Below are 115,343 nucleotides of genomic sequence, written 5' to 3'. Positions count from 1 at the left end.
AGAATTATTCTGATGCCTTTTTCATGTGCTTTTTTAACAAGATTTGCTAAGTCCTCTTTGGTTCCGAAGTTTGGATCGAGAGCCGTCCAGTCTTTTGCCCAATAGCCATGAAAGCCATAACTCAATCCCGTTCCTTCGTCAACTCCGTCGTGGATTTGCTCGACAATCGGCGTAAGCCAAATGGCATTTATTCCTAACTTTTCAAAATATCCTGATTCTATTTTTTTGGTTATTCCGATGATATCTCCGCCTTCAAATCCACGCAGTTTTCCAGGAGTTTTGGTTCGGTTAAAATTGACATCGTTTGAAGTATCTCCATTGTAAAAACGATCTGTAAGTAAAAAATAAACATTTGCCCCTTCCCAAACGAAAGGTGTTTTCGAAGTATTATTCATTGTAACTGATTTTGAGCCAGAACAACTCATTGTTAAGTATACTAAAGATAAAAAAAGGAAAGTGTATTTTTTCATTTATTCTAAATTTAACGAAGATTTATAATAAAGTTTTGCCACAGATTACAAGATTAAAATGATTTTTTAAATCTGTGATAATCCTTTAATCTGTGGCAATAAAAATTTTAAACACATAGAGACATAGATTTTCTTTGTCTTAAAAAGATTTAAATAAATGACTCGTCATTTACACATAGCTTTGTGTACTTACGATAGCTATGTTTATTTAAACAAGTGAAACGCCTCTTATCGAACTAAAAAAATCTATGTCTCTATGTGTTTAAATAAAATAGTTATTCCAATTCTAAAACCAAAGCTGATTTTGGCTCTAAAGTAATTTCTGTAGCTAAATCGAATGTTTTTCCTGTAATTACATCTTTTCCTAATTTAAAGTTTTTGATGTTTTCTTTAAAACGATTGGTTTTTACAACTTGCTCTTTTGCATTGTTATTGAAAACTACCATTACCGTTTTTGTATCCGTATATCTGAAATATACATATGTATTGTTTTCAGGAATATAATGTGTCATTTTTCCGAAATGAACTGCTTCATTCGATTTTCTCCAGTTGAATAATTTTGAACTGAAATCAAAGAAAGCTGCTTGTTCTTTAGTTCTTCCTTCTTTTGTAAAAGCGTTGTTTTTATCTCCAGCCCATCCTCCTGGGAAATCCTGACGAATATCGGCATCGCCGCCTTTACCTTTATCACCACCCATTCCGATTTCTGATCCGTAATAGATTTGCGGAATTCCACGAACTGTTGCCAATAAAGTCATTGCCAGTTTGTATTTTGGTAAATCATATTTGAATTTTTCGTTCATACGATCTGTATCGTGATTTTCGGAAAAAACCAAAATATTATTAGTGTTTGGATATAAAAAATCCATTGCAAAATTGTTGTAGAATTTAATCAATCCGCTGTCCCAATTTGGTTCATCTTCACTGAAAGCAGAAGTAATTTGACTCTGAAGCGTAAAATCCATTACAGATGGAAGGTTTGAATTGTAGTTTTCAATTGCTCCAATTTTACTGTCTTTTTGCCAAAAAGCTAAATTAGCTTGATTGTGCATCCAGATTTCACCCACAATATTAAAATTAGGATATTCATCTGTAATGGCTTTTGCCCAATTTGCCATTGCCGTTTTATCTGAATAGTTATAAGTATCAACTCTAAATCCGTCAAGATTAGCAAATTCAATCCACCAAATAGCATTTTGAGTTAAGTATTTGGCAACAAGTGGATTTCTTAAATTTAAATCCGGCATTGAAGGAACGAACCATCCGTCTACACAAACTTCTTGATCTATTTTTGAAGCGTGAATATCGGTAATTACTTCGCGTCTGTGGTGTGTTTGAGTGAAAGTTTCAAATTGATTGAACCATGTTTTGGTTGGAATATCTTTCATCATCCAATGCGTAATTCCCCAGTGATTGGTCACATAATCCATAACCAGTTTCATGTTTTTTTTGTGCATTTCTGCCGATAAACGAGCGTAATCGTCATTTGTTCCGTAACGCGGATCGATTTTGTAAACATCAGATTGTCCGTAAGTATGATATGAATGCTGTTTATCGTTGTCTTCGCATAAAGGCGTGCTCCAAATTGTGGTTGCACCAAGAGACGAAATATAATCTAAGTTTTTGATAATTCCTTCAATATCCCCGCCGTGACGTCCGCTTGGATCTTGACGGTTTCCTTTTTCAGTTAAAGAAGCATCGCTATCGTTTTTCGGATTTCCGTTAGCAAAACGATCCGGCATGATTAGGTAAATTAGATCAGATGCATCATAACTTTTTCTGTCGGCAGAATTGGCTCTTCTCTCTTTAAGAGCATATTTTTGAGTAAAAGCGACTTTATTTTTGTTTTTGAATGAAAAAGTTAATTCAGAAGCTTTTACATCTTTTGTATCGATGGTTACAAAAAGGTAATTGGGATTTTCTGTTTTCTCAACGTTTTTAATCGCCACATTATTAGAAACAGAAGCTTCATACTGTGCAATATTTTTTCCGTAGAACATAATTTGCAGTTCCGAATTTTTCATTCCTGCATACCAAAATGGCGGTTCTACTTTTTGGATTTGCGCTTTCGCGGAAGCGGAAAATAACAAAACTATTAGGACTAGTTTGTAGAATATGTGGTTTGTATTAAAATATGTTTTTTGGATGTTCATAATTTGACTTTTAAATTAATGAAAATTTAATTATTGTTCTTTTCAATTGGGGGCGGTGGAGGCGGAGGTGGAAAAACGGATTCTGAAGTTTTATAAATAAGATGTTTTTTAGTCTCCTTTAAAATGAGGTTTTTCTTGATCTTGTTTATCCATCCCGCAATTGAATCAATCTCTTTCGGAGTTTCATGGCTATGTGCAAATATTGTTTTGCTTTTATTGTCTTTTTTTATAGCAATTGCATAGGAACTTCCATCAAGATAATTCTCGTAATATTCAGATTTGTATTTGAATAGATTGACTTTGTCTATGTAATTATATAGTTTTAGTTTTTCCTCAGGATTTATAATTCCATAATATTGTGTTTTTCTTTTTGGTTCGGAAATACTGTCGTCAAAGTCTTTTGCAATCCATTCTTGATATATATAAACAGTATCATTGTCGGTGAATTTTAGAGAATAAAGTTCGCTAAATGTTCCTCCATAAGAATATTCTAATGAATCAAATGTTTTCTCTTTTTTACTGCAACTAAAAAGTAATAAGCTTGTAAAAATGATTATTGACTGTTTCATATTATTTAGATTTCTTCTGTTCAAGCATCCATTTATAAATTTCAGGTTTTGTTTCGTATAAATACTGAATTTCATGACCTTCATTTTCTAAACGTGTAAATTTGAAATTGTTTTTGGTTGTACATGATTCAAGACCTTTTGCAATTCTTTCTGTTTCACTAAATGGAATTTTATCATCGGCAGTTCCGTGAAAAGCCCAAATTGGAATTTTACTGAGATTGCAGACTCTTGTTAAATCGCTGTCGTTAATGCCGCCGCAAAGCGCAACAACAGCTGCGAATTTATCAGGAAAATCTAAAGCCGTAATATATGCACCGTAACCTCCCATACTGATTCCGGTAATGTAAATTCTGCTTTTATCTATTCTATATTTTACTTCTAAATCGGCATATAATGTTTCGAACCAATTTTCAGTTGACCAGTATTTATTGTCTGGACATTGAGGCGAAGCAATTATAAAATCAAAATCCTGACCTTTTTCTACTAAATAGGGAAGACCGTAGATTTTAAGTTTATTCAAATCATTCCCTTTTTGCGAACCGCCATGCAAATAAATTACTAGCTGATATTTTTTGGCTCCTTTGGTATAGTCTTTCGGCAAATACAAAAGATAATCATAAGATGCTTTTGTTTTGGTTTGGGAATATGTATTAAATCCAAAAGTGGCAAAAAGGAAAATCAAGAAATTAATTTTGAAGCGCATATTAAATTTATCTAGAGATGAAGAAAATAGTTACCTCAAATTTAATTTCTTAATTTGAATTTATAGTAAAAAGACAAGTAATCATAGGGGGGAATTACTTGTCTTTTAGAAAATTATTTGTTTTCAATAATGCTTATCGTATAACCTCCTCCTGGAGCAGAAAACTGAGATAATTTTGATTTGTTTGTTACAGCAATTTTCTTGATAGTATAAGCTTGCGGATTCGTTTTGTAATGCGCATCTTTTGCATCAGCATAAATTGTAGCTGTGTATTTTTTTCCTTTTTCAAGGAAGCTGAAATCGATGTTTGAAGTACGAGGAGTTTCACCGTTTACGTTTCCAACGAACCAGTTGTTTGTTCCTTTTGCTTTACGAGCAACTGTAATGAAATCTCCTGGTTCAGCTTCAATATATTTACTTTCTGACCAGTCTACAGCTACGTCTTTAATGAATTGGAATGCATCTGGGAAACGGTTGTAGTTTTCTGGAGTATCAGCAGCCATTTGTAATGGACTGTACATAGTAACATATAAAGCCAATTGGTTTGCAATTGTACTGTTTACATGCGATTTGTTTTCAGGATTCATTTTGCTAATATCCATTTCGAAGATTCCCGGTGTATAATCCATTGGACCTCCAATTAAACGTGTAAAAGGCAATACCGTTACGTGATTTGGTTTAGAACCTCCAAACGCTTGGTATTCTGTTCCTCTTGCTGCTTCGTTTCCAATTAAGTTAGGATACGTTCTAGCAATTCCTGTTGGACGAACCGCTTCGTGAGCGTTCACCATAATTTTGTAATCAGCTGCTTTTTCGATAGCATATTGATAGTGGTTTACAATCCATTGGCTATAATGATTTTCACCTCTTGGTAAAATATCACCTACATAACCACTTTTTACAGCATCATATCCGTTATCGTTCATGAATTTGTAAGCAGCATCCATGTGGCGCTCGTAGTTACGAACAGATCCTGAAGTTTCGTGGTGCATGATGATTTTTACACCTTTAGATTTTGCGTATTCGTGTAAACCTTTTACATCAAAATCTGGGTAAGGTGTTAAGAAATCAAAAACATAATCTTTAGAGTGTCCAAACCAGTCTTCCCAGCCTTCGTTCCATCCTTCCACTAAAACAGCGTCGAAACCATTTGCAGCAGCGAAGTCAATGTATTTTTTTACGTTAGCATTGTTTGCTCCGTGAGTTCCGTTTGGTTTTGCTTTCGCGAAATCAGTCACACCTAATTGAACTGTTGGGTAATCATTTGTGTAAGACCAAGAGCTTTTTCCTGTAATCATTTCCCACCAAACACCAATGTATTTTACTGGCTTGATCCAAGAAGTATTTTCAATTTTTGATGGATCGTTTAAGTTGTAAGTCATTTTTGAAGCTAAGATTTCTCTAGCGTCATCGCTCACAATAATAGTTCTCCAAGGAGAGTGGCTTGGCGCCTGCATATATCCTTTATCTCCTTTTGCATCTGGCGTTAACCAAGACGTAAAAGTCATGTTTTTATCATCTAAATTCAAGTGCATACAAGAATAGTTGATCAAAGCCGCTTCGTGTAAGTTGATGTAGATTCCGTCGTTTGTTTTTAACATCAAAGAAGTCTGAACTCCTGTTGGTGAAAATGATTTTTGAGAAACGTTTGCGGTATATGCTTTTTCAGATAAACCTCTAATTTCAGATAATTTCGATTTTGTATAATCGTATTCTTGAGTGTCATAATCTCCTGGAATCCAGAAAGCAGTATGATCTCCGGTCATTGCAAATTGAGATCTTTCTTCTTTGATTACAAAGTAAGTAAGATTCTTTTGCGCTGGAAATTCATATCTAAATCCAAGTCCGTCTTCGAATAAACGGAAACGAATTACGATTTGTCTGTCTGTTCCTTTTTGGTTTAAAGTTACAGCCAATTCATTATAATGATTTCTGATGTGATCTACTTCTCCCCAAACTGGTTTCCAAGTTTCATCAAAAGTGGAAGTTTTTGTATCAACAACAGTAAAATCGTTCAATAAAGATTTTTTATCGTCTTTAAGTTCAAGACCAAGTTTACTGGTTTTTACAACTTCTTTGTTTTTGTATTTTAAATTGTACGTTGGAGTTCCGTCGTTTTGAAGAGAAAATTCCATTACGAACTTGCCTTCGGGTGATTTTAATTGCTGCGCTTTTGCAACCGTGCTAAACGCAAACAAAATTAAACTTGCGAAAAATAAGTTTTTCATGTTTTTTAGATTTTTAGTGTATTGTAATTTAATTAATTTGTACAAATTTACTTGCAATTTCAGGATTTCCATTAACGATAATTGTTAAATCTTGATCGCCGTCTACAGTAAAAGTTGTTTCGTTGTGATTTACAGCTACTTTTAAAATTTGATTTCTGAAATTAATTTTAAAAGAATATCCTTTCCATTCTTTTGGGATTTTTGGTGAGAAATGCAATTGGTCATTTTTAACACGCATTCCTCCAAAGCCTTCCACGATACTCATCCATGTACCGGCCATTGACGTGATATGACAACCTTCTTCCACTTCTTTATTATAATCGTCCAAATCCAAACGAGATGTTCTTAAATAAAATGTATATGCCATGTCCATTTTATCTAATGCCGCTGCCTGAATAGAGTGTACGCAAGGCGAAAGCGAACTTTCGTGAACAGTAAACGATTCGTAAAACTCGAAATTTCGTTTTAATTCGTCTTTTGAGAAATGATCTTCAAAGAAATAGAATCCTTGTAAAACGTCGGCTTGTTTAATGTATGGCGAACGTAAAACACGATCCCAAGACCATTTTTGATTAATTGGACGCTGTGAACGATCTAAATCTTTTACCGGAACTAAATCCTTGTCTAAGAAACCATCTTGCTGCAAGAAGATCCCAAGTTCTTTAGAAATAGGAAAATACATATCATCAGCCACTTTTTTCCATTCCTGAATTTCATTCGCCGAAAGGGTAACTTTTTCTAAAATGCGTTTGTGATCTGCAGGATATTCTGAAGCCACTTTTTCAATTTGTTCAGCAGCAAAATCAATACACCATTTTGCAATATAATTGGTGTAGAAATTATTGTTGATGTTATTTTCGTATTCGTTTGGTCCTGTAACACCAAGAATTACATACTGATTTTTATCTTTTGAGAAAGAAGCTCTTTGGTGCCAAAAACGCGCAATTCCGATTAAAACTTCTAAACCTTTTTCAGGAATATAAGAGTAATCGCCGGTGTAACGGTAATAGTTGTAGATCGCAAAAGCAATCGCTCCATTTCTGTGAATTTCTTCGTGCGTGATTTCCCATTCGTTGTGGCATTCTTCACCATTCATGGTAACCATTGGATAAAGTGCCGCGCCGTTTTTGAAACCTAAGTTATCCTTAGCATTTTCAATCGCTTTATCTAATTGATTGTAACGATACGTCAATAAGTTTCTCGCAACTTGCTGATCTTTTGTCGCCATGTAAAACGGAATACAATATGCTTCAGTATCCCAATATGTTGATCCGCCATATTTTTCTCCGGTGAAACCTTTTGGACCAATATTTAAACGAGAATCTTTTCCTGAATAGGTCTGGTTTAATTGGAAAATGTTGAAACGAATTCCCTGTTGCGCTTTTACATCGCCTTCAATCGTAATATCTGACATTTCCCAAACTTTTGCCCAAGCATCAATTTGATTTTGAAGCAAGGTTTCGTAACCTAAAGCAACAGCAGATTTGATTACTTTTTCGGCTCCAGCCAAAGTATTTTCGTGGTTTAAAGAAACGGTATAACCACCAATTTTTTGGATTGATGAGGTTTGTCCTTTTGCGATAATCGTTCCGTATGTGTACTGAACTTTATCTGTTGTTGAATCGATTGTCGATGGCGAAACGTTGATGTTTTCTCCGTTTGCCAAAATCGTATTGTGCATGAAAGTCGTAACTTTAAAATGCGTTTTAAACGTTTGAGCCGTTACAAAAGCTTCGTTTGTACTTTTTTTAACTTCAAGTGGTTCCCAGAATTTTTCTTCCCAGTTCGCATCTTCATTGGTTACACCAGCGTCAATATAAGGTTTGTAAACGATTTTTGCATCTTTATTTAAAGGTGTAATATCGTATTTAATGATTCCCGCTTCGTCTAAATCTAACGAAAGAAAACGACGAACATTTACCGCGATTTCAGTTCCGTTTTTTAGAATAGCTTCAAAAGAACGATTGTACCATCCTTCTTTCATATTCAATTCTCTGCGGAAGTTTCTAACTTCGGTACACGTATTTAAATCAAGATTTTCTTCGTTGATTTCAATGTCAATTCCAATCCAGTTTGGAGCGTTAAGTACTTTGGCAAAATATTTCGGATAACCGTTTTTCCACCAGCCCACTTTTGTTTTGTCTGGATAATATATTCCGGCAATATAACTTCCCTGAAAAGTTTCAGCAGAATAAGTTTCTTCAAAATTCGCACGCTGTCCCATAGCGCCGTTTCCGATACTAAAAAGACTTTCAGAAGATTTTACTCTCTCCGCATCAAATCCTTCTTCAATAATAGACCAATTGTCTGGTTTTATATAATCTTGGTTCATCTCTTTTTAATTAGATAATACGGCAATTTGATAATTAGATAATTGCCTTGGTTTTTAATAACTTTTTTACATTCATTTGAGCAATCAAAGAATTAGAATGTTTGTCAGCGAGATTAATTATCTAATTGACACATTTTCTAATTATCCAATTAACTCTTCAATAAAGCTTGTTTCGATTTGGGTAAAATCTTTAAAAATGTGATCAGCTTCATGTAAAATTGTTTCCTCACCAATTCCCACACTTACCATTTCTGCAATGTTTGCTGCCTGAATTCCGGCAACAGAATCTTCAAATACAATTGAATTTTTTGGATCAATGTTTAATAATTGAGCCGCTTTTAAGAAAACTTCAGGATCTGGTTTTGCATTGCTGACATCATTTCCGTCAACAATAACATCGAAGTAAGACAGAACTCCTGTTTTTTCTAAAATTGGTCTTGCATTTTTGCTGGCAGAACCTAATGCAATTCCTTGATTTTTATCTTTTAATAGTTTTAGAATTTTTAAAACTCCTGGAAGAACCTCACTTTCATCCATGTCCACTAAATAAGATAAATAATCTTCGTTTTTTTGAATCAACCATTTGTCTTTGTCTTCCTGAGAAGCCTGAACATTTCCTAATCCAAGTATAATGTCTAGAGAACGAACTCGGCTAACGCCTTTTAAAAGTTCATTGTCTTCATGTGTAAAATTTATATTTAACGATTTGGCGATTTTCTGCCAAGCCAAAAAGTGATATTTAGCAGTATCGACGATAACACCGTCAAGGTCGAAGATGAATGCTTTTTTATTATTCATGGATTTCAATTTTAGTTTTACTATTTACTCTAAGAGTCAATAATCCTGCGAAAATCATTGATACACCTCCAATTATTAGAGCGTAAATAGGTTCATTATGGAAGAATTGTTTGATTACAAATCCTAATATCGTAGCGGCTACGATTTGCGGAATTACTACGAAAAAGTTAAAAACTCCCATATAATAACCCATTTTTGCAGCTGGCAAAGCGCCAGATAACATAGCGTAAGGCATTGATAAAATACTTGCCCATGCAATACCAACTCCTAGCATTGGGAGGATAAGCATTTGTTTATCGCCAATAAAATAAACTGAAATTAAACCAACACCGCCTGCGCATAATGCCAATAAATGTGTTGCTCTAACGCCTACTTTTTTTGCGATAATTGGTAATAAGAAAGCAACTGCTGCGGCAATTCCGTTGTAAACTGTAAACAATACCGAAACCCAGTCGGCGGCATCATTGTAGGTTTTGGAAGTTGTGTCTGTAGTTCCAAAAATATGCTGCGTAACTGCTTGAGTGGTGTAAATCCACATGGAGAAAAGCGCAAACCAAGAGAAGAATTGAACCCAAGCTAATTTTTGCATTGTTTTTGGCATATTCAATAAATCCGTCATAATTATAGTAAAACCATTGTGGACTTTTTTAGTTCGTAACTGAGATGCAATTACAAATAAAACGCCCATAAAAATTAAACCAATAAATAGAATATAAAGTTCTTTAGCGAGGCTGTTTTCGAAAATTAAAAATGAAATTAATGCTCCGATACCAGCAAACAATAATCCTAAAAACAATTGTCTTTTTGTAGAAACGCCAGATTCTGTTTCAGAATTTGATACGTCTTCGGTGTCTTTTTTGCTGTTAGCTTCAAATGCATGAAGTTCTTCGGGAGTATATTCGGTTGATTTAAAAACGGTCCATAAAACGGAAAGCAGAAAAACAATTCCGCCAATATAAAAAGACCATTTTACTGCATCTGGAATAATTCCTTTAGGTGCAACATTGCTAACGTCAAAGACATTTGTAAAAAGATAAGGCAGAACAGAACCAACAACGGCACCTGTACCAATGAAAAAACTCTGCATAACAAAGCCCAATGCGCGCTGATGGTCGGGTAAATTATCGCCCACAAAAGCACGGAAAGGTTCCATTGAAACGTTTATCGAGGCATCCATTATCCATAAAGTTCCCGCAGCAATCCATAAAGTTGGAGAATTGGGCATTACGAACAAAGCCACCGATGACAAAATAGCACCAATTAAAAAATAGGGGCGTCTTCTGCCTAAACGAGTCCAGGTTCTATCGCTGAAATAACCAATAACGGGCTGAATAATTAAACCAGAAACAGGCGCAGCAATCCACAAAATTGGGATTTCGTCTATTTTAGCACCAAGGGTTTCAAAAATTCTTGAAGTATTTGCGTTTTGCAGTGCAAAACCAAATTGTATTCCTAAGAAACCGAAACTCATGTTCCAAATTTCCCAGAAACTTAATTTACGCTTTTCCATTATCGTAATTTGAAAATTATACGATAAGCGCTTTGCTTATCAAAACTTACTGTTTTTTTCGAAGTAAAAGTAAAAGCCTTGACGGGCGTAAAAGTATTAATTATTTTTTTATTTATGCTAATAAAAAAGCCATAAATATTTTTTATGGCTTTAGAAAGTATTGATTTTAAGAATTTTAGTCAGTAGATTCTCTTTTTATAAGATGCGTTTCTATGACTTCTGTGGTGTAATTTTCGTTTTCTTCCTCTTCTTCTTCATGTTCAGCTTCTAGTCTTTCAATAAGCATTTTAGCGGCTTTATTTCCCATTTTTTCGCCACTCTGACTTACCGTTGTAATGCTTGGCGTAGAATATTTTGAAATAATTCCATCAGTAAATGCAATTACAGCTAAATCTTCGGGAACTTTTAATCCCATTTTAGATGCCGTTTTGATAATAGTCACGGCAAAAAGCTCATTTACAGCAAAAACCGCATCAAAAGCTCTATCGTGTAGTAATTGGCTAATGGTTATTTCGCAGGTATCTACATCTTCGATTTTAATGATTAAATCTTCGTTAAAAGGAATTCCGTTATCTAAAAGTGCTTTTTCATAACCGTCTGTTCTTAATTTTCCAACGCTCACATAATCAACAGTTGTTACTAAAGCGATTTTTTTTCTTCCATTATCAATCAAACTCTGAACCGCTTCATATGCAGCGGCTTTGTCATCAATAATCACTTTGTCGCATAAAATATCATTTGTTACACGATCAAACATGACAACTGGCATTCCCTGATTGATAACTTCTGTAATATGATGGAAATCGCCTTTGTACTGGGTTTCTTTAGAAAGAGACATGATAAAACCATCGATACTTCCATTGGCCAACATTTCCATATTTAGTACTTCTTTGTCAAAAGAATCGTCTGATAAACAGATAACTACGCTGTAACCGTGTTCATTCGCAACCTGTTCAATTCCGTTGATTACGGTAGAGAAAAAATAATGTACAATTTCGGGTATAATGATGCCAATACTCTTAGTTTTTCGGTTTTTTAAACTAAGGGCAATGTTGTTCGGTTTATAGTTGTAAAACTTTGCAAAAGCCTGAACTTTTTCTCTAGTTTCTTCTCCAATTTCGAGGCTGTTTCTAAGTGATTTTGAGACAGTTGAAATAGATACGTCTAGTTCCTTTGCAATCTGTTTTAGAGTTATTTTGCGTTTCATGTGAATAGTTGAAAAAAATCTAATTAATAATAAAGGTATCTGAAATTTTTATAATTGACAATTTTCATGCGAAAAGATTACAAAATATAGAAAGTTTTCAACACTACCACGTTTTCGTAAAGCAATAAAAATTGTCATTCGTCGAGCATGTTAATAAATTCATAATTTTGAAATTCGAAGTAAAATTAAAAACTTAACTAACGTTCACAAACTCAAACTAATTTAAACAAAAAGTATGAAAACAATTTACAAAAAGTTGTTATTTTTATTCCTTCTGCTTCCGTTTACTGTGTTAGCTCAAAACACATTAAGTGGAACAGTAACTGATCTTGCCACAGGTCAGCCAATACCAGGAGTAAATGTAAATGTACAAGGTGCCCCAGGAGGTACATCTACTGATTTTGATGGTAAATTTCAATTGCCTAATCTAAAAAATGGAGACAAAATTTTGGTTTCGTTTATTGGATACAAAACATCGACTATAGTATTTAATGGTCAAAAAACCTTAGCCGTATCTTTAGAAGAGGATACAAATCAATTGCAAGAAGTAGTTGTTCAGGTAGGTTATGGTACTGTTAAGAAAAAAGATGCAACTGGTTCGGTTTCTCAAATTTCTGCAAAAGAATTTAACAAAGGTATTAACGTGACTCCTGAAAGTTTAATTGGAGGACGTATTGCTGGTGTAAATGTTGTAGGTGGAGGAGCTCCAGGAGCAAAAGCAGATATTAGAATTCGTGGAGGATCTTCATTAAGTGCATCAAACGATCCATTGATTATCTTAGACGGACTTCCTTTAAGTAATGCTGTTCCAAGCGGTGCTACAAGTATTTTATCTACAATTGATCCGAACGATATTGAGTCTTTTACAGTTCTTAAAGATGCCTCTGCAGCAGCAATTTATGGTTCTCGTGCAGCAAATGGTGTAATTGTAATTACGACTAAAAAAGGAACTAAAGGTGGTGTAAAAGTTAATTTCAGTTCTCAAGTTGGTATTAACACAATCGCTAACAAAGTTGATGTCTTAAGCGCAGATCAATTCCGTGCTTTCGTAAACGAAAAAGGAACTGACGCTCAAAAAGCATTAATGGGTACTGCAAGTACAAATTGGCAGAATGAAATTTTCAATACTGCTCTTACAACCAACAATAATATCTCTGTAAGCGGTGCTTTATTTAATAAATTACCAGTACGTTTATCTGTTGGAAATGTTGATAATCCTGGAATCTTAAGAAACACTTCTTTTGAAAGAACTACGACATCGATATCGTTAAATCCAGTATTATTTGATAATCACTTAAAAATTGATATTAGCGGAAACTTATCTTTCAGTAAAAATCAATTTCAAGATGAAGATGCTGTTATTGGATCAGCAATCAGTTTTGATCCTACTCAATCACCTTACCAGGCAGGTTCTCGTTACGGAGGTTATTTTGAATGGTTAGAGCCAAATGGAAACTTAGCTTTATTACCTGCTAAAAACCCAGTTGCAAGATTAAACCAAGAAGATAAAAGATCTAAATCTACTAGAAAATGGGGTAATATTAGTGTAGACTATAAATTCCATTTCTTCGAAGATTTGAGAGTTGTTGCTGAAGCTGGTATTGACAGATTTGACAGCAGCGGTTATAATAGACAAAGTACGCAAAGTGCTTTAGGATATCAGCCAAGCCCTTTCAGTTCTGGAACTTGGGTAAATTTAGGAAACTATGATACTTATACTGATGACCTTCAAAATAAAAATTTAAACACCTATTTTGTTTACACTAAAAGTTTAGGAAAACTTAAATTGGATGCTACTGCGGGTTACAATTATCAGTTGTTCCAAAAAGAAAAATACCAATCAGGAGCACTTACTCAGCCTGTTGAAACTAGAAACGAAGACGTTATTACTGATCCAGACATCAATTTGCAATCGTTCTTTGGACGTTTAAATTTAGGTTGGGATAGTAGATATTTATTGACTTTAAACTATAGAAGAGACGGAACTTCTCGTTTTTCTGAAGAAAACAGATGGGGTAATTTTATGGGAGGTGCCTTTGCGTGGAATATCGCTGAAGAATCTTTCTTAAAAGATAATGAAACACTTTCTAGTTTAAAATTAAGAGTTGGTTACGGTACAACTGGACAGCAAGATATTTCTGCTCAGTATGATTATTTGCGAAGAGTAACGCTTGGAACAATTAATACACAATACGTTTTTGGTGGTGTTATTTACTCAGCTGCTAGACCAGAAGGATACAACCAAAATATTAAATGGGAAGAATTAGCAGAGATGAATGTAGGGGTTGACTTTGGATTCTTACATGATAGAATTACAGGTACTATTAACTACTTTGATAAAAAATCATCTGATTTATTAGCGGACGTATTAGTTCCGGATGGAGCTAACTTAAGAAACCAAGGATTTAATAATATTGGTAATTTAAGAACAAAAGGTCTTGAGTTTAGCTTGCAATCTGATGTTGTTAAAAATGATAACTTAACTTGGAATGTTGCTGTTAATGCTACTTACCTAGATCAAAAAATTGAAAACTTAGGTCAGACAGTTCCTGGTTTTGAAGGTTATACTGTAGGAGATAATATTAAAGGTGGAAATGGAAATAAAATTCTAATTAACACAGTTGGTTTTGCTCCAAACTCATTCTTTGTATACGAGCAGTTATATGATGCTAATAAAAAACCAATTGCTGGAGCTTATGTAGATAGAAATGGCGATGGTAAAATTGACGATGCAGATCGTTACAGATATAAAAAACCAACAGCAGATTACACTTTTGGACTTTTCTCTACTTTAAACTATAAAAAGTTTGATTTTACAATGAACTGGAGAGCAAGTCTAGGAAATTACATTTTTGATAACGTAAATTCTAACATGGGATATTCAGATGCTGCTTTAAGAAGACAAACAGACTTATCTAACGTGAGTTCAGATTATTTAAATACTGGATTTACTTTTGAGGATAATGGAACACAACGTTATTTATCTAATTATTATGTAAAAGATGCTTCTTTCATCAAATTAGACAACGTAACTCTAGGATACACTTTAGATAAATCTTTATTAAAAGATGTTTCTTTAAGATTCTCTGCGGGTGTTCAAAATGTTTTTGTACTTACAAAATATGATGGATTAGATCCAGAGAAATTCAACGGAATTGATGGTAACGTTTATCCAAGAGCAAGAACTTACTTGTTTGGAGTAAATGCGAGTTTCTAATTAGTACATTGAAAAAACAATTTTTAAAACATACAAAATGAAAATATCATTTAAATATATATCTTATTTCTTCCTATTTATTTTAGGGATAAGTATGACGCTTACTTCGTGTACTGACGATTTAAACGTTACACCAAAAGATGATGATGAGTTTCTTTCTGAAACTTTCTTTCAGGATCCAAAATCTTATAAAGAAGTATTGGCAAAATTATATGCTGGACTTTATGTAGGAGGTAATGATGGTGATGGACAAGCAGATATTGCAGGACTAAGTGGGGATTTTAGCAGTTACTTACGTTTGCTTTTTGTAACTCAGGAATTTAGTACAGACGAGGCAGTTATTGCTTGGGCTGATGGTACTTTACCAACATTAAATACGCAGACTTGGTCACCAGCAAATGAGTTTTTATATGGAACTTATTCAAGAGCATTTTACCATATTAGCGTTGCTAATGAGTTCTTAAGACAAACTACTGAGGAAAAATTGAACGAAAGAGGCGTTGATGCTAATTTAAAAGCTGAAATTGCAACTTTTAGAGCAGAAGCACGTTTTTTAAGAGCTTTTTCTTATGTAAATTTAATGGATTTGTTTGGTAATGTGCCTATTACTACTGAAGCAGATCCTGTTGGATTCTTTTATCCTGTGCAGAAATCAAGAGCAGAAGTTTTTGCTTTTGTAGAATCTGAATTGAAAGATTTGGATAATAGTCTTGCAGCTCCTAAAACAAATGAATATGGAAGAGTAGATAAAGTTGCTGCTAAATTTTTATTGGCTCAAATTTATTTAAACTCTAAAGTATACACAGGAACTGAGAGAAATAATGAAGCAGCTACTTTAGCTAGCGAGGTTATTAATTCTGGATATACTTTTGCTAACATTCCTTATCGTAATTTATTCTCTGCGGATAACAATACAAATGGAGCTCAGAATGAATTTATTTTTCCAATTATTAGTGATGGAAATGCAATTAGAGCAACAGGTGGAGGAATGAGTTTTATTCTTCATGCTTCTATCGGAGGTAGTATGGATAGTGCTGCACAAGGTATGGATGGTGGATGGTTTGGTATTAGAACCCGTAAAGAGTTTGTAGCTAATTTTGGTACGCCAACTAGTTCATTTGATTTCTATCAGACAAAAGGTAAAAATTTAACAAACAATACGGGAATTTTAGTTAATAAAGATGGTTTGGCTTTTGACTCAAGCGACAGAAACGAAAGAGATTCTGGTTATAATGCTAGCAATACTTATTTATTTAATCTTGTAACAGGTAAAATTACTTTAAATGGAGTTGAAGTTGCTGCTCCTACTGCATTTACAAACGCTCCAGTATCTTTAGGAAAACAACAAGTTTGGGTAGACAAAAGATTATATGCTTATACTCCAGGACAGGCATTAGACATTACTAATACTTCGACTTTTACAGACGGGTATGCAATTACAAAGTTTACAAATGTAAAATCAAATGGAACTGCTGCTCAAAGAACAGATATTCCAGATACAGATTTTCCGATGTTTAGAGTTTCTGATGCTTACTTAATGTATGCTGAAGCGACTGTAAGAGGAGCTTCAACAGGAAATTTAGGAACAGCTTTAGGTTACATCAATCAAATTAGAACTAGAGCAAATGCTCCGACAGTTTCAACAGCAGATTTAACTTTAGACTTTATTTTGGCTGAAAGAGGTAGAGAATTATATTGGGAATGTCATAGAAGAACAGATTTAATTCGTTTTGGAAAATTCACAGGGGGAGATAAGATTTGGCAATGGAAAGGTGGTGTTCAAAGCGGAACTGCTACAGCTTCATTTAGAGATCTTATGCCAATACCAGCTAAAACGATTCAGGCAAACCCGACATTGAAGCAAAACCCTGGATACTAACATCTAATAAACTGTAAAATGAAAAATATATATAAAATTCTAATCGCATTTGTTGGTGTGTTAGCAGTGTCATGTAACGCGGATGCTGTTGATGAAAGACCAATTTTAGATGCAGTCGCAGCACCAGAAATTACCGCCCCGACAACTGGTCAGACTTATGTTTTAAATGTTGATAAAGCATCAGATGTAGCTGCTAAATTTACTTGGTCGGCTGCAGATTATTCTACAGATGTTGTAGTAAAATATACGCTTTTAATAGATAAAAAAGGTGGTGATTTTTCAGCAGCGAAAACGCTTGCAACTACAACTAGTATTACAGAAGCTTCAATACTTGTTAAGGATTTAAATCAGGCAGCTATTGATCTTGGAGGAAAACCAGAAGTTGCGGCAATGTATGATGTGAAAATAACATCAAATGTCGCTGGTTCTTTTTCTCAAGCTGGAAAAAGTTTAATAACAATTAGTGTTACTCCGTTTTTAGGAAGAGTTACCTATGAGTTTACGGATTGGTATTTAATTGGAGCAGCTGTAGCTGGAGGATGGGACAATAATGTCGATACAAAACATCAGCCAATGTTTAGAGATGGCAAAGAAGCAAATAAATATAAGTTTGTTGGGTATTTTAAAGCAGGTAACTTTAAGCTGATTTCTGTAAAAGGAAGCTGGGCTTCTCAATTAGGTAGAGCAGATGGTACTTCAATCGAAATTAAAGATAATGCTGGTGAATTTACAATTCCTGCTGATGGATATTATACTTTCGACTTTGACACAACATCTTTAAAATATACTTTAAAAGCTTACACTGATGCGGCTGCTATAGCAAAAACGTATACCACTGTTGGTATAATTGGAAGCAGTACAGCTGGAGGTTGGGATTCTTCAACTAAATTAGATCAATCAGCATTTGATAAACATACTTACTCAAAAGGTGTTACAGATTTGAATGATGGAGAAGCGAAGTTTAGAGCTAATGATTCTTGGGATGTTTCTTGGGGTGGAACTACTGCTTTTTCTGGAGGAGGAAACGGTGAAAACATACCGGTAGCAAAATCAAAATATGTTATTTATTTCAATGATTTAGACGGAAGTTACTTAATGATTCCTAATCAATAAAAAACTTCAGTTAATAACTGAAAAAGGGCTATCTCGAGATAGCCCTTTTTTAATCAATCTAACTATTTAGCTAACCACTATTATTATGAAAAGAATTTTACTATTAACATTTTTATTGTTGTCGTTGATTGCTTCTGCCCAAGTGCAGACAGTCACCTACTCCATAAATCCGGCAACATTTGAAGACACTACACCAATAACGATTACAATAAATGGGAGCAGTGTTAATGAAACTTCATGGGGAATTAGTACAACTCATGCATTATATCTTTGGTCATGGTCTTATGATGTAAACGATACAAATCAGGCAGATAGTCCTTCAAACGGATCTTGGACTGCATCAAACGAAGCAGCGAAATTTACGTATAATGCAGCAACAGATACCTATACCAAAACTATTACACCATCTGTTTATTTTAATAGAAATGGAATAGGAAGAATTGGTTTTCTAGTTAAAACTAAAGACGGAACTGGCGATAAAAAATCACAGGATATTGTTGTCGAAGTTGGTTCTTTCCAAGCTTCATTAACTTCGCCAGCAGAAAATAGCACTTCTATTATTGCTTCGGGTGCTAGTTTAAATATTACAGCAACCAATACAAATGGTGCGGCTAGTTATACTTTAAAGGCAAACGGAACAACAATTAACACCAATGCAAGCACTTCGAGTTACAACTATAATCATTTAAATATCACTGGAAATCAAAGTTATGAATTAACTGTAACTCAAGGAACAACTTCAATCGTGAAGAAATTTTCAGTTGTGGTAAATCCGAATACGGTTTCTCAAGCTATGCCTGCTGGTTTAGTAGACGGAATTAACTATAACGCGACAGATGCTACAAAAGCGACTTTGGTTTTAGATGCTCCGCTAAAAGATTTTGTTTACGTTGCAGGAAGTTTCAATAATTGGCAGCCAACATCGGCTTATGCCATGAAAAAAGATCCAACTTCAGGTAAATTCTGGTTAGAACTTACAGGTTTAGTTTCTGGCGCAAATAATACGTATCAATATTGGGTGGTAGATACTACACCGCTTGCAAATTCGCCTTCAATGGTAAAAACAGCAGATCCTTATTCTACTTTGGTTTTATCGCCTTATGATGATGCTGGAATTCCTAGTTCAAAATATCCAAATATGCCAGCTTATCCAACTGGACAAAATTTTGAAGTTACGGTTTTAAAAACAGGACAAACACCATATAATTGGCAGGTAACAAATTTTGTTAAACCTGAAAAAGAAAAGTTAGTTGTTTATGAGCTTTTGGTTCGCGATTTTGATGCTTCAAAAAGCTATCAAAGTTTGATTGACAGAATTGATTATTTTAAAAATCTTAAAATTAATGCGATTGAATTAATGCCGGTTATGGAATTTGAAGGCAATGAAAGCTGGGGTTATAATACTTCGTTTCATATGGCTTTAGATAAATTTTATGGAACTTCAGATAAATTAAAAGAGTTTATTGATTTATGCCATCAAAATGGAATTGCAGTTATTTTGGATGTTGCTTTAAATCATGCTTTTGGAAGAAATCCAATGGTAAGAATGTGGATGAATGATCCCGATGGAGACGGATTTGGATCGCCAACAGTAGAGAATCCATATTTTAATACAGTTGCAAAACACAGTTATAATGTAGGAGAAGATTTTAATCATCAGTCCTTAAAGACACAATATTATGTAGAACGTGTTGTTAAACAATGGATTCAGGAATATAAAATTGATGGTTTCCGCTGGGATTTAACTAAAGGATTTACACAAAATTGTACAGCGTCTGATAATTCATGTACAGATTCCTATCAGCAAGATAGAGTTGATGTTCTGAAAAAATATGCAGATTATTCGTGGAGTTTAGATCCAACACATTATACCATTTTTGAACATTTAGGAACGGATGCCGAAGAAAAAGAATGGGCGAATTACAAAGTTTCTGAAACGCCAAGCAAAGGAATTATGATGTGGGGTAAAATGACAAATCAGTACAATCAATTATCTATGGGATATGCTAGTGATAGTAATATTTCTAGAATGTTAAGTTCAAATCGCGGCTTTACAGCAAATCGTTTAATGGGATATGCCGAAAGTCATGACGAAGAGCGTTTGATGTACAAAAATGTGCAATACGGAGCTGTAAACGGAACTTATAATGTAAAAACATTAAATACAGCTTTGTCAAGAATGTCTGCAATTGGAGCAGTTTCTTTGCTGGTTCCAGGGCCAAAAATGATTTGGCATTTAGGAGAATTGGGCTGGGAAAGTTCGATTTTTACCTGTAATGACAATACAGTGAATACAGATTCAGATGCTATTGGAGGAGATTGTAAATTAGATACTAAACCGCAACCTCAATGGGTAAATAATTGGTTAGGAAATTCAAATCGTAATAAGATTTACAACGATTGGGCAAAAATGATTACGCTAAAAACTGCAGAGCCTGTATTTTTAGGAACTGCTACAATGACAAATGCGAATTCTTTAAATGTAAATATTAAAATAACAAACGCGGCTTTAACTTCCACGCAATTAAAAGATGTCGTAATTCTTGCCAATTTTGATACTTCAGCACAAAATATAGCAACAGGTTTTCCATATTCAGGAACTTGGTATAATTTAATGGATAATACAACTATAAATGTTACAGATGTAAATGCTCCTATAAATCTGCCACCTGGCGAATACAGGATTTATGGAAATAAAACCGCAAATCTTGCTATAGGGGAATTTGAAAAAGGAAGTTCAGTCAATTTATATCCAAATCCGGTTTCAGATTATTTTACATTAAATACAGCTTTTACAAAAGTTCAGATTTATTCTGTTTCTGGACAATTAGTTAAAAGCTTTGTTTCTAATGGAAATGCTGATTTTCAATTTAGCGTAAGCGAATTACAAACAGGAATATATATAGTAAAAGCTTCTGATGAAAATAATAAAACTCAGGTAATGAAGTTTATAAAAAGATAAACCAGAAATAGGTTAAAGATTAGGTTAGGTTAGTAATGAAAAAGGGCTGTCTGGAAACGGACAGCCTTTTTTTGGTTTTTAGGTTTGGGGTATTTTTTTGTTTATTTCTTTTTATCGCTGTATTCTCCAATTAGAGAATAATACCCAAATGTTCCTAGTCCCATAGTGATTAGAGGAGTTAGAATAAAAAGAATAATGGCTCCAAATACTAAATCATCTTGCTGATCTGAAAGAAGTTTTGGCAAACCAAATTCAAACACACAGAAATAAGCAGCTGCCGCCGCCAAAGCAATCCATAACGCCCCTAAAACTTGTTTGATCCCATTCATTTTTTTAAATTTTAAAGGTGAGTAATTTTGTTTTTGTTGTCAATATATATCATTCCGATTACAAAGCAGATTCCTGCAATTATTATCGGATACCATAATCCATCAAGATAAAAATCGGTTTTTCCGTTTGCCTTGGCATGCGTCACAAAATAAGTGGAAATTGCAGGAAGCAATCCGCCAAAAATTCCGTTTCCAACATGATATGGAAGCGACATCGAAGTATATCTAATTTTAGTTGGAAACATTTCGACTAAAAACGCTGCAATTGGACCATAAACCATCGTTACAAAAAGCACTTGAATAAAAACTAAGAAAATTAAAGTCCATTTATCACTTGAATTTATTGTTACAGAAATGCTACTTTGCACTTCTTTTTTATCCATGTACGATTTTTTTTGAATGCTGGATGTGCCATCAGTGTATTTTTTTTCAGTTATGATAATTGAAGTCTGATTGTCTTTGTTTTCAGTAGTTTGTTTTTGAGATTCAACGATTTCAGTTTTTTTAGTAATGTCGGTTGTCTCATACATTGACTTATATATAGGTCTGTATGATAATATGGCAATTAGCATTCCGAACATCATAATATATTTACGACCAATTTTGTCGCTCAGCCATCCAAAAACAATAAAAAATGGTGTTCCAATTAAAAGGGCAATTCCGAGTAATTCATCGACTTGGGAAGAATCGACATTCATTACTGTTTTCATAAAGCTCATTGCGTAAAACTGACCCGTATACCATACAACGCCTTGTCCCATTGTAGCTCCAAATAACGCTAACAAAACAAACTTTAAATTGTATCTATTTCCGAAACTCTCTTTTAATGGATTAGCACTTGTTGTTCCTTCTTTTTTAGCTTTTGCAAAAACTGGAGACTCGTCCATGTTTTTACGGATAAGATAAGACACGCCAACCATTACAACAGAAACCCAAAAAGGAACACGCCATCCCCATAAATCAAAATCTTCTGCAGAAAGTATATTTTTGGTTGCCAGAATGACCATTAAAGAAATAAATAAACCAACAGTGGCAGTAGTCTGAATCCAAGAAGTCCAATATCCTTTTTCACCGGCTGGAGCATGTTCAGCAACATAAGTGGCTGCTCCGCCGTATTCTCCTCCTAAAGCAAGTCCTTGTAATAATCTCAAAATTAAAACTAATAAAGGAGCTAGAAAACCTATGGTTTCATAACTCGGAATACAGCCAATTAAAAAAGTAGAACCTCCCATTAATAATAAGGTTGCCATAAAGGTATATTTACGGCCAATAATATCACCAAGTCTTCCGAAAAATAAAGCTCCAAAAGGGCGGACTACAAATCCGGCGGCAAAAGTCGCCAAAGTAGATAAAAATGCAGCGGTTGGATTGTCGCTTGGAAAGAATTTAGTCGAAATAACAACAGCAAGGCTGCCAAAAATATAAAAGTCGTACCATTCAATCATGGTGCCCATAGAAGAGGCTGAAATTACTTTCCAAATGCCCTTAGTAGAAGTTTTGCTCATAAAACTGCTTTGATATCTTGTTGATAAAAGAAAGATAAAATTATAGTTTTACGAATATATAAGATATTTTTTTATTCAGTTAATACTTTTTTAACAAAAACTATTTATTTGTTGACTTTTTAGTTTAACCGCAAAGACATAAAGAAAAAAACGCAAAGGTTCGCAAAGTTTTTTGAATTGGCTCCAGCTTCAGCTGGAGTTTGCATAAAAAGCAATCGGAATGGCTTTAGCCAAAAATGCATGATTTGGCTAAAGCCTTATTGTTCGTTTGTTAATAACTCCAGCTGAAGCTGGAGCCAATTCAAAAAATTAATACAAAAAATTAACTTAATGACATCATCCATGGCTATAGAGGTTGGAATTAAAAAACAGAAAAGTATAGAAAACAAAAAACCCGAATATTTCTATTCGGGTTTTGTGGTACCTCCAGGGATCGAACCAGGGACACATGGATTTTCAGTCCATTGCTCTACCATCTGAGCTAAGGTACCGTGCTTGTTTGTTGCGGGTGCAAATATATAATCATTTTTGGTTTGAGCAAAACATTTTTTAGAAAAAATCTATTCGTATCTTCGCAAAAGCAAAAAAGTAAATATGATTTTAACAGTTGATATCGGAAACACCAGAATTAAAGCAGCTGTATTTGAGGGGAATAATGCGCTTGAAAATTTTGTTTTTGACAAAAACGAGCTCGAAAAAAAAATCGAAAAAATTTTAAAAAAGTTTCCAAATTGCTCTGATTTGGTCGTAGCATCTGTAGGAAGTATAGAAAAACAAGCCTTTTTAACTTTCGAAAATCGGCTCAAAGTCCATTTTTTTACACACGAAGACGTATTTCCATTTCAGAATAAATATGCAACTCCTAAAACTTTAGGAATCGACCGAATGATTTTGGCAGGAGGAGCAACCTTGCAATTTCCAAAACAAAACAGACTTGTTATAGATGCTGGAACTTGCATAACCTACGATTTTATCGACGAAAACGACAATTATTTAGGAGGAGCAATCTCTCCTGGCCTACGTTTGCGATATGAATCTCTTCATAATTTCACGGCAAAACTGCCCTTACTGACTTTAGAAGCGCCCGATAATTATGTCGGTAACTCAACGCCACAGGCGATACATTCTGGTGTTGTCAACGGTTTCGTCTATGAGATTGACGGTTTTATCGATGAATATCGCAAGGAGTTTTCAAATTTTATCATAATTTTAACGGGAGGCGATGCAGAATTTTTGGCTAAACGATTAAAAAATACCATATTTGCCAATTCAAATTTCCTTCTAGAAAGTTTGAACCAAACATATCAATATAAAATCGACAATGATTAAAAAAGTAATAATAAGCGCTTGTTTGCTTATATCGTTCGTTTCATTCGCTCAACAAGGTACTGCTTCACCTTATTCTTTTTTCGGAATTGGTGATACAAGATTCAAGGGAACTCTTGAAAACAGATCTATGGCAGGTGTTGCTGTCGAGCAAGATACGATACATTTAAATATAGAAAACCCTGCAAGTTATGCTAGTTTAATACAAACTACTTTTACAGTTGGAGGAACTTTTGCTACTTCAAATTTAAAGACAAGTTCTCAATCTGAAAAAGCACAGCGCTCTACTTTTGATTATTTAGCTATAGGAATTCCGATGGGAAAATTTGGAGCTTCTTTTGGTTTAATACCAGTTTCGTCTGTAGGATATAAAATTTTGAATGATAATTCGGCAACAGAAGGCGCAGTTAGTTCGCAGCTCGACGGAAAAGGTGGTGTAAATAAAGTGTATTTCGGTTTGGCTTATAAAATTACAAAAGGCTGGAACATTGGAGCTGATGCACAATATAATTTTGGAAAAATTACAACAACAACGGTAGAAGGTATTTCAGGGGTTCAAAATAGTACTGCAGAAGTAAATACATCTGAATTGTCTGGAATGAATTTTAGCATAGGAACGATGTATCAGAAAAAAATATACAAAAAAATGAGTATTTTTTCTAGTTTAAGTTACTCATTTGGAGGTGATTTAAATTCTGATAACACAAGAGTAATTTCTGTACAAGGAGATCCAGATCCTTATGTTTATCCAGCAGATTCGAAAACATTAAAAATTCCGAGCAAATTAAGCATCGGTTTAGGGGTTGGAGAAGCAAGAAAATGGTTGATTGGTGCAAATATGGCTTTTCAAGAAACGGGACAGTTAGAGAATTACTACAATCAAGCTGATAATGTGAAGTATGAAAGTTATTCTAAATATTCAATTGGAGGTTACTATCTTCCTAATTATAACTCTTTTACGAGTTATATGAGCAGAATTACTTATAGAGCAGGTTTGAAATATGAAAAAGTTGGTCTGATAATTAATAACGAATCTATTAAAGATGTCGGAATGACTTTAGGAGCTGGAGTTCCAATTCCTGGATCATTTTCAAACGTGAATTTTGGAATTGAATTTGGTAAGCGTGGTACGGTTTCTTCTAATTTAGTACAAGAAAACTACGTGAATTTTAGTTTAAGTTTCTCTTTCAACGACAGATGGTTTGTTAAGAGCAAATTCCAATAAGAAACTGTTTTACCTTTTCTAAGCTCATTACAATTTACTACATTTGGCAAATGAATTTACCAAAGAGATATAGTCTGATAGTGGTCACAGTTATTGCTGTGACACTGTTTTTTGGGTGCGAAAGTAATTTTAAAGAAGTTCAAAAAATTAACTTCTCAGAGTTTGTTCCTGCAACCGATGCAGACAATGCCAATATTAAATACACAGACTCTGGGCGCATTACGGGTGTTTTAATTGCTCGTAAAATGCTAGATTATTCTAACCTAGATTTTCCGTTTACAGAATTTCCAAAAGGAATCGATGTAACTTTGTATGATAAAAAGCAAAAACGTACTTTTATAAAAGCGAATTATGCTATTTCGTATAAAAGCACACAAATTATCGATTTGATTGGAAAAGTGGTAATTACCTCAGAAGCAGGTCAGGTTTTAGAAACAGAACAGCTTTATTTTGATCAGAAAAACGAATGGTTTTACACCGAAAGAAAATTTAAGCTTACCGACACAAAAGGAGTTTCTTTTGGGCAGGGAATAGATTTTAGTAAAGATTTTAAAATAATTAATTCTCAGCGAGTAAACGGTGAATTTGAATCATCAGAAGAAAAAATATAAATTATGGGTTATTTAAAATATACACAATACATTTACATTATTATCGCACTTTTTTTTGCTTATGATGCTATAATGAAGTTAAATGAAGGCGATGAAAGTTATCCTTTTTATTTTGCAATTGCAGGGATGGCAACTTTTATGTTTTTCTTTAGAAGAAGATTTATCAATAAGCACAATAATCGTAACAAAAACCAGTAAAAATGGAAATTAGTATTATAATAATATGTTTAATACTAGCAGCCTTTTTCTCTGGAATGGAAATCGCTTTTATTTCCTCCAATAAAATTTACCTCGAAATAGAAAAGAAACAAGACGATTTCTTGTCGCGTATCTTAACTAAACTTACCAAAAACCCTTCAAAGTTTATTGCTGCAATGCTCATTGGCAACAATGTAGCTTTGGTGATTTACGGCTTTTTTATGGGTGATCTGATTCTGAATTGGATAATCCGTTTTGGTTTTGTATTCTCTGGTTGGTGGAATATTCTAATTCAGACTTTTCTTGCAGCATTTGTGGTTTTACTAACTTCAGAGTTTTTTCCGAAAGTATTTTTTCAGATTTATGCCAATTCGTTAATCAAGGTTTTGGCGCTTCCGGCATATTTATTTTACCGTCTGTTTTATTACATTTCGACTTTCTTTATTTGGATTGCAGATTTTGTATTGAGTAAATTTTTTAGAACAGAAGGAAATCAAATTCAATTATTTAGCAGAAGCGAATTGGGTAACTATATTACAGAACAAATGAGTTCGGTTGAAGAAGATGAAGAGGTGGATTCTGAAATTCAGATTTTTCAGAATGCATTAGAGTTTTCTGCTGTAAAAGCGCGTGATATCATGACGCCAAGAACAGAAATCGTAGACATGGATTTGTTTGATTCTGTAGACGATCTCAAAAAAATGTTTATTGAAACAGGATATTCTAAAATAATTATAAGCCAAAATTCTCTAGACGATATTGTCGGTTATGTGCATTCATTTGACTTGTTTAAAAAGCCTACAACAATCAAATCTGTTTTAATGACAGTAGAGTTTGTTCCAGAAACGATATTGATTAAAGATGTTCTGAATTTGCTTATAAAAAAACGAAAGAACGTTGCAGTCGTATTAGATGAATACGGAGGAACTTCTGGAATTATGACCATCGAAGATATTGTAGAAGAGCTTTTTGGAGAAATTGAAGATGAACATGATTTAGACGAAGAATTGGTGGAAGAGCAAATAGGAGAGGGCAAATATCTGTTTTCAACCCGTTTAGATGTAGAGTATCTTAACGAAACCTATAAATTGATGATTCCCGAAGAAGACTCTTACGGAACTTTAGGAGGTTTTATTGTGAATCACACGAAAGAAATACCCCAAAAAGGAGATAAAATTGTAATAGATAAGTATCATTTTTTTATAAAAGAAGCCTCAAATAAGAAAATTGAACTAGTCAAATTAACAATTAAAGAGTGATTTTTTAAATTAATGAAAAAAAATGTTGAAAATAAAACGCTAGTTGTATTGTTATTAACTAGATAATTGTATTTTCGCAAACTGAATATAAAATTAACGATAATAAAATGGCAGTTTTAGCAAAAATTAGACAGCGTTCCGCTTTATTGATAGGGGTTATTGCACTTGCATTATTTGCATTTATAATACAAGACTTAATCGGTAAAGGAACATTTAGTCAAAGTTCAAAAGATGTAGGAAGCATCGACGGAAAAGATATTTCATTTGAAGACTTTAGGATTAAAGTTAGTAATCTTGAAAAAAGTGGGCAAGGTATTACTTCCACTGAAGCTGCAAACAGAGTTTGGGATCAAGAAGTTTCAATCGCTTTATTGTCATCACAATTTGAAAAATTAGGATTGAGAGTAGGTGAAAAACACTTATTAGAGGTTTTAAAATCAGATCCAAATATTGGTAAAAACCCAATGTTCTTAAATGCAGCTGGAATTTTTGATGTAGTTAAATTTAAAGATTACTTCAAAGCAAATCCAGAAGCAGCACAATTTATAGCTGAAAAAGAAAAAGATGCAGAATTGAATGCAAAATTCCAAATCTATAATACTTTAATAAAATCAGGACTTTACACAACTGCTAGTGAAGGAAAATTAAAGTATGAAATGGAAGCAAACAAAGTAAGTTTTGCTTTTGCTGCAGCTCCATATTCTTCTATTAAAGATAGTGAAGTTAAAATCTCTGACTCAGAGATTGTTGACTACATGAAGAAAAATGAGAAAAAATTCAAAGCAGACGCAACTCGCGAAATTCAATATGTTTTAGTTGAAGACAAACCTTCTAAAGAAGATGAGGCTGAAATTAAAGGTAAATTAAATGCATTATTATCTGGAAGTGTTGTTTACAATGCTAAAACTGGTAAAAATGATACATTGCCTGGATTTAAAAATGCTACAAACGTTGCTGAATTTGTAAATGCAAATTCTGATGTTCCTTACGATTCTACTTATGTTCCTAAAAATGCTTTACCAGCAATTGATGCTGATAAATTATTCAGCTTGCCAGCTGGAGCAATCTACGGACCATATGTTTACGGAAAATACTATGCTATTTCTAAATCTTTAGGATTTAAAGCTGGAGTTAATGCAAAAGCAAGTCATATCTTAATTGGTTATGAAGGATCTCAAACGCCAAACCAAAAAGAAAAAAGAACTAAAGAAGAAGCTAAAGCTAAAGCTGAAGAAATTTTAGCTCAAGTACAAGCTAATCCAGATAGTTTTATGATGTTGGCTTTTACAAGTTCTGATGATTCATCTGCACAACAAGGTGGTGATTTAGGATATTTTGGTCCAAACCAAATGGTAAAACCATTTAATGATTTTGTATTCAGTAACGGAATTGGTAAAGTTGGTTTAGTAGAAACTCCTTTCGGATTTCACGTAATCAAAATTACAGATAAACAAGACGGAATTCGTTTAGCTACAATCGCTCAAAAAATCGAGCCTTCTGAAGCTACTTCAGATAAAGTATTTACATTAGCTACTAAATTTGAAATGGATGCTGCAAGCAAAGATTTTAATGCTGCTGCTAAAGAATTAGGTTTAAAAGTTGCTGCGCCAGTTGATGCTAAAGCTATGGACGAAGCGTTTGGGCCATTAGGAAACCAACGTAACATCATAAGATGGGCATTTGATAAAGAAACAAGTACTGGTGATGTTAAACGTTTTGAAATTGCAAATATCGGACACGTAATTGCACAATATAAAGGCGAAAACAAATCAGGTTTAGTATCTGTTACAATGGCAAGACCTTATGTTGAGCCAATCTTGAAAAACAAGAAAAAAGCAGAATTATTAAAAGCTAAAATGTCTGGTTCTAATCTTGATGCTATCGCAAAAGCTGTTGGAGTTGCTGTACAGCAAGCTGCAGACGTAACTTTAGATAATCCAGTTTTACCTGGAGGAGTTGGACAAGAGCCAAAAGTTGTTGGAAATGCATTTGCTTTAACAGCAAATAAAGTTTCTGCTCCAATTGAAGGAAATACTGGTGTATATGTTGTGAAAAACATTAAAACGGTTAAAGCTCCTGCAATTGCTAATCATGCTGCTTATGTTGAGAAAGTAAAAGCTCAAAGCGCAAATGATGCAACTAGAGTATTGCCAGCGTTGAAAAATAATGCTAAAATTGAAGACAACAGATTACAATTCAATTACTAAGAATTAATAATTCATCCTATAAAACCCGAAACTTTCATTGAAAGTTTCGGGTTTCTTTTTTTCGGAAATTATACAATTTCATTTTGTAATATTTTTTAGTTAATTTTTTGATACTCTGTAGGGAAAGTCGATATTTAATCTAAAAAATTTGTGATATTCAAATTATTACAGTTAATTTGTTCGATTTTTTTGTTTAACGGGATTTTTCAGTGTAAAATAATCGACGAAATACATTACTAACGGATTGCTTTAATAATCAGCTATTTGAATGTTTACTACTTTTAATTTTTTTAGAAAGAAGCCAAGGGTATATACCAAAATAGAAAGTCATATCTATGGTATTATTATAGAGCTTTTGAAAGTGAGCAGCACCGACATCAATGTTGATGAGTTGGGTGGAAAATATTATTTGAGCAACGAGGAACAGCATTTTAAGGTGACAATCTTGAGCAATGATTATGTGATTAGATTAACGAATACACATGATTCTGTCGCAGAAAAATATGACAAGGTTTTTGTTGAAGATGTTTTAAAAGCTGTAAAAGAAGAAAAACACCGCAGAATGGAATTGGTTTACGATTCAATTACAAACAGTATTGAAAAAATGGCTGAACGTTTGCACAACAGACTTATAGAGTCAAATGAGCAAGATCAGACAGTGCGTCGTTTAGATGTAAAACCTGTGAAAAAGAAACGAGTGAATAACTTCTGATTTTCTTAATTTAAAATCATTTCGTCGTAGCTTAAAATTGTTTCGTAACCTTTTTTTGCGAAATATTCTTTTGGATTTTCATTAGAAACTACCATTACAAAATCACCTCCCCACGCGCCAAGACTTTTTATAACGCCATTAAAATCTGGAAAAACAGCTTCTTTTATAGTTTGCATTTCTAAAATATTGCTTAAATGAATTTCATGTTTTTGAACCGCTGAGGCAAACTCTTTTAATGTTTTGGCGTTTAAGATGGCATGAGTAATTTTATTATTCTGGACAACGCTTTGCGCTAAATGATTATTCTTGTGGTTGTTATAAGCATATATGGCAGATTTGCTGTTTTGTTTTTTATTTAAATAAACAAAATAAATATGCTCTTTAAAATCAGGATTAAATTCAACTTGTTCTACAAAATTATCTTTAACACGATACAACACTGGAGTGTCGTTTTGCGCGCAAGCAATATCGTAACCGCTTCCTCCAAAACTATTGTTTAGTAATGTAAAAGCATTAACTTCGGTCCATTGCGCAATGTTGTTGATCAATGTCGACGAAGTTCCTAATCCCCAATTTCTTGGAAAAGTTAAATGAGTACTTACTTTATAACCATTTGAATTATCTATGAATTTTGGATTTAAAATATAAGCCTCATGCAGAATATTTACGAGAGTTGATTTTACAGTATCAATTAATGCGTCGGAACCTTTTATAACTTCATCAAATGTTAGAGTTTCTTCGAACCATAAATGCTGGTTAGAATCATAACTTTTCCATTCAATTTCTTTGTTTTCAAGATCTTCAATTACTAAATCCTGACCAAATTTTGTTGGTAATGCAAAAGCTTCCGCGCCATCTAATACTAGATATTCTCCTGCAATAAAAAGTTTTCCGTTACTGTAAAAGGTATTTTTCATGCTTTATTTTTTAGCCCCGATAGCAGTGGAAATCCTTTTATGTCTCGTTTCTTTAACGAGACATAAAAGATTGCAACGGATAGCGGGATTAGCTCCAAATTATTTTCTTAAATTCTCAATAAATTCTACCACAGCACTATGAGAAACGGCTGTTTTTTTGAAGTGCGTTTTAATTAGATGACGCTCTTCTTCGGTAGCTTCAAATTGATTGATGATATTATTAAGGTGCATTTTCATATGTCCTTCCTGAATTCCGGTTGTAGTTAGAGAACGTAAAGCAGCAAAATTTTGCGCTAAACCTGCAACAGCCACAATTTCCATTAATTCTTGAGCCGATGGTTTTTCTAAAATTTCTAAACACAATTTTACCAAAGGATGCAAAGAAGTTAATCCGCCAACGGTTCCAAGTGCAAGCGGAATTTCAAGCCAAAACGTAAAAATTCCATCTTCAATTTTAGCGTGAGATAAACTCGCATATTGTCCATTTTTGGCCGCGTATGCGTGTACTCCCGCCTCTACAGCTCTAAAGTCATTTCCAGTTGCTAAAACCACAGCATCAACACCATTCATAATTCCTTTATTATGCGTTACGGCTCTAAAAGGTTCGACTTCTGCAATTTGCACCGCTTGTAAAAAACGCTCGGCAAATACGGTTGGATTTGGAATATGTTTTTCTGCTAATTCTTCGATAGGGCAAGAAACTTCCGCTCTAACTAAACAATTCGGAACATAATTTGACAAAATGCTCATTACAACTTCCAAAGTTTCTCCGTTTTGGCATAAATCAGAATTTTGAGCTTCTTCTTTTAAAGTTGAAGCAAATTGCTCTAAACAAGAATTTATGAAGTTTGCGCCCATACTATCTTTGGTTTCAAAAGTAGCATGAAGCTGATAGTAGTTTTCAAGTAAACTTCTTTTGTCTTTTAGTTTAATATCCAAAATACCGCCGCCACGCTGTTGCATGTTTTTGGTAATATTCTGGGTTTCAGAAAAGAATTTAGGTTTTATTTGATCGAAAAAAGTCTTTAGTTTTTCGGCATCGCCATTGTAATTGAAATGAACCTGACCAATTTTTTCGGTATTGATAATCGTTGTTTTAAAACCACCACGAGTAGACCAATATTTTGCTGCTTTTGAAGCCGCTGCAACCACAGAACTCTCTTCAATTGCCATCGGAATGGTTTTGTATTTTCCGTTGATTAAAAAGTTCGGAGCGACTCCAAGTGGGATATAGAGGTTTGTAATGGTGTTTTCGATAAATTCGTCATGCAATTGCTGAAGCTTTTCGTCTGAATTCCAGTAATTTCTTATAATATTTTTAGCCTCTTCAGGGTTTGAAAAATATTCATTTGCAATCCAATTAATTTTTTCTTTTTTGGATAATTTAGAAAATCCGGCAACAGCGTTGTTCATTCTCAGTATTTTAAATAATAATGTTGCCGCAAATATACCATTTTAAGAGATTTGTTTAAAATCTATTTTAAAAAGAGTAAGTACGCAATCGTTATTTTTTTTAACATTTAACACTTAAAATGTGTATTATGTTTATTTTTTTCACTAAAATTGGGCTCTTTTTTATATTTAAATTAATTGTAATGAATACAAGTAAAATTACTGTAATACTTCTATTTCTAGTTGCAACCGTTTTTGGTCAACAAAAAATCACTATCGAAAATATTTACGGCGGCGCTTTCCGAGCAAAAGGAATGGATGAATTGCAGTCTTTAAAAAATACAGATCAATATACTGTATTAAATATTGATAGAGCGAGCAGAAGTATGCAGATTGATTTATATGATTTTGCAACTTTAAAAAAAGTATCTAATTTAATTGATACTAAAAATCATAGAGAATTATCAGAAGGTATTGATAGTTATACTTTTGATGCATCGGAGAAGAAAATTTTAATTGCTTGCAATACCAATCAGATTTTCCGTCACTCTTTTACAGCAGATTATTATTTATATGATATCGCTTCTAAATCGCTAACGAAACTTTTTGATTTTCAGGTTCAAGAGCCAACTTTTTCTCCAGACGGATCTAAAATTGCTTACGCAAGAGAAAATAACTTATATGTATATGATGTAGTTTCAAAAAAATCTACTCCGATTACAACTGATGGTAAAAAAAATGCGGTAATTAATGGTATTACGGATTGGGTTTACGAAGAAGAATTTGCATTTGTTCGTGCTTTTGATTGGAGTAAAGACAGTAAAAAAGTAGCTTACATTCGTTTTGACGAAAGCCAAGTTCCTGAGTTTTCAATGTCAATGTTTCATAAAGATTTGTATCCAACAATTGAGACGTTTAAATATCCAAAAGCAGGAGAAAAAAATTCAGAAGTTTCATTGCATATTTATGATGTAGCGGCGGCTGCAACTAAAAAAGTTGATTTAGGAAAATATAATGACTTCTACATTGCAAGATTACAATGGACTAACGATGCAAATGTCCTTTCTGCACAAGTTTTAAATCGCCACCAAGATAATTTAGATTTATTGTTTGTTGATGGAAATACAGCAACGGCAAAAGTAGTTTTGAATGAAAAAGATAAAGCTTACGTAGATGTAACAGATAACTTAACGTTCTTAAAAGACAACAGTTTTATCTGGACAAGCGAAAAAGACGGTTTCAATCATATTTATTTATATGATAAAAATGGAAAACTTAAAAATCAAGTTACAAAAGGAAACTGGGAAGTAACTTCTTACTACGGTTTTGATGAAAAAACAAAAACTATTTTCTACCAATCTACAGAAAATGGTTCAATCAATAGAGATCTTTACAGAATCTCATTAGACGGGAAAAACAAATTACGTTTGTCTAAAAAAGTAGGAACAAGCGCGGCAACTTTTAGCCCGAACTTCCAATATTTTATTACAACTTTCTCAAGCAATCTAGTGCCTACGACTTATACTTTAAACGAGTCAAAAACTGGAAAAGAAATTCAAGTTATCGAAAACAATCAAGCTCTTGCTGATAAATTGAAAGCGTATAACTTGCCTGCAAAAGAATTTATCGTTTTAAAAACAGCAAAAGGAAACGAATTAAATGCTTGGATTTTAAAACCAAAAGATTTTGATCCTTCAAAAAAATATCCTGTTTTTATGTACCAATATTCTGGTCCAGGATCTCAACAAGTAAACAACGATTGGAATAATACTGACGATTATTGGTTCTTGTCTCTTACACAACAAGGTTATATTGTAGCTTGCGTTGACGGAAGAGGAACTGGTTTTAAAGGTGCAGATTTCAAAAAAGTGACTCAGAAAGAATTAGGAAAATATGAGGTCGAAGATCAAATCGATGCGGCAAAAGTAATCGGTTCTTACTCTTATGTTGATCCTGCAAGAATTGGAATTTTCGGATGGAGTTATGGAGGATTTATGGCTTCAAACTGTATTTTTCAAGGAAATGATGTTTTCAAAATGGCAATCGCTGTGGCTCCGGTAACCAACTGGAGATTCTATGATAGCGTTTACACAGAAAGATACATGCAGACTCCACAAGAAAACGCAAGCGGATACGATCAAAATTCTCCAATTAATCACGTTGATAAATTAAAAGGTAAATTTTTATTGATTCACGGTTCAGGAGATGATAATGTTCATGTGCAGAATTCAATGCAAATGATGGAAGCTTTAATTCAGGCAAACAAACAATTTGATTCTCAAATTTATCCAGATAAAAATCACGGAATTTATGGCGGAGCGACAAGAATCCAGCTGTATAATAAAATGACTAATTTTATCAAAGAAAATCTATAATCTAAATCTTTTAAACTTAATTAAATAAGCGAATAATATGGGAGAAACTCAAGTAAAAACTGCGCATCCAAAAGGACTTTGGGTATTGTTTGGAACGGAGATGTGGGAGCGGTTCAATTTTTATGGAATGCGAGCTTTATTGACTTTATTTCTTGTAAATTCATTATTAATGAAAGAAGAAGAAGCGTCATTAATTTATGGAGGTTTCTTAGGGCTTTGTTATTTAACACCAATGCTTGGAGGTTTTGTGGCAGACCGCTATTTAGGTAATAGAAATTGTATTTTATTAGGCGGATTGTTAATGGCAACTGGGCAAATGCTTTTGTTTACAAGCGGAAGTGTTTTTGAATCTAATTTAGATTTAGCTAAAATTATCATGTATTCTGCTTTAGGAGTTATTGTTTTTGGTAACGGATTCTTTAAACCAAACATTTCTAGTATGGTTGGAAGTTTATATCCAAAACAAGAAAAAACAAAATTAGATAGTGCTTTCACTATTTTCTACATGGGAATTAATATTGGAGCTTTTTTAGGTCAGTCAATTTGCCCTTTATTAGGAGATGTTAAAGATGCTGGAGGAATTAGAGATATTCACGCTTTCAGATGGGGATTCATGGCGGCTTCTGTTGCAATGTTGTTAGGTACTGTTCTTTTTTACTTCTTGAAAAATAAATATGTAGTTTCTCCAGAAGGAAAACCACTAGGAGGGCTTCCTTCTAAAAATGATGCTTCGGATTTTGAAGAAGGAGAAGCGCAGCAAGCAAACTTTTCTAGTAAATCTTTAGCAATTGCAGGTATTGCATTTGTCGCTTTAGGATTCTTTTTTCACTACGTTGTAGGGCAAAATTTAATTTATACTTTGATTTATTCAAGTGGTTTGGCTTTAGCAGGTTTAATTATTTCTGATACTTCTTTAACTAAAATTGAAAGAGACAGAATTATTGTAATCTACATTGTGTCATTCTTTATTATTTTCTTCTGGGCAGCGTTTGAGCAAGCGGGTTCTTCTTTAACCTTTATTGCGGATAACCAAACAGACAGACATTTCTTTGGTTGGGCAATGCCTCCTTCAATGGTTCAGATTTTCAACGGAATGTTTGTTGTAATTTTAGCTGTTCCTTTTAGTATTCTTTGGGATACTTTAAGAGCTAAAGGAAAAGAGCCGATTTCTCCAGTAAAATTAGCTGTTGGTTTAGTTGTGATTTCGGTAAGTTTCTTTATGATTGCAACTCAGGTTTCTTATATCGGAACTTCAGGACTTTTGTTAGTAAAATGGTTAATTTTATTATATTTCCTAAATACATGTGCTGAGTTATGTTTATCTCCAATTGGTCTATCATTGGTGGGTAAATTGTCTCCAAAACGTTTTGCATCATTGTTATATGGAGTATTCTTCTTGTCTAATGCATCTGGTTATGCTTTAGGAGGAACTTTAGGTTCTATATTGCCTGCAACGGGAGATAAATTTGCAAAAGCAAAAGAACTAGGAATCGATCTTCAAGCAGTTTTAGATAAAAAAATAACACCATCTGCAGAGCAATTGGCTTTGTTGGATCACCATCAAATTAGTGCTCAAAATCCAATTTTTGCAGGATTTGAGATTCATAACTTATATGAATTCTTTATGGTATTTGTTGTTCTAACTGGTATTGCAGCTATTTTGTTATTTGCTTTAACTCCAGTGTTGAAGAAATTAATGCACGGTGTTAGATAAAATGGAAAACAAAATTACTTTAGAAGAAATTCAAAATTTTGAAGGCAAGTACCCAAAGCAATTGTGGTACTTGTTTTTAGTTGAAATGTGGGAACGTTTTTGTTTCTACGGAATGAGAGGGGTTTTAGCAGTTTTCATGGTAGACCAATTGGGTCTGGTTGAAGGAAAAGCAAATCTTCAATATGGAGCTGTGCAGGCTTTCGTTTATGCTTTTACGTTTATTGGTGGAATTTTTGCCGATAAAGTTTTAGGATTTAAAAAATCGCTTCTTTTTGGAGGAATCGTTATGATTTTGGGTAATTTGCTAATTGCTGCAAATCCGCACGATTTCTTTTACTACGGAATAACGCTTTCTATTATTGGAACTGGTTTTTTTAAGCCAAATGTTTCTTCGATGGTTGGAGAACTTTATCATGAAAACGACGGTCGTCGTGACGCAGGTTACGGATTGTTTTATGCCGGAATTAATATTGGAGGAATGCTTGGTGGAGCAATTCCAATTTATTTAGGGAAAAATTATTCATGGAGTCTTTGTTTTCTTTCAGCGGCAATCGTTATGATAATTGGTGTTGTGACTTTTCTTTTGACTAAAAAACATCTAGCACCAATTGGAAATTCTCCTTTAGAAAACCATGAACCTAAGAAACGTAATTTATATGAAATTGCTGTTTATGTGGGTTCTTTTGTGGTGATTCCGTTGGTTTACATAATGGTTATCAATTCTGATTTTACAGAATATTTTATGTATACAATTGGAATTGCGGCTGTAGGGTACTTTTTGTTCGAGTTGATACAAATTAAAGATGCGAAACAACAACGAAAGCTCTTAGCGGCATTTATCTTTATTTTTGGATACTTTATGTTTATGGCAATTTCTGAGCAATCTGGAGGTTCATTGTCATTGTTTGCGAAAGATAATTTAACTAATAAACTGTTGTTCTTCAATATCGATCCAAACGTGGTTAATAATAGTATAAACTCACTTTATGTTATTATTTTTAGTCCATTATTAGGCTTTTTGTGGATTTATATGTCTAAACGAAAAATTGAACCTAATACTGTTGTTAAGTTTGGTTTGTCATTTATTCTGTTGGCGGCAGGTTTCTTTATCTTTTATGCAGCTAGATATTTTGTAAACCAAGACGGATTAAGTTCTCTAGATGTATTTGCTTTAGGATATCTTTTGTATACGTTAGGTGAATTATGCATTGGTCCAATTGGAATGTCTGTAATTACTAAATTATCTCCAAAAAGATTATTTGGAATGATGATGGGATTATGGTTTCTTTCAAGCGCATTTGGTCAATTTGCTGCCGGTAAATTAGGAGCCGAAATGTCTGATGCAAATACAGGAACTACCTTAATGTCTAAGCTTATTGCTTATACAGACGGATACTATCAATTAGCGATTTATGCATTAGTTGCAGGAATTGCATTAATTGTTTTAACTCCGTTAATCAGAAGGTTGATGCAAGAAGTTAAATAATTATATTGTAATTAGTTTTTACATAAATTTGCAGAAAATTCCTCATTATGAAAAAAATAATACTTATTGCTTTCATTTTACTTGGTGCTATGAGTCTTCAGGCACAAGAGCTAAAATGGTATACAGATGTTAGAGAAGCGATTACTGTTAGTAATAAAGAGCAAAAACCAATGTTGATGTTTTTTACAGGGAGTGATTGGTGCGGTTGGTGTATACGTTTACAGAACGAAGTTCTTAAGACAGAAGAGTTTAAAAAATGGGCAGCAATAAATGTAGTTTTGGTGGAATTAGATTACCCAAGAGCTGTTCCTCAAACGCCAGAACTTAAGAATCAAAATCTTGAGTTGCAGCAAGCTTTTGCAATTCAAGGTTTTCCGACGGTTTTCTTCACGAGTGCAGAAACTAAAGACGGAAGAGTTAATTTTAAAGGTCTTGGTAAAACAGGATATGTTGCTGGTGGCCCATCTGCTTGGTTAACAGTTGCTGAAGGAATTGTTCATCCGAAGAAATCTTAAAGAAAGATAAAATCTTAATTTTTTATATAAAGTCCCTTGTTTTTACAAGGGACTTTTTTTGTTTCGTAAGAAAATAAGTTCATTTCAATAAACAAATTATGATTTTTATATTTTATTGTTATTAAAAAAACATATAATGTATTTTTTGTGCTAATAAAAATTGGAAAATTAAAATATTATGTTAATTTCGTTTTGCTAATCTAACCAAAACCAATTAATATGACCAAAAAACTACTTATCCTACTGTTTTTTTTGGGTTCATTTTTTATGCAAGCGCAAAATTTAGCATGGCGAACTAATATGACAGACGCGATTGCAATTAGTAATGAGCAAAGAAAACCAATGTTGATTTTATTCACTGCCTCAGGTGTACCAGACAATCTTCAAAACGAAATTTTTAAAACTCCTGATTTTGCCGTATGGTCGCGTGATAACGTGGTCTTAGTAAAATTAGACTTGTCAGACATGAATGCTTCTGATAGTGATCGCGAACAGAATGTAAAATTGAAAAATGCATTCGGTGTAGAAGAACTTCCAGAAGTATGCTTTGCCATGGCATCAGTTAGAAAAAACAAAACAACATTCAGTGCCCTAGGGAAAATCGCCTACAAACCTGGTGGAGCAAAAGCTTGGATTGCAGAATCAAACACGATTTTACATCCGCCTGAATAACGATTTCATTTCAACTTTTATTTTAATTTTTTTTTGATGCCTCTCTGTCCCGACGGAGAGGTATTTTTTTTATTTAAAAAATTATGAATAGAGAATTTGATTTTTTATCGCATCGTTTTTTAAAAAATTAATAAAATAAGATTCGTTTATTATCAAAGTGATTTTAATTATTAAATCAGCATTTTTTATTCGTTAAATAATTAGTTTGGTGTTGTTTTTATATTATTTTAGTCGTATTAACTTAACCAAAACCAATTTATTATGCTCCAAAAACTACTTATTTTAGTGCTCTTTTTGAGCTCATTTTTTGTGCGTTCTCAAGGTTTAGTTTGGAGAACCGATATTAATGAAGCTGTTACAGTAAGCTCAGAACAAAGAAAACCATTGCTTATTTTTTTTACAGGACAAGGCGTTGGGCAGAAATTTCAAAATGAAATTTTTGCTACACGTGACTTTGAAGACTGGTCTCGTAAAAATGTTATTTTAGTAAAACTTGATCTTTCGGATCAAACAGTTTCTGAAAACATAAAAGAACAGACTGTGCGATTGAAAAATGCTTTTGGAGTTCAACAAATTCCGCAAGTGTGTCTAACCGAAGTTTATTTAAGGAAAGGAAGAACTAGTTTTAATAAATTAGGTTTAATGTCGGATAATCAATCAGGGATAAAATCTTGGTTAGACGAATGCAATTCGATGTTAAATAAAGAATAATCAAAACTACAATTTATAGTATCCCTTTTCTTTCGTTGAATGAAAAGGGATATTTTTTTTCAAACAGCTTTCTTTCCAATATTTTTGAATGGAATTCGAATTTGATCCGTCTGCAATTATCATTTTTGGCTGTATTTTTCTTAATAATCGGTCTAAATTTACCTTTGGATTTTGTGTAATAAGCAATAGATCTGGCGATGAATAAGATGGATAAATTCCTGAACTATCTATTATAACAATTTTTTTGTTTTTAAAATACATCAGATTTTTTAAAGATTCGGTTTTACTTAAAGAAACAGAATTTCCGACTAGATAAGAATTTATAATTCTGTCATTTTGATCATTTTTAAATAGTGTATCTCTTTTATAAAACACAATGTTTCTTCCTGTACGAGTAGAAATTAATGTGTTGTTTTTTTGGTTGTAAATAATAAATTCTTTTCCTCTTTCGATTTGAATTTTATAAATGATGAATGACAACTGCACTAAAATTACGGAACTCATCACAAATATTATTTTAGTAAAATTTGGTTTTTTTAGCCAAATAATGCTGCTAATTATTAAAAGATAAAATGTTAGCAAATAATAAGAATTAAAGCTGATGTCTCGAATAACAAATGAATCTACCGAAGCAACCGCATGTATCATTAGGTTTAAAAGATAAATGCTTTTTTCAAAAATCATTGTTATAAATAATGGCGGGCTTGTAAAAATGGCAATTAGCATTACAACAATTCCAGCGATCATTATAAAAGATAAAACGGGAAGAATAATAATATTGGTAACGAAGAATAAGCCAGGAAATTGATGAAAATAATAAAGGCACAAAGGTAAAGTACCTATTTGAGCGGCAAAAGAAACAGTCAAAGCTTCCCAAATGTAATTTGTGAGTTTGTTTTTTGGTTTGTAAATATTCTTTAAAAGCGGCTGTAGCCAGATAATAAAAAACAATGCCAAATAGCTTAATTGAAATCCGACATCAAATAAAAAGTAAGGTTCGAATAATAATATAAGGAGAATTGAAGCTAGTAAAGTATGATAAATATTGCCGTTTCTTCGTAAATGATTTCCAATTGCAACAAAAGAAAACATAACAACAGATCTTAAAACTGAAGGAGATAAACCCGAAATAACAGCAAATCCGGCTAAAGAAATTAGAATAGAAAACAGTTTAAAAAATGAGCCTTTACTTGTATTTGGTATTGGTTTTAAAATAAAAGTAATAAAAAGCATTATAAAACCTACGTGTAAGCCAGAAACTGATAAAATGTGTGTTGCTCCAGAATATTGATAATCTTGAATAATATCTTGTGAAATTTCTTGCTGTTGTCCTAAAATCAAAGCGAGGGCTACATTCATTTCTTCTTTGTTGAATTTTGATTTTTCAAGATTTAAAATGATTCGAGAATGTAGTTTGGCGCAATAATACCAAATGTCTTTTTGAGTGGTTTTGCTAACTGAAATTTCTTTTTTTTGGCAATAGATTTGAGCATAAATCTGTTTGTTAGCCAAATATCTACTGTAATCAAATTGATTCGGATTTTTATTGGATTGATTGCGTTGCAAAACGGTTTCAATTTTAATGCTATTTCCAATTACAAGAGGATTTGTTGTGCTGTCTCTTTGAATGTTGACAATTATTTTCCCTGAAAAATTCTTGCCTGAAATAGATTTTATTAATCCGATATAACGATCAGCGTAATCGTTGCTTTTTAGTTTTTCTCTAAGAATTAAAGTTATGGTTTGCTTTTTTTCGAATGCGCGTTCGCAATGTGTGTAATTTGTTTTTTGAAGATTTTCGGTATGACTTAATAGGGTAAAAATACCAATAGAAAAAGCAAGAAAATAGGTTGAAAACCCAAATGAGAAATCATTTCTGCGGTATTTTAAATTCCATAAATAGAAAAAAGAAAATAAAACAGATGAGAATGACAGTATTATTGTTGCTAACGTAACGGAACAATTAATATAATAAACGGTAATTATGCCAAATAAAAAGGCAATTGTAATTTTTACTAACGGAAAATCTAATACTTTCATGTTCTAAAAGTATTAAATATTTGTAAGAAAAATAATAAAAAAAATGATTTTTACGGAAGGATTCTATTTACTTGCTCGAAAGCATTTTTGTAATATGCCTCTTTGGTTGAAGAAATAATTACTCCTTTTGAAGTAGAAGAATGGACAAATTTTATTTCATCAGAATTGACTTCTGTAATAAGTCCAACGTGATTTATCTGTCTGCTTTTATTGGTTTTAAAGAAAATTAAATCGCCTTTTCTGGCATCATTTAGCGGAATCACTTTTCCAATTTTTGCCTGTTCGTAAGAAGCTCTTGGCAGTGGAATGTTTTCACTTTGAAAAGTAGTATAAACCAATCCAGAACAATCAAAACCACTTCTTGTAGTTCCTCCAGCTTTATAACGAACACCAATATTTTCTGTTGCTTTTTCGATTAAATTATTAACTAAAGCTCTATTTTCTTTTTTTGATTCGTTTTTGGTTGCAACAGCCGAAGTCGATTTACAAGAAGTAAAAGCAACGGCTAAAAGCAGGAAAATTATAATTCTTTTCAAAACAGAAGTTTTAAGTTTATTTTTTTAAATCGGCAACAATCAATTCTGCAGTTTTTTTACTTGCGCCAATTCCGCCCAGTTTTTGTTCTAAAACATCATAATTATGGAGCACTTTTTTGCGATATTCTGGTTCTAATAATTTTTGAAGCTCTTCTTTAATTCGTTTTTTATTGCATTCTCCCTGAATTAATTCTGTCACAACTTCTTGATCCATAATTAAATTGACAAGAGAAATGTATTTTAAGGTAATAATGCGTTTTGCAATTTGATATGAAACCTCGCTTCCTTTATAGCAAACTACTTCGGGAACTTTAAAAAGCGCCGTTTCAAGAGTTGCAGTTCCAGAAGTTACCAAGGCGGCAGTCGACGAACGAAGCAGATCGTAGGTTTTGTTAGAAACAAATGCGATATTTTTATTTTTTAGAAATTGCTGATAAAATTCGTATTCCTGACTCGGAGCGCCAGCAATTACAAATTCGTAATCCTGAAAATCATCAACAACGCTCAGCATTACGCTTAGCATTTTGGTAATTTCCTGTTTACGGCTTCCTGGCAAAACGGCAATAATTGGTTTTTCGCCTAAATTATTTTCTTTTCTAAATATAGCTTCATCAAAAGCAGGCTGATTCTGAATGGCATCAATTAATGGATGTCCTACAAAATCTACTGGAAAATGATGTTTGTCTTCGTAAAAACTTTTTTCGAAAGGCAGAATAACAAACATCTTATCAACATCTTGTTTGATTGCATTAATGCGATTTTCTTTCCAAGCCCAAATTTGTGGAGAAATGTAATAATGTGTTTTGTATCCTAATTCTTTAGCCCATTTTGCAATTCGCATATTAAAACCTGGATAATCAATAAAAATGATTACATCTGGCTGAAATTCAGAAATGTCTTTTTTACAGATTTTAATATTGTTTAAAATGGTTTTCAAGTTAAAAACAACTTCAATAAATCCCATAAAAGCCAATTCACGATAGTGTTTAACTAAAGTTCCGCCAACTTTTTGCATTAAATAGCCGCCCCAAAATCTAATTTCTGCTTCAGGATCTTCAATGTATAATGCTTTCATTAAGTTCGAACCGTGCAAATCTCCAGAAGCTTCTCCTGCAATTATGTAATATTTCATGTTGGTTTTTTTGAATGTGCTAAAGTTGTAATTCCGTATTAACGGTAACTTCGCAAAGATAAGATTTTAAACAATTAATGTAGAAATTGCCAGTACAATCACGGCTAAAATTACACCACGAGCCATTAATTCTTTATTTCTTTTTAATAAAATAGCAAAAACGGCAAGATCTAAAAGTGTTCCTAAAGTAATGATTTTTCCAAGATATCCCTGTTCTTTTATAATTTGAAGTCCAGAGGAAATATCAAAATTGGTAAAAAAAGTAATGAACAAATAGCTTCCTAAAAGTGCGGTAAAAATTCCGATTATAAAACCGATTCCTAATTCTTTAATCATTTAATTTCCAAGTGTTAAGTTGCTGAATGGAGTGGTGAGCAGTTAAGTCAAATTGAACGGGAACTACCGAAACATAGCCGTTTTCTAATGCCCATTCGTCCGTATCTTCTCCTTTATCTTCGTTTACAAATTTTCCGGCAAGCCAATAATAATCTTTTCCAAAAGGAGTTTGTCTTTTGTCAAATTTCTGTGCGTAATAGGCTTTCGCTTGACGGCAAACTTTAATTCCTTTTATTTCAGATTCTTTCAATTTTGGAAAATTGACATTTAAAACTACTCCAGGCGGAAGTTTATTAGCTAAGGTTTCTAACGTAATTCTTTTTACAAAAGATTTAATTTGCTCAAAATCAGCATTCCAATCAAAATCTAATAACGAAAAACCGATCGATTGAATGCCTTCAATTCCTGCTTCTACGGCGGCGCTCATCGTTCCCGAATAAATTACATTTATAGAAGAATTGGAACCGTGATTGATGCCCGAAACACACAAATCTGGTTTGCGTTTTAAGATTTCGTTTACGGCTAATTTTACACAATCGACAGGAGTTCCAGAACAGCTGTATTCTGCGATTGGATCGTTTTCTTTCGAAATTTTATCTAAAAATAAAGTGTTATTGATTGTAATTGCATGCCCCATTGCACTTTGAGGTTTGTCTGGAGCAACGACGATGACTTCGCCGATTGTTTCCATGACACTAATTAGTGCTCTAATTCCTGGAGCTAAAATACCGTCGTCATTGGTAACAAGTATTAGAGGTTTTTCGGCTTTCATTTTATGAATATTATGTGTAATTTTAACAATTGTAAGATTTTAAAAACAAATGTAGTGACAGATCTTTCCAGATAAGTCACAAATATTGTAAAATTTGTCAACTAAGTTAAAGAACTTTTTTGCGAATTAAACATTTTTATATCTTTAACAAAAAATTATCGTGACGTTAGCTATCGTGGCATAGTTTTTAACGTAACTTAGATTAAAAAATTGATGAATGCTATTATAAAGTTTATGAAAAGAAATTATAAGATAATTATAGCCGTGTTGTGCTTGTCGCTGACATTATTCGCTTTTAAGATGAATGCCGATAGGACAATTGATCCGGATCCGAACAGAGATAAAACACTTTTAGAATTATTAGCATTTGTTATTGAAAAAGGACACTACAGTCCAGCAGAAATAAATGATGAATTTTCGAAAGGTATTTTTAAAGACTATATTGATGCGTTAGATCCTTCAAAAAGATTCTTTCTTCAATCTGATATTGACGAATTTAAGCAATATGAATTAATGCTTGACGATCAATTTTTGAATAAAGATATCACTTTCTTCAATCTTACTTATACAAGGTTGATGAAACGTATGGAAGAAAGCAAAAAACGTTATAAAACAATTTTGGCTCAGCCTTTTAATTATAATGTTGATGAGACTTTTAACGCTGATTACGAGAACATTCCATATGCAAAAAACTTAGCGGAAATTAATGAAAGATGGAGAAAACAAATTAAATTGTCGACTCTTTCTTCATTGGTGACAAAACAAAAAATTGAAGAGGAAAAGAAGAAAAAAGATCCTGGATACAAAGAGAAAACTTTTGATGCTTTAGAAAAAGAAACACGCGAGAGTTCTTTAAAATCTTTAGATGACAACTTCAGTGTTATTAAAGATTTAAATAGAGAATATTGGTTTTCTGTGTATTTGAATTCAATTATGGCTCGTTTTGATCCACATACAAGCTATTTTGCTCCTGAAGAAAAAGATCGTTTTGATGTAAATATCAGTGGTAAATTGGAAGGTATTGGAGCTCGTTTGACTAAGAAAAATGATTTCACTCAAATTGATGAATTGATTTCTGGAGGTCCTGCTTGGAAAGGAAAACAACTAGAAGCTGGAGATTTAATCTTGAAAGTTGCTCAAGGAAATGAGGAGCCAGTTGATGTTGTTGGAATGCGTCTGGATGATGTTGTAAAGAAAATTAAAGGTCATAAAGGAACAGAAGTTAAACTGACAGTTAAAAAAGTTGACGGTTCTATCAAAGTAATTTCTATTATTCGTGATGTTGTGGAAATTGAAGAAACGTATGCTAAATCTAGTATTGTAGAGAAAAACGGTTTAAAATATGGTGTAATTTATCTTCCTAAATTCTATATCGATTTTGAAAATAAAGACGGACGTGATGCAGGAAAAGATATTGCGCTTGAAGTAGAAAGATTGAAAAAAGAAAACGTTAACGGAATTGTTTTGGACGTTCGTGATGACGGTGGAGGATCTCTTTCTACAGTAGTTGATATTGCTGGTTTATTTATCGAAGAAGGACCAATTGTACAGGTAAAATCTGCAGGTAAAAAGAAAGAAGTTTTATACGATAAAGATAAAAAAATCGAATGGGATGGTCCGTTAGTAATTATGGTAAACAGTTTCTCTGCTTCGGCATCTGAAATTTTAGCTGCTGCAATTCAAGATTATAAACGTGGAATTATTATCGGAAGTAAACAAACTTACGGTAAAGGAACTGTTCAAAACGTATTAGATTTAAATCAGTTTGTACGAAATGCAAACTATGGAGATCTTGGAGCTTTGAAAATTACAGGTCAAAAATTCTACAGAATTAATGGAGGTTCAACTCAATTAGAAGGTGTTCATAGTGATGTGGTAATGCCAGATCGTTACGCTTACCTAAAAATGGGAGAAAGAGATATTGATAATGCAATGCCTTGGGATAAAATTGATCCAGCAGATTACACAACTTGGACTTCTAGCGAAAATTTCAATAAAGCTATTTTAAACAGTAAAAATAGAATTGCTCAAAATGCTCAATTCAAATTGATTGAAGATAATGCAAAATGGATTGATGTTAAGAATAAAGAAAACACATACAGCTTGAATATTAAGAGTTTTAAAGAAACTCAAGAACAAGTTGAAAACGAAGGAAAAAAATACAAACCAATTTCTGATTATAAAAACAGCTTAATTTTTAAATCTCTTCCGTACGAAGACGCTGAAACTGCTAATGACGCAGCTTTAAAAGAAAAAAGAGATGCTTGGCATCAAGCTTTATCTAAAGACGTTTATGTTGAAGAAGCTTTAAATGTTTTGGATGATTTGCAAACAAAAGGATTGGTAAAAAATAACGTTGTTTCTCCTAAAATGAAAAAGGATAAACTAGTGAAGTCTTAAATTCAAAAAGAATTTAATTTGTTTAAAAACGCTCTATAAATTTTAATTTATGGAGCGTTTTTTTGTATGTTTAACTTCTAAAAATAGTATTATGAAAGTTTGTTTTAGTCTGATATTGTTGAGCTTTGCATTAACGTCTTGTAAAAAAGAAATCGTAAAAAGTGATGAAGATATTACCAAAGGAGAAGTTGTTTCGTTTAAAGGAAATACGAGTGCGAACGATTCTTTGTATACGGTTGCTTATCTTCCAACTTCTACCACAAAACAAATTGTGAAACATAAATATTATACGCTTTCATATAATGAAAAATTCGAACAAGCCGAATGGGTTGCATACGAATTGAAAAAGGAATATTTGAAAAACAACGATTTTAAAAGGCCTTATTTTATAGAAGATCCAAAAGTAACTACAGGTTCTGCTGATTGGAGAAATTATAAAAAATCAGGTTATGATAAAGGTCATCTTTGTCCTGCTGGAGATATGGAATTTAGTAAAGAGGCTTATAATGATACTTTTTACACTTCGAATATTTCTCCTCAGAAAAAAGAATTTAATGCTGGAATCTGGAATAGGATAGAGCAGAAGACACGTTATTGGGCTGGAAAATATAATGACATTTACGTTGTAACAGGTGGAATTGCAAAAGATTCAGATAAAAAAATAGGAACAGAAGAAGTCGCTGTTCCTAAATATTTTTATAAAATTGTTTTGGCAAAATCTGGAAAAGAGCACAAGGCAATTGCATTTTTGGTTCCAAATGAGAAAAGCGACAAATCTATTTACGATTTTGTAGTTCCGATTGAGACTTTAGAAAAAATGACTGGAATTGATTTCTTTCCGAATCTTAAAAATTTAAAAAGTAGTAAGGACTTTTAAATCTGCAATAGTTTCTGTTGGATTTTCAGCTCTAAAAACAAAGCTTCCAGCAACTAAAACATCTGCACCAGCTTCTACTAGTTGTTTGGCATTTTTGCTTGTTACGCCGCCGTCAATTTCAATTAATGTTGACGCATTTTTACGTGTAATTAATGCTTTTAGTTTTTTGACTTTGTCGTAAGTGTTTTCAATAAATGATTGTCCGCCAAATCCAGGATTGACGCTCATGATGCAAACCACGTCGATATCGTTTATAACATCTTCTAATAAATCAACATTTGTATGCGGATTCATTGCTACTCCGGCTTTCATTCCTTCTGCTTTTATTGCTTGAAGTGTTCTGTGTAAATGTGTACAAGCTTCATAATGCACAGTTAATCCATTTGCTCCTAAATCTGCAAAAGTTTTAATATATCGATCTGGATCAATAATCATTAAATGTACATCGATATATTTTTTTGCGTGTTTTGAAATTGCTTCTAAAACAGGCATTCCAAAAGAGATGTTAGGTACAAAAACTCCATCCATAATATCGATATGAAACCAATCAGCTTGACTGTTGTTAATCATTTCGACATCGCGTTGTAAATTGGCAAAATCTGCTGCAAGAACTGAAGGAGCTATAAATGTGTTTTTCATTATGTAGTTATGTGTTGTTTTTACAAAGATAATTTTTTTATGCTGTGTGCAGAAATTTAAACGCAAAGAGCGCTAAGATTTTACGCAAAGTTCGCTAAGTTTTTGTTTGAAATTAATTAAGAAAATGAAGTTCTCAAAGCTTTGTGTTCTCTGTATGCTTTTAAAATTAACAACAAAAACTTAGCGAACTTTGCGTAGTCCTTTGTGTTCTTTGCGTTAAAAAAATTATGCGCTATATATTAAAAAACTTTTCGGCTAAAAATAAAAAACTCCGGTAATCAGCCGGAGTTTCAATCATCAATCAAAAAACGAACAGTCAATCAAACTGTTGTTTGCTTTACAAAGGTTTCATGTTTCATGTTTCAAGTTACACGAAGCAACCTGAAACTTTAAACCTGAAACAAATATTGTTTATCCTAAATAAGTTTTAAGGATTTTACTTCTAGAAGTGTGTTTCAATCTACGGATTGCTTTTTCTTTAATCTGACGAACACGCTCACGAGTTAGGTCGAAAGTTTCTCCAATTTCTTCAAGAGTCATTGGGTGCTGATCGCCAAGACCAAAATACAAACGTACTACATCTGCCTCTCTTGGAGTTAATGTTTCTAAAGAACGCTCGATTTCAGTACGAAGAGATTCGTGAATTAATTCTCTATCAGGATTTGGAGATTCTCCAGAACGTAATACGTCATAAAGGTTAGAATCTTCTCCTTCAACAAGAGGTGCATCCATAGATAGGTGACGTCCAGAGTTTTTCATAGACTCTTTTACGTCGTTTACAGTCATGTCAAGTTCTTTTGCAATTTCCTCAGCAGAAGGCGGACGCTCGTTAGATTGCTCTAATAAAGCGTACATTTTGTTGATTTTATTGATAGAACCAATTTTGTTTAATGGTAAACGTACAATACGAGATTGTTCAGCCAAAGCTTGAAGAATCGATTGACGAATCCACCATACAGCGTAAGAAATGAATTTAAAACCACGAGTTTCATCAAAACGTTGTGCCGCTTTAATTAAACCTAAGTTTCCTTCATTAATTAAATCCGGAAGAGTTAATCCTTGATTTTGATATTGTTTAGCCACAGATACTACGAAACGTAGGTTGGCTTTTGTTAGTTTTTCTAAAGCTCTTTGATCACCAGCCTTTATTCTTTGTGCTAATTCTACCTCTTCATCAGCGGTAATTAGGTCAACTTTTCCAATTTCTTGTAGATATTTATCTAACGATGCAGTTTCACGATTAGTTACCTGCTTGGTGATTTTAAGTTGTCTCATGTTGTTGTCTCCCTATTTTTTTAAAGTGTACAAATGGTTATACGTAAGTAGTATCAAAAAAGTTACAATTTATTAGAAAAAAAAAATAAAAAAAACTCCAAAGCATTGAAACAGTGGAGTTTTTAGAGGTAATTATTTTGAATTTTAATTTATTGAAGTTCTTTTACTTCAATAAAATCTTTAATCGAAACGGGATTTCCTTTTTCGGTAAAGCCTTCGATGTTTATTTCGTATGTTCCAGGAAGATCAGAAGTGAAAAAAGTGATAGCTTTTCCGTTGTTCAAATCCACTTCTGGATTCCATAACAGCTGACTCCTGAAATCTGGAATTCGTTCGTATTTATTGCCTTCACTGTAATCTGTTTGATGATACGATTTTTTTAGTGAAGGTCTTAGAAGAGCTGGTTTTAAAATGTAATTTTCTTTTTGCGGACTGCTGTAATTACCTTCTTCGGTAATAATACTTATTATTCCGTTAAAAACTTTTGGCCCGACATAATATCCTCCTGTTAGGATGTTAATGCTGCGTACATTGTTCATATTATACGTAAAAAGTTCGTTTACATTTTGCAAAAGCAAGCCGTCAACAATAACAAGTGCTGGTTCTGGCGACTGAAATTTTGTGGTGTAATCAACTACGTGTAAGCTGTAATTGTTTCCGTTTTGTTTATAAGAAGCAGCGGTTGCTATTTCGACGATGGTTTCTTTTAAAGTAGGAAATCTGGTAAAGTCGTTAAGATTGTATTCTTTTGAAAGCGGAGCATAAAACGGATCGATTTTTTCTGGCTTTACTATGCTATCGGTTTTATTTAAATAGTAAGCGTTTTCAATTTGACTTGCAATTGATCTTTCCAGTAATGTTTCTTTAAATTCAACTGGCAATCTAAAATTAGGCTGAAAAGATAGTTTACTATATTCTGGTTCATTCATTTTGTCCAATTCTATCGTAAAAGCTTCTTTTTGCTCTCCTAAAACTTGTAAAACAGTTTCATTGCCAACATAATTTTTGTCTAAATTGAAAATGAAATGTCCGTTTTGATCTGTTTTTACTACTTTAAAAGCAAATGATTTTCCTGTTAGCGACAATGCTACGTTGATATTTTGAACGCTTGTTGAATTGTCTTTAGGAATAATCCTGCCTGAAATCATTTCTCCGCGAAGTTCTGGAAGAATTGTCTTTTCTTTTGTTTGCAAAGTTTCAATAGAACCAGCGGTTTTATAAAATTCACTAGCAGTTAGCTGTTTTGTAATCGGCAAATTATCTATTTTTCTAACAGAAAGAGAATAGTTTCCTTTTTCTGGTGTTGAATTTGCAGAAACAATTTCTAAAACAACTTTTTCTCGATTTGTAAAGCTTTTTTTGTCTAGGTTAATTTTAAAGTTATTATCCTTTATTTCTTCTTTATTGAGAGGCAATGCTGTCAAAACAATTGCTTTTTCTGAAGTAGAATTGGTTGACGTATTTTTGTCTTTTGCGGCATTAGCTTCATTAACTTCATAAGGATTTATGATCTTAATGTCGGTTTGAAAAATTTTTGAAACAGACGAATTTAATGTCCAAGTTGTGTATCCTACAAGTTTGTAATTTCCTGTTTTTATTGTGGTAGGAATAAAATAGTCTCCCGCCGCAGTACTATTGTCTAAACGTAGTTTGTTTTTGAAAACAACATTGCTGTTGTTGTCTACAAGTTCCACATAAGCGATTTTGCTAATTGCACTTGGCGTTTTATCGGTACTTTTAAGACAATAGATTTTATACAACAAAGTTTCTCCAGAAACAAATGTTGTGGCATTTGCATGGATAAATAAAGTTTCATTTAAAGAAACCTCTTGTTGAGCGACGATTTGTCTGGTATTGACAAGTAATATCAATAGTAAAATGTGTTTTAATCTTTCCAAAATGAAGGTATTATGTTAGACGCAAATGTTGTACAATCTCCGCAAGCAGCATCTACCATTGTATAGGTTGCTGATCCCGCGCCGGCCACATAGGTAAGGGCGTTGTTTTGTATAGCAGAAATTAAAAGAGGTCCATCGCAAGGAGGATTTGCATTAGATTGAAAACAGAATCTAAATGAAACATTTTCGCAAGGATTCAAATAAGCCGGAGTATTGGTTGGAGGAAATAAATCGGTGTAATTAAAAAAGATTCTTTTAGACGAAACTGTTGCCACATCAAAATATCCTATAACTTTTACGTCAACATTACTGGTACATCTAATATTTCCAGAAATAACACCTGGCTGTTTTGGAGACAATGCACTAGAAGAAGTCGACATTTCTCTTAAGATTTTATGAAAAGTGTAAGCTTCCTGATTTTCTACATATTGTTTTACCAAAATGCTATATCTCTGTGCAATAATGTAATCATCTTCTCTAATAAAGCGAACAGGAAAATTTACACGGTCTTCGGCTAAATTGTTTGTATTTGTAATGATTATGTCTGTTGACTTTTTTGTTGCATAACAAACTTTTTTGTTCGGATCATTGTCTTCCTCAACTGTTATTCTTTGAGGTCCAGTAACGACAGCTCTTTCAGAAGACCATTTTGGGGCTACGATTTTATAAGTTTCTTCATATTCGTATCTGTAATATTTTGAAGTTCCCGTTGGATCATAACTATTTACATTAATTTGAACGCCCAATCCTTCTTTTTCTTTTGTAACAGCTGTAGGAATAATATCTGCAATAGGAGTTGCTGTAGTTAAGGTTTCGCTAGACGATTCGTAAACTTTTCCGTCTTTGGTTTTTATTTCCAAACGATATTGTCTTCCAGAAATAACTTCGAATTCTGATTGTGAAACATATACGCCAGATTGTTCTGTAAAAGCATACTCGTTATTAAGATTGTCTTTTACAATAACCGTTGCGCCAGTTTCTGTAGTTGGCCCTTCGTCTTCGAATCGTGCAGTTTTAGTAATCTTAATTTCTTGTTTTTTAAGTTCGTTTGTTAAAGTTGCTTCAATAACAATTGCTTCTTCGTATGTATTGGTTTGTAAATTATAAGCTTCTGTACAACTATTAATCAATAAGCTTAATAGAAGTAAAAGAATAATTTTACTTGAGTGTTTGATATTTATAGCTTTATGATACATTTTTTAAAATTTAAAATTATAAGTTATACTTGGAACCGGAATTGAGAAAATAGATGTTTTGTATGCTTTTACTTGTCCTCCTTCTGTTGCAAAGTAAATTGAGTACGGATTGTTTCTGCCTAACACATTGTAAACGGATATGTTCCAGAAACTATGTGCTAGTTTTTTTATTTTATGATTTCCTTCAATATTAATTCCGATATCTAGACGAATGTAATCTGGAATTCTATATTTATTTCTGTCGCTATATAGAGTATATTCTGCGTTTCCATATTGGAAAGTTCCAATTGGATATGTAATTGGTCTTCCTGTTTGGTACATAAAATTGGTAGACAAACTATAACGCTTTGTAAATTTATAATTTAAAACAGTGCTTAAATCATGCGGTTTGTCAAAATTTGCTGGAAAAAAGTCACCATTATTTATTCTTTCAGAATCAAACTTACTATCCAATTTTATAAGTGTTCTAGAATAAGTATAACCAATCCAACCATTCAATCTTCCAACTTGTTTTTTTAGTAAAAATTCTACACCATAAGCTTTTCCATCTCCTTGTAAAAGTTGCGTTTCTATAGCTTCATTCAATAATAAATTTGCTCCAACTTTATAATCCATTATATTTTTAGAAGTTTTGTAATATCCTTCTAAGCTAAGTTCAATTTCATCGTCTAATACATTTTTATATAAACCAAGCGAATATTGTCTACCACTTTGAGGTTTTACATTTGTATTCGATAATGTCCAAGTATCTGTTGGCGATTGCGTAGTGTTGTTGGATAAAAGATGAATGTATTGTCTTGTCTGATCGTAACTTGCTTTTATAGAAAAGTCTTTTGTGAAAAAATAACGAGCAGAAATACGAGGCTCTATACCGCCGTAAGTTTTTATTACTTCGTAATTTCCGTAATGTTTTGTTTCAATTAAAGTTGCATCATTTAATGGAGCATCGTCTTCGTAAATACGCTGATTGGCTTCTCCTAAAGCAGCATAAAAAGAATAACGTAATCCAAAATCAATTTCTAGTTTATCATTTAATTTAAAGTTGTCTGCTATAAAAATAGCCGATTCTAATCCTTTTTCTTTGTCAATATTAATTGGAACTAATAATGATGCTGGATTTTTAGGATTTAGATAGCCCGGACTTACGTTATACAATTTACTTGATAAACCGTAGTTGATGTTATGTTTTTCATTATAAGCATAATTGAATTTCATCATCAGTTGCGTTTCATTGATTTTATATCCAAAATCAAATGCGTTTTCTCCACGAGTATCATAGTCGATATTGAATTTGTATTCGCTATTGGTGAAGATTAAAGACGATTTATTTTTTTTGTCATAAGTATGATCCCATTTGGCCGAAACAAGTCGGTTGCTGTATTTGTATAAAGAATCTGAACTTATTCTAAAACGATCTTTACTATAATAAGCAGTTGCTTCTATAGCATTGTTTTTGTTTATAGTGTTGTTATATTTTAAGAAAACATCGTAAAATCCGGCTTCACTATTTTTTAAATCTTCATCGTCTAAAGATTTTAAAATCCAGTCAGAATAAGTTGCTCGCACTCCGGCAAGAATACTCGATTTGTTTTTTTGAATTGGCAGTCCGACAGTAATATTAGTAGTTATAGGTCCAATTGCACCTTCTCCAGAAACTTTTTCTGCATTACCATTTTTTGAACTAATATCGAAAACAGAAGACAAACGCCCTCCGAAATCTACTGGAATGCTTCCTTTATAGATATCTGCTTTTTTTGTCACATAAGGATTTATCGCAGAAAAAAAACCTAAGAAATGTTGCGGATTGTAAAGTACAGCATTGTTTAAAAGAATCAAGTTCTGATCTTCTTTACCACCTCGAACATTAAATCCTGCAGAACCTTCTCCCGTAGTTTTGATGCCAGGAAAAGTAGTTGCAATTTTAAAAAGATCTCGTTCTCCAAGAATTAAAGGGACGTTTTTTACTGCTTCAATATCAATCGAAACTAAACCTGAAACAACGGTTTCGGTAATTCTCTTTCCTCTCTTTTTTATGACAACTTCGTCTAACTGATTGCTGTCTTCATGTATCTCAAAATCAACAGTTCCGTCATTATAAACCATTACAGTTTGAGTTTTCTTCTTGTAATTAATTGATTTTATTTCTAACACATTAATTCCAAGTGGCACTTGCATACTGTAATGACCTTCGCTGTCGGTAACAGTGCTGATGTTTTTGTTGCGTATTTTGATGTTTACATTAGACTCAGGTTTATTTGTCGCTGCGTTTCTAATATATCCAGAAAGATTACTGGTTTTCTTTTCTGTCACATCTGCTTCCTTACCGATAAATATAATGCTGTTGTTTTTCTTAGTGCTAACACTGTTTAAAGAATCATACTGTTGGTAAAATACAGGATTTTGAGCTCTTCTGCTAATCTGGTTAGCGGGATCATTGGTTTCTGGAAAATAATTTGCAGGTAATTTATTGTGAATACTGCTACTGTTTGTTAAAATTACTTTCTTGTTAAGAACTAAAAAATTAAGGTTTGTATTGGTAAATATTTTGCTTAAAATTTCATCAATAGAGGCCTCTTTATAACTGGCAGTATATAAATTTTTGTTTGCTTTAATCCACTCTGAATCAAAATAAAAGCGATAAGATGATGATTTTTCAATAGTTTGAATTACAGTCATCAAGTCTGCATTTTTCAATTCAATTGATAATTTTTCATTTGTATCTTGAGCAAAAAGGAGTTGATTATAAATAAAGGCAAATAGAATAAGTAGAAATTTTCTCATATGGTTTATTTTTCTGTAAGTAATAGAGATGCATTGATGTGTTTGAATAAATTGATCATAAACTGATCGTAGTCAGATTTTCTAGTTTCTCTATTCATTGCATAAAAATCATTAATCTGTTTTTTTTGGTTTGGAAATATTTTTAGAATTTCACTTTTGCTGTTACAGGTATAATAAGTGTTTTTATAAAAAACAAAATAAGTGTTGTTTTCAATAAAATTGGAATATACTTTATTGTCTACCGTTTTATTTTCAAGTTTTTTGAAGTGTTTTATATAAAAATTAAAGCCATCGCGAAGAGCTGTAACTTCATAGTAACCAGTAGTAAGTTCTGGTAATGTAGAAATCTTTCTATTCAGATTGACAAAGTTTCTTCCGTTTAGAATAAAGGAACTTGTTTTGTCTTGAATCAAAGAAATAGAAGAATATTTAGATTCTCCGTGCGGACTAAAAATCAATTCGTCTTTATGGGTATTGTATTTTAGGTTTGCATTAATGTAGGTCTGCCCGTCATAGACCACAGAACCTTTTCTGAAATCGTTCGAAAGGTAATATGCACTATTATTGTCGATCGTGTTGTAGGTATCTTTGTATGCATACCCATTACTAATGCCTAAATTTTCTATGCCAACTGTGTTGTCAAATAAATTGTAAATTGATTCTTCTTTAGTGTTTTGGCTTAATAAATTAGAAATGTTTAAGAATAATCCAAATATTAATATAAGGATGTTCTTTTTTTTGTGATTTTTCAAGGAATATTCTGTTTTTGGATTGATGTTTCCAAATGTATTAAAAATATATTTTAAAAAACGAACAGTATATGTTAAAATGTAATAAAAAGGTTATATTTTTTATTCTAAAAGCCTTGATTTTGCTGTATAAATAAGTTTAAAGCTGTTAAAATAAAATCTATGAAAAATATAATTTTTTTATATGATATACGCTAGAAAATGGTTTGTTTAGTCGATTTGAATTTAAATTCTATTTAAAAATCAGCTTTTAATTAACTTAAAAACCCCAATTCAACTAAATGAATTGGGGTTTTCTATGAATAAACCTTTAGTAAACTAAGATCTGATTACTCTTTTTTCTCCTCACGTGGAGGTCTTGGAACAAGTGCTTTTTTAGACACTTTTTCTTTTTTAGTTTTAGGATCAACTCCTAAGTACTTCACTTGGAAAACATCTCCCATTTTAACTACGTCAGCAACGTTTTCAGTACGTTCCCAAGCTAATTCAGATACGTGAAGCAATACTTCGTTTCCTGGTACTGCAGTATATTCTACAACAGCTCCAAAATCAAGCATTTTGATTACTTTAACTTCGTAAGCTTCTCCCATTTCTGGTTTGAAAGTGATAGAAGCAATTTTAGCTAATACCGCTTGGATTCCAGCAGGATCTGTACCTAAGATTTCGATAACACCTTGCTCATCAACTTCATTAATAACGATAGTTGTTCCAGTAGCTTTTTGTAATTCTTGAATTACTTTTCCACCAGGTCCAATTAAAGCTCCAATAAAGTTACCAGGAATAGTTCTAGTAATGATTTTTGGTGCATGAGCTTTTACGTCAGCTCTTGGAGCAGCGATTGTCTCAGTTAATTTTCCTAAAATGTGTAAACGTCCATCACGAGCTTGAGCCAAAGCTTGCTCCATAATGTCATAACGTAAACCATCAATTTTGATATCCATTTGACAAGCAGTGATACCATCAGCAGTTCCAGTTACTTTAAAGTCCATATCTCCTAAGTGATCTTCATCTCCTAAGATATCAGACAATACAGCAAATTTCTCTCCGTCAGTAATCAATCCCATAGCGATACCAGAAACTGGTTTCACCATTTGAACTCCAGCATCCATTAAAGCCATTGTTCCAGCACAAACTGTTGCCATAGAAGAAGAACCATTAGATTCTAAAACCTCAGAAACAACACGAATTGTATAAGGACAATCAGCAGGAATCATATTTTTTAACGCTCTTTGAGCTAAGTTACCGTGACCAACTTCTCTTCTTGAAGTTCCTCTTAGTGGTTTTGCTTCACCAGTAGAGAAAGGAGGGAAGTTATAGTGTAAGTAGAATTTCTCTTCACCTTGTTCAGATGGAGAATCGATTTGGTTTGCTTCTCTAGATGTTCCTAAAGTTACAGTTGCCAAAGCTTGAGTTTCTCCACGTGTAAATAAAGATGAACCGTGAACTCTTGGTAAATAATCAGTTTCACACCAAATTGGTCTGATGTCTGTAGTTTTTCTACCATCTAAACGAACACCTAATTCTAATACTACATTACGAACAGCTTCTTTGTTTGTTTTGTAGAAATATTTAGAAACTAAATCTCCGTCAGCAGCTAATTCTTCTTCAGTAAATAAAGCTTTAACTTCTTCTTTTATTTCAGCAAATGCAGCACCTCTTTCGTGTTTAGCTGAACCAACTTTTGCAACAGCATAAATTTTATCGTAAGCTGCTTCTTTTACTTTTTTGTAAATTTCTTCGTTTTCTTTCTCACCTTCGTAAGTACGGATTTCTTTTTTACCAAAAGCTTCCTGTAAACGATATTGAGCTTGAATTTGAACTTTGATAGCCTCGTGAGCAAACTTAATAGCTTCGATCATTTCAGCTTCTGAGATTTCTTTCATCTCACCTTCAACCATCGCTACAGAATCCATAGAAGCTCCAATCATCATATCGATATCAGATTTTTCTAATTCTTCTCTGCTTGGGTTGATTACTAATTTTCCGTCGATACGTGCAACACGAACTTCAGAAATCAAGTTATAAAATGGAATATCTGAAACTGCTAAAGCTGCAGATGCTGCTAAACCAGCTAATGCATCTGGCATAACAGTTTCGTCATGAGACATTAATTGAATCATAACTTGTGTTTCAGCATGGTAATCGTCTGGGAAAAGCGGACGCAATACACGGTCAACTAATCTCATTGTCAATACTTCGCTGTCGCTTGGACGTGCTTCTCTTTTGAAGAAACCTCCAGGAAAACGACCTGCTGCTGCGAATTTTTCGCGGTAATCTACCGTTAATGGTAAAAAGTCAACGCCTGGGTTTGATGTGCGAGCTGAAACTGCTGTTGCAAGAATCATTGTGTCGCCCATTCTAACTACTACAGAACCATCTGCTTGTTTTGCTAAACGACCTGTCTCGATTGTGATGCTTCTGCCATCACCTAAATCGATTTTTTCTACAAATAATTGTGGAATCATAAAATTTTTCCTTATTGATTATACAATGGGTTTTAGTTGTGTTGTAGTTGTTGTTGTGTGTAGTTGTTGTTATCTAAAACCCAATGAAAAACCAAACTTTTTTTCTTGTATTATTATGCGTGTAATGTAAAAACAAAAAGAGGCACTTTCGCACCTCTTTTCTATATTGATTATTTTCTGATATTCAATACTTTGATAATCTCACGATATCTGTTGATCTCTTTCTTTTTCAAGTAATCTAACAAAGCTCTTCTTTTACCTACTAATAGTACAAGAGAACGCTCAGTGTTGTAATCGTGACGATTTTTTTTCAAGTGTTCAGTTAAGTGAGAAATTCTGTAAGTGAACAATGCAATTTGACCTTCTGCGCTTCCAGTGTTTGTTGCACCACCGTGTTGTGCGAAAATCTCTTCTTTCTTTTCTTTGCTTAAATACATTCCAATATTATTTTAAATGATTTTTATGTATGTCAATACAACTTTTGTAAGACGGGTGCAAAATTAGATTAAAAAAACAAAAAAATCAAACAAAAATAAAAGAATCTTAAAATAGAATATCGATTTTTGTTTTTTGAGTAATCTGGCGTCTTATTAGTTCACTTAATTTTATATTGTCAACGGTATAGAATATTGTACACGAACAGGTACGCCTCTTTGTTTTCCAGGAATCCAGTTTTCATATCTGGTAATAACTCTCACAGCTTCTTCGTCTAAACCATATCCTAATGATTTGAGTATTTTAGGCTCTGTTATTTTTCCGTCTTTTTCAATTATAAATTGAATTATCAGTTTTCCTGATATTTTATTTTTTACAGCTTCTTTTGGTAGAACAAAGTTTGCCCCAATAAATTGGTAGAAATCGTTTATTCCTTTTTTTGGTAATGGTCTTGATTCTAGTTGGGTATATTCTGTTACTATACCTTTAGAGTTTTTGCTTTTTCCGGAGACAAACTTTCCTTCCTTATAAATGTCTATGTATTGATATTTTGAATCTTTAAAGAGGCCTTTCCATTCACCATCTTTAAATCCATTCTTTACATTTCCCTGAGCTAGAAAATTTTCTCCTTCATCTTCATACCAGCCATTCCCGTTTACAACGGTATGTTCATTTTTAGAATTCCAAAAATCATAAATTTTCACATCCGAATCAATTCCTGATTGGGAATCAACGTATTCTCCTTTTAATTTAGGATTACCGCTTTCATACCACTCAGAAAAATCTCCGTTTAATCTTGCTTTAATATAATTTTCAGTTTTTTTCTTTTTGCCATTTTCAAAATAGTAAACGTATTCACCATCTTTAGATAGACCATTTTTTGTTTTGGAATTCCCTTCCATTTTTAAAGCCCCAGATTTGTAATAATCTTTAACTTGATAATAATCTTTCTCTTTGCTAAAATCTTTTATAATTCTGTAAAAGACATAATTTTCTTTTGAAGCATCTTTTCCAATAGAATCAAAATAGATGATTTTGTCTGATGTGTTTTGTGAAAAAACGAATGCCGGAAGCAATACTAGCAGTAAATAAAAGGTTTTTCTCATTGATGTTTTTGTAGTAAAAATAGTGTTTTGTGAATTACTATCTCAATAAAATTATTTTGATTTTACAACTTTTTTGCCAGTTTGTTTCTCTGTTAAAGAAGAATAAGAAGTCTTTATATTATTTTGATCAACGCTTACTCCAGAAATTAAAATTCCTTTGTCGTAATTATCAACAAATGAAATTTTTCTAACAATATCATTTCCTTGCCAAACGCCTTGTTTTAAGCCATTTTTTATTTCGCCTTTTTGAGTTACAAAACCTTCTGTTTCTTCATACTCTCCATTTCCGTCGGTTACGGTTTGTGTTTTATCTGTTTCCCAACAATTAAGAATCAAAGTTTGAGATTTTTTTGTTTTAGAATCCCATAAATTCTGTTTCTCCGACTTCTTATTTTGATTTTCGTACCAATTAATTTCTTTGCCGTTTTTGTGATCATCAGAATAGTTTATAACCGATTCTTTTGCGCCGTTTTTGAAATAATAAATAAACTCTCCATCTTTTTTCAAAATATCACGATCTAGTGTAGAGCCCGTCATTTTTTTTCTTCCGTTTTTGTAATAATCTGTTACAACGTAACGGACGCTTTTTTGAGAATAATTGGTAATAATTCTCGTGTAAGTGTGATTTTCGGGTTTGCATTCTTGATTTAACGAGTCTAAAAAGATTTTTTTAGAAACCATGTTAATTTGCGCAGAAAGTTGAACTGAAATAATCAGAAGCAAAAAGAGTAAGCTGTTTCCTTTCATTCAGTTCTGTTTTTTATTCTTAAAGATAATTTTTCTAGAATAATTTGGCAACTTCTTGATTCACAAATTCTAAAAATCTTTCGTCAGCTTCTGTAAACGGATCTATAACATGGCTGTCAATATCGATTTGCCCGATATTTACACCATTCACAAAAAGAGGCACTACAATTTCAGATTTTACGGTCAAACTGCAAGCGATATAATTGTCTTGTGCTTTAACATCTGGCACTACAAAATTAGCATTGCTTTCAGCTACTTGCCCGCAAATTCCCTTTCCAAAAGGAATAACGGTATGATCTGTTTCTGCTCCAACATACGGACCAAGATGTAGTGTCTTAGCGTCGTGATTAGCGAAATAAAAACCAACCCAGTTGTAATAATCCACATTTTCGTTTAGAAGTTGACAAACTGCTAATAGCTTTTCGTCTCTATTCTTTTCATTGTCAGCAATAATATTGCTTATTTTTGGTTGTAATTCTTGAAATGTCATAATACAAAATTTTATACAAAAGTATTTAAAGCTAAACTCAAAAAATATATAAATTTGAAAAAAAAATCTCTTGAAAAAATATTTCCTTCAATTTAAGCCTTTCTTGATTTTTGTAAGCATCTTTTTTCTGACTTATATTGTCTTGACGATTCTTTATAAATTGTATTTAAATGGTTATGAAGTCAATGATATTGACGATGTTTCATTGTTTGTTGGCAAAAACGCTGAATCATTATTAAAGATTTTTGATTATAATATCATCATTCAAAAAAGTTCTCAAAATCCGTGGCTAGAAATCATTTTTAATAATTTATTTCTAGCAAGAATAATTGAAGGATGCAATGCCGTGAGTGTAATGATTCTCTTTGTTTCTTTTATTGCGGCTTTTTCTGGAAAATTAAAAAACACCCTTTTATTTATAGTATTTGGAGTTGTATCTATTTATATTTTAAATATATTTCGAATTGCTTTGTTGGTAGTTCTTTTATATAATTTTCCAGAAAGCAACAAATTAGTTCATGACATTATTTTTCCATTAATTATTTATGGGTATGTCTTTCTTTTATGGATTTTTTGGATCAATAGATTTTCAAAATATGCTAAATAAATTACTCGAAAATAAATTTAAACTGATTGCAGCAGTACTTATTGTGCTTGGTCTGGCATTGGTAAGAATGTTTGAATTGAAGTTGTTTTATGATCCATTTATAAATTATTTTCAGAATGACTTTAAGAATTTGCCCTATCCTCAGGTTGATAAATTAAAACTTTTCTATAGTCTGTTTTTCAGATACATAATCAATTCGGCTTTGTCATTAAGTTTGATTTATGTTTTGTTCAAAAACCGAGATATTTTAAAGTTTAGTATAATAATGTACAGCTTGTTTTTAATAGTGCTATTAACGGCATTTTTTATTGTTTTAGACTTTTTTCCAACTGCAAGCTGGCTTCTTTTTTATGTGAGACGATTTATAATTCAGCCTATTTTAGTTTTGCTGTTTATTCCCGGATTTTATTATCAACTTCAAAATTCCAAAAAATAACATTTGTTTAAGTTTTTTTATAAATCCTTTTTGAATAATTTTGCGGTATGAATATTAAAAAGTGTACAGGTCTATTTTTAGCTATCCTTTTATTGGTTTCCAATATTGGGTTTGCTCTTGATGTGCACTATTGCGGAGGAAAAATTGCCTCTATATCTTTAAATACGGCTTCGAAACCTGTAGTTGAAAAAAAATGTTGCGGTTCTAAAGAAAAAAAGAACTCTTGCTGTAAAGACAAACACGTTCAGATTGAGAAAAAGTCGGATAACGCAACACTTAAGTTTTTCTTCTTTCAATTTGATTTTCCTGCTGTATTGCAAGAATACAAACCTTTAGCTTTTTTAGCGCTTCCTAATTTTAAAAAGAAAGAAGTCCTTTCGTATTATTCTGATGCGAATGCGCCCCCCTTATTCAAATTATACCATCAGTATATTTTCTATTCCTGATTTTAATGTTAAGATGCTATGCAAGTCTTAGTTAAGACTTTGCGTATACATTTTGATTGTTTTTTCTTGCGAAAGAACATCAAGAATGTAATTCTATTTCAACATTAAAATCATTTTTTATGCAAAAAAAAATAATGCTTTTTGCAGCGTTTTTGCTTTCTGTTTCTATGTTTTCACAAGAAGATTTAGAGGAAGTAAAAATCAATAAAAAGCAAAAAGGAATTAAAAAATCCTTTACAGTAACCGCCAATACATCTTTAATTACCAGCAAAGAATTGCTAAAAGCAGCTTGTTGTAATCTTGCCGAAAGTTTTGAAACAAATCCATCAATTGATGTCAATTTTTCGGATGCCTTAACGGGAACCAAACAAATTAAAATGCTTGGTTTAACAAGCCCTTATTTAATGATAACAGAAGAAAATATTCCTTCTGTTCGTGGAGCATCTCAAGCTTATGGTTTGTCTTTTACGCCTGGAACCTGGATTGAAAGTGTTCAGATTACAAAAGGAGCGGGGAGTGTAATTAATGGCTACGAAAGTATTTCTGGTCAAATTAACACAGAACTTTTAAAGCCGTTGAGTGATATTCCATTTTTTCTGAATGCTTACGGTTCAACCGATTCTAGATTTGAATTAAATACTCATTTCAATAAAAAGTTGTCTGACAAATGGGCGACAAGTTTATTTGTTCACGGAAATACACGCGTAGCAAAAAACGATATGAATAATGATGGATTTTTAGATAATCCGTTAGGAAAGCAAATCAATGTTTTAAACCGTTACCAATATTACAATCCAGAAAGCGGTTTAGTAAGTTTTATCAATTTCAGATATATGAATGATAAAAAACAAACTGGAGAACTTGATTTTGATAAAGATCGCGATCGCGGAACAACAAATTATTGGGGTTCAGAAATTAATACAGAACGTTTTGATGTTTCGACTAAAATTGGATATGTGTTTAAAGATATGCCTTATCAGAGTATCGGATTTCAAAATGCATTTAATAGTCATAAACAAGATTCTTATTTTGGTTTAAATCAATACGATATCAAACAAAATAGTTTTTATTCTAATTTGATTTTCAATTCGATTATAAACAATACGATGCATAAGTTTACCACGGGATTGAATTTTAGCTACGATCAATATCAAGAATTTGTAAACTTAACAGACGTAAGCCGAATCGATAATTCGGTTGGAGCTTTCTTCGAATATACTTACGATAATACCGATAATTTTAGTTTAATTTTAGGTGGAAGAGTTGATAATCACAATAGATTAGGATTTTTTGTTACTCCGAGATTGCACATGAGATATAATCCTTGGAAAAATGGTGTTGTTCGTTTCTCAGCAGGTAGAGGAAAACGTTCTGCAAATATTTTCGCAGAAAACCAACAGCTTTTCGCTAGTTCAAGAAGGTTTTCAATTTTAGATTCTAACGGAAAAGTTTACGGTTTAAATCCAGAAATTGCTTGGAATTATGGTGTAAGTTTTTCTCAAAAATTTCGAATTTTTAACAGAAACGCCGATGCAGGTTTTGATTTGTACCGAACGGATTTTCAAAATCAAGCTATTGTAGATGTAATGCAAAGTCCGCAACAAGTTTTGTTTTATGATTTAAAAGGTAGTTCGTTTGCAAATAGTCTTCAAATTGAATTTAATTATGAGTTGATCCATAATTTGAATTTAAGAACAGCTTACAAATATTACGATATTCAAACAGATTATTTAAGAGGTTCTTTTCAGCGTCCGTTGCAGGCAAAACATCGTTTTTTAGGAAATTTAGAGTATGAAACAACTTTAAATGATGATAAACAATGGAGGTTTGATTTTACCTACAATTGGTCAGGAAAACAGCAATTGCCATATACTGCCTCAAATCCTGCAGAAGATCAATTTCCTGATTTTTCACCAGCATATGCGGTTATGAATGCACAAGTAACACGTGTTTTTTCTTCTGTTTTTGAAGTTTATATTGGAGGAGAAAATATTGGAAATTATAAACAAGAAAAAGCAATTTTAGGTGCAGATAATCCTTTTGGACCTAATTTTGATGCGTCTATTGCGTATGCGCCAATTTTTGGTCAAATGTATTATGCGGGATTGCGTTTTAAAATCAAATAACAATTACAAAAATCAATTTCAACAACAATAAAAATTAATAATATGAAAAAGATAATTTTAATCATGATGGTAGTTCTTTTTGGGTTCTCTGCTCAAGCTCAAACTAAAAAGAATAAAAACTTAAAATATACAACAGAAGTAAACGGTAACTGCGAGCAATGCAAAAAAAGAATTGAAAAAGCAGCATATGGGGTTCCTGGCGTAAAAACGGCAAGTTGGGATATTAGCTCACATCAGCTTTCTGTTATTTTGAATGAAGAAAAGACCACTCCTCTAGATTTGAACAAAGCAATTGCCAAAGCAGGTCATGATACTAAGGAAGTTAAAGCAACAACAGAAGATTATGATAATCTGCATAGCTGTTGTAAGTACGTAAGAGAATAATATTTCTAAAAGCCCAAACTAAATGTTTGGGCTTTTTTTAATAGTTAATTTATGTTTAAAATACCGCATTTTATTGCGGTTAAGGTAAATTATTGTTACTTTCACAAACTTATAAAGATAACCAATCTCGTTTTATGAATAATTTTGAATGGACCCAGTTATTAAACCCTGAATTTTATATTACTTTAAGTGTTGGAGGTTTTCAGATTGGGTTGTTTATTGTGCTGTTTATAGTGTTTGCTGAGACAGGACTTTTTGCAGGTTTTTTTCTGCCTGGAGATAGTTTGCTTTTTTTAGCAGGGATTTACAGTCGTGATTTAATCGAAAATGTTTTATTTATTCCAAACGACTTTATAAATGTCTTTTTGCTTGCAACTGCAGTTGCTATAATGGGAGTTTTAGGAAATATGACAGGTTATTGGTTTGGAGCAAAAAGCGGTTATTATTTGTTCAAAAAAGAGGATACGTTTTGGTTTAAGAAAAAATACCTTCTTCAATCGAAAGATTTCTTCGAAAAGTATGGAGGAAAAGCAATTATTTACGCAAGATTTCTTCCGATTTTTAGAACATTTGCACCAATAGTTGCAGGAATTGTTTCGATGGACAAAAAGAAATTTATGTTTTATAATATCTTAAGTTCCTTCCTTTGGTCATTTATATTGATTTTTGCAGGGCACTATTTGTACGGTGTTTTCTTAAAGCAAGGAATAGATTTGAAAAAACACATTGAATACATAATTATAATTATAATCGTAATCTCAACATTCCCAGTATTATTAAAGCTGTTAAAAAAGAGACCAAACGAGCAGATATAAAAAACATCAATAGAAATTAAAATAAAAAAGTCCGAAGTTTAGAACTTCGGACTTTTTTATTTGCATATATTCATTCAAATAAAATTCTATTATTTAGGAATGGTTTTGTTGTATTTAATTCGAATAAAAATTTCAAAAAGTATAATTAACAATTAACAATTAACAATTAACAATTAACAATTAACAATTAACAATTTTAAATCTTACCATTCATTCACTTTATTGGCGTCCATTTTAAGGAAAATAAACAGCAATATTGTAAAGCCCCAAAGTCCAGAACCTCCGTAAGAAAAGAAGGGCAGTGGAACTCCAATAGTTGGGAAAATTCCAATTACCATCGCAATGTTTACAAAGAAGTGTATAAAGAGAATTCCAGCGACACAATACCCGTAAACTCGGCTGAATTTTGTTTTTTGTCTTTCCGCTAAATAAATTACTCTTAGCAATAGTCCTACGAAAAGAGCAATAACGGTTAATGAACCAGCAAATCCCCATTCTTCACCGACAGTTGTAAAGATATAATCGGTATGCTGTTCCGGAACGAAACCACCTTTTGTTTGTGTCCCTTCAAGAAAACCCTTTCCAATCCATCCACCAGATCCAATCGCAATTTCAGACTGATTAGTATTGTATCCAATACCTTTCATGTCTACTGTTTTACCTAGTAAAATATTGAAACGGTCTCTATGGTGTTGCTTGAAAACATTATCAAATACATAATCAACAGAAAATACAAAACCAGACATTAAAGCCAGTAAAATTGCACTTAATAATAAGTTTCGATCAACAACTCTTCCCTTAAAATGAATAATTGCTAAAACAATAAAAGCGATTCCGATAACTACATACGGTTCTAATACTAATGTAAGAACGAAAAGCACAATAGTTATAAAAGCAGTCCATACATACCAAGAAGGTAAACCTTCTCTGTATAGAACTAAGATGAAAACGCTGTAAATTAAGGCACTTCCAGGATCGGGTTGAGGTAAAATAAGCATTACAGGTAAAAGCATAATTGCTAATGCCTGAATCTGTCTATTGGTTTCTTTTAAATTAATCTGTGTGTCGCTTAAATATTTAGCCAAAGCTAAAGAAGTTGCCGCTTTAGCAAATTCAGATGGCTGTAAAGTAAAACTTCCGATAGCATACCAGCAACGCTGTCCGGCAATTGTTTTTCCAAAGAGAAATAATCCCGCAAGAGAAAGTAAAGAAACACCAAATATGATGCTGGCATATTTTTCGTAAAATTTACCATCAACAAAAAGCACGACAAATATCAAAGGAATTGTACAGCAAATAAAGATTAATTGCTTTTGATAAGTTCCATCTGTTGACAGTAAAGAAGACGAATAGATATTCAGCCAGCCTAAAGTTACCAACGCAATGTAGATAAAGACACTTATCCAATCAATATTATTTTTTACACTTTGATTCTTCATTTGAAATAATCTTTCTTAGTTTTTCTTAGTAGTGTCTACTGCTGTTTTTTTAACTTCAGTTTTTGGTGCGGTTGTAATTGGTGCTTTTGGTTTTACAATTTTGGCCTGTAAAGCAGAGTCTTTTGGTACAGATTCAATTTTAAGAGCCGCGCTTATTCCGCCCAATTTAGCATATTCAGAAAGTAAGCTTTTGTTTAATACCCTTACTTCTAAATCAGTTCTTGTGATTTTCTTTCTTAAATATTTTTCGATCATTAAACTTGCAATCGGACCAGCGACTGTTGCTCCAAAACCTCCATTTTCAATCATAACTGCAATTGCAATTTTTGGATTGTCTTTTGGTGCGAAAGCTACGAAAATGGAGTGATCTTTTAGCTTCTCTCTTTTTCCGTTTATTTTAGCGTAGTTCTCGGCCGTTCCTGTTTTTCCGCAAATATCAATTCCTTCTACTCTAAGTGCGTAAGCGGTACCTTTATTATATACATCAAATAGTCCGCTGATAACGGGCGGGAAATATTTTTGATCAATTGAGGTCACATGTTTTGTAGTGAACTTTTCGTCTATTTTTTCTCCTTCAATCTTCTTAATGATATGAGGAGTATAATAATATCCTTGATTGGCAACTGTTGCCATCATATTGGCTAACTGAATAGGAGTCATTAAAACCTCTCCCTGACCAATTGCATTCGATACAATGGTGGAGCTTCTCCATCCTCCGTTAGGATAAATTCTCTTATATGTTTTTGAAGTTGGAATATTACCTCTCTTTCCAATAGGTAAATCATAACCCATAAATTGTCCTAAACCAAAACTTTTTACGTGATCACTCCAAACATCAACGGCTTTGCCTGGATCTTTATACTTATTGATGGTAAGCATATAGGCTTGTCCAAAATAGGTGTTACAAGAGTTGTAAATTCCGTTATGCAATTGATGAGGTCCAAAACCGTGACATTTCATGAATCGACCACCACCATAACTAAAACCATGATGGCACATGAAAGTCGTTTGTTCGTTTACAACGCCTTCTTGAAGCGCAACCAAACCAGTTAAAATTTTAAAAGGCGAACCTGGAGGATATTCTGCTAATAGTCCTCTGTCGTATAATGGTTTAGCAATCGAATCGTAATATAAAAGCGTATAATTTTTAGATCTCTGACGTCCAACTAGAATTCCAGGATCGTAAGAAGGAGCGGTAACAAGTGCTAAAATTTCACCCGATTTAGGTTCAATAGCAACAATTCCACCTCTTTTGTTGATCATTAGTTCTTCACCATATTTTTGAAGTTCCGCATCAATCGTTAGATTAATATCTTCTCCAGCTACAGCAATAGTATCGTATTTTCCTTCTTTATAGGGACCAATTTCTCGGTTATATTTGTCTTTTTGAATATATTTTACGCCTTTAATTCCGCGTAAAGTTTCTTCGTAGCTTTGTTCTACCCCTTGTTTTCCAATTAAATCACCACTATTATAGTATGGATTTTTTGCAATCTGTTTTTCGTTTACTTGAGTGATAAAACCAAAAATATTTGCTCCATAATCTACTTCGTAATCACGTAGAGATCTTTTTTGGAAATAAAAACCTTCGTATTTTCTGATTTTTTCTTGAAAAGCAGCGAATTCATTTTTATTCAACTGAGATAAAAAAACAGAAGGAAGTCTAGGGCTGTAAACTTTTGCTTTTTCAATACGTTTGTGATATTCCTCTTGAGTAATATTTAAAAGTGCGCAGAATTCAGCTATATTAAGGTCTTCTTTAATCTCTCTCGGAATAACCATAATATCGTAAGAAGCCTGATTTGCAACAAGAAGTTTGCCGTTACGATCGTAAATATAACCTCTTTCGGGATAGTCATAAACTTTTTTTATCGCATTATTTTCTGATTTCAGTTTGAAAGAATCATCGATAACTTGAAGATAAAAGATTCTGATCACTAGCAAAGATGCTGCAATAATAATTATAGTGGGCAGCAGAACTTTTCTCATCGTTTATTGGGCTTAATAAGATAAATTATTATTATGGAAGTAATTATCGTGAAAATAGAACTAAATAAGGTTCGGAGTAAAATGTCCCAGATAAATTTGAACTGGAATGCTTCTAGAACAAATAATACAATATGATGCATTAAAACCGAAACCAATATAAATGAAAAACGTTCTGGTGTTAAAGATTCATTTAGTTTAATAGTTTGATATTCGTAACTCAGTCCAAATGAAAATTTAAAAATATAGGGCCTGTAATATGCTAAAATAACACAGGCAGTGGCATGTATTCCGCCAGAATTACAAAACATATCCATAGTTAATCCAAGTAAGAAACTCGAAATAATCAGGCCTGCTTTATTGCTGTTTACAGGATAAAGAATTATGTATAAAATATACGGAAAAGGACTTATGTATCCTAAGAAATTCATATTGTTGAAAATAACAATCTGAATCGCCAGCAGTATAATAAATCGAAAAATATTGCCTAACACTGCGCTATTCATCTTTTTCCTTTTTTTCTAAATTAATAAGTTCTTCTCTGTCCTTGCTTTTAATAATATAGACGTGTCCTAAGTTAGTCATGTCATTAAATAGTTTCACTTTTATAACATAAAAACTTGTTTGCGTTTCTCTATAAATGGTTTCGACAGTTCCGATATTGATCCCTTCAGGGAAAATTACAGATTGGCCACCAGTTACAATGGTATCTCCTTTTCTAACTGAAGCTAATCTCGGAACATCTTTCAGTTGGACAAAACCAGTGCTTTTTCCATCCCATGTTAAAGAACCGAAATGATTTGATTTTTTCAGCTTGGCATTAATCTGAGATTTCATGTTCAGAATACTGATCACAGTAGAATATCTTGGTGAAGTATTGTCAACAATACCAACAATTCCTAAACTGTTTATTACTCCCATATCTGGTTTTACGCCTTCGTTAGCTCCAGAATTTAAAGTAATAAAGTTTTCGTGAGTGCTGTATGTGTTGTGAATTACTTTTGAAACAATAATATCAGCAGGTTTTACACCTTTGATAGTATCTGGTAAAGGTAATTTTGAAGTGTCTTCTTTATTGAATAAAAGACTTTTTAATCTTGCGTTCTCAAGTACAAGTTCGTCGTTTTCAGCTCTTAAATTCAAATATTCATTAACACGATTGATTTTTTCATAAACACCGCCGCTTAAAAAATTGGCTGAATTTATTACTCTGCTTCTGTGAAAGGAATGGGACTGAATAGTGAGTCCTAACGAAATACCTAAAAGCAGCAAAAACAGCAATCGATTACTGTTTCTTATAATGAAATTAAATATTTGCTGCATTTCTTGTCTGGTTATTTTGTTTCAGGATATGCTTTAAGGTTTCAAGTTTTACAAGGGTTAAATATTGAAAATTTAACCCTCATAAAAGTAAATTGATTGTTATTTTGAATCTTATTTAATTAAGATACTTTTAAATTTTGCAATATTTTTAAGTGCCATTCCTGTACCGCGAACAACAGCTCTTAACGGATCTTCTGCGATGTAAACAGGTAAATCTGTTTTTTGAGAGATACGTTTGTCAAGACCTCTTAACATAGATCCTCCACCTGCTAAATAAATACCAGTATTGTAGATATCTGCTGCTAATTCTGGCGGAGTTTGAGATAATGTTTCCATTACCGCATCCTCGATACGCTGAATCGATTTGTCTAATGCTTTTGCAATTTCGCGGTAAGAAACATCAACTTGTTTTGGTTTTCCAGTAAGTAAATCTCTACCTTGAACAGACATATCTTCTGGCGGTCCGTCTAAATCTTCGATTGCCGCTCCAATTTGAATTTTAATTTTTTCAGCAGTACTTTCTCCTACGAAAAGGTTATGTTGTGTACGCATGTAATAAACGATATCATTCGTGAAAACGTCACCTGCAATTTTTACAGATTTGTCACATACAATTCCGCCTAATGCGATTACAGCAATTTCAGTTGTACCACCTCCGATATCAACAATCATGTTTCCTTTTGGTTGCATGATGTCGATTCCAATACCGATTGCAGCGGCCATTGGTTCGTGAATAAGATAAACTTCTTTTCCGTTTACTCTTTCACAAGATTCTTTTACTGCACGCATTTCAACCTCAGTAATTCCAGACGGAATACAAACTACCATTCTTAAAGCTGGAGTAAACATTCTCTTTTTTAATGCAGGAATGCTTTTAATGAACATATTGATCATTTTTTCTGACGCGTCAAAATCGGCAATTACACCATCTTTCAAAGGCCTTATGGTCTTGATGTTTTCATGCGTTTTACCTTGCATCATGTTGGCTTCTTTACCAACAGCGATGATTTTGCCTGATACTCTGTCGCGTGCTACGATAGAGGGGCTGTCAATAACAACTTTATCATTGTGAATGATTAAAGTGTTTGCGGTACCAAGGTCTATTGCAATATCCTCAGTCATGAAATCAAAAAATCCCATAAGTTTTTTAGGGGTTTAAAATGTTATAAATTATTTTGAACAAAGTTAAACAAATTAATGTTTAAAATGACGAGTTCCTGTAAATACCATTGCAAGATTATTTTCATTGCAATAATTTATACTTAATTCGTCTTTTATCGAACCTCCTGGCTGAATTACTGCTGTAATTCCTGCTTTTTTAGCTAATTCTACACAATCCGGAAACGGGAAAAATGCATCACTTGCCATCGAAGCTCCATTCAAATCAAATCCAAAAGCTTTTGCTTTATCAACAGCTTGAATTAAAGCGTCAACTCTTGAAGTCTGACCTGTACCAGAAGAAATCAATGTTCCGTTTTTAGCAAATACAATAGTGTTTGATTTTGTATTCTTGCAGATTTTAGAAGCAAAGATCAAATCTTCGATCTCTTGCGCAGTAGGTTCTGTTATTGTAACGGTTTTTAAATGCTCTTTATTATCCGTAATATTATTTCTGTCCTGAATTAACAAACCATTAAGACAAGTTCTTACTTGGCGAGCTGGTAATTCAACTTCATTTTGAACTAGAATAATTCTGTTCTTTTTCTCTTGTAAAACCGCTACAGCCTCGTCATCATACGCAGGAGCGATAACCACTTCGCAGAATAATTTGTTGATTTCTTGTGCAGTTTCTAAATCAATTTTTGTGTTAGAAATTAACACTCCGCCAAAAGCAGAAGTTGGATCACAAGCTAAAGCTGCTAAATAAGCCTCGCTAATTGTTTTTCTAGAAGCCAATCCGCAAGCATTATTGTGTTTTAAAATCGCGAATGTTGGTCCGTCTGTTTTAAACTCAGCAATTAAATTTACTGCAGCATCAACATCAAGTAAATTATTGTATGATAATTCTTTTCCGTGAAGTTTGTTGAACATCGCGTCAAAATCTCCAAAGAAGAATCCTTTTTGATGAGGATTTTCACCATATCTTAAAACTTGACCATCTGCAATACTTTCTTTGTAGATAGTTTCGTCTGTATTGAAATAATTAAAAATAGCTCCATCATAGTGAGATGAAACGTGGAATGCTTTAGTAGCCAACAATCTTCTGTTTTCTAGAGTTGTTGCTCCGTCTTGTTCTGTGATTAAATCTAAAAGCAAGCTGTACTCATTAACAGAAGCAACAATTACAGTGTCTTTGAAATTTTTTGCACCAGCACGAATTAATGAAATTCCGCCAATGTCAATTTTTTCAATAATATCTTGTTCACTTGCACCAGAAGCAACTGTTTTTTCAAAAGGATACAAATCAACAATTACCAAATCAATTTGAGGAATGTCAAATTCTTTCATTTGCTGCACATCGCTCTCATTGTCCTGACGATTTAAAATTCCACCAAAAATTTTTGGATGTAAAGTTTTTACTCTTCCTCCAAGAATTTCAGGAAATGAAGTAATATCTTCAACAGGAACTACCGGAATTCCAAGATTTTTAATGAAATCTTCTGTTCCTCCAGTTGAATAAAGTGTTACATTTTGTTCGTGTAATTTTCTAACAATTGGTTCTAATCCATCTTTAGAAAAAACAGAAATTAATGCTGATTGTATTTTTTTTGTTGTGCTCATTGTGTAGTTATGATTTTGAGACTGCAAAAGTAGTTTTTTTATATATTATTTTAAAGAAATTAATGTAACATTATGCTAAAAAAATCTACTGATGAGTAAGTTAACTTTTATTAGGTTTTTGATTTTAAATTATTGAATTTTACTTTATTGAAAAATACGAAAATATGCTTGTTTATCTTAGATTATTAAAAGAAAGTTTGAGTTTCGCCATTAATGCTTTGCGAAATAATAAATTGAGAACTTTGTTGTCTTTATTAGGCGTGACTATTGGTATTTTTTCAATTATTGCGGTCTTGGCGGCGGTTGATTCTTTAGATAAAAAGATTTCGAAAGATTTAAGCAGTTTAGATAAAAATACAATTTATTTAATGAAGTTCTGCTTCGGACCATCTAATATTCCGCAATGGAAACGCGAACAATTTCCAAATGTGAAGTACGACGAATATATAGGCTTGAAAAATTCGATGAATAATACCGATCAAGTCGGATACCAGCTTTTTGTAAATAGAGAAAGTTTAAAATACGATTCTAAAACGGTTAGCGATGTAAATATTATTCCGTCTTCAAACGAAATGGTCGATATCGATGGGTTAAGTTTTGATAAAGGAAGATTTTATAATGAATCTGAATCTAATTCGGGAACTCCAGTTATTGTCTTAGGATATGATATAGCTGATGGACTTTTCGGGACAAGTGATCCTCTTGGAAAAAATATTCGTTTATACGGACAGCGTTTTACTGTAATTGGTGTAATGGCAAAGCAGGGTGCAGGTTTCTTTGGAGACAGTAATGATACTTCTGTTTATCTTCCTGCTAATTTTTTAAGAAGAATGTATGGCGACAGCGATGCAATGACGCCTGTAATTGTATTAAAGCCAGAAAAAGGCGTGGATATGGAAGCTTATAAAGCCGAAGTTGCACAAAAATTAAGAGCAATTCGCGGAATGAAAGCAGGAGAAATGGATAATTTCTTTATCAATGTTCTTTCTGGATTTACCGATTTTATCGACGGTATTTTAGGTCAGATGAATGTAGTAGGATGGATCATCAGCGGATTTTCTCTTCTTGTTGGTGGTTTCGGAATTGCAAATATTATGTTTGTTTCTGTTAAAGAAAGAACCAATCTTATCGGAATTCAAAAATCGCTTGGCGCAAAAAATAAATTTATCTTATTCCAATTTTTGTTTGAAGCAGTAATATTGTCTGTTATTGGAGGGATAATTGGTCTTTTAATGGTTTGGGGAATTGCTTTTCTGCTAACAAAGTTACTGGACTTTGAATTTGTTCTAAGTTTAGGAAATATTCTTTTAGGAACTGGTTTGGCTGCTTTTATTGGTTTGGTTTCTGGAATTCTTCCCGCAGTTTCTGCAGCAAAACTTGATCCTGTAGAGGCAATTAGAACGGGGATGTAGTTTTTTTTTAAAGTTGCTGAGGTTCTGAGTTGCTAAGTTTTTTTAAATAAAATTCCGAAGAAATGAATCATTTTGTAGCAACGGAATTTATTCCGTTGAGAAATGAAAAAACAGGATGTATGAGTTCCGTAGGAACGGGCAATTTTTAGTTGTGATTTAATATTGGTTTTATGAAAGGAAGTGTAATTCTGTTTTTATTCCATTTAATATCTTCATAATTATAGTATTCATCGTTTTTCTTGTATTTTAAAACCGTATCCTCTTCTTGTGTTGTTCTTCTTATAGAAAAAGCTCGTAATTCATTTTCGTTTAAATAAGAAATCAAAATGTTATCTTTAATTGTATCATTTTGTGATGCTATAATTAAGATACGTTTCATCTCATTTTTATTTGTGACATTTTGCTTAATGAAATCGACAATACTGTTATTTGGGACTTTTGTAATTTCAATTGGTTTGATGTCAAAGAAATCTGGAATCGTATCTTTTTCTGATGGAATACAATGCCAAGGAGTATAATTTCTCTGATAAAAATAAAAATCGCCTTTTTGATCTATGATGAGATTGTTGTAGGAGTAAAATCCTGAAGGTGGCGGTGGAATATTTTTCTTTTTTAATTCATTTAAGAATTTGATTTTTTCAACCGAAATTAAATAAGGGGTGTTTTTTTTCTTGTCACAATTCAAAAAAAGAAAACAAATTATAAAACCGATAAAAATTCTCGTCATAGAAGTAAGATTTAAAATAAAGATATAAAAAAATCCCAAGAAGTAATTTCTTGGGATTTTGCGTTTTAAATAGTCTTAAAACTATTTTCTGATATCATTATTTTGAATCAAATCGATATATAAGTTGATCTTATCTTTCAATTCTTTTCTTGGCGTGATAAAGTCTAAGAAACCGTGCTCTAATAAGAACTCAGCAGTTTGGAAACCTTCTGGTAAATCTTTTCCTGTAGTGTCACGAACAACACGAGGTCCAGCAAAACCAATCAAAGCGCCCGGCTCAGAGATGTTAATGTCTCCTAACATTGCGTAAGATGCAGTTGTTCCTCCAGTTGTTGGATCTGTACAAAGAGAGATGTATGGTAATTTAGCTTCCGCTAATTGAGCCAATTTTACAGAAGTTTTTGCTAATTGCATTAAAGAATAAGCAGCTTCCATCATACGTGCTCCACCAGATTTAGAAATCATTACAAAAGGCAATTTGTTTTTGATAGCATGATCAATACCTCTTGCAATTTTTTCACCTACAACTGCTCCCATAGATCCACCGATAAAAGCGAAATCCATACAGCAAATTACAAGTTCTCTTCCTTTAGATTTTCCTACTCCCGTGCGTACAGCGTCTTTAAGATGAGTTTTTTCCATTACATCTTTCAATCTGTCTGCATATTTCTTTGTGTCTACAAAGTGCAAAGGATCTTTTGATGTCATGTTTTTATCTAACTCAACAAATTCGTTGTTGTCGAATAAAATTTCAAAATAGGTTGCGCTTCCAATTCGAACGTGAAAATCATCTTCAGGGCTAACGAATAAATTTCTCGCTAATTCGTCAGCATCAATAATTTTTCCAGTAGGAGATTTGTACCACAATCCTTTCGGAACGTCCATCTTGTCTTCTGTCGCGGTCGTAATCCCTTTTTCTTGTCTTTTAAACCAAGCCATTTTTTTAATTTTAGAATGTAGATTTTAAATTTTAGATTTTTCAATCTGAATTCAAAATTTAAATTTCAGGCTTCATTAGAAATCTGAAATCTAAATTCAAAAATCTAAAATTTAAAGTGTATTTACGTTATTTAAATCTGCAAAAGCTTGTTCAAGTCTTGCGTTGAATGTTACTTCGCTTTCACGAACCCATCTTCTTGGGTCATAATATTTTTTGTTAGGAACATCAGCACCTTCTGGGTTACCAATTTGAGATTTTAAATAGTCAAGGTTTTTAACCATATAATCACGGATTCCTTCAGTGTATGCAAATTGTAAATCTGTATCGATGTTCATTTTGATAACTCCGTAGCTAATTCCTTCTCTGATTTCTTCAAGTGTAGAACCTGAACCTCCGTGGAAAACGAAATCAACTGGATTGTGTCCTGTGTTGAATTTGTTTTGTACGAAATCTTGAGAATTTTTTAAGATTTTTGGAGTTAATTTTACGTTTCCTGGTTTGTAAACACCGTGAACGTTTCCGAAAGCAGCAGCAATTGTAAATTTAGGGCTTACTTTAGATAATTCTTCGTAAGCATAAGCTACTTCTTCTGGTTGTGTGTATAATTTTGAGCTATCAACATCAGAGTTGTCAACACCATCTTCTTCACCACCTGTAATACCAAGTTCGATTTCCAATGTCATGCCCATTTTGCTCATTCTAGCTAAATATTCTTTACAGATCTCGATGTTTTCTTCGATTGGCTCCTCAGACAAATCGATCATGTGAGAACTGAATAATGGTTTTCCTGTTTCTGCGAAGTGTTTTTCAGAAGCATCTAATAAACCATCAATCCAAGGTAAAAGTTTTTTTGCACAGTGGTCAGTATGAAGAATTACAGTTGCTCCGTAAGCTTCTGCCAAAGTGTGAATATGTTTTGCTCCTGCGATTCCTCCCGCGATTGCTGCTTTTTCACCTGCATTTGATAATCCTTTTCCAGCGTTGAATTGTGCTCCTCCGTTAGAAAATTGAATGATAACTGGCGCGTTTAGTTTTGCTGCAGTTTCAAGAACTCCATTAATTGTGCTTGATCCAGTAACGTTTACTGCTGGAAGGGCAAAACCTTTCTCTTTAGCATAATTAAAGATCTCTTGTACTTGATCTCCTGTAGCTACTCCTGGTTTAATGTTGTGTGCCATTGTAATTTTTTTTATAGTTGTTTTTAGTTTTTAGGTTGCAAAAATAAGAATTAATTAGCATTAGAATGGATAATTTATCCCAAAATTTAAAACCGAATGGCCAAAATTGTATTCTTTAAACCATCTGTCCCCCTTGTCATGCGCCGGATTATAGGTCTTGAAGCCTAAATCTAATCGAATCACAAAAAAGCTTAAATCGTATCTTAAACCGAATCCTGTACCCAGAGCAATTTCTTCTAAATCGTTTAAGTTGTCAAATTTCGCTTTTGGATCTACCACATTATCGAGCACATTCCAGATATTTCCGGCATCTGCAAAGAGTGCTCCTTTAACATCTCCAAAAATTTTGAAACGATATTCTATACTCGCCGCAATTTTCATATTGGCTTCATTAAAATCATTTACCGCATTTGTGCTTCCAGGTCCTAATGCATAAGGTTGCCACGCTCTGTTGTCATTTGAACCTCCGCCATAATAACTTCGAGAAAACGGAATGTAATTTGAATTTCCAAAAGGAATTGCAATCCCGAAGAAACTTCTAACTGCCAAAACTTTTTCTTTTCCAAAATCCCAGTGTTTAATATAATCAAACTCAGTTTTAATATATTCGGAATATTCTAAGTTGAAAATCTCGTAATTTCCTCTCGTGTTTTTTTGAAGATTTCCAATTTCAGAAACAAGTGTCAATAAGGTTCCCGCAGATTCAATTTTTGTTCTAAATTGATAAAAGTTATTGTCGGCAAGATCTTTTTTAGTTGTTTTTGTAAAAGTATAACTAGTCGCTAAGATAAAGTCATTTTCGGTCAAACGAACTCTTCTTTCTTCAATGCTTTCTACTTCTTTATATTGTGCGTCGCCGGGTTGTAAAGCCGTGGTATTTGTTAAAACATCGTTGGTAAATCCTGCGGTTCCTGTTGGTATAACTAGGTTTTTTTTAGCTCTTTCTTCTTCTGTTTCTCCCCAGTTTCCAGGTGTTTGATTGTAATCTTTACCAATATTATTCAAATCATCATAAGACGAAGTGTAAACTCTAAAATAATTATCTGGATTTAAGTTACGTACAAATTGCGCGTTTAATAATTCCAGTTTTGCCGTATTATGACGTTTTGGTGTCCAGTTGTATGAAATACCTCCTGTGAAATTTTCTTTGTCCAAACCAATATTTCGCTGTTTAGAAAAACCAGATGTTATAGAAGTATAAGGAATCATACTTTTAGGAATGATTTTCTCTGTTCCAAAAGGGAGCAAAATTCTTGGAAAATTCAGTTTCAAATCCAAACCATATTCTGAAACATTAAAGAAATTATCGTTAGGATTCGCCATATCTCTAGAAGAACCGACATTTAAACGAGCTGAAATCTCCAAAGTTTCTGCACGATTAAATACGTTTCGAATAGTTTCTGAAACACTGGCACCAATACCAAAATCTTGAATATTGGAATGTGTTAAATCAAGAGTAGCTCCAAAACTGTATTTTTTTCTTGGCGTTAAATAAACATTTGCAATAAGAGATTGTGCAGTAGAATCTCTTTTGTCAACTTCATACTGAATAGAAGGATAATTAAAAACCCTTAAATTGTTTAAATATCTTGAAGATAATGTCGTTCTAAAGTCAGCAAAAGTGCTTCCTTTTGTGATGAAAATAGCGTCTGTAATAGCGCGCGGTTTGTATTTCAGTTTATTATAACTGTAAAGATTGAAATTATTGTAAGTTGTACTATCCGTTGGTTTCTTCTTTGCATTTGCAGCCGAATAATCTGTGTAGATATTTACATCGCTAATGGTATACAGTTTAAAAGGTTCTGTACGGCTAGAATCTCTTCCTTGAATAGTATTGTCGCTAATTTTTAGAGTTACATCTGCTTTTGCTTTTTTTCCAATAGTATCAATGTCGAAAGTTACATAAGTTGGCTGAAAATAATAAGCTCCGTGATTTCTAAAATAAGTTGTGATACGATTTTTTTCATCTTCAAAATCCGTTGTTTTGTATTGATTTCCAGATTTTAATAAAGAAGGCTCTGGATTAGTTGTATACAAAGAATCTAACGCCGGAGTTTTAATGCTTGTTCTAATAGTGTCTAATTTATACGCAGGTCCTGTTGTAATGTTATAATTTATTGCAGCTCTTTTACGACCTACAGTATCAATGGTATAATCTGTTATAACGTTAAAATAACCATTATTGAAATAATAATATTTTAAACGTAATAATGACTTTTTAGTTTTTGCTGTATCAACAATTACCGGTGGTTCACCAGTGCTTTTTAAAAACTCATGAATTCCTTTATAATAAAAAGATTGCCCAAGACGATCAACCTGTTTTGCTGAAAATATTTTAGACATACGCTCATATTTTCCAGGATTGTTTTTGAATTTTGCCTGATAAGTCGAATCTGGATTTAAATTGGCTAAATTGTATAAATTCAAACGAAGTTTATAACCTAATAGTTTTCCGTTAGGTTTTTGATACATTTGATTAGAAGCCGTTTCATCATTTGTCGACTTTCCATTTACCAAAATATTGTTTTTTACAAGAAGGTTTTTTCCATCGGGAACTCTTTTTACGGCATTACAAGCGCAAATTAATATTGCAATTAGAATAAATGCTATTATTTTTGTGGAATTATTTTTCAAGTGTTGTTAAATATTTAATTCAAAAGTACATTATTTTATGGTTAGTAAAAACCAAATAAAGCTTATCTCAGGCTTACATCAAAAAAAGCAGCGTTTTGTTAATCAATTATTTTTTGCCGAAGGAGTAAAAGTAATTCAAGAATTGCTGCAATCCAATTTTGAATTAGAACATTTATACACGACGTTAAATGATTTTGAAGCCGTTCAGTCTTCAAAACGAACTATAATTAATGAGCAAGAACTTAAGAAAATAAGTGCTTTGTCAACTCCAAATTCTTGTTTAGCAGTTTTTAAAATTCCAGCCGAAAAGAAAATTATCGATTCAGGTCTGATTTTAGCTTTAGACGATATTCGAGATCCTGGAAATCTTGGAACTATTTTACGTCTGTGCGATTGGTTTGGCATTAAACAGGTAATTTGTTCAAAAGAAACAGTAGATATTTACAATCCAAAAGTGGTACAAGCTACAATGGGATCTATTTCTAGAGTAAATGTTAACTATCTTGATTTGAATGTTTTCCTAACGCAAACCAAACTGCCTGTTTTTGGAACTTTTATGGACGGAGAAAATATTTATCAATCTAATTTACCTCATGACGGAATCATTATAATGGGTAATGAAGCCAATGGGATATCATCTGAAATTGAAAAATTAGTAACTTCTCGTCTAACAATTCCTAGATTTGGAGACCTGCAAAAAACCGAAAGTTTAAATGTAGCTACCGCAACAGCAATTATTCTTAGTGAATTTAAACGAAATAGTTAAGATTTTGTTTTAATGAAAAGTGAAATTTATTAAAATCGCTCTAGATTTCATTGAATCGATATTGTCTGTGTAAGCGCTAGGCGAGGTGTTGTCTCGAATTAATTCGTCTGTTATGCCGAACATTCCTCTTACTGAAGGAGAAAAGATGAAATATTCGGTAAAAATGTCAATTCCAAAACCAACTTCATAAGCAGCTGTCCATTGTTTTACTCTAAATTTCTGCTGGTAATTATCGTCCTGAGATTTGGAATTACTAGATAAATTTAAAGTTGTAGACATACCGCCCACTAAATAAGGTCTAACGTTTCCTGTGCGCAAAGCCGAGAATTTTAATAATAATGGAAAATGAATATATGTACTATTTACCTCTCTTAAATAATCATTCTCTGATGTTCCTACACCAGGAAAGTATAAATCACGTTTTGTATAATATAATCCAGGTTCAAAACGAAGATTAATATATTCCTGCAATCTCAAATCGGCTACAACACCAACATTAAACCCCGTAGTTTTTTTTACCTGAATATCATCGGGAACTGGGGTTTTGTAATCAAATTTAAAGTCAAAACTGTTAAAGCCTAAATAATAGCCAAAGTAGACACGCTGCTTTTGCCAGTTTTCAAGATTAATAATAGGGTCTTTGCTAAATAGATTTTTAGCAAATTGCGAATATCCTTTTGTAGTTAAGACTAATAAAAATAAGATTACAGCTTTTTTCATACTATTTTTTAGATGCAGAATAAATTGTTGCGACACCAAAAGTTTGAGGCATTGCCACAACATCTATAAACCCAGTTTTTCTCAAAATATTGTTTAAGGCTTCTCCATATGGAAAAGCAGCAGCAGATTCAGATAAATAACCATAAGCGTCATTATCCTTAGAAAATAATTTTCCAATTAAAGGCAATATATTTTTGCTGTAAAAATTGTAACCTTGTTTGTACGGAAATTTGTCTGGCACAGAAGTTTCTAAGATTACAAAAACACCTCCAGGTTTTAGAACTCTTAAAATTTCGGCAAAACCTTTTTCAAGATGTTCAAAGTTTCTAACTCCAAAACCAACAGTGATAGCATCAAAATAATTGTCTTCAAAAGGCATATTTTCAGAATCGCCTAAAACTAATTCAATTATATTAGAGAGATTTTTTTCTTCAACTTTCTTTTTTCCAACTTCCAGCATTCCAGCAGAAATATCAAGACCGATAATTTTTTCAGCTTTAGTTTGTGTCAATAAAATAGCTAAATCACCTGTTCCAGTTGCAATGTCTAAAACGATTTTTGGTTTTTTGTCTGAGACTATTTTTAATACTTTTTTACGCCACTTTACATCAATTCCAAACGAGATGACACGATTTAAATTATCGTAGTTCCCAGAAATGGTGTCGAACATTTGGGTTACTTGCTCTTTTTTACCTAAAGAAGAGTCTTTATACGGAGTTATTTTTTCAGACATTTTTTTTATTTAGGCAAATATAAACAATCTAGTTAAACTGTAATTGAGTTTTTTGCTTAGTAATTAAATGTTTTAAAAGGATTTGTTTTAAGCTTTTAAAAGCATCCCTAAATCTAGGTATTTTGCTAAAATCACTAAAAGTTGGTATTGTGCATTGTTCCTATTTTGAACAACTTTGCTGAAGTAAAAATGATTAAGTTTTAAATGATTGATAAACCAACAATGACTTAAATCAGATAAATACTTTTTTGTGCTGGTATTTTATCTGTTCTTGAAAAAGTTTTGAATAGTATTATTCTTTGGGGGGATATACTAATTTTGAAGCGCAAAATACGTTCTTAGGATTAAATTTGTTTTTGGAAATTTTAATTTTCTGCCTTTAATATCTTAGTGGTATTTGTTATTAAAGGCTTTTTGAGATTTAGGTCTCAAATTAACATTAAATGTTATTCAGTTTATCAAATGTTTTAAACATTTGTGATTTTTAACAAAGCTAATTCTTGAACGAGTCCGGTTAGAAAAATCGATCATTTTAAAAACATCCTCTGAAAAGAGGATGTTTTTTATTTTCTAATATATGTTTCGTAAGTATAATCGAAAAGATGTTTTTCATCTTTAAAGTTTTCTTCAGATTCTACCAAAATCCATTCGTTTTTATTCAATTTAGGAAAGAAAGCATCTGCTTCAAAAGTATGATGAACTTTTGTAAGTTCAATTATATCTGTAAAAGGAAGCGCTAAATTGTAAATTTCACCTCCGCCTATAATATAATTATCTTCATTTTCAGGACATATTGCGATTGCTTTTTCAATACTATCAACAACAATACAGCCTTCTGGTTTATAGTTTTCCTGACGTGTTATTACAACATGCGTGCGATTAGGCAATGGTTTTGGGAAACTTTCAAAAGTTTTTCTACCCATAATAATATAATGACCAGTAGTAAGAGATTTGAATCTTTTGAAATCATTTGGCAAGTGCCATACTAATTCATTATTTTTTCCAAGCGCATTATTTTCGGCAGCTGCCGCTATCATTATAATCATGGTAGGTGTTTACTAAATTTTATTCTGATTTTCTTGGTCAATTGAAGATTCAAGCTGACTAATTCTTTTTTGCTGTAAAGCAACTAATCTGTCAATTTGTTCTCTTTCCCATTTTTTATTCATAAAGCGATCAGTGATATATACTTTAATAAAATGCAGGATAAAAATAAAAAGCCAGATTGTTATACCCCAAATACACCAATTTTGGGTTGTTCCTTCTCCAAAACCAAAAAATCTATTGGCAATAAATAAAAATAAACTTCCAAGTAGGAAAAGAACAAAATGAAGATATAAAACTTTTTTTTGTCTTAATCGTCGTCTAGCGTATTCGTATTGTTCGTGCACTTCTTTTTCCATAAGATAAAAATGAGATTATAAAGTTAAAATTTATTTTTGAAAGTCAATATTTTGACTACAGAATATTTGTCTTTAAAAACGCAGTGAATTTGAAATACAAAATTTTAAGCACTTTAAATTACAGATAAAGCTAAAATAAGTTGCTCTTTTTAATATTATGATAAATCGAATAGTGTAGTGGTGAAGGTTTCGTCGATTTTGATTAATTTTAGTTATATAAATCTAAAAACTAAATAGTTATGTCTTTAAAGAAGCAATTCGTAAAAACGAAACCCGTATGTAAAGTTACATTTTCTATAGATGCCAAAGATGCTGATTCGGCAGCGGTCGTTGGAGATTTTAATAATTGGAATGTTGAGGAAGGAACTTTAAGTAAGCTGAAAAATGGTACTTTTAAAGCTACTTATGATTTGGTTAAAGATGCGATTTATGAATTTAAGTACGTAATTGACGGCATCTATGTAAATGATCCTGAAGCAGATTTTTACAAATGGAATGATTACGCTGGTAGCGAAAACAGTGTATTAGTTGTATAAAAAAATCCGCTTAGTAAGCGGATTTTTTATTTTATACAGCAACACTTCCTTTAATAGCAGGATGTGGATCATAGTCAACTAAGGTAAAATCATTGAAATCAAAATCGAAAATGTTTTTAATCTCTGGATTTAAAATCATTTTTGGTAATGGTTTTGGTTCGCGTGTTAATTGCAATTTCAATTGTTCAAAATGATTATTGTAAATATGTGCATCACCAAAAGTGTGGATAAAATCTCCTGCTTCTAAATCGCAAACCTGAGCAATCATCATCGTCAATAATGCATAAGAAGCAATATTAAAAGGAACGCCTAAAAAGATATCAGCACTTCTTTGGTATAATTGACAAGAAAGTTTCCCTTTAGTTTCGCCTTTTTCTAAATCTGGAGCGGCAACATAAAACTGAAAAAATGCATGACATGGAGGTAATGCTGCTTTATTGTTTGCAACATTTTCCTCAAAAGACTTTTTAGTATCTGGTAAAACCGAAGGATTCCAAGCAGAAACCAACATTCTTCGGCTGTTAGGATTTGTCTTTAATTCGGTAATTAATTCAGAAATCTGATCTATTTCTTCACTATTCCAATTTCTCCATTGATGTCCATAAACAGGACCTAAATCACCGTTAGAATCTGCCCATTCATCCCAGATTTTAACTCCGTTTTCCTGAAGATATTTGATATTCGTATCGCCTTTTAAAAACCAAAGCAATTCGTAAATAATCGATTTTAAATGTAATTTTTTGGTCGTAACCATTGGGAAACCTTCACTTAAATCAAAACGCATTTGATATCCGAAAACGCTTTTTGTTCCAGTCCCTGTACGATCTCCTTTTTGATTGCCGTTTTCTAAAACGTGTTTTACTAAATCTAAGTATTGTTTCATAATTGCTTTAAGCTTTATGCTGTAGGCTTTAAGCTTTTGCCTAACGCTTACGTTTGATCATTAATTTCTTTTTTGCTTCATGCTTTACGCTTATTGCCTAAAGCTTGTAGCGTAATGCCTAACGTTTCGAGATTTCGTCTCTAATTTTTGCTGCTTTTTCGTAATCTTCTTGAGAAACTGCTTGGTCAAGAAGGTCATTTAATTCTTGTAAACTGTGTTTAGAATATACGTCACCAGATTGGTTGCTTTCTTCTTCACGCCCGAAAGTTTCAGGGTTAGAAAGAACATCGTCAATTTCTTGAGCTCCAGAATCTGTTTCGGCAGTATTCGATTTTAAATAAATTCCGGCTTTATCCAAGATGTTTTTATAGGTGAAAATCGGAGCATTAAATCGCAATGCTAACGCAATGGCATCAGAAGTTCTCGCATCAATAATTTCTTCGATTTTATCTCTTTCGCAAATTAAACTAGAATAAAAAACACCATCAACAAGTTTATGAATAATAACTTGTTTTACTACTATGTCAAATCTTTCAGCAAAATTTTTGAATAAATCGTGTGTTAATGGACGAGGTGGTTTTATCTCTTTTTCTAAAGCAATAGCGATTGACTGGGCTTCGAAAGCGCCAATTACAATAGGTAATTTTCTTTCACCATCAACTTCATTCAAAATTAAGGCATAAGCGCCATTTTGAGTTTGACTGTATGAAATTCCTTTTATAGATAATTTTACTAGACTCATATATGTTTGTAAAACGGGCACTTAGCACCGCATTTTAATGCTTTTTGTGTTTGAAAAATAAAGCTGCAATTTTAGTCAAAAAATATGGAACAAAAAAGCTGCCTATAAACAAAGATACAATATCTTGTTTTTAGGCAGCAAATATTTTGAAGAGAATTCTTGAATTAAGAATGCTGAGCTTTAAAAGCTTTTAATTTCTCTGTTAATTGCGGTATAATTTCAAAAGCATCGCCAACAACGCCATAATCAGCAACTTTAAAGAATGGAGCTTCAGGATCATTATTGATTACAACTTTTACTTTAGATGAGTTAATACCCGCAATGTGCTGGATAGCTCCAGAGATTCCAACTGCAATATATAAGTTAGTTGCAACTGGTTTTCCTGTTTGTCCAACGTGCTCGCTATGAGGTCTCCATCCTAAATCTGAAACTGGTTTAGAACATGCAGTTGCAGCGCCTAAAACAGCAGCAAGATCTTCAATTAACCCCCAATTTTCTGGACCTTTTAATCCACGTCCGCCAGAAACTACAATATCAGCATCGGCGATAGAAACTTTTCCAGAAACTTTTTCTACAGATTCTACTTTTACACCAAAATCGTTATCTCCGATTGTTGGGTTAAAATCTTCTTCAGTTGCAGATCCTGCACTTTCGAAAATTCCGTAAGAGTTTTTAGCTAGACCAAGAACTTTTACATCGGTATCAATTTGTGTAATATTAAAAGCTTTGTTTGAGAAAGCATTTCTTTTTACTTGGAAAGGAGAAGTGCTAACAGGTAATCCTACAACATTTGAAGCGAAACCAGCTTCTAAAGAAACGGCTACTAATGATGAAAGATAAATGCTGTCTGTTGTTGAGGAAAGTAAAACTAATTTAGTTCCTTCTTTTTGAGCAGCTTGTTTAATTACGTCGGCGTAAGCTTTGGCAGTAAAACCAGCTAATTTGTCGTTGTTTACTTTTAGAACTTTATCAACTCCGTATTTGCCCAATTCGCTTACGTCACTAATGTTTACAGTTAAAGCTGTAACAGTTGTTCCTAAACTTTCGGCTACTTTTTTTGCGTAAGAAGCTAATTCGAAAGCTACTTTTTTAAATTTTCCTTCTGCAGATTCTGCATATATTAATATTGACATAATAATTTTAGATTTTAGATTTTAGATTTCAGATTTTTAAAATTGAAATCTAAAAAGATTATTGATTTTAGATTTTGAAGTGAATCAAATGTTGATTTTAGATTTAGTATTGCGATCTGCAATCTAAAATCTACAATCTTAAATCACTTTAGCCTCGTTGTGTAATAAATTGATTAACTCATCTAAATTATCAGGAGAAACTAATTTTACTGCTGATTTTGGAGCTGGTTTTTCAAATTTCACTGCTTTTGTATTTGCAGGAGCGTCAACTGGCTCAAGAATAGTTAAAGCTTTAGTTCTTGCAGTCATAATTCCTCTCATATTCGGAATACGTAAATCTTTTTCTTCAACAAGACCTTTTTGAGCTCCAATAATTAATGGTAGAGTAGTGCTTACAGTTTCTTTTCCTCCATCAATTTCACGAACTGCTTTTACGTTAGTTCCGTCAACAGTTAGAGATGTGCAAGAGTTTAAAAAGTTTGATCCTAAAATTCCTGCAATCATTCCAGGAACCATTCCGCCATTATAATCTAAAGATTCTTTTCCTGCAATTACAAGATCGTAACCACCGTTTTTAATTACTTCTGCTAATTGTTTTGCAACAAAAAATCCGTCAGTTGGATTTGCGTTTACACGAATAGCTTCATTAGCACCAATTGCCAAAGCTTTACGCAATGTTGGTTCTGTATCTGGACCACCAACGTTTACAACCGTTACATTTGCACCTTGTTGTTCTTGGAACCAGATTGCACGCGTAAGACCGAATTCGTCGTTAGGATTAATTACATATTGTACGCCGGCTGTATCAAATTCTGAATCGCCGTTTGTAAAGTTAATTTTTGAAGTAGTATCAGGCACATGGCTGATGCAAACTAGTATTTTCATAAGTATATATTTTGAATTTATAATATGCTTTTACAAATTTAGAATATTATTTGGAATAATTATACTATGCACGCATAATATTTTTTAAAACTATTACGATTTCGTGAATTACGTTATTTTGGATGAATTTAATCGGAATCTAAAAGTAAAAAATCATTCATTTTGGCTGATTGTTAGGAATTTTGCAATTTTTGAAGGCATGCTGCATATTTATTTTTTGTCTGATTAATACTAAATTTTGGTTTTTTACGTTTTAGTGAATGAATTTAGAAGAAACAAGAATTAAACAAATAAATTAAAGTTTGTAAAAAAAATGATTAGGGCAGAAGAAGTGTGAATTATACGCTATTATATCGTTTTCGTTACTATTACAATTAAGTTTAAAAAGTTAAATGCTAAAGATGGTGAGAAGTTAGTGCGATTTTAAATTCAATTTTTGCTTTTAAGTTATTTAAAATATTTATTTTTGCTCTTCAGAAAATTCAACATACAAAATAAAATATGAGAACAATACAATTTAGAGAGGCCATTTGTGAAGCGATGAGCGAAGAAATGCGTCACGATGAATCCATATATTTAATGGGCGAAGAGGTTGCAGAATATAATGGAGCATACAAAGCTTCAAAAGGAATGCTTGCTGAGTTTGGAGAAAAAAGAGTAATCGATACTCCAATTGCTGAGCTTGGTTTTACAGGAATTGCAGTAGGTTCTGCAATGAATGGAAACCGACCGATTGTAGAATATATGACTTTCAACTTCTGTTTAGTTGGTATTGATCAAATTATAAATAATGCTGCTAAAATGCGTCAAATGACTGGTGGACAATTTAATGTGCCTATCGTTTTCCGCGGACCAACAGCTTCTGCTGGTCAATTAGGAGCTACTCACTCTCAAGCTTTAGAAAACTGGTTTGCTAATACTCCAGGTCTTAAAGTTGTAGTTCCTTCAACTCCTTACGATGCAAAAGGACTTTTAAAATCTGCAATTCGCGATAACGATCCTGTAATTTTCATGGAATCTGAGCAAATGTATGGTGATAAAGGTGAAGTGCCAGACGGAGAATATACTATTCCATTAGGAGTTGCTGATATTAAACGTGAAGGTACAGATGTAACAATCGTTTCTTTTGGAAAAATCATCAAGGAAGCTTTTATTGCTGCTGATGAATTAGCTAAAGAAGGAATTTCTTGTGAAATTATCGATTTAAGAACGGTTCGTCCTATGGATAAAGATGCAATTCTTAAATCTGTTAAAAAAACAAACCGTTTAGTAATTCTTGAAGAAGCTTGGCCATTTGCAAGTGTTTCTTCTGAGATTACATATATTGTTCAAGAACAAGCATTCGATTTTCTTGATGCACCAATTCAACGTATTACAACTGCAGATACTCCAGCGCCTTACTCGCCAGTATTGCTAAAAGACTGGTTGCCAAATGCTGGTGATGTAGTAAAAGCAGTAAAGAAAGTATTATACAAATAATACATATTTAAAATACTCACAAAACTTCATCATTCATAGTTAATTGATGAAGTTTTTTTTTGCCCAGACAATGAAAAGAATAATTTTACTCAGCCTATTTTTTGTATTCGCATTTGCGGCTATTGCTACTGCACAAACGAAAGTGAGTGGAATTGTTTTGGACAAGTCTAACCAGCCGATACCTTTTGCCAATGTGGTTTTTAAAGGTTCTAATACCGGAATTGTTTCTAATGAAGACGGACGTTTTTATTTGGAATCACCAAATACTTATACAGCATTATTAGTTACTTCGGCAGGATTTTCAGATAAAGAAGTTCCTTTAGAAAAAGCAGTTAATTATAATTTCAAAATTGTTTTAGGCGAAGCCGAAGCACTAAATGAGGTTGTAATTTATACAGGAAAAACTTCTAAGAAAAATAATCCAGCATTGGATATTTTGAGGAAAATTTGGGAAAGAAAACGTAAAAACGGACTTTACCAATTCAATCAATATCAAATGCAGAAGTATGAAAAAGTAGAGTTTGACATGAACACGATTGATAGTGCATTCATGAAAAATAAACTTTTTAAAGGAATGGAGTTTGTCTTCAATCATGTTGATACTTCTGATGTTACGGGAAAAACGTATCTTCCAATTTTTATCAACGAATCGGTTTACGATGTTTACGGAGATAATAAATTGAAAAAGGTTAAAGAGAATTTGACGGGAAATAAAATGTCTGGATTTAATGGGAATCAGCAGATTTTATCTTTTGTAAAAGACCTTTATTCCGACTATAATATTTACGATAATCACCTTAAGTTTTTTGATAAAAGTTTTACAAGTCCGCTTTCTAAAACTGGAATTGATGTCTATAACTATGTATTAAAAGACAGCGCTTATATCGATAAAAAGTGGTGTTTTAATATTGTTTTTTATCCGAGACGTAAAAACGAATTAACCTTCAAAGGAGATTTCTGGGTAAATGATACCACTTTTGCCATCAAGAAAATTAATATGGGGGTTACTAAAAGTGCCAATATTAACTGGGTAAAAGATATTTACATCGAACAAGAATTTGAAGTAGAAAACGATTCAGTTTTTCTTTTAACGCGCGATTACATGATGTCTGATTTTGCTTTAAATAAAAAAGAAAAATCAAAAGGAGTTTACGGAAAACGAACGACATTGTATCGTAACCATAAATTCAATATTCAGAAACCAGAGAAGTTTTATAAAGAAGAAGTCAATTTTATTGATAACGCGGTTTATGAGCGACCTCCCGAATTCTGGGAAGAAAATCGTTTTGAGAAATTAAATAAAGACGAAGCGGGTATTTATAAAATGCTCGACACATTGCAAACTGTCAAGCGATTTAAGCAGCTGTATAATCTCGTCTCCATTTTAGGTAGTGGTTATGTCGAATTTAAAAACTTCGATTTCGGGCCAATTTTCTCTACTTTTGGTTACAATGAAGTTGAAGGTTTGCGATTAAGAGCAGGAGGAAGAACCTATTTCGGACCAAACGATCCTTGGCGTATACAAGCTTATACAGCTTACGGATTTGATGATAATAAATTCAAATATGGAGTTTCTGGAAAATGGATGGTCGATAAGAAAAATCGAGTTATTATTTCTGGTGGAAATAGGCGTGACATCGAACAAATTGGAGCTAGTTTAACTACAACAAATGATGTTTTAGGTCGAAGTTTTGCATCTTCTGCTTTGTTTACAACAGGAAGTAATGGAAAATTAACCAATATTAATTTGAGTAATGTTTCTATCGAAATGGAAGCCAAAAAGAACTTTATTGTTTCTGCGGGACTTTCGTATCGAACATTAGAATCTGCTTCAAAAACCTTTAGTTTAGATTATTATACAACTTTGCCAAGCACTGCAAATCCGACGGGAGTTGTTCAGAGTATGGTAAAACAATCAGAAGCGAATATTCAGTTTGAATATATGCCAAATAGAAAAACTATTGGTTATGGTGTAGAAAGAGATTTAGTAGACAGTCCTTTTAGCCATTTCTTCGTAAACTTTAGTTACGGACTTAAAGGTGTTTTTGATAGTGATTTTGCTTACGAAAAAATTCAACTTTTCTATAGACAGCCAATTATTATTGGACCTTTAGGAAGAACAAATATTACAATTGAAACAGGAAAAACATTCGGAACAATTCCGTTAGGATTAATGAGTGTAATTCCGGGTAACCAAACTTATTTTACAATAGAAAATACGTTTAGTAACTTGAATTTTTACGAATTCGTAACCGATCAATATACAACTTTGCAATGGAATCATGATTTTGGTGGAAGATTGTTCGCTAGAATTCCATTTATGAGAAAATTAAATTGGAGAGAATTTATTGGGGTTAGAGCAGTTCATGGAACTATTTCTGATGCTAACCGTGCCATTAATGCTTCGGGATTGCCATATAATGCTCCAGAAAAAGTATACTGGGAATACAATGCAGGAATTGGAAATATCTTTAAAGTTTTCCGCCTTGATTTTTCATGGAGAGGAAATTATTTAGATATGCCAGATGCACATAAATTTGCCATAAAAGGATCTTTTGGGTTTTATTTCTAGCTTAAGAAGGGACAAAGATTCAAAGTTACAAAGTCGCAAAGGTTTCTATTCTTTGCGGCTTTTTTATGCAAAAACTCTGCGGCTTTGAGGCTTTGCGAGAACTAATTTCATTTTTCTTATTTTTGATTTACTTTAGAAATCCAAAATTATGCAAGAAGCTATTGATTTTCTTTCAGCTAAAAACCCAATATTTCTAGAAATTATTGAGAAATACGGATTACCTCAAATTCCAAAGCGTCCTCAGGGTTTTGAAACTTTAGTGTTATTAATTTTAGAACAGCAGGTTTCTATCGATTCTGCGAAAGCTACATTTTTAAAAATTAAATCGTATACCACTTGCAATCCTGAGACAATGGCTGTTCTTTCAGATGAAGAATTTAGAAATTTTGGAGTAAGCCGTCAAAAAACAAAATACATTAAGATTTTAGCCAGGGCCATTTTAAGTAAAGAATTAGATGTTGAAAGTTTAGCATTAAAATCAGCAAAGCAAGTTCGTGAAGAATTAATTAAACTAAAAGGAATCGGAAATTGGACCATTGATATCTATTTAATGTTCTGTCTTCAAGAGCCCGATTTGATTCCGTTGGGAGATATTGCCGTCATTAATACCATAAAAGAATTATTAAATATTCACGATAAGCAAGAAATGGAAATTCATGCTCAACAATGGAGTCCTTATCGTTCTTATGCCACTTATTTGCTTTGGCATTATTACCTGAAAAAAAGAAATCGAACAATTACTTATTAAATGCTTGTTTTTTAAACTCTAATGCGGATAATTTAACCTTGTTTTTTATTGTAAAACTAGATTCTTTAGTTATTTTTGCAACCGAAATTATAGAAACAATAAAAAACGAAAATGACCGCAGACAAATTAACGACTTTCGATGTATTAATCGAAATACCGAGAGGAAGCAGAAATAAATACGAGTACGATTTTGAAATTAAAAGAATGCGTTTTGATAGAATGTTATTCTCTTCAATGATGTACCCAGCAGATTACGGATTTATTCCAGAAACTTTAGCTTTAGACGGAGATCCTCTTGATGTATTAGTTTTAATTAACGAACCAACTTTTCCTGGATGTGTAATTGAAGTAAAGCCAATTGGAGTTTTCCACATGGCAGATGATAAAGGACCAGACGAAAAAATTATTTGTGTACCAGTTTCAGATCCAATCTGGAATTCATTAAATGACCTTTCAGATATTAACGGACACTTATTAAAAGAAATCGAGCACTTTTTCCAAGTTTACAAAGATCTTGAAAACAAAAAAGTAGACGTAGAAGGATGGGGAGACGTTAAAGAAGCATTTGACATTATTGCAGAATGTACTAAGCGTTTTGATGATATTGAAAATAAACCAGAGGGATTATTTAGTATTAAATAATTTTAACCGTATTCTAATATAAAAAAAGCAATACTGCCGTCAGGAGTATTGCTTTTTTGTTTAAATTCGTTTTAGTTAGATTGTTGACTATTAACCAAAACCATTAATATATTATGAATGCATTTATGATTTACCTGCCTATTGTCATGGCAGTTTTAGGATTACTTTTCATGGGAATAAAAAGGAGTTGGGTTTTAAAACAAGACGCCGGAGATGGTAAGATGAAAGAGATTTCAGATTACATCTACGAAGGAGCTTTAGCCTTCCTGAAAGCAGAATATAAATTACTAACGATTTTCGTAATTATTGCCAGTTTAGCTTTGGCAGGAATTACTTTTATCCCAGGAGTTAAAACACATTTATTAATCGTAATTGCCTTTATTTTTGGTGCATTATTTTCTGCTTATGCAGGAAATATTGGAATGAAAATAGCAACAAAAACAAACGTTAGAACCACTCAGGCAGCACGTACCAGTTTACCGCAGGCCTTAAAAGTTTCTTTTGGAGGCGGAACCGTAATGGGTTTAGGTGTTGCAGGTTTGGCTGTTTTAGGTTTGACAGCTTTCTTTATAATTTTCTTTAATCTTTTTTCTGACGGAGTTTGGAAAGATACCGATACAATGACAGTTGTTTTAGAAACTTTAGCAGGTTTTTCGCTTGGTGCAGAATCTATTGCATTGTTTGCCAGAGTTGGAGGTGGAATCTATACAAAAGCTGCTGACGTTGGTGCCGATTTAGTGGGTAAAGTAGAAGCAGGAATTCCAGAAGATGATCCGCGTAATCCGGCAACAATTGCTGATAACGTAGGAGATAATGTTGGTGACGTTGCGGGGATGGGAGCTGATTTATTTGGTTCGTATGTAGCAACGGTTTTAGCCGCAATGGTGCTAGGAAACTATGTGATAAAAGATATGGGCGGAAGTATCAATGATGCTTTTGGCGGAATTGGACCAATATTGCTTCCAATGGCAATTGCTGGTTTCGGAATCATATTTTCTATTATAGGAACACTTTTAGTGAAAATTTCAGACGATAACGCAAGAGAAGCTCAAGTACAGAAAGCATTAAATGTAGGAAACTGGGTTTCTATTATTTTAACAGCGGTGGCTTGTTTCTTTTTAGTACAATATATGTTACCAGAAACCATGCAGATGAGTTTCTTTGGTGAAGGCTCTAAAGCGATTTCATCAATGAGAGTTTTCTACGCAACTCTAGTTGGATTAGTTGTTGGTGGAGCAATCTCATCAGTAACAGAATATTATACAGGATTAGGTACAAAACCCGTTTTGGCAATTGTTCAAAAATCATCAACTGGTGCAGGAACAAACGTAATTGCAGGTTTGGCGACAGGAATGATTTCTACTTTTCCAACTGTAATTTTATTTGCTGTAGCAATCTGGATCTCGTATGCTTTGGCAGGATTTTATGGAGTGGCACTGGCTGCTTCAGCAATGATGGCAACAACAGCAATGCAATTAGCAATTGATGCTTTCGGACCAATTTCTGATAATGCGGGTGGAATAGCAGAAATGAGCGAATTGCCAAAAGAAGTTCGTACAAGAACAGATATTTTAGATTCAGTAGGAAATACGACAGCAGCAACTGGAAAAGGTTTTGCAATTGCTTCTGCAGCTTTAACTTCATTGGCTTTATTTGCGGCTTATGTAACCTTTACAGGAATTGACGGAATCAATATTTTTAAAGCACCTGTTTTAGCAATGTTATTTGTCGGAGGAATGATTCCTGTGGTTTTCTCTGCTTTGGCAATGAATTCTGTTGGAAAAGCAGCAATGGATATGGTGTACGAAGTTCGCCGCCAGTTCAAGGAAATTGCTGGAATTATGGAAGGAACAGGAAAACCTGAATATGGAAAATGCGTTGAAATTTCTACAAAAGCCGCTCTTCGCGAAATGATGCTGCCAGGAATTCTAACAATTGGTTTTCCTATTTTAATTGTTCTTTTAGGTAAGTTAGTTTATTCAGACAATAATCAGTTAATTGCTGAAATGTTAGGAGGATATATGGCTGGAGTTACCGTTTCTGGTGTTCTTTGGGCAGTTTTCCAAAACAATGCAGGAGGTGCTTGGGACAACGCTAAGAAATCTTTCGAAGCTGGAGTTATGATCAACGGCGAAATGACTTATAAAGGTTCAGATGCGCATAAAGCAGCCGTGACTGGAGATACTGTTGGAGATCCGTTTAAAGATACTTCTGGACCTTCAATGAATATTTTAATCAAATTAACTTGTTTAATAGGGTTGGTAATTGCGCCAATTTTGGGCGAAGGAAATGCACATTCTGACATTGCAGGAAAAGCTTCTTGCTGTGCTAAAACAGAACTACACGCTGGCGGAGTTTCTAAATGTGGTGATTTGTCTAAAATGACAAAAGAAGAGTGCATTAAAATGTGTAAAGAAAAAGGTTGTTCGCCAGAAGAAACAGCTAAATGTTTAGCTCATTTTGATGAAAATGGAAATCCTTATAAAAAAACGGATTGCTTTGACACTAGCAAATATGAGAAATCATCTGTGAAAGTGGAAGTTAAAAATATAAACGGAAAAACGACTGGAACTGTTACTAAAACAGAAAATGGTAAAACAACAACTGAAGTTTTTGAAGGAACAGAAGAAGAAGTTTTAGCGAAAGTTGAAGCTGCTAAATAATAACTTTAACAAAGTTTCTTAAACAAAAATGCCTCTAAATAATTTTAGAGGCATTTTTTATAGGTTTAAAGCATATTCTTTTATTAAAGTTGATGCTGGAATATGAAGTTTTTCATTTAACACTCTGATTTGCTTTATTGTCAATGCTCTTTTTCGATTAAATAATTCAGAGACTCTTGATCTGCTGTTTAAAATAATCCCTAAATCGGAATCAGTTAATCCATTTTGTTCCATCATGAACCGAATTGCTTCAATTGGATCGGGTTCTGGAATTGGGTAATGTATCTGTTCGTATTTCTCTATCAGTGTAACTAGAATATCTAACTCGTCACCTTCGATAGTGTCAGGCTTTGCATCAAAAAGAGAATTAACTTTTTCTAAAGCCAAACTGTAATCTTCCTCTGTTTTTATTGGTTTTATATTCATTTTACAAATTTTTAATATCTTTTAAATCATCATATTCGTTATGTGTTCCAACAAAAAGAATATAGACAATTTGAGTTTCGTAATTGATTTTTACAATTAAGCGATAATGATTTCCGCAAATATTGAAAACTACTTTATTGTTACCTACGAAATCTGCTGTCCCAAAAAATGATTTTATGGCATTTGAATTATCAAAATTATTTTTATCAAATACTTGATACCAAGCTAACAATTGTTGTTTTGAATTTGGAAATCTTTCCCAAAAATTTTGCAATGTTCTTTTTGCTATTATTCTCATACTTAGTTTGACAAAGATAATGAATTTTCCCAATACGGGAAATTTTATTCGACAAACAAAAGTAAGAAAATAATTATAAATAATTTTGTTCGAAAAAACAAAAAATGCCTCTCAAATTATTTAGAGGCATTTTTTATTTCGTGTAAATCTGTGTAATTCGTGTTTTAAAACAACCCATTCAATTCAGCATCAATTCTGTTAATGATATCTCCTAAATCTTCAGGATTGTCAACAAAATTAATATTGTCAACATCAATAATCAATAATTTTCCTTTAGCATAAGTCTGAATCCAAGCTTCGTATCTTTCATTCAAACGGCTTAAATAATCGATAGAAATAGAGTTTTCATATTCGCGTCCGCGTTTGTGAATCTGTCCAACCAAATTCGGAATAGAACTTCTTAAATAAATCAATAAATCTGGAGCTTTAACCAACGATTCCATTAATTCAAACAAAGACGTGTAATTTTCAAAATCACGACTTGTCATTAATCCCATTGCATATAAGTTGGGAGCGAAAATATGCGCATCTTCATAAATCGTTCTGTCTTGAATGATTTTTTTTCCGCTTTCGCGAATTTGCTGCACTTGACGAAAACGGCTGTTTAGGAAATAAATCTGAAGATTAAACGACCAGCGCTCCATTTGATGGTAAAAATCATCCAAATACGGATTATCAACTACATCTTCATAATGAGGTTCCCATTTGAAATGTTTCGCTAATAATTTGGTTAGAGTGGTCTTTCCTGCGCCTATGTTTCCTGCTATTGCTATGTGCATTACGGTGTTACGATTTTATAATTTGATATATCTGTAGCTGTAAAAATAGATAAAATTTGTTCTTTGTAATAAAAATTGTCAAAGGTTTTTTCTAAAATTTTAATCTCAGAAACAGCATCAGGATTTGATTTGTCAATTCCTTTAAAAAACAATAAATTATCTTTAGTGAAAAGATATTGTGAAGAACTAACTATGGCAATTTTATCAAAATCAGCTATTTTGCCCAATAAAGTTATTTTGCCAAAAATATCGCAAGAATACCAATTGTTTTTTTTATCAATCCAAATAAAAGTATTAAAATCAGTTTGATAATACTTAATTGGCTCTGTTAACGGAATAGAAACGGTTTTGTATTCGTTTTTTAAATAATCAAAAAGACTAACTTGTTGGTTTAAGGCATTGTAAATCCAAAGCTGATTTTGTGTTGACATTCCGACTGCCGTAACTACAATTGGTGACGGATTTTGAGAAAAATTAATTTCAGTCATTTTATTTAGTTGATTATCTAACAAAACAACACTATTAAAATCTTCGTAAAACAATACTATTTTCAACGGATTTTGTAAATCGACTTTGGTGATTTTTCCCAATGAAACATTTTTATATTCAAAAAGTTCATTTCCCTTTACTTTGCTAAAAACATTGTTTTTAATTTGATAAGAATATCCAAAAGCGTCAAATCCTAAAAACTGATCTGAATTATTTTTAAAATGCGAAAGTAAAGTAGGGTTTATGCTTGAATTCTGGGCAGAAACCGCATTTATAGTGCAGAAAGCAAGAAAAGAAAATATAATTTTTTGCACCTTTTTTGACATGAGAAAATTGATTTACAAGAGTACCAAATTACAAAAAACCTTCGTTAGAAAACCACTTTTGGTGCTTAAACCTTTTTTTATTCTAATAGTCTAAAAAATAAGCGGTTCTATCTATGTCCTATAGCCGTTAATATATTTAATTTTTTGGATTTTAAAATTAGTAATACATTTGAATGTAAGTTTTATCGGATTTACCCAACTTTAAAGAAAATAAAATGAAGAAATTATTTTTTTACATGACACTAATGCTTGTTTCTGTACAAATTCAGGCTCAAAAAGATTTTCAAGGAATGGCTGTTTATGAGTCAAAAACTCAAGCCCCGAAATTTGAAGGAATGCGCGGAAACAGAGACATTACGCCAGAAATGCAAAAAAGCATGGAAGAGCGTATGAAGAAAATGTTAGAAAAAACCTTTATTTTAAATTTCGATAAATCGGCTTCAATCTATAAAGAAGAAGAAAAACTAGAAGCGCCAGGGCAGCAAGGCGGTTTTCGTGTAATGTTTGGTTCATTGACAGGCGGTGGAGGCACTTTCTATAAAGATGTGAAAGCAAAATCATATACAGTTGATAAAGAATTTATGGGCAAGGAATTTCTTGTTGTAGATTCTCTTCCAAAATTAAACTGGAAATTAGAACAAGAAACCAAACAAATTGGCGGTTATAACTGTTTCAAAGCTACAGCTGTAAAAGCGGCTAGTAAAACCGATTTTAGAAACTTCAGACCTAAGAACAACGACGATTCTAAAAAAGAGGAAACTAAAAAAACTTCTGGAGAAACAAAGACGAACTTTGCGGATAACTTCGAAATACCAAAAGAAATTGTGGTTACGGCTTGGTATACACCAGAAATTCCGGTGAATCAAGGCCCAGAAAATTATTGGGGACTTCCCGGTTTAATTTTAGAAATCAACGACGGAACGACAACAATTCTATGTTCGAAAATTGTTCTAAATGCCAAAGAAAAAGTAGAAATGAAGCCATCTAAAAAAGGAAAAGTAATCTCTCAGAAAGAATACGATGAAACGGTAATTAAAAAAATGGAGGAATTTAGAGAAATGAATCGTGGTCGTGCAGGCGGACCACCACCTCCTATGGGAAGATAAAATTTATAAAATTCCGATAGTTTAAAACATTATTTCGCCTATACGTTACGTTCAGGTGCAAATTTCAATATTCTTATAATGAATAAAATACTTTTTGTTTTTGCCTTACTTTTTACTTCTGTATGCTTTTCGCAAAGTGTTCGTTTTGATGGTTTAATTCAAGATGAACAGAAAAATCCGCTTGAAATGGCCAATATTATGGCAATTAACAACGGCACAAAAGCAATGGATTCGTACGGAATTACCAATGACAAAGGAAAATTTCAGCTTACTTTAAAACCAAATACTGCTTATACCATAAAAGTAAGTTATCTCGGAATGAAATCTAAAGAAATTCCAGTTGCAACAAAATCTGAAAATATGACTCAAAATATTGTTTTGGATGGAGCAGGAATTGAATTAGAAGGTGTTGAAATTGTTCGCGAAATGCCAGTTTCAATCAAAGGAGATACAATTGTTTACAATGCCGATTCTTTTAAATCTGGAACAGAAAAAAAGCTAGAAGATGTATTGAAAAAACTTCCAGGTGTTGAGGTAAATGCTGATGGAGAAATTGAGGTTGAAGGAAAGAAAGTGAGCAAATTAATGGTAGAAGGCAAAGATTTTTTTGATGGAGATACCAAATTAGGCGTTAAAAATATTCCGGCAGATGCTATTGATAAAGTTCAGGTTTTACGAAATTATAACGAAGTAAGCCAATTAAAAGGTCTTGAAAATGATCAGGATAATGTGGCTATGAATATTAAATTGAAAGAAGGAAAAAAGAACTTTTGGTTTGGAGATGTTACGGCAGGAATTGGCGTTGCAGAATTAGACAGTCGTTATATTATTAACCCAAAACTCTTTTATTATAGTCCGAAATACAGCATTAATTTAATTACCAATTTTAATAATATTGGTGAATTGCCTTTAACAGCACAAGATTATTTTAAGTTCACGGGCGGATTTAAAAACATGATGAAAAAAGGCGGAAGCAGTTTTAATGTTTCTTCTAATGACTTAGGAATTTCACTTTTAAGAAATAATAGAGCCAAAGAAATTGAGACCAAATTTGGCGCAACAAACTTTGCTTATTCGATTAACAAAGCTTGGAATTTGAGCGGTTTCGGAATTCTTTCAACATCAAAAACAGAATTAGAAACTAAATCGCAGACCACAATTTTGGATTCTGGAAATAAGGACAATCGTAACGAAAATACAAGCCAGAAAAATAATTTGGGACTTTTTAAATTAAGTTCAACTTATAAGCCAAGCGACAAATTTCAGTTTGATTATGATATCTTAACCAAATTGACCAAACAAGAAGAATATTCTGATTTGTTTAGAGAACAGATTGTGAAGAATGTTGCGACTTCAGAAGATATTTTTACAACAAAAAAGCAAGATCCAACTTCTGTTAATCAGAATTTGAGTTTGTATTATACGCAAAGCACTAAAAATATTTTTGCATTTGAAGCGCAGCATTTGTATCAGGACGAAAATCCATTTTATAATGCCAATTTACAAACAGCTCCTTTTGATGAGGATGTTTTAACTGGGTTTACTCCAAATCAAAATAGAAATGATTACAATCAGAATCGTTTTGTGAAAACGAATAAGTTGGATGCAAAATTGGATTACTATTATATGGTAACTCCAAAAAGTAATTTCAATATTACATTAGGAAATACATATTCGTATCAGAATTTCAATTCTCATATTTTTCAGATGTTAGATAATGGAGATAGAAATGATTTGAATGATCCTCAAAACAATAATGACGTAGATTACAGATTTAATGATGCTTTCGTCGGTTTTCATTATAAAATTCTAACAGGAAAATTTACCCTGACGCCTGGAGTAAGCTTGCATACTTATCAAATGACAAACGGACAATTGGGAACCGATTATTCTCAAAGTTTTACTAAAGTTTTGCCAGATTTCTTCGCTTTATATCAAATCAAAAAATCAGAGACGTTGACTTATAATTTCTCTTTAACGAATGATTTTACCGATATTAACCAGTTGGCAGCGGGTTATGTTTTGTCTAATTACAGTAGTTTGTTTCGTGGAGATCGTTATTTAGAAAATGCAACTTCTCAGGTTCATTCGCTTCGTTATTTCAAATATAATATGTTCAATTTTGAGAACATTTTTGCCAATGCAACTTATACCAAAAAAGTGGATGCAATTAAAACAAAAGCAGATTTTGATGGAATTAACCAGTCTTCAGTTCCTTATAATTCAAATTTAGCAGATGAAACTTTTTCTGGAATGGGAGCTTACGGACGTTCATTTTTAAAAAACTATAAAGCTTCTGCAAACGCAAGTTTGAACTGGTCAAAATTCAACAACATTCAAGATAGTGAACAAAGAACAACAGAAAGTTTTGTGCAGAGTTATACAGTAAGAGCTTCGACAAATTACAAAAAACTTCCAAATATTGAATTTGGATACAATCTTTTGATTAATAAATACAGCGGATCTACTTTTTATACCGATAAGCCATTTGCCAAATTAGATTATTATTTCTTAGACAGTTTTTCTTTTGTATCTGAATACGAATTTTATCATTATTACAACGGAGATAAATCGGTAGATAATGAATACGATTTTTTAAGTGCTAGTTTAATTTATCAAAAGAAAAACAGCAAATGGGAATATAAAGTCTCGGCAACCAATTTGTTAAATACAAGATATCTTAACGATGATAATTTTACGCAATTCTCTACACGAGTTTCGCAATATACGGTTCAGCCGCGCTACATTATCTTTTCGATGAAATACAATTTATAAGACATTTGGCTGAATTTTGAAGTCAAGACATTTAATTTTAAAAGGAATGGAATATCTTTACATCAATATTAACAGCCAAATTTTTATATTATGCGCAATTTTATTTGGAGTTTACTGCTATTTACTTCGACAGTTTTTACGTCTTTTTCTCAAACAAAAGAGATTGAAAAAGGAACTTATATATCAAACAATAAAGGCCAAAAAATTAAACTGAACTTATTAGATGATAATAAATATGAGTTAGTATTTTATTCGGGCGAATATGCAATAAAAGGCGATTCGTTATTATTTGTCAAAAATACTCCATCGGGAAATAGCTTCGATCTTGATTTTAAAATCGATAAAAAAGCTAAAAATATAAAAGTAAACTTTATAGATCCTTCCTATTATTCTTTTTATATAGGAACACAAAAAGGAAAAGAAGAAGTTAAATATCAAAGACTTTCTGATATTCGTTCTAAACAAGACCCCAATTGGACTAAAAATAATTTAGAGTTTGAAATTGAAAAAACAGACTTTCTATATTTAGTTTACGAAGAATACGACGGAAAAAGCGATGTTTTTAAATACGAACTTCCTAAAGATGTTTCAGAAATTACCATAACTTATGAATTAGCGGTTTTAGGTGATTTAAAAATTTTCGGCTTTTTTGATAAAACTACTAACGAATTAAGAATTTCAGAGAAATCTGGAGTTAATCCATTGGTTTTTACTAATGCAAAAGATCCGCAGCCAGTTAAGAAAACTTCAAAAGTAATTCCGTTAGAAAGTACATCTGTTTCAAATTGGACTTATCCAGGAAAAGAAGATGTTTCAAGTTACGATTATGGAGCAGGAGTAGCTGTAGATACTGCTGTCGCTGCGACAGATTTAACAGTAGCTCCGCCAGTTTACAATCAATATAATTTTAAACTAAAGATTGAAAATAGCTTAAACAAGGCGATTTCCGAAACTAAAAATTCAAATAATAATAAGTTTTTAGGAGTTTATGTAGACAGTAAAAAAACAGCAAAAGAAAGTTTTGATTTTTTTGTAAAAGATCAAGAAACGCAAACTGGTTACAGCATGTACGATGGATACAATGCTCTTTATGATGTTTTTAATTATTATTTGGCTGGAGCCGATGATAAAAAATGGCTGAAAAATAATAAAATAACCAGCGATCCTAGTATTGTTGTTTTAAACGGACAAGGAAATATATTGGCTATCGCAAAATCTGATTTAGAAACACAGAAATATCAGTTTAATTATTATGGCGATTTCTATCGTAAACTTCTCAGAGCCGATGCTTTTGTTTCTTTAGATAATGTTTTAAAAAGTAAAAAAGCTTCAGATGCCGATTTAATTTATGCTTTTAATAAAGCTGCTGCATTAGAATCATCTTATGATTATGAATATAATGTTGATAATAGCATTTCGACAGAATTTGTAGTTACAAAAACGGCTTTAGACAAAAAAGAACTTGCACAAGCTTGGAAAAAATTGATCGAAGCACATCAAAAAGATAAGCAGGTAAATATGTATTTGGCAGAAACCATCATTAAAGAAATCAAGAATTTAGGATTTACTAAACAGCTTTTTAATGAAGATAGAATTTTAAATGATACCGATTTCTTGGCTATAGATTATATTCTCAAACATTCTGAAGAAATAGAAAATAATCGCGCCGCATTTAATACCAAAGCAGGAGAGATTCACGCTCTTAATAATGCGGTTTCTGAAGTTTCTAATGCTTTACAGCAAAATCTTTACGCTTCTCAAGATGGTTTAACGGGAGATGTAAATAAGGATAAAATCAATTCTGTTTATAAAAAGATCATTGCATCTGGAAAAGGAAACTTTGATGCTTATAGAAATTACTTTTATTATCTAAGTCAGCTTCAAGAAAATGACGGTTCTAATACAACTTATTTAAAAGAATTTAATGCTTATTTCGATTCAGCTCTTTCAGGCGGAAGCCCAATCGAGAAATTAGATGCAATGTTTTCTGGTTTAGATTCTAGTTCAAGTTATTCTTACGATGGATGGAATTCATTTAAAGAATATCATTCTAGTACAGCCAATTCTGCCGCTTGGACTGTTGTAGAAAATCAAATGAATGCAAATTATTTAAAAGATGCCATAAAATGGTCTGAATATAGTTTGGCCGTAACTAAAAATAATCCATATTATTTAGATACACTTGCGCAGTTGTATTATAAAGACGGACAAAAACAAAAAGCAATTGAAACACAGACTTTGGCAGTTAAATATTTAGACGCAAATACAGATGCAACAACAGCGGAGGAAATAAAAGAAGTTTTGACTAAAATGCAAAACGGAAATTATTAAAACAAAGTAATCGCATAAATATGATGGCTGTCTGTTTGGATAGCCATTTTTGTTTAATTTTTTATGCTCAAATGCTGTTTTAAGTGATAAAAAAATAAAATTTTTCCATGAAATGATTAATTTTATGACATAAAATTAAAATCTATGAAAAACAAAATGATTCTGGTTTTACTTGCATCTGGAGCATTGACTTTTGCGCAGGCAGTTAAAAAACCATTAGTTTCTGCCATAACAGATAAAGATCTTAGAACAGATATGTATCAAATGGCTGGTGACCATTTTAATGGTCGAGAAGCAGGAACTTTAGATGAACTAAAAGTTTCAATGTGGTTGGAAAATAAAGCTAAAGAAGCCGGAATGGCTCCAGCGGGTGATGATGGAACGTATTTCCAGTTTTTTGATTTGTATAGACATCAAGTTACGCCAAATTCAAAATTCAAAATTGGACAAAAAGAATACAAATTATGGAAAGATGTTTTGGTTGCAGAAACGACTAATATAAAAGTTGAAGGTTCGTTAGTGTATTTGGGTGCGGCAACTAAAGAAGAAATTGATAAAGCTGATTTAAAAGGAAAAGCAGTTGTTTTACTAGCATCAAAAGAAGGAATTGCAGATGATATTTCGTTATTTGACAGACGCTATCCAGGTTTGGTAAGAAATAAATATTATGATCTTGTTGTTAAAAAAGGTGCTGTGGCACTTATTATGGTTGCAGATGAATTGGCAGAACAAAGTTGGTCTCAAGTAGAACCGCAAATGACAAGAGGAATTTATGGAATTGAAGGATTTCGTGATAAAATTGGTGCAACAATGCCTGTTTTTTGGGTGCACGGAAATCAGCTAGAATATTTAAAATCGACTAAAGATGTTTTATCGGCAGAAGTAGTTTCTGAAACCTATAAATATCCTTCAGTAAATGTTGTCGGAACAATTACTGGAACTGATGCAAAACTAAAAAATGAATACGTTCTTTTCAGCGGACACCAAGATCATGATGGAGTACGCCAAAAATACGGACAAGATTCTATCTATAATGGAGCAGACGATAACGCCAGTACATGTGTTGCTATGTTAGCGATTGCAAGAGCTTATAAAAAACAGCCTGGAAAAAGAACATCGTTATTTGTATTTCATGGTTCAGAAGAACGTGGTTTGTTAGGTTCAAGATGGTATGCATCGCATCCGACTGTTCCTGAAAAAGATATCATAGCGGTTTTAAATGGCGATATGATTGGAAGAAACAATGTAAATCAAGCTGCTTTATTAGGTTCGAGTTCGCCACACGAAAATTCATCTGATTTAGTGGCAGTTGCCAAAAGAGCTAATGACGAAGGTCCGAAATTTGATTTGGATAAACTTTGGGACAGACCAGAACATCCAGAATATTTTTACTTCCGTTCTGACCATTTACCGTATGCAAGAAAAGGAATTCCTGCAGTTTTCTTTACCAGTGTGCTGCATAGTCAATACCATACTCCAATGGATGAATCTGAAAATATTGATTTCGTGAAACTGCACAAAATGACCGAATGGATTTACAGAACAGGTTGGATTTTATCAAACGATGCTAACCGTCCTAAAACATTGCCAAATGTGCAATTGGAAAGATAAAGCTTTATTTAAGACGCGGATGAAACGGATTTACTTCGTAAAGACGCGAATTAAATCGGATTTTTAAAATTACAATCAAATTTAATTGTATATAAAAAAAAGGCTCTCTAATATTTTAGAGAGCCTTTTTTTATGCTTTTCAGGTTATAAATAAAGAAAAAATCCGTTTAAATCCACGTTTTCGCAATAGCGAATCCGTTTCATCTGCGTTGCATTCACATAAATAAGTAAAAATAAAAAAGGCTGTTCAATATAATAGACAGCCTTTTTTGTATGTAAATGTTTCAGATCGAATTACAATCCAAATGCAGCTTTTACTTGGTCAACAAAATCAAGTTTTTCCCATGTAAACAATTCAACAGTAACTGTTTTTTCGTTTCCGCCTGGAGCAGAGAAAGTTTTAGTTACCGTTTCTGGTTTACGTCCCATGTGTCCGTAAGCAGCAGTTTCGCTATAAATTGGGTTTCTTAATTTTAAACGTTGTTCGATAAAATAAGGACGCATATCGAAGATAGCTTCTACTTTTTTAGCGATTTCACCGTTAGTTAAATTTACTTTAGAAGTTCCGTAAGTTTCAATGAAGATTCCCATTGGTTCAGCAACTCCAATTGCGTAAGAAACCTGAACTAAGATTTCGTCAGCAACACCAGCAGCAACTAAGTTTTTAGCAATATGACGCGTTGCATAAGCAGCACTTCTATCAACTTTACTTGGATCTTTTCCAGAGAATGCACCACCACCGTGAGCACCTTTTCCTCCGTAAGTATCAACGATAATTTTTCTTCCTGTTAAACCAGTATCTCCGTGAGGACCTCCAATAACGAATTTTCCTGTTGGGTTAATATGGTAGTTGATTTTATCGTTAAATAAATGAGCATGCTCAGGGTTTTTAGCGATAATTCTTGGAATCAAGATTTCGATAATATCTTTTTTGATTTTAGCCAACATTGCAGCTTCTTCATCAAAATCATCATGTTGAGTTGAGATAACAATCGCGTCAATACGAGTTGGTTTGTTATCATCGCTATATTCTAAAGTTACTTGAGATTTAGCATCTGGACGTAAATAAGTGATTTCTTTATTCTCGCGTCTTAAAATAGCTAACTCTTGTAATAATTTATGAGATAAATCAAGAGCCAACGGCATGAAGTTTTCAGTTTCGTTTGTCGCGTAACCAAACATCATTCCTTGATCTCCAGCTCCTTGCTCTTCTGGCTTTGCTCTGTCTACTCCCTGATTAATATCAGCAGATTGTTCGTGAATAGCTGAAAGAATCCCGCAAGAATTTGCTTCAAACATATACTCGCTTTTAGTATATCCAATTTTACGGATTACTTCGCGCGCAATTTGCTGTACATCTAAATAAGTATTAGACTTTACTTCACCAGCCAGAATTACCTGACCTGTAGTAACTAAAGTTTCACATGCTACTTTTGAGTCAGCATCAAATGCCAAAAAGTTGTCAATTAATGCATCCGAAATTTGATCTGCAACTTTGTCTGGATGCCCTTCACTAACAGATTCTGACGTAAATAAATAAGCCATAATAATGTATTAAATTTAAAATTAATCGAGAAAAATAATTGCTAAAAAGGGCTAAAGGAGAGTTCCTGCTTTAGCATTTTTTACTACTGAAAGGAATTTTTCAGCATTCATAACGAAATCATTTCATTATGAAGAGGTTGCAATCAGTTCAAATTTTTCCTCTGTTTCGGGTGCAAAGGTATAAAACCATTTTGATTTGCAAATTAAAGTTCAACTTTTTTTATTTTTTATAGGAGAAATTTAACAATAGCATATTAATTTGATAGGGTAATGGAAAATAATTTGGTTTTTATTTGGTGGTTTCAAAAAAAGTTCTCAAATTTGCCTTATTAAACAAAAAGAAAATGAATTTAGTAGCTAAAAATATGTGTTGCATGATGTCGGAATTATCCGCAGAGTAACTCTATTGTTTAGTAACTAAGTCTACAAATACAATAAAAACCTCTGCCAAACAGCAGAGGTTTTTTTATGTAATCAAAAAAAGTAAAAGAATAAGAAATGAAAAATTCAACAGTAAATAAAATGATGATGTGTTGTAAGATGCCAATGTGTATCCAAAGTTGCTGTTGCCAAAAGTGAAAGATCGAATCTTTGTTATAGTTTCAACTATAAGCCCTTTTGGTAAGCCATCCGAAAGGGCTTTTTTTTATTTCAATCTCTTAAAAATTTAAACCATGAAAACATTAGATATAAATACAATCGCATTTCAATATTTGTTAAGAAATAATTCTTTAAATAATAATTCTGAAGAAGCAGCAGAAGCTGAAAAATATAATCCTGAACAGCGTATTAAAACTCAAAAATCATTGCTGTTTCATTTGTATGACCTTGAAGAAGAAGCAGAAAATCTTTTTGCTTAAATCAAATTCAATTACAATTTCAAAAATCAATTACAATATAAACGTATTAACAATACCTAAAAAACTAAGAAATCATGAGCACACAAAAATTTGCAACAAACGCACTACACGCAGGACACGACGTTACAAAAAATGGATCAACTATAGCCGTGCCTATTTATCAAACATCTTCATATGTATTTAATAATGCCGATCATGCGGCCAATTTATTTGGTCTTGCCGAAGCAGGATTTATTTATACGAGATTAAATAATCCAACAAATGATGTTTTAGAACAAAGACTTGCTGCGCTTGAAGGCGGAATTGGAGCTGTAGTAACGGCTTCTGGAGCGTCGGCAATTTCTACAACTTTGTTGACTTTGCTAAAAGCTGGAGATCATATTGTTGCATCAAACAGTTTATATGGCGGAACTTATAACTTATTGAAAGTTACTCTGCCAAGATTAGGAATTACAACAACATTTGTAGATCCTTCAAAACCAGAAAATTTCACCAAAGCAGCTAAAGAAAATACTAGAGCTTTTTTTGTTGAATCTCTTGGAAACCCAAAATTAGACGTTTTGGATTTAAAAGCAATCTCGGCAGAAGCCAAAGCATTCAAAGTGCCATTTATAGTAGATAATACAGTTGCGACACCTTATTTATTAAACCCAATTAAATATGGTGCCGATATTGTAATTCATTCCTTAACTAAATATATCGCAGGAAACGGAACTTCGTTAGGAGGCGTTATCATCGATGCGGGTAATTTTGATTGGTCAAACGGAAAATTCCCAGAATTTACCGAACCATCTGCTGGATATCACGGATTGGTTTATCACGAAGCTTTAGGAAATGCTGCTTTTATTGCAAAAGCTCGAATAGAAGGTTTGCGTGATTTCGGTTCTGCTTTGAGTCCGTTTAATGCTTTTCAAATTATTCAGGGATTAGAAACACTTCCAATCCGAATCAAGAAACATAGTGAGAATGCTTTGGCTTTGGCCGAATGGTTGGAGAAACAAGATGAGGTGGTTTGGGTAAATTATCCAGGTTTAAAATCAAGTAAATACAATGATTTAGCTAAAGAATACTTGCCAGAAGGTCAAAGCGGAATTATCACTTTTGGATTAAAAGGCGGTTTTGATGCGGCAAAAAAAGTAGTAGACGAAACTAAATTATTCTCATTATTAGCAAATATTGGAGACACAAAATCATTAATTATTCATCCTGCAAGTACTACGCATCAGCAATTAACAGAAGCAGAACAAGCTGAAACTGGAGTTTCTAAAGATTTGATTCGTTTGTCTGTCGGAATTGAAGATATAGAAGATTTGATTGCAGATCTTCAAGCTGTTTTTCAAAGTGTTGCACTTTCTCAATACAGCATAAATAAAAACTAGGTTTTTTTGTTTTTTGTTTGAAAGATTGCCTTTAGTCAATGTGCTAAAGGTAATTTTTTGTGAAAAGCATTATTATAAAAATTAAACCATATAAGTGATATAAGTTCATTTTAGTAAAGACGCATACAACACGTTTAAACTTTTAAATAAAAATATTTTAAATGAACTTATATCACTTGTATGGTTAAAAAACAAAAATTATGTCAAAGCTTAAAATAAACATTATCCTTTTTGGAATTGGAAATATCGGAAGTACTTTGATTAATCAGATAATCGAAAGTCAGGAGTTTTTTCTGGAAAGTAAAAATGTCGATTTTCATTTTCCGATTATTACCAATTCGACAGTTGCTTTTTTTGAAAAAGAAGGAGTTGGTTATTCTTGGGAAACCAATTTTAGACAATTGGCTGTTCCTTTTAAAGTCGAAGATGTTATTGAATTTGCCAAAGAAAACGAATTTGAAAATCTTATTGCTGTAGACGCAACCGCTAGTGACGAATTGGTGAAACATTATAAAACTCTGATCGAAAACGGATTTAATATTGTAGCAGTAAATAAAAAAGCAAATACGTTACCAATAGATCTGTATAAAGACTTGCGAGTAAATCTCAAAAAGCATGACAAAGAGTTTTTGTATGAAACTTCGGTCGATACTGGCATTCCAGTTTTGCAAACTTTAAGAGATTTGTATTATTCGGGAGAAAAAATCACCAAAATTCGAGGTGTATTCTCAGATAATTTGAGTTATGTTTTTAATCGTTTTTCATCAGAAGATGTGACATTCTCTTCTGTCTTAAAAGATGCGAGTCTTTTAGGTTTAATGAAATCTACTTTTAAAGAAGATTTGTCTGGAAATGATACCGCTAGGAAACTCTTGATTCTTGCCCGAGAAATTGGAAAAGATTTTGAGTTTTCAGATATTAAAATTAGACCTTTTATTACAGAACAGCATCTCGAAAAGAATGGCGTACTAAATAAAGATGCGGTCGATAAAGCATTCAAAATTGCCAAAATTACTCAGGCAGAAAATCATGTTTTAAGATATGTTGGCGAATTTGATGTCGAAAGCGGCAATTTAGAAGTCAAATTGATTTCTGAGCCCATAGATTCTGCTATCGGACAATTGAAAGGTTCGGATACTATTTTTGAAATTTATACAAAATCGTACGCTAATGTTCCGATTGTAATTCAAAGCGCACCGCCGTGTAAACAAGCTATTTCGAGGGGAATTATAAGTGATATTTTGAAAATTGCCGAAAAAATTAGAAATAAAGAAGCGGTCTGGCTGTAATTTTTTTTAAAAGTAGGAAAGAAAAAGTTTAAAGTTCTTTGATAAGCTGATTTGTCAAGCGAAATTAGTGAGAAAAGTCAATATTTTTGTAGGTTTTTTACTCTGTTTGTTTTTGTAAGACGGTATTTGTCGTAAAAAAACACAATTTTAACGAATTTTGTAATTAAATTCTTGATTTTCATTTGTGTAATAAAAAAAATAGTTGCATATTTGTTATACCCAAAAACTACTAGAAATCAAATGAACTTAAAAGTCAACAAAATGTTTTGTGCCATTTCGGTTATTACCGAGGCTGGGTTGTCTATTGCTTAAAAATTGTAAGAAAACACAATATATAGTAAAAGCCTCCCGAAAAATTTTGGGAGGCTTTTTAATTTTACACAAATGCAGAATTTAAAAATAAAATATAAATCACAGATGAATAAATCCTTACAGGTGAACAATAAGATGTTTACTGTCGCGCTTATTTGCGTGCTGGTCTGTTGATACTAAAAAGTATAAATGAGTTTAAAAACTTAAACCCTTTTGGTATCTAAGAATCCAAAAGGGTTTTTTTATTCTTTTAAACGATTTAACACAAACATAAACGAGAAATAAAGATTATAAAACGCAAACTGAACTAAAACTTAATATCATGAGCACATTGAACTACTTAGCAGAAAAAATTTCAAATTTGAAAAACAGAAGGACAAGAAAAAATAATCCGCCGCTGCCAACAAACGAATTGGCTCACCCAAGATTCGGAATTACGGAAGAAGGAAAAAGTACAACGAAAAAAGTACCAAATTCTTTATTGTTTTTAATGTATTCAAAAGAGAATGAAACGCTTTTTATCTAAACAGAAAAGCGACATAAACTAGGTTAAAACCTGCTTAATTTTACTGGGCATTTATGTTCGGTAAATTTTTGCGTATAATAGTTTTTGCTAAAGTAAGACTCAGAAATTTAACAAACACTTTTAGATAAAATTTGTTTGTTTAAGAAAATAGTAGTTAATTTGCACCATTAAGTTCAAAAACGTATTGAAATGTTATAAAGAAAGGACGAGGGATTAGACCCGATGAATCCTTAGCAACCCTTCGGTAAAACGAAGAAGGTGCTACATTCTACCACGCCCAACGTGGAAAGATAACAACAAGAATTTTTTCTAGTTTACTCTAGTTTTTTCTTTCTAATATTTCCATAATACAAATCAGATAATACAACAGATTTGAAATTGGAAAATATACCAAACCCTATTATAATTCAAGATTTCATCACAGAAAGTGGTGCAACTTATCATTCTATACCTTTACATTTTACGCTGGCAGGGCAATCTTTGCACAGCGCGCCTATTGTTTTGGTTAATCATGCCCTAACGGGAAACGCTGAAGTTACTGGTGAGAATGGTTGGTGGAATAATTTAATTGGCGAAGGTAAAACGATAGATACTTCTGTTTATACCATTTTAGCTTTTGATGTTCCAGGAAACGGAACAAATTCTTTTTTAATCGAAAATTATCTTGATTTTACAGCTAGAGATGTAGCTAGAATTTTTGTTGAAGGAATTAAAGCTTTACAAATTGAAAAACTTTTTGCCATTATCGGAGGTTCTGTTGGCGGCGGAATTGCATGGGAAATTTTAGCTTTAGAACCAAACATCACAGAAAATCTTATTCCGATTGCGAGCGACTGGAAATCTACAGACTGGCTTATTGCAAACTGTTTTCTGCAAGAACAAATCTTGAATAATTCTTCAAAACCAATTGAAGATGCCAGAATTCATGCGATGCTTTGTTACCGTTCGCCAGAATCATTCAAAGAGAAATTTCAGCGTACCGTTAACCAAGATCTTTTGATTTTTAATATCGAAAGCTGGCTCGCACATCACGGGAAAAAACTACAGCAAAGATTTCAATTGTCTTCTTATAAATTAATGAATCAGTTGCTTAAAACAATTGATATTACTAGAAATAGTGAAAGTTTTGAAAACTTATTGTCCAAAACAAAAGCTTCAATTCATATTGTAGGAATCAATTCTGACTTATTTTTTACGGCCAAAGAAAATGTCGAAACCTACGAAGAATTAAAGAAATTTAAAGACAATGTTTTCTACAGCGAAATTGTTTCGGTTCACGGACATGACGCTTTTTTAATCGAGTACAAACAATTAGATCATTTACTTGCCGACATTTTTAAGGCAGAAACAATAAAGAAATAAAATGAAAGTATTAAAATTTGGAGGTAAATCGTTAGCAAACGGAGAAGGACTTAACAAAGTTGTTTCTATCATTTCTGATAAAGTAAGTCAAGGTGAAAAAATTGCCGTTGTAGTTTCTGCACGCGGAAATGCTACTGACGAATTAGAATTTATCTTAAGCATTGCTGCTAAAAACGGCAGTTACAAAGAATTATTAGAAAATTTCAAAAAATATCAAATATCAGATTATCCACAAGTTGATTTGTCTGAAGAATTTAATGTCTTAGATAAACTTTTTGAAGGAGTAAGCTTAATTGGGGATTACAGCAAAAAAATCAAAGATCAGATTTTGTCAAAAGGAGAATTGCTTTCGGCTAAATTATTGACAGCGATTTTGTTAGAAAAAGGAATTCCAGCAAACTTTGTTGATACAAGAGAATTGTTGAAAACCGATTCTAAATTTGGTGATGCGCAGCCTTTAGAGCAGCTTTCTAAGAAAAATGTAGTTAATTATTTCAAAACACATAACGGCGAAACGGTTAATATAGTTACAGGCTTCATTGGTTCCAACAACAACAACGACACAACTACTTTAGGTAGAAATGGCAGTAACTATACCGCTTCGTTAATCGCTAATTATTTGAATGCTGAAGAATTACAAAACTTCACGCACGTAGACGGAATTTACACGGCAAATCCAGA

95 protein-coding genes, 1 tRNA gene and 1 riboswitch (2 of these 97 only partly in view) are annotated in these 115,343 nt (G+C 32.7%); of the genes, 43 read left to right on the top strand and 53 right to left on the bottom strand.

The features are described from left to right. The 9 genes from P0R33_RS10805 to P0R33_RS10765 form a co-directional block, all read right to left on the bottom strand. On the bottom strand, positions 1 to 470 hold the beginning of the coding sequence (locus P0R33_RS10805; RefSeq protein WP_276175447.1) for an alpha-amylase family glycosyl hydrolase. Its footprint begins 1,192 nt before the window's first position; the window shows 470 of its 1,662 coding nt (coding positions 1-470); its start codon is at positions 468 to 470; its stop codon lies beyond the left edge, outside the window. A gap of 275 nt (positions 471 to 745) precedes the next feature. Continuing rightward, entirely contained in the window at positions 746 to 2,623 is a 1,878-nt protein-coding gene (locus P0R33_RS10800) for a glycoside hydrolase family 13 protein (protein WP_276175446.1), read from the bottom strand. Positions 2,624 to 2,649: 26 nt separating this feature from the next. Continuing rightward, positions 2,650 to 3,192: a hypothetical protein gene (locus P0R33_RS10795; RefSeq protein WP_276175445.1), complete on the bottom strand. Its 543-nt coding sequence runs from the start codon at positions 3,190 to 3,192 to the stop codon at positions 2,650 to 2,652. Position 3,193: 1 nt separating this feature from the next. Further along, a complete protein-coding gene (locus P0R33_RS10790; RefSeq protein ID WP_276175444.1) occupies positions 3,194 to 3,895 on the bottom strand; it encodes a prolyl oligopeptidase family serine peptidase in 702 nt (233 codons plus the stop codon). Positions 3,896 to 4,008: 113 nt separating this feature from the next. After that, positions 4,009 to 6,123 carry a glycoside hydrolase family 97 protein gene (locus P0R33_RS10785; protein ID WP_276175443.1) on the bottom strand — a complete coding sequence of 705 codons (2,115 nt, stop codon included), beginning with the start codon at positions 6,121 to 6,123 and terminating at the stop codon, positions 4,009 to 4,011. Between the two features lie 28 nt (positions 6,124 to 6,151). Further along, a complete protein-coding gene (locus P0R33_RS10780; RefSeq protein ID WP_276175442.1) occupies positions 6,152 to 8,455 on the bottom strand; it encodes a glycoside hydrolase family 65 protein in 2,304 nt (767 codons plus the stop codon). Positions 8,456 to 8,596: 141 nt separating this feature from the next. Next, positions 8,597 to 9,253 carry a beta-phosphoglucomutase gene (gene pgmB, locus P0R33_RS10775; RefSeq protein WP_276175441.1) on the bottom strand — a complete coding sequence of 219 codons (657 nt, stop codon included), beginning with the start codon at positions 9,251 to 9,253 and terminating at the stop codon, positions 8,597 to 8,599. Then, the gene (locus P0R33_RS10770; RefSeq protein ID WP_276175440.1) at positions 9,246 to 10,763 is read right to left on the bottom strand and encodes an MFS transporter; all 1,518 of its coding nucleotides are present in this window, start codon (positions 10,761 to 10,763) and stop codon (positions 9,246 to 9,248) included. The genes pgmB and P0R33_RS10770 overlap by 8 nt, the downstream gene beginning before the upstream one ends. A 175-nt stretch (positions 10,764 to 10,938) precedes the next feature. After that, a complete protein-coding gene (locus P0R33_RS10765) occupies positions 10,939 to 11,970 on the bottom strand; it encodes a LacI family DNA-binding transcriptional regulator (RefSeq protein WP_276175439.1) in 1,032 nt (343 codons plus the stop codon). A 235-nt stretch (positions 11,971 to 12,205) separates the two neighbouring features. Here P0R33_RS10765 and P0R33_RS10760 point away from each other — a divergent pair, with 235 nt between their 5' ends. From P0R33_RS10760 to P0R33_RS10745, 4 genes are all read left to right on the top strand, one after another. Continuing rightward, positions 12,206 to 15,187, top strand: coding sequence for a TonB-dependent receptor (locus tag P0R33_RS10760; RefSeq protein WP_276175438.1), 2,982 nt, complete (start codon positions 12,206 to 12,208; stop codon positions 15,185 to 15,187). 37 nt (positions 15,188 to 15,224) lie between these two features. After that, positions 15,225 to 17,066 (top strand): RagB/SusD family nutrient uptake outer membrane protein, encoded by a 1,842-nt coding sequence (locus P0R33_RS10755; RefSeq protein WP_276175437.1) that lies wholly within the window; start codon positions 15,225 to 15,227, stop codon positions 17,064 to 17,066. A gap of 18 nt (positions 17,067 to 17,084) precedes the next feature. Continuing rightward, on the top strand, positions 17,085 to 18,179 hold the full coding sequence (locus tag P0R33_RS10750; protein WP_276175436.1) for a SusE domain-containing protein: 1,095 nt from the start codon (positions 17,085 to 17,087) through the stop codon (positions 18,177 to 18,179). A gap of 85 nt (positions 18,180 to 18,264) precedes the next feature. Further along, positions 18,265 to 21,141 (top strand): alpha-amylase family glycosyl hydrolase, encoded by a 2,877-nt coding sequence (locus tag P0R33_RS10745; RefSeq protein ID WP_276175435.1) that lies wholly within the window; start codon positions 18,265 to 18,267, stop codon positions 21,139 to 21,141. A gap of 101 nt (positions 21,142 to 21,242) precedes the next feature. Here P0R33_RS10745 and P0R33_RS10740 read toward each other — a convergent pair whose 3' ends face one another. From P0R33_RS10740 to P0R33_RS10730, 3 genes are all read right to left on the bottom strand, one after another. Next, positions 21,243 to 21,470 carry a DUF6814 family protein gene (locus tag P0R33_RS10740; RefSeq protein WP_229353008.1) on the bottom strand — a complete coding sequence of 76 codons (228 nt, stop codon included), beginning with the start codon at positions 21,468 to 21,470 and terminating at the stop codon, positions 21,243 to 21,245. A gap of 11 nt (positions 21,471 to 21,481) precedes the next feature. After that, positions 21,482 to 22,975: an MFS transporter gene (locus tag P0R33_RS10735; protein WP_276175434.1), complete on the bottom strand. Its 1,494-nt coding sequence runs from the start codon at positions 22,973 to 22,975 to the stop codon at positions 21,482 to 21,484. A 418-nt stretch (positions 22,976 to 23,393) separates the two neighbouring features. After that, positions 23,394 to 23,466: transfer RNA gene (locus P0R33_RS10730), tRNA-Phe, on the bottom strand. A 103-nt stretch (positions 23,467 to 23,569) separates the two neighbouring features. Here P0R33_RS10730 and P0R33_RS10725 point away from each other — a divergent pair. The 7 genes from P0R33_RS10725 to P0R33_RS10695 all read left to right on the top strand — a co-directional run bounded on the left by P0R33_RS10725 (position 23,570) and on the right by P0R33_RS10695 (position 30,513). Continuing rightward, positions 23,570 to 24,304, top strand: a complete 735-nt coding sequence (locus P0R33_RS10725; protein WP_276175433.1) for a type III pantothenate kinase — start codon at positions 23,570 to 23,572, stop codon at positions 24,302 to 24,304. Beyond that, a complete protein-coding gene (locus P0R33_RS10720; protein WP_276175432.1) occupies positions 24,297 to 25,526 on the top strand; it encodes a hypothetical protein in 1,230 nt (409 codons plus the stop codon). Before P0R33_RS10725 ends, P0R33_RS10720 begins: the two co-directional genes overlap by 8 nt. Positions 25,527 to 25,576: 50 nt before the next feature. Then, a complete protein-coding gene (lptC, locus tag P0R33_RS10715) occupies positions 25,577 to 26,137 on the top strand; it encodes an LPS export ABC transporter periplasmic protein LptC (RefSeq protein WP_276175431.1) in 561 nt (186 codons plus the stop codon). A 3-nt stretch (positions 26,138 to 26,140) separates the two neighbouring features. Further along, positions 26,141 to 26,335, top strand: a complete 195-nt coding sequence (locus P0R33_RS10710) for a hypothetical protein (protein WP_276175430.1) — start codon at positions 26,141 to 26,143, stop codon at positions 26,333 to 26,335. A 2-nt stretch (positions 26,336 to 26,337) separates the two neighbouring features. Next, positions 26,338 to 27,594: a hemolysin family protein gene (locus P0R33_RS10705; protein ID WP_276175429.1), complete on the top strand. Its 1,257-nt coding sequence runs from the start codon at positions 26,338 to 26,340 to the stop codon at positions 27,592 to 27,594. A gap of 107 nt (positions 27,595 to 27,701) precedes the next feature. After that, positions 27,702 to 29,801: a peptidylprolyl isomerase gene (locus P0R33_RS10700; protein ID WP_276175428.1), complete on the top strand. Its 2,100-nt coding sequence runs from the start codon at positions 27,702 to 27,704 to the stop codon at positions 29,799 to 29,801. Positions 29,802 to 30,069: 268 nt separating this feature from the next. After that, positions 30,070 to 30,513 (top strand): hypothetical protein, encoded by a 444-nt coding sequence (locus P0R33_RS10695; protein WP_276175427.1) that lies wholly within the window; start codon positions 30,070 to 30,072, stop codon positions 30,511 to 30,513. Between the two features lie 5 nt (positions 30,514 to 30,518). Here the strand turns inward: P0R33_RS10695 and P0R33_RS10690 are convergent, their stop codons facing one another. Next, a complete protein-coding gene (locus tag P0R33_RS10690) occupies positions 30,519 to 31,430 on the bottom strand; it encodes a GYDIA family GHMP kinase (RefSeq protein WP_276175426.1) in 912 nt (303 codons plus the stop codon). Between the two features lie 99 nt (positions 31,431 to 31,529). Next, positions 31,530 to 32,843, bottom strand: coding sequence for a hydroxymethylglutaryl-CoA reductase, degradative (locus P0R33_RS10685; RefSeq protein ID WP_276175425.1), 1,314 nt, complete (start codon positions 32,841 to 32,843; stop codon positions 31,530 to 31,532). 182 nt (positions 32,844 to 33,025) lie between these two features. Between P0R33_RS10685 and P0R33_RS10680 the strand changes: the two genes are divergently transcribed. From P0R33_RS10680 to P0R33_RS10655, 6 genes are all read left to right on the top strand, one after another. Continuing rightward, a complete protein-coding gene (locus P0R33_RS10680; protein WP_276175424.1) occupies positions 33,026 to 35,197 on the top strand; it encodes a S9 family peptidase in 2,172 nt (723 codons plus the stop codon). Positions 35,198 to 35,234: 37 nt separating this feature from the next. Further along, positions 35,235 to 36,911 (top strand): peptide MFS transporter, encoded by a 1,677-nt coding sequence (locus tag P0R33_RS10675; RefSeq protein ID WP_276175423.1) that lies wholly within the window; start codon positions 35,235 to 35,237, stop codon positions 36,909 to 36,911. A 1-nt stretch (position 36,912) separates the two neighbouring features. Next, on the top strand, positions 36,913 to 38,397 hold the full coding sequence (locus P0R33_RS10670) for a peptide MFS transporter (RefSeq protein ID WP_276175422.1): 1,485 nt from the start codon (positions 36,913 to 36,915) through the stop codon (positions 38,395 to 38,397). Positions 38,398 to 38,444: 47 nt separating this feature from the next. Then, complete coding sequence (locus P0R33_RS10665; RefSeq protein WP_276175421.1) at positions 38,445 to 38,912, top strand: thioredoxin family protein; 468 nt, start codon at positions 38,445 to 38,447, stop codon at positions 38,910 to 38,912. 219 nt (positions 38,913 to 39,131) lie between these two features. Further along, positions 39,132 to 39,584, top strand: a complete 453-nt coding sequence (locus tag P0R33_RS10660) for a thioredoxin family protein (protein ID WP_276175420.1) — start codon at positions 39,132 to 39,134, stop codon at positions 39,582 to 39,584. A 261-nt stretch (positions 39,585 to 39,845) separates the two neighbouring features. Beyond that, positions 39,846 to 40,295: a thioredoxin family protein gene (locus P0R33_RS10655; protein ID WP_276175419.1), complete on the top strand. Its 450-nt coding sequence runs from the start codon at positions 39,846 to 39,848 to the stop codon at positions 40,293 to 40,295. A gap of 6 nt (positions 40,296 to 40,301) precedes the next feature. Here the strand turns inward: P0R33_RS10655 and P0R33_RS10650 are convergent, their stop codons facing one another. From P0R33_RS10650 to surE, 5 genes are all read right to left on the bottom strand, one after another. Then, the gene (locus P0R33_RS10650; RefSeq protein WP_276175418.1) at positions 40,302 to 42,335 is read right to left on the bottom strand and encodes a ComEC/Rec2 family competence protein; all 2,034 of its coding nucleotides are present in this window, start codon (positions 42,333 to 42,335) and stop codon (positions 40,302 to 40,304) included. A 50-nt stretch (positions 42,336 to 42,385) separates the two neighbouring features. Continuing rightward, a complete protein-coding gene (locus P0R33_RS10645; protein WP_276175417.1) occupies positions 42,386 to 42,871 on the bottom strand; it encodes a C40 family peptidase in 486 nt (161 codons plus the stop codon). 16 nt (positions 42,872 to 42,887) lie between these two features. Beyond that, the gene (gene lpxB, locus P0R33_RS10640) at positions 42,888 to 44,003 is read right to left on the bottom strand and encodes a lipid-A-disaccharide synthase (protein ID WP_276175416.1); all 1,116 of its coding nucleotides are present in this window, start codon (positions 44,001 to 44,003) and stop codon (positions 42,888 to 42,890) included. Between the two features lie 66 nt (positions 44,004 to 44,069). Then, positions 44,070 to 44,339 (bottom strand): hypothetical protein, encoded by a 270-nt coding sequence (locus P0R33_RS10635; protein ID WP_276175415.1) that lies wholly within the window; start codon positions 44,337 to 44,339, stop codon positions 44,070 to 44,072. After that, a complete protein-coding gene (surE, locus tag P0R33_RS10630) occupies positions 44,332 to 45,111 on the bottom strand; it encodes a 5'/3'-nucleotidase SurE (protein ID WP_276175414.1) in 780 nt (259 codons plus the stop codon). Before surE ends, P0R33_RS10635 begins: the two co-directional genes overlap by 8 nt. A 213-nt stretch (positions 45,112 to 45,324) precedes the next feature. On the opposite strand from surE, the gene P0R33_RS10625 reads away from it, so the two are divergent. Together P0R33_RS10625 and P0R33_RS10620 are read left to right on the top strand one after the other, a co-directional pair. Continuing rightward, positions 45,325 to 47,511 carry a carboxy terminal-processing peptidase gene (locus tag P0R33_RS10625; RefSeq protein ID WP_276175413.1) on the top strand — a complete coding sequence of 729 codons (2,187 nt, stop codon included), beginning with the start codon at positions 45,325 to 45,327 and terminating at the stop codon, positions 47,509 to 47,511. A 91-nt stretch (positions 47,512 to 47,602) separates the two neighbouring features. Continuing rightward, positions 47,603 to 48,388, top strand: coding sequence for a DNA/RNA non-specific endonuclease (locus P0R33_RS10620; RefSeq protein WP_276175412.1), 786 nt, complete (start codon positions 47,603 to 47,605; stop codon positions 48,386 to 48,388). Here P0R33_RS10620 and rpe read toward each other — a convergent pair. The 11 genes from rpe to P0R33_RS10565 form a co-directional block, all read right to left on the bottom strand. Further along, complete coding sequence (gene rpe / locus P0R33_RS10615) at positions 48,365 to 49,027, bottom strand: ribulose-phosphate 3-epimerase (RefSeq protein WP_276175411.1); 663 nt, start codon at positions 49,025 to 49,027, stop codon at positions 48,365 to 48,367. The two genes, P0R33_RS10620 and rpe, sit on opposite strands and share 24 nt — an antisense overlap. A 411-nt stretch (positions 49,028 to 49,438) precedes the next feature. Next, positions 49,439 to 50,302, bottom strand: a complete 864-nt coding sequence (locus P0R33_RS10610) for a sigma-70 family RNA polymerase sigma factor (protein ID WP_007804760.1) — start codon at positions 50,300 to 50,302, stop codon at positions 49,439 to 49,441. A 149-nt stretch (positions 50,303 to 50,451) separates the two neighbouring features. Continuing rightward, positions 50,452 to 52,200 carry a hypothetical protein gene (locus tag P0R33_RS10605; RefSeq protein ID WP_276175410.1) on the bottom strand — a complete coding sequence of 583 codons (1,749 nt, stop codon included), beginning with the start codon at positions 52,198 to 52,200 and terminating at the stop codon, positions 50,452 to 50,454. After that, a complete protein-coding gene (locus P0R33_RS10600; protein ID WP_276175409.1) occupies positions 52,188 to 53,396 on the bottom strand; it encodes a DUF4249 domain-containing protein in 1,209 nt (402 codons plus the stop codon). The genes P0R33_RS10605 and P0R33_RS10600 overlap by 13 nt, the downstream gene beginning before the upstream one ends. Before the next feature lie 3 nt (positions 53,397 to 53,399). Continuing rightward, positions 53,400 to 56,177, bottom strand: a complete 2,778-nt coding sequence (locus P0R33_RS10595) for a TonB-dependent receptor (RefSeq protein WP_276175408.1) — start codon at positions 56,175 to 56,177, stop codon at positions 53,400 to 53,402. 5 nt (positions 56,178 to 56,182) lie between these two features. Continuing rightward, complete coding sequence (locus P0R33_RS10590; protein WP_276175407.1) at positions 56,183 to 56,929, bottom strand: hypothetical protein; 747 nt, start codon at positions 56,927 to 56,929, stop codon at positions 56,183 to 56,185. A 326-nt stretch (positions 56,930 to 57,255) separates the two neighbouring features. After that, positions 57,256 to 59,391, bottom strand: a complete 2,136-nt coding sequence (locus P0R33_RS10585) for a polyribonucleotide nucleotidyltransferase (RefSeq protein ID WP_276175406.1) — start codon at positions 59,389 to 59,391, stop codon at positions 57,256 to 57,258. Between the two features lie 170 nt (positions 59,392 to 59,561). Beyond that, on the bottom strand, positions 59,562 to 59,828 hold the full coding sequence (gene rpsO / locus P0R33_RS10580) for a 30S ribosomal protein S15 (protein ID WP_099710550.1): 267 nt from the start codon (positions 59,826 to 59,828) through the stop codon (positions 59,562 to 59,564). Between the two features lie 168 nt (positions 59,829 to 59,996). Beyond that, positions 59,997 to 60,932, bottom strand: a complete 936-nt coding sequence (locus tag P0R33_RS10575) for an energy transducer TonB (protein WP_276175405.1) — start codon at positions 60,930 to 60,932, stop codon at positions 59,997 to 59,999. 51 nt (positions 60,933 to 60,983) lie between these two features. Further along, a complete protein-coding gene (locus P0R33_RS10570; RefSeq protein WP_276175404.1) occupies positions 60,984 to 61,679 on the bottom strand; it encodes a hypothetical protein in 696 nt (231 codons plus the stop codon). Between the two features lie 34 nt (positions 61,680 to 61,713). Then, on the bottom strand, positions 61,714 to 62,169 hold the full coding sequence (locus P0R33_RS10565; RefSeq protein ID WP_276175403.1) for a GAF domain-containing protein: 456 nt from the start codon (positions 62,167 to 62,169) through the stop codon (positions 61,714 to 61,716). 70 nt (positions 62,170 to 62,239) lie between these two features. Here P0R33_RS10565 and xrtF point away from each other — a divergent pair, with 70 nt between their 5' ends. The 6 genes from xrtF to P0R33_RS10535 all read left to right on the top strand — a co-directional run bounded on the left by xrtF (position 62,240) and on the right by P0R33_RS10535 (position 66,983). After that, entirely contained in the window at positions 62,240 to 62,776 is a 537-nt protein-coding gene (gene xrtF / locus P0R33_RS10560; protein WP_276175402.1) for an exosortase family protein XrtF, read from the top strand. Continuing rightward, positions 62,715 to 63,212, top strand: a complete 498-nt coding sequence (locus P0R33_RS10555; protein ID WP_343593168.1) for an exosortase F system-associated protein — start codon at positions 62,715 to 62,717, stop codon at positions 63,210 to 63,212. Before xrtF ends, P0R33_RS10555 begins: the two co-directional genes overlap by 62 nt. A 47-nt stretch (positions 63,213 to 63,259) precedes the next feature. Next, a complete protein-coding gene (locus P0R33_RS10550; protein WP_276175401.1) occupies positions 63,260 to 63,658 on the top strand; it encodes a hypothetical protein in 399 nt (132 codons plus the stop codon). Between the two features lie 119 nt (positions 63,659 to 63,777). Next, entirely contained in the window at positions 63,778 to 65,784 is a 2,007-nt protein-coding gene (locus P0R33_RS10545) for a TonB-dependent receptor (RefSeq protein WP_276175400.1), read from the top strand. 42 nt (positions 65,785 to 65,826) lie between these two features. Next, positions 65,827 to 66,168, top strand: coding sequence for a heavy-metal-associated domain-containing protein (locus tag P0R33_RS10540; protein WP_276175399.1), 342 nt, complete (start codon positions 65,827 to 65,829; stop codon positions 66,166 to 66,168). Positions 66,169 to 66,302: 134 nt separating this feature from the next. Continuing rightward, the gene (locus tag P0R33_RS10535) at positions 66,303 to 66,983 is read left to right on the top strand and encodes a VTT domain-containing protein (RefSeq protein WP_276175398.1); all 681 of its coding nucleotides are present in this window, start codon (positions 66,303 to 66,305) and stop codon (positions 66,981 to 66,983) included. 203 nt (positions 66,984 to 67,186) lie between these two features. On the opposite strand, the gene rodA is transcribed toward P0R33_RS10535, so the two are convergent. The 6 genes from rodA to purH all read right to left on the bottom strand — a co-directional run bounded on the left by rodA (position 67,187) and on the right by purH (position 74,452). Beyond that, positions 67,187 to 68,422, bottom strand: a complete 1,236-nt coding sequence (rodA, locus tag P0R33_RS10530) for a rod shape-determining protein RodA (RefSeq protein ID WP_276175397.1) — start codon at positions 68,420 to 68,422, stop codon at positions 67,187 to 67,189. Between the two features lie 15 nt (positions 68,423 to 68,437). Further along, the gene (mrdA, locus tag P0R33_RS10525) at positions 68,438 to 70,411 is read right to left on the bottom strand and encodes a penicillin-binding protein 2 (protein WP_276175396.1); all 1,974 of its coding nucleotides are present in this window, start codon (positions 70,409 to 70,411) and stop codon (positions 68,438 to 68,440) included. Continuing rightward, positions 70,408 to 70,914, bottom strand: coding sequence for a rod shape-determining protein MreD (locus P0R33_RS10520; protein WP_276175395.1), 507 nt, complete (start codon positions 70,912 to 70,914; stop codon positions 70,408 to 70,410). The genes mrdA and P0R33_RS10520 overlap by 4 nt, the downstream gene beginning before the upstream one ends. Then, a complete protein-coding gene (gene mreC, locus P0R33_RS10515) occupies positions 70,907 to 71,731 on the bottom strand; it encodes a rod shape-determining protein MreC (RefSeq protein ID WP_276175394.1) in 825 nt (274 codons plus the stop codon). The genes P0R33_RS10520 and mreC overlap by 8 nt, the downstream gene beginning before the upstream one ends. 111 nt (positions 71,732 to 71,842) lie before the next feature. Next, positions 71,843 to 72,871 (bottom strand): rod shape-determining protein, encoded by a 1,029-nt coding sequence (locus P0R33_RS10510; RefSeq protein WP_008466528.1) that lies wholly within the window; start codon positions 72,869 to 72,871, stop codon positions 71,843 to 71,845. A 54-nt stretch (positions 72,872 to 72,925) separates the two neighbouring features. Next, complete coding sequence (gene purH / locus P0R33_RS10505) at positions 72,926 to 74,452, bottom strand: bifunctional phosphoribosylaminoimidazolecarboxamide formyltransferase/IMP cyclohydrolase (RefSeq protein WP_276175393.1); 1,527 nt, start codon at positions 74,450 to 74,452, stop codon at positions 72,926 to 72,928. Between the two features lie 164 nt (positions 74,453 to 74,616). Between purH and P0R33_RS10500 the strand changes: the two genes are divergently transcribed. Continuing rightward, positions 74,617 to 75,864, top strand: coding sequence for an ABC transporter permease (locus P0R33_RS10500; protein WP_276175392.1), 1,248 nt, complete (start codon positions 74,617 to 74,619; stop codon positions 75,862 to 75,864). 145 nt (positions 75,865 to 76,009) lie between these two features. On the opposite strand, the gene P0R33_RS10495 is transcribed toward P0R33_RS10500, so the two are convergent. The 4 genes from P0R33_RS10495 to P0R33_RS10480 all read right to left on the bottom strand — a co-directional run bounded on the left by P0R33_RS10495 (position 76,010) and on the right by P0R33_RS10480 (position 81,343). Next, complete coding sequence (locus P0R33_RS10495) at positions 76,010 to 76,591, bottom strand: hypothetical protein (RefSeq protein WP_276175391.1); 582 nt, start codon at positions 76,589 to 76,591, stop codon at positions 76,010 to 76,012. An 81-nt stretch (positions 76,592 to 76,672) separates the two neighbouring features. After that, positions 76,673 to 77,530, bottom strand: coding sequence for an acetyl-CoA carboxylase, carboxyltransferase subunit beta (gene accD / locus P0R33_RS10490; RefSeq protein WP_008466538.1), 858 nt, complete (start codon positions 77,528 to 77,530; stop codon positions 76,673 to 76,675). A 111-nt stretch (positions 77,531 to 77,641) separates the two neighbouring features. Beyond that, positions 77,642 to 78,709, bottom strand: coding sequence for a class II fructose-bisphosphate aldolase (fbaA, locus tag P0R33_RS10485; RefSeq protein WP_229354528.1), 1,068 nt, complete (start codon positions 78,707 to 78,709; stop codon positions 77,642 to 77,644). Between the two features lie 60 nt (positions 78,710 to 78,769). Further along, positions 78,770 to 81,343 carry a BamA/TamA family outer membrane protein gene (locus tag P0R33_RS10480; RefSeq protein ID WP_276175390.1) on the bottom strand — a complete coding sequence of 858 codons (2,574 nt, stop codon included), beginning with the start codon at positions 81,341 to 81,343 and terminating at the stop codon, positions 78,770 to 78,772. A 37-nt stretch (positions 81,344 to 81,380) separates the two neighbouring features. On the opposite strand from P0R33_RS10480, the gene P0R33_RS10475 reads away from it, so the two are divergent. Continuing rightward, positions 81,381 to 82,109, top strand: coding sequence for an RNA methyltransferase (locus P0R33_RS10475; RefSeq protein ID WP_276175389.1), 729 nt, complete (start codon positions 81,381 to 81,383; stop codon positions 82,107 to 82,109). A gap of 9 nt (positions 82,110 to 82,118) precedes the next feature. Here the strand turns inward: P0R33_RS10475 and P0R33_RS10470 are convergent, their stop codons facing one another. The 4 genes from P0R33_RS10470 to P0R33_RS10455 all read right to left on the bottom strand — a co-directional run bounded on the left by P0R33_RS10470 (position 82,119) and on the right by P0R33_RS10455 (position 84,965). Then, positions 82,119 to 82,829, bottom strand: coding sequence for a porin family protein (locus P0R33_RS10470; RefSeq protein WP_276175388.1), 711 nt, complete (start codon positions 82,827 to 82,829; stop codon positions 82,119 to 82,121). Position 82,830: 1 nt separating this feature from the next. Continuing rightward, positions 82,831 to 83,562, bottom strand: a complete 732-nt coding sequence (ubiE, locus tag P0R33_RS10465) for a bifunctional demethylmenaquinone methyltransferase/2-methoxy-6-polyprenyl-1,4-benzoquinol methylase UbiE (RefSeq protein ID WP_276175387.1) — start codon at positions 83,560 to 83,562, stop codon at positions 82,831 to 82,833. A 563-nt stretch (positions 83,563 to 84,125) separates the two neighbouring features. Continuing rightward, entirely contained in the window at positions 84,126 to 84,608 is a 483-nt protein-coding gene (locus P0R33_RS10460; RefSeq protein ID WP_276175385.1) for a dihydrofolate reductase, read from the bottom strand. A gap of 12 nt (positions 84,609 to 84,620) precedes the next feature. Beyond that, positions 84,621 to 84,965, bottom strand: coding sequence for a 2TM domain-containing protein (locus P0R33_RS10455; RefSeq protein ID WP_276175383.1), 345 nt, complete (start codon positions 84,963 to 84,965; stop codon positions 84,621 to 84,623). 239 nt (positions 84,966 to 85,204) lie between these two features. Here P0R33_RS10455 and P0R33_RS10450 point away from each other — a divergent pair, with 239 nt between their 5' ends. Further along, on the top strand, positions 85,205 to 85,501 hold the full coding sequence (locus tag P0R33_RS10450) for an isoamylase early set domain-containing protein (RefSeq protein WP_229354535.1): 297 nt from the start codon (positions 85,205 to 85,207) through the stop codon (positions 85,499 to 85,501). Positions 85,502 to 85,532: 31 nt separating this feature from the next. Here P0R33_RS10450 and P0R33_RS10445 read toward each other — a convergent pair whose 3' ends face one another. The 4 genes from P0R33_RS10445 to P0R33_RS10430 all read right to left on the bottom strand — a co-directional run bounded on the left by P0R33_RS10445 (position 85,533) and on the right by P0R33_RS10430 (position 89,144). Beyond that, positions 85,533 to 86,384 (bottom strand): thymidylate synthase, encoded by an 852-nt coding sequence (locus tag P0R33_RS10445; RefSeq protein WP_276175381.1) that lies wholly within the window; start codon positions 86,382 to 86,384, stop codon positions 85,533 to 85,535. Positions 86,385 to 86,502: 118 nt separating this feature from the next. Further along, on the bottom strand, positions 86,503 to 87,126 hold the full coding sequence (locus P0R33_RS10440) for a bifunctional nuclease family protein (RefSeq protein WP_229354537.1): 624 nt from the start codon (positions 87,124 to 87,126) through the stop codon (positions 86,503 to 86,505). 164 nt (positions 87,127 to 87,290) lie between these two features. Next, positions 87,291 to 88,259, bottom strand: coding sequence for an electron transfer flavoprotein subunit alpha/FixB family protein (locus P0R33_RS10435; protein WP_276175379.1), 969 nt, complete (start codon positions 88,257 to 88,259; stop codon positions 87,291 to 87,293). Between the two features lie 138 nt (positions 88,260 to 88,397). Next, positions 88,398 to 89,144 carry an electron transfer flavoprotein subunit beta/FixA family protein gene (locus P0R33_RS10430; RefSeq protein WP_276175377.1) on the bottom strand — a complete coding sequence of 249 codons (747 nt, stop codon included), beginning with the start codon at positions 89,142 to 89,144 and terminating at the stop codon, positions 88,398 to 88,400. A gap of 501 nt (positions 89,145 to 89,645) precedes the next feature. On the opposite strand from P0R33_RS10430, the gene P0R33_RS10425 reads away from it, so the two are divergent. The 5 genes from P0R33_RS10425 (at position 89,646) to P0R33_RS10405 (ending at position 97,248) form a co-directional block, all read left to right on the top strand. Next, positions 89,646 to 90,623, top strand: coding sequence for a pyruvate dehydrogenase complex E1 component subunit beta (locus tag P0R33_RS10425; RefSeq protein ID WP_276175375.1), 978 nt, complete (start codon positions 89,646 to 89,648; stop codon positions 90,621 to 90,623). Positions 90,624 to 90,693: 70 nt separating this feature from the next. Further along, on the top strand, positions 90,694 to 93,195 hold the full coding sequence (locus tag P0R33_RS10420) for a DUF5686 family protein (RefSeq protein WP_276175373.1): 2,502 nt from the start codon (positions 90,694 to 90,696) through the stop codon (positions 93,193 to 93,195). Between the two features lie 148 nt (positions 93,196 to 93,343). Beyond that, the gene (locus tag P0R33_RS10415; protein ID WP_276175372.1) at positions 93,344 to 93,943 is read left to right on the top strand and encodes a DNA-3-methyladenine glycosylase 2 family protein; all 600 of its coding nucleotides are present in this window, start codon (positions 93,344 to 93,346) and stop codon (positions 93,941 to 93,943) included. Between the two features lie 111 nt (positions 93,944 to 94,054). Next, positions 94,055 to 94,585, top strand: coding sequence for an inorganic diphosphatase (locus P0R33_RS10410; RefSeq protein WP_276175371.1), 531 nt, complete (start codon positions 94,055 to 94,057; stop codon positions 94,583 to 94,585). A 113-nt stretch (positions 94,586 to 94,698) separates the two neighbouring features. After that, a complete protein-coding gene (locus P0R33_RS10405) occupies positions 94,699 to 97,248 on the top strand; it encodes a sodium-translocating pyrophosphatase (RefSeq protein WP_276175370.1) in 2,550 nt (849 codons plus the stop codon). Between the two features lie 57 nt (positions 97,249 to 97,305). Here the strand turns inward: P0R33_RS10405 and P0R33_RS10400 are convergent, their stop codons facing one another. From P0R33_RS10400 to P0R33_RS10385, 4 genes are all read right to left on the bottom strand, one after another. Then, the gene (locus P0R33_RS10400; protein WP_276175369.1) at positions 97,306 to 97,674 is read right to left on the bottom strand and encodes a DNA-binding protein; all 369 of its coding nucleotides are present in this window, start codon (positions 97,672 to 97,674) and stop codon (positions 97,306 to 97,308) included. A 1-nt stretch (position 97,675) separates the two neighbouring features. Further along, positions 97,676 to 97,972: a type II toxin-antitoxin system HigB family toxin gene (locus P0R33_RS10395; RefSeq protein ID WP_276175368.1), complete on the bottom strand. Its 297-nt coding sequence runs from the start codon at positions 97,970 to 97,972 to the stop codon at positions 97,676 to 97,678. Between the two features lie 164 nt (positions 97,973 to 98,136). Then, complete coding sequence (locus P0R33_RS10390; protein WP_229354545.1) at positions 98,137 to 98,751, bottom strand: deoxynucleoside kinase; 615 nt, start codon at positions 98,749 to 98,751, stop codon at positions 98,137 to 98,139. Then, entirely contained in the window at positions 98,751 to 99,554 is an 804-nt protein-coding gene (locus P0R33_RS10385) for a hypothetical protein (protein WP_276175367.1), read from the bottom strand. The genes P0R33_RS10390 and P0R33_RS10385 overlap by 1 nt, the downstream gene beginning before the upstream one ends. A 227-nt stretch (positions 99,555 to 99,781) precedes the next feature. On the opposite strand from P0R33_RS10385, the gene P0R33_RS10380 reads away from it, so the two are divergent. From P0R33_RS10380 to P0R33_RS10365, 4 genes are all read left to right on the top strand, one after another. Then, a complete protein-coding gene (locus tag P0R33_RS10380) occupies positions 99,782 to 100,672 on the top strand; it encodes a GLPGLI family protein (protein ID WP_276175366.1) in 891 nt (296 codons plus the stop codon). A 78-nt stretch (positions 100,673 to 100,750) separates the two neighbouring features. Beyond that, complete coding sequence (locus tag P0R33_RS10375) at positions 100,751 to 103,447, top strand: carboxypeptidase-like regulatory domain-containing protein (protein WP_276175365.1); 2,697 nt, start codon at positions 100,751 to 100,753, stop codon at positions 103,445 to 103,447. Between the two features lie 90 nt (positions 103,448 to 103,537). Further along, positions 103,538 to 105,778 (top strand): hypothetical protein, encoded by a 2,241-nt coding sequence (locus tag P0R33_RS10370; protein WP_276175364.1) that lies wholly within the window; start codon positions 103,538 to 103,540, stop codon positions 105,776 to 105,778. Positions 105,779 to 105,922: 144 nt separating this feature from the next. Continuing rightward, positions 105,923 to 107,389, top strand: a complete 1,467-nt coding sequence (locus P0R33_RS10365) for a M28 family peptidase (protein WP_276175362.1) — start codon at positions 105,923 to 105,925, stop codon at positions 107,387 to 107,389. Between the two features lie 294 nt (positions 107,390 to 107,683). Here the strand turns inward: P0R33_RS10365 and metK are convergent, their stop codons facing one another. Next, positions 107,684 to 108,934 carry a methionine adenosyltransferase gene (metK, locus tag P0R33_RS10360; RefSeq protein WP_057117586.1) on the bottom strand — a complete coding sequence of 417 codons (1,251 nt, stop codon included), beginning with the start codon at positions 108,932 to 108,934 and terminating at the stop codon, positions 107,684 to 107,686. Positions 108,935 to 109,608: 674 nt separating this feature from the next. Here metK and P0R33_RS10355 point away from each other — a divergent pair. From P0R33_RS10355 to thrA, 6 genes are all read left to right on the top strand, one after another. Further along, entirely contained in the window at positions 109,609 to 109,794 is a 186-nt protein-coding gene (locus P0R33_RS10355) for a hypothetical protein (RefSeq protein WP_276175361.1), read from the top strand. 74 nt (positions 109,795 to 109,868) lie between these two features. Next, positions 109,869 to 111,173, top strand: coding sequence for an O-acetylhomoserine aminocarboxypropyltransferase/cysteine synthase family protein (locus P0R33_RS10350; protein WP_276175360.1), 1,305 nt, complete (start codon positions 109,869 to 109,871; stop codon positions 111,171 to 111,173). Positions 111,174 to 111,373: 200 nt separating this feature from the next. Beyond that, complete coding sequence (locus P0R33_RS10345; protein WP_276175359.1) at positions 111,374 to 112,462, top strand: aspartate kinase; 1,089 nt, start codon at positions 111,374 to 111,376, stop codon at positions 112,460 to 112,462. A 634-nt stretch (positions 112,463 to 113,096) separates the two neighbouring features. Next, complete coding sequence (locus P0R33_RS10340; RefSeq protein WP_276175358.1) at positions 113,097 to 113,300, top strand: hypothetical protein; 204 nt, start codon at positions 113,097 to 113,099, stop codon at positions 113,298 to 113,300. A 189-nt stretch (positions 113,301 to 113,489) separates the two neighbouring features. Then, positions 113,490 to 113,597: riboswitch (SAM riboswitch) on the top strand. 81 nt (positions 113,598 to 113,678) lie between these two features. Then, positions 113,679 to 114,662 carry an alpha/beta fold hydrolase gene (locus tag P0R33_RS10335; protein WP_276175357.1) on the top strand — a complete coding sequence of 328 codons (984 nt, stop codon included), beginning with the start codon at positions 113,679 to 113,681 and terminating at the stop codon, positions 114,660 to 114,662. A gap of 1 nt (position 114,663) precedes the next feature. Further along, positions 114,664 to 115,343, top strand: partial view of a bifunctional aspartate kinase/homoserine dehydrogenase I gene (gene thrA, locus P0R33_RS10330; protein ID WP_276175356.1) — the start only. 1,735 nt of this gene lie beyond the right edge of the window; 680 of the gene's 2,415 nt are visible here — the first part of the coding sequence; it begins with the start codon at positions 114,664 to 114,666; the stop codon falls past the right edge of the window.

It is taken from the genome of Flavobacterium sp. YJ01 (genome assembly GCF_029320955.1).
In the GTDB taxonomy this organism is placed as follows: Bacteria; Bacteroidota; Bacteroidia; order Flavobacteriales; family Flavobacteriaceae; genus Flavobacterium.
This window is presented reverse-complemented; position numbering and strand designations above follow the sequence as displayed.

Coding starts and splice junctions, on each gene's coding strand:
- P0R33_RS10800 (WP_276175446.1), bottom strand. CDS start 2,623: ATGAACATCCAAAAAACATATTTTAATACAAACCACATATTCTACAAA.
- P0R33_RS10795 (WP_276175445.1), bottom strand. CDS start 3,192: ATGAAACAGTCAATAATCATTTTTACAAGCTTATTACTTTTTAGTTGC.
- P0R33_RS10790 (WP_276175444.1), bottom strand. CDS start 3,895: ATGCGCTTCAAAATTAATTTCTTGATTTTCCTTTTTGCCACTTTTGGA.
- P0R33_RS10785 (WP_276175443.1), bottom strand. CDS start 6,123: ATGAAAAACTTATTTTTCGCAAGTTTAATTTTGTTTGCGTTTAGCACG.
- P0R33_RS10780 (WP_276175442.1), bottom strand. CDS start 8,455: ATGAACCAAGATTATATAAAACCAGACAATTGGTCTATTATTGAAGAA.
- pgmB (WP_276175441.1), bottom strand. CDS start 9,253: ATGAATAATAAAAAAGCATTCATCTTCGACCTTGACGGTGTTATCGTC.
- P0R33_RS10770 (WP_276175440.1), bottom strand. CDS start 10,763: ATGGAAAAGCGTAAATTAAGTTTCTGGGAAATTTGGAACATGAGTTTC.
- P0R33_RS10765 (WP_276175439.1), bottom strand. CDS start 11,970: ATGAAACGCAAAATAACTCTAAAACAGATTGCAAAGGAACTAGACGTA.
- P0R33_RS10760 (WP_276175438.1), top strand. CDS start 12,206: ATGAAAACAATTTACAAAAAGTTGTTATTTTTATTCCTTCTGCTTCCG.
- P0R33_RS10755 (WP_276175437.1), top strand. CDS start 15,225: ATGAAAATATCATTTAAATATATATCTTATTTCTTCCTATTTATTTTA.
- P0R33_RS10750 (WP_276175436.1), top strand. CDS start 17,085: ATGAAAAATATATATAAAATTCTAATCGCATTTGTTGGTGTGTTAGCA.
- P0R33_RS10745 (WP_276175435.1), top strand. CDS start 18,265: ATGAAAAGAATTTTACTATTAACATTTTTATTGTTGTCGTTGATTGCT.
- P0R33_RS10740 (WP_229353008.1), bottom strand. CDS start 21,470: ATGAATGGGATCAAACAAGTTTTAGGGGCGTTATGGATTGCTTTGGCG.
- P0R33_RS10735 (WP_276175434.1), bottom strand. CDS start 22,975: ATGAGCAAAACTTCTACTAAGGGCATTTGGAAAGTAATTTCAGCCTCT.
- P0R33_RS10725 (WP_276175433.1), top strand. CDS start 23,570: ATGATTTTAACAGTTGATATCGGAAACACCAGAATTAAAGCAGCTGTA.
- P0R33_RS10720 (WP_276175432.1), top strand. CDS start 24,297: ATGATTAAAAAAGTAATAATAAGCGCTTGTTTGCTTATATCGTTCGTT.
- lptC (WP_276175431.1), top strand. CDS start 25,577: ATGAATTTACCAAAGAGATATAGTCTGATAGTGGTCACAGTTATTGCT.
- P0R33_RS10710 (WP_276175430.1), top strand. CDS start 26,141: ATGGGTTATTTAAAATATACACAATACATTTACATTATTATCGCACTT.
- P0R33_RS10705 (WP_276175429.1), top strand. CDS start 26,338: ATGGAAATTAGTATTATAATAATATGTTTAATACTAGCAGCCTTTTTC.
- P0R33_RS10700 (WP_276175428.1), top strand. CDS start 27,702: ATGGCAGTTTTAGCAAAAATTAGACAGCGTTCCGCTTTATTGATAGGG.
- P0R33_RS10695 (WP_276175427.1), top strand. CDS start 30,070: ATGTTTACTACTTTTAATTTTTTTAGAAAGAAGCCAAGGGTATATACC.
- P0R33_RS10690 (WP_276175426.1), bottom strand. CDS start 31,430: ATGAAAAATACCTTTTACAGTAACGGAAAACTTTTTATTGCAGGAGAA.
- P0R33_RS10685 (WP_276175425.1), bottom strand. CDS start 32,843: ATGAACAACGCTGTTGCCGGATTTTCTAAATTATCCAAAAAAGAAAAA.
- P0R33_RS10680 (WP_276175424.1), top strand. CDS start 33,026: ATGAATACAAGTAAAATTACTGTAATACTTCTATTTCTAGTTGCAACC.
- P0R33_RS10675 (WP_276175423.1), top strand. CDS start 35,235: ATGGGAGAAACTCAAGTAAAAACTGCGCATCCAAAAGGACTTTGGGTA.
- P0R33_RS10670 (WP_276175422.1), top strand. CDS start 36,913: ATGGAAAACAAAATTACTTTAGAAGAAATTCAAAATTTTGAAGGCAAG.
- P0R33_RS10665 (WP_276175421.1), top strand. CDS start 38,445: ATGAAAAAAATAATACTTATTGCTTTCATTTTACTTGGTGCTATGAGT.
- P0R33_RS10660 (WP_276175420.1), top strand. CDS start 39,132: ATGACCAAAAAACTACTTATCCTACTGTTTTTTTTGGGTTCATTTTTT.
- P0R33_RS10655 (WP_276175419.1), top strand. CDS start 39,846: ATGCTCCAAAAACTACTTATTTTAGTGCTCTTTTTGAGCTCATTTTTT.
- P0R33_RS10650 (WP_276175418.1), bottom strand. CDS start 42,335: ATGAAAGTATTAGATTTTCCGTTAGTAAAAATTACAATTGCCTTTTTA.
- lpxB (WP_276175416.1), bottom strand. CDS start 44,003: ATGAAATATTACATAATTGCAGGAGAAGCTTCTGGAGATTTGCACGGT.
- P0R33_RS10635 (WP_276175415.1), bottom strand. CDS start 44,339: ATGATTAAAGAATTAGGAATCGGTTTTATAATCGGAATTTTTACCGCA.
- surE (WP_276175414.1), bottom strand. CDS start 45,111: ATGAAAGCCGAAAAACCTCTAATACTTGTTACCAATGACGACGGTATT.
- P0R33_RS10625 (WP_276175413.1), top strand. CDS start 45,325: ATGAATGCTATTATAAAGTTTATGAAAAGAAATTATAAGATAATTATA.
- P0R33_RS10620 (WP_276175412.1), top strand. CDS start 47,603: ATGAAAGTTTGTTTTAGTCTGATATTGTTGAGCTTTGCATTAACGTCT.
- rpe (WP_276175411.1), bottom strand. CDS start 49,027: ATGAAAAACACATTTATAGCTCCTTCAGTTCTTGCAGCAGATTTTGCC.
- P0R33_RS10610 (WP_007804760.1), bottom strand. CDS start 50,302: ATGAGACAACTTAAAATCACCAAGCAGGTAACTAATCGTGAAACTGCA.
- P0R33_RS10600 (WP_276175409.1), bottom strand. CDS start 53,396: ATGTATCATAAAGCTATAAATATCAAACACTCAAGTAAAATTATTCTT.
- P0R33_RS10595 (WP_276175408.1), bottom strand. CDS start 56,177: ATGAGAAAATTTCTACTTATTCTATTTGCCTTTATTTATAATCAACTC.
- P0R33_RS10585 (WP_276175406.1), bottom strand. CDS start 59,391: ATGATTCCACAATTATTTGTAGAAAAAATCGATTTAGGTGATGGCAGA.
- rpsO (WP_099710550.1), bottom strand. CDS start 59,828: ATGTATTTAAGCAAAGAAAAGAAAGAAGAGATTTTCGCACAACACGGT.
- P0R33_RS10575 (WP_276175405.1), bottom strand. CDS start 60,932: ATGAGAAAAACCTTTTATTTACTGCTAGTATTGCTTCCGGCATTCGTT.
- P0R33_RS10570 (WP_276175404.1), bottom strand. CDS start 61,679: ATGAAAGGAAACAGCTTACTCTTTTTGCTTCTGATTATTTCAGTTCAA.
- P0R33_RS10565 (WP_276175403.1), bottom strand. CDS start 62,169: ATGACATTTCAAGAATTACAACCAAAAATAAGCAATATTATTGCTGAC.
- P0R33_RS10555 (WP_343593168.1), top strand. CDS start 62,715: ATGGGTATGTCTTTCTTTTATGGATTTTTTGGATCAATAGATTTTCAA.
- P0R33_RS10550 (WP_276175401.1), top strand. CDS start 63,260: ATGAATATTAAAAAGTGTACAGGTCTATTTTTAGCTATCCTTTTATTG.
- P0R33_RS10545 (WP_276175400.1), top strand. CDS start 63,778: ATGCAAAAAAAAATAATGCTTTTTGCAGCGTTTTTGCTTTCTGTTTCT.
- P0R33_RS10540 (WP_276175399.1), top strand. CDS start 65,827: ATGAAAAAGATAATTTTAATCATGATGGTAGTTCTTTTTGGGTTCTCT.
- P0R33_RS10535 (WP_276175398.1), top strand. CDS start 66,303: ATGAATAATTTTGAATGGACCCAGTTATTAAACCCTGAATTTTATATT.
- rodA (WP_276175397.1), bottom strand. CDS start 68,422: ATGAAGAATCAAAGTGTAAAAAATAATATTGATTGGATAAGTGTCTTT.
- mrdA (WP_276175396.1), bottom strand. CDS start 70,411: ATGAGAAAAGTTCTGCTGCCCACTATAATTATTATTGCAGCATCTTTG.
- P0R33_RS10520 (WP_276175395.1), bottom strand. CDS start 70,914: ATGAATAGCGCAGTGTTAGGCAATATTTTTCGATTTATTATACTGCTG.
- mreC (WP_276175394.1), bottom strand. CDS start 71,731: ATGCAGCAAATATTTAATTTCATTATAAGAAACAGTAATCGATTGCTG.
- P0R33_RS10510 (WP_008466528.1), bottom strand. CDS start 72,871: ATGGGATTTTTTGATTTCATGACTGAGGATATTGCAATAGACCTTGGT.
- purH (WP_276175393.1), bottom strand. CDS start 74,452: ATGAGCACAACAAAAAAAATACAATCAGCATTAATTTCTGTTTTTTCT.
- P0R33_RS10500 (WP_276175392.1), top strand. CDS start 74,617: ATGCTTGTTTATCTTAGATTATTAAAAGAAAGTTTGAGTTTCGCCATT.
- P0R33_RS10495 (WP_276175391.1), bottom strand. CDS start 76,591: ATGACGAGAATTTTTATCGGTTTTATAATTTGTTTTCTTTTTTTGAAT.
- accD (WP_008466538.1), bottom strand. CDS start 77,530: ATGGCTTGGTTTAAAAGACAAGAAAAAGGGATTACGACCGCGACAGAA.
- fbaA (WP_229354528.1), bottom strand. CDS start 78,709: ATGGCACACAACATTAAACCAGGAGTAGCTACAGGAGATCAAGTACAA.
- P0R33_RS10475 (WP_276175389.1), top strand. CDS start 81,381: ATGGTTAGTAAAAACCAAATAAAGCTTATCTCAGGCTTACATCAAAAA.
- P0R33_RS10470 (WP_276175388.1), bottom strand. CDS start 82,829: ATGAAAAAAGCTGTAATCTTATTTTTATTAGTCTTAACTACAAAAGGA.
- ubiE (WP_276175387.1), bottom strand. CDS start 83,562: ATGTCTGAAAAAATAACTCCGTATAAAGACTCTTCTTTAGGTAAAAAA.
- P0R33_RS10460 (WP_276175385.1), bottom strand. CDS start 84,608: ATGATTATAATGATAGCGGCAGCTGCCGAAAATAATGCGCTTGGAAAA.
- P0R33_RS10455 (WP_276175383.1), bottom strand. CDS start 84,965: ATGGAAAAAGAAGTGCACGAACAATACGAATACGCTAGACGACGATTA.
- P0R33_RS10450 (WP_229354535.1), top strand. CDS start 85,205: ATGTCTTTAAAGAAGCAATTCGTAAAAACGAAACCCGTATGTAAAGTT.
- P0R33_RS10445 (WP_276175381.1), bottom strand. CDS start 86,384: ATGAAACAATACTTAGATTTAGTAAAACACGTTTTAGAAAACGGCAAT.
- P0R33_RS10440 (WP_229354537.1), bottom strand. CDS start 87,126: ATGAGTCTAGTAAAATTATCTATAAAAGGAATTTCATACAGTCAAACT.
- P0R33_RS10435 (WP_276175379.1), bottom strand. CDS start 88,259: ATGTCAATATTAATATATGCAGAATCTGCAGAAGGAAAATTTAAAAAA.
- P0R33_RS10430 (WP_276175377.1), bottom strand. CDS start 89,144: ATGAAAATACTAGTTTGCATCAGCCATGTGCCTGATACTACTTCAAAA.
- P0R33_RS10425 (WP_276175375.1), top strand. CDS start 89,646: ATGAGAACAATACAATTTAGAGAGGCCATTTGTGAAGCGATGAGCGAA.
- P0R33_RS10420 (WP_276175373.1), top strand. CDS start 90,694: ATGAAAAGAATAATTTTACTCAGCCTATTTTTTGTATTCGCATTTGCG.
- P0R33_RS10415 (WP_276175372.1), top strand. CDS start 93,344: ATGCAAGAAGCTATTGATTTTCTTTCAGCTAAAAACCCAATATTTCTA.
- P0R33_RS10410 (WP_276175371.1), top strand. CDS start 94,055: ATGACCGCAGACAAATTAACGACTTTCGATGTATTAATCGAAATACCG.
- P0R33_RS10405 (WP_276175370.1), top strand. CDS start 94,699: ATGAATGCATTTATGATTTACCTGCCTATTGTCATGGCAGTTTTAGGA.
- P0R33_RS10400 (WP_276175369.1), bottom strand. CDS start 97,674: ATGAATATAAAACCAATAAAAACAGAGGAAGATTACAGTTTGGCTTTA.
- P0R33_RS10395 (WP_276175368.1), bottom strand. CDS start 97,972: ATGAGAATAATAGCAAAAAGAACATTGCAAAATTTTTGGGAAAGATTT.
- P0R33_RS10390 (WP_229354545.1), bottom strand. CDS start 98,751: ATGCACATAGCAATAGCAGGAAACATAGGCGCAGGAAAGACCACTCTA.
- P0R33_RS10380 (WP_276175366.1), top strand. CDS start 99,782: ATGAAGAAATTATTTTTTTACATGACACTAATGCTTGTTTCTGTACAA.
- P0R33_RS10375 (WP_276175365.1), top strand. CDS start 100,751: ATGAATAAAATACTTTTTGTTTTTGCCTTACTTTTTACTTCTGTATGC.
- P0R33_RS10370 (WP_276175364.1), top strand. CDS start 103,538: ATGCGCAATTTTATTTGGAGTTTACTGCTATTTACTTCGACAGTTTTT.
- P0R33_RS10365 (WP_276175362.1), top strand. CDS start 105,923: ATGAAAAACAAAATGATTCTGGTTTTACTTGCATCTGGAGCATTGACT.
- metK (WP_057117586.1), bottom strand. CDS start 108,934: ATGGCTTATTTATTTACGTCAGAATCTGTTAGTGAAGGGCATCCAGAC.
- P0R33_RS10355 (WP_276175361.1), top strand. CDS start 109,609: ATGAAAACATTAGATATAAATACAATCGCATTTCAATATTTGTTAAGA.
- P0R33_RS10350 (WP_276175360.1), top strand. CDS start 109,869: ATGAGCACACAAAAATTTGCAACAAACGCACTACACGCAGGACACGAC.
- P0R33_RS10345 (WP_276175359.1), top strand. CDS start 111,374: ATGTCAAAGCTTAAAATAAACATTATCCTTTTTGGAATTGGAAATATC.
- P0R33_RS10340 (WP_276175358.1), top strand. CDS start 113,097: ATGAGCACATTGAACTACTTAGCAGAAAAAATTTCAAATTTGAAAAAC.